Genomic DNA, 115,343 nt, shown 5'->3' on the forward strand with positions numbered 1-115,343 from the left:
CGGGCTATCAAAAAACGGCGTCGCGGTCGGTGTTCAGATTGCTGTTGTCCGGAGTAGATGATTCGGCTGTAGTTGCAGTTGAGAAGCCCAGCATCTCGCGTGCACGGGTTGAGGCGAAGACGGATGTTCTTCAGGGCATGTTGGACCAACTGCGTGACCAGATTGCCGAACAGCCGATTGATGGAGATTTTGGCTCTCTGCGGGACCAGCTTAATCGCCTAAACATTACATATCAATCCATCGAAGAAGATCTGTCTAAGAGTGGCTCGTCGATGGCCGAAGTTGAGGAACGACGGCGAACGGTATGGTCCCGCCTCCACGAAATCCAGGGGCGACTCAATGTTCTGTCTGGGCTTGCTGAACGTTTTGCGCTTCTGGCCAAACAGTATCTCTCTGATCTGCGAAGACTAGATGCCATTGTTGAGGCAGGCTCGCGACTGGACGATATCGGAGTTGAGCGATGCCCCGTGTGCGGAGCTTTGCCAGAACACCACGATCAAGAGCATGTGGACAGCCCGGTGGGCCCTGAAGTCGTTGCAGAGTCAGCGACCGCAGAAGCAAACCGCATTCGTTCTCTTATGGCCGACCTCGAAACAACACGACAGGAGGTCGCGACCGAGCGTGAAGTACTCTTGCGCGAACAAGAGCAACTACAAAATGAACTCGCCGAGGTAAGGGCGACGATTCAGGAGGAGTTGCGGCCGCGTGCACAGGAGTCGGCAGCCAAACTCCGGGAAGCAGCGTCGAATCGTCAACAGGTCCAACGTTCCCTGGAATTGCTGGAGCGAGTGCAGGAAATTGAGGCGCAGATCCATGATGTACAGACCGAGGAAGTCGCATCGGCAAGGCAAGAGTTTGCCTCGCTACCAACTTCCGCGACGGAAGAATTCGCACAAGAGGTACAGGCGAGGCTTGCGTCATGGAACTTCCCAGGTCTGGATCGCGTGACGTTCAGTGACACGGAGTGGGACGTTGTGATTTCAGGCCGGCCAAGGACGAGTCACGGAAAAGGTGTAAGGGCGGTAACGCATGCTGCTTTCACGACGGGTTTGCTGAGGTACTGCGCCAGCCGTAGGAAGCCACACCCCGGTTTCGTGCTGATCGATTCGCCTTTGGTTGTTTACCGAGAGCCAGATCCAGACGGGGGAACTCTTGACGATTCCGTTAAGTCGGCGTTCTTCGCGGATCTGGCGTCATCCTTTTTGGCCGAGCAGGTGATTCTGCTGGAGAACGAAGAGCCACCCGACGAGGTCTTGGCGAGTGGTAACGTGAACATGGTCAGATTCACGAAGCGTGACGAGGGTCGACATGGGTTCATTCCGCCAGACTGATCCTCCAGGAACTAGGTGAGACGGCTCAGCTACGTGGGCTAACCAATAGGTGATACTTACGCCTCACACTGCCGCTTGTTCCTCTCTCTGGGGAGCGACGCAACTGATCTTGTCGTTTTAGAAGGGGAGGAGTTAAGCATAAAAAATTAGTTGGTTTCCCCCCTGGCGAATTGTTTAACTCGATTCGTGCGGGATTTTTACGTTTTCAATCTCCAAGTCCTTATTTTTCTGATTTAGTGTGCAAATAATTCTGAGATAGTGAGCAAATTTACACTGATCCAAAGGGGGAGTTACCGCACGCACACTATCTAAGATTCGGCCAAAACTGTGATCTGAAGGTCCACGACGCGATTAATTTCTTACCGTATGTTTCTCAACATGATATGCTTCTATGAAGAAGAAAATGGTTGTCTGAAAGATTACCCTTTACTGATTGTTACGGGGAGAGCTAAGCGTGTATCATCGAATAATAAATATATATATTGCAACACAGAATCCTCAGTTGGAAGCGCTTGTTCGGGGCGCCCCACCGGATGAAAGATTCTCATATCAATTTTTCTGTCATCCAGATGTCGATGAAGCCGACCTGAAAGGGTGCAGGGTCATCATTCTTGATTTCGAAGACGACAAACCCATATCCCTTGAAAAAATTCTCGCAGCCAAAGATGAGCAGGCCGCTGTCATCGGTTGTTTTTCAGTCGGCAGCTTTTCGGCACTGGCAGAAAATTACCAGCTTTTCGATCAGATCTGGTTCAAACCATTTGCTGAAGAAAAGGTTCGGTCTTCTTTCAACCGGTTACTGAAGCGTCTCAAAGAACAGGAGGATTCGGTACTTACCCAGAAATATCTGGACACGCTGATAGACAGCCTGCCCGACCTGATCTGGTTCAAGGATGCAAAAGGGGCTCATTTGAAAGTCAACAACAGCTTCTGCCGGGCCGTTAATAAAACAAAGGCCCAGGTTGAAGGCCGCGGGCATTACTATATCTGGGATCTTGAACCGGATGAATATGCCCAGGGGGAATATATTTGCCTGGAATCGGAAGAGATTGTCCTCGACAAAAAGGAAACCTGCCTTTTCGACGAAACCGTGAAATGCGGAAATGAACTCCGCAAGTTCAAAACCTACAAGTCACCCATCTTCGACACCGATGGCAGCATTATGGGGACTGTCGGTTTTGCCCATGATGTGACCGACCTGCAGAACCTGCTGATTGAATTGAATATCCTAATTGAAAGCCTGCCGTTTGCCATGATGATCATGGACAAGGACAGAACCATTACCAGCGTCAATCGCAGATTCACTGACAATTTTATGTTAGACCGCGCAGAAGTGATCGGTAAGCCGGTCGATTCTCTCCTTGATGAAACCAAGGCCTTCACCCGTAGCAAAAAATGGATTGTTGAGCGGAAGAATGAAAGCGTCCGGCTTCTTTCTGAAGACAGGGTCCTGAAAATTCTCGAAGAAAAACTTCTGGATGTATTCGGTATACCGGCTGGCTATATCCAAATTTTTATGGACATCACCTTTGAGCATCGACTGCTTGAAGAAAAAAAGAAGCTCGAAGATGCGCTTGCCGAAATAAAAAAATTGAGCGGGATGCTCCCCATTTGCGCTTCCTGTAAAAAAATCCGGGATGATAAGGGGTACTGGACGCAGATCGAATCCTACATCAGCAAACATTCCGATACACAATTCAGTCACGGAATCTGTCCCGACTGCGCAAGAAAACTTTATGGTGACCTGTATGAAAAGACCCCTTCGGGCAGAGCCGCAAACCAGACCGAGGATGACGGATCGTGACGCAACAGATTGGGGACCGCGCTAAACACACGCAGACAAAGGGGGGCGACCCTATACTTATTCTGAACGACTATGGGCTGAAACCTTCCATTAAAGCGGCGGCATTCTGGCCGATGACATCGTGGTTATACCCCCCTTCCAGGATGGCGAAACAGCCGCCGTTGTTTTCACGAGCGGAGTTGGCAACCATTCGTCCCATGGCGCAGTAGTCCCGGGTAAGCAGCAGTCCACCCCAATCATTGATGTGATGGTCGAAACCTGCTGATATGCCGATTATATTGGCCGGGTGCGCTTCGATGAAGGTCTCCACTTCCCGGAGATAGCCGTCGCGGGTACTGCCTGTCGGATTGCAAATTTTAACCCAGCTTCGATGACCCAGAATGTTTACGTTGCCGTCGCCGTAATGGAGGTCAACGTCCAGGATGGTGGCGGTTTCGATCAGGCCATCTTCCTTGAGGGTCAGCAGCGCCACCGCCATGTTGTTGAAATAACAAAATCCCCAGCAGCTGTCGCCAGAGGCATGGTGGCCGGGTGGCCGAATGGCGCCAAAGGCAGGTGCCTCGAGGCCCAGCCGAGCCGCCTGGATGGCCCCGCCTGCTGCAAGTGCTGCAATGTTGTAAAGCCCCTCCTGGCGGACGAATTCAATATGCTCCATCGTATGCGCCAATGAGATTTGCGCCTCGGTGGCCGGTTCTGCTTCAATCCGTTCCGCTTCTGCCGGAAGTGCATTCATCACCGCCTCAATCCTTCCTGCCTCTGCGGCCGGGTCAGAGGTGTACACCGGATAAAAGCTGTGACTGTAAATGACTTTCATCGAATTCATATTTGTTGAAAATCTGGATTGACATTTTTTTCGAGATCGGCAATCCGCGCTCTTAATTCATCAGGGATGGGTGCTTTTTTGTTTTTATGGTAGTCAAATGAAACAAGCATTCCTTCCCCTGACGCAGCAACTTTTTTGTGTTTGTGACTAACCACCAGGTACTTCATTAAAAAACGGTCTTTTTCGAGTACATCCACTTTTGCTCCGACGCTTACCTGGTCGGGATACGTCAACGGAATTTTGAACTTGCATTGGGTGTTGGCGAGAATGGGGCCAACGCCCGTTTTTATCATGTGGCCGTTAAAATCAAGTCTGTCAAAATATGAAATGCGAGCGCTTTCAAAGTACTTGAAATACATGATATTGTTAACATGCTGGAAGGCATCCATATCTCCCCACGCTATCGGCAGTTCGATAACCACAGGATGATCTTTTAGAAGGCCTTGCATTCTGCCCCCGATTGTATTTGATAATCCTTTTTCTCTATCAATTTCCCTGAAAAGACCACTTTGAACAGCGGATTTTACGGCGCTCTATTTCCAGTGAATCACCGGCGCCTTCCTCTCCGGCAATCGATAATACTTGAACTTGGGATAGCCGATCATCATCGGATAAAACCAGGTGTGCCCCTCGGGCAACCCCACGGTTTCCACCAATTCGGGGGTGGCTATCATGGCCGCACGCAGCAACCCGGCCCAGCAAGTACCAACGCCCAGGGGCAGGGCGGCCAGTTCCAGATAAGCCAGGGCAATGCTCAAATCCACCAGGCCGTTGGCGTTCTCTTTGGGAGCGGAGGGGACAATCAGGGTTTGGGCGGTGCGTAAAATGCCGTCGTAACCGGCGGCCCATCCAGCCACCACGGGGCGGAAGTAGTCGGCCGCCGGAGAGTCGGGTTGGGCTTCAATGACCCGCTCCATCCAGCTGATGGTTGCCTGGGACAGCGGTTTCAACTTATCGCGTCCTTCGATTACAGTCCAATGGAGGTTCTGGGCGTTGCTGGCCGTGGGCGCATAGCGCGCTGTATGGATCAACTGTTCCAAGGTTTCCCGGTCCATGGCCTTGTCTTTGAAACATCGGATAGACCGCCGGGAGCGGAGAAACTGATCCGCCTGATTCCAGGACAGAACCAGGTCATTGTTTATCTCCGGACAGTCTTTAATGTCCACGCCAGCCACGCTTAATGCACCGTGGGGGCAGACGGCCACGCAATGTCCACAGGCCATGCAGTTGGCCTCATTCGCCGGTGGAATCTGGGGGAAACTCTTGTCATCTTCCTGAATGATAAGCCGTCTCGGGCACTCGGCCGCACAGATTCCGTCCTGTTTGCATCGGGTTTCGTCAATCGTAATGAATGCCATATGTTCGTCTCCGTTTGTTGTTGTTGAACCCAACATTATGGATTGCTTTGGTATCCTGGATTACCTTCGCAGAACGATTCCCATCCATCGATGCCTCTATAGCACAGCGTTTTTGCTATTGTAAGGCCGGCATTATCTCATTTTGCGGTAAGCGTTCACAGAGTGCCGCATCTATTTCGTTCCCGGGCAATTGACGGTTGACCAAACGGTCTGCGTGCCCGGCGCCTCTCATCTGCGGCCCCCGGTAAACGCTTACAGATCAGGCAACTGCGACACATTGGGCATTTCAAGCCCGTGAACGGACACCTTTTCGCTGCGGTAATGCAATGGCTGCGGACCGGATATGGCGTCTGCTTCAATCGCCGTCAACGCCGCCATGGGCATCTTTTCCAGATTTTATTGTGTTATTGGGCAACGGGTGAACTGGGGGTGACAACCATCGGGCTGTCCAGAAAATTGAGTTGATCGCAGCCAACCATAAGCCAGTCGGTGAACGAGGGCAGATCATTGCGCGAGAGCTTGGATTCCACGTAACAGGGAGATGTAATCAACAATCGAATAGACGGCCCCAAAGGTCTAAGCCATTCCATTGAACCGAATAGCTGATTGCCAATTCAGCAGAAAGGGAAGGAGCGCCTTATCAAAGAGCGCCCCTCAAGCATTTAATTAACGGATATTAACGAGTACCCCTGGGCTTGGTAGCCTGATATGGATATGAATCCATTGGGCACATGGTCCACCTCTGGCAACACTGTTGAAGGATCGACCCCCATGACCTTGAGCGCGTAATCACAAACCTCGAACGTAACCCCTTCTGCTTTCATTTTACGGATAGTGTTTGCAAATTTATCCAGCGCTTCATTGTCGGATGCTTTAAAGCCATTGCGATCAGTTGAAATCATTTTGACCGCCGGTCCGTGAAAGACAACAGCAACCCGAGGGGGAACCGCAAGAGAACGTACGCTTGGATCATCATTAACGTTCTTGACCGCCCAAAATACAATATTGGCTGTCTGGGGCGATCCCTGGCTAACATCGAAGACGGTTTTAACACCCTTAACGCCATTTAGTGCTGGGTATTCACCCGACATCGCAGGTAATGCTGCCAGGATAACGATAAGCATAGCTGCCAGTAGCGTATACAAAGGACGGATTATTATTTGAAAGTTCATGTTCATGTCAAAACTCCTTTTTTAAGGCCTTATGGCCAGGATCTTCGTAATGAGGCAAAGGAATATGAAGCACCACCATTCCTGCCATCGATCTATTTCAAAATGCCACTATATGGCATGGCAAGATCTAAGAAGGGGTCGCTATCACGATCGGTGAGAACGGCTACATTGGTGCTGAACAGCACAAATCAACGCGAGCGCAAGTCACTGTTGGAAAGAAAAAGGAACTTATTAATTCATTCACATAGCAAAGAATCCATTTTCAGACAGAGGACAACCGCCACCCGGTTTGAAGCTGTTCCAAAGCAGAGCGTTAACTATCTGCGATTATACCCATCTGGATGTTTATACCACAAAATAGTATCTTTGAAAAATATTACAAGGGGAAACTTAGGGACATTCCATGCGAATATCCGTATGTAAATCAATCGTCTTAAACTATGTACTGAATATGCCACGAAAAGCTCGCATAGACGCTACTGGAGCATTGCACCATATCATTGTCAGGGGGATTGAACGTTGAAAAATATTCAATGACGTTGGAGACCGGGACAACTTTTTAGAACGGCTGAAAGATTTTTTGAATCGAAACCGGTACGCCTTGTTTTGCCTTGGCCATGATTCCAAACCATGTCACATATTGCCAAAATCCGGGACAGCGCCGATTGGTAAGGCAATGCGACGGCTGCAGACCGGACATGCCGCCCGCTTCAATCGCCGTTACCGCCGACATGGGCAACTTATCCAGAATCGCTGTGTTATTAGGCAAGGCGAGGGTTGGGATGAGAACCATCGAACTGTCCAAAAAACTGCGATTATCGCAGCCAACCATCAGCCCATCGACGAAACGAGGACAGAAAATTGCGCGAAAGCTTGCATTACAATTATCGGGGAAATACAATCAACATTCGAACAGACGCCTTAAGGGGTAAAAGGCAATATGGATTGGTAGGGGTGGATGATTAACTCAGGCACAGGCAGGTAAAACCAGGGAGATCATATTGGCATTTCTCGATAAAATACCTTACTCGATTCTGATCGTCATCGCCGGTTTCATGCTTCTCGCTCCCTTCAGACCGATGCCCCATGTCGTTGAAAAATTGATCATGCTAAAAAATCAAACCCTTACAAAGCCAATTGACATTTTCGATCTGTTCTATCATCTGGTACCAACGATTATATTGATGCTGAAGGTTTACAGGGATTATACGAAATAGGCGAAAGCCTGAATGCCTGAGCCAGGTTGGATCTGTGCGAATAAAAATCAAATTAAGAATGGTGGTAACCCATGCCTGTACAAAAATGTCCCATCTGCGGAGAAATGGCGAAATACGAAAACCCGCCCGACAATATCGAACAATACAGATGTTTTGAATGTCCTGTATGCGGCAGTTTTGTTATCTCCCTGATGGCTGAAGATCATCTTGCGAAATTTACCATAAAAGACCGAATGTACTATTCTGAAAAAGCGAAAGCCGCACAAGCAGGCAAGGTCCTGATTATCCAATTTCTGGATGACGGCGCTGAAGCCCTTACAATGCACCGGTACGACGATAAATCTGTATGGTTTGGATAATGCTTTTTCCCTCTCAACACCTCACTCTCCCTATGGATATTCCAACCGAAAAAGATTGGGGGAACTGGATACCAGACGGCAAAAGACAGCCAAAAATGAGCAATCATAAAAGGATGCAGAAGAAAGAAGCCATGGCGCGAATTCATGCCGTCCAGGAAATCCTGAGGCGATGGGACCCGATGGATCTTGCACCTGGAAAATTCGCCCCGAAGGATGAGTATGACGATTACGCATACCCAATCGTCTCCCTTGTTTCCCAGGGTTGCTCGGTTGAACAGCTATTCGAATATCTTCGGAGTTTGCGGATAGATATGGAAACGATGAGGGACAATATCCAGAATGACAAAAATATCGCGCGTGAGATTATAACCGCACTGCACGGTAAGGAGGTCTAACCGTCACTTCGAAGGCGAGAGTGGGAGGACCCTATTGCATATGATCGAAGGAACAGTTGGTGATAGGACACAAGCCGCTGTCGGAATCTTAACTCCGGCCGGTAAGGCGGAAAGAAAGAACGACGGGTTAGAAGCTGCTCAAAGGCATCAATCCATATGCCGCCCTTGCCTGGTCACAGAGCGAGTTGCCCCTGTTGTTCTCCCCGGAGGCGAAGAACTTCCTGCAGTTCGTCGGTCGCAGGTCATAAATGGTACAAAAAACCGACCGACCGATTTCACCGCTCAAGGCTTGACAACGGATGGGCCTTTTCTCCGTTCCCTTCATAACGGATCGCGTGGCATTCAGCGCAACCGCCAAATGGAAGGGGATCACGCCACCCTGGAAATTATCCATTTCGCAATTATCGAACGAAACTTTGAACATGGCACAGCAGGCACCACAGCGCAGGCACGGATTTTGTGGGGGCATGGGCAACCATCTGATGTGAGAGGAAAAGGCACGCAGTCATTCCAACTGCCGCCGAATTCGGATGGTGCCCGGAATGCTAAAAAGAGTATCACGGGGCAAGATCGATTCGGAGAAATAGACGATGTCTAAATCAGGCTTTAAAATATGATAATCGATACGCAGAAGCAAACAGATTTTTCACTGAACGTGTTTTAAAATTTACGCCAGTACGAAACCCATCTTTTAAAAGAAAAAGGACATTCCGAAGCGCCCCTCATCTCACGTTGTTATGCAGCGTTGGGGTCAATTGGATTTCTTTTAAGACGCCGCCGGCACAGACATGTGCGCCGGTACGGTGGATATTGATGATCGGGTATCGATTTGACTGGGGTGCGTGTCGGTACTGTCGATCATTCATCCAAGCAGCCACATGGGGAGTAATGAAATTCAGGTACCCCGAAACAGGCCATATCTGCGATTTTCACAGCTAATCCGCGATTCTTGCGTTGCCTCATTTTTCTGCTATAGTATAGTCACGCCTGCCTCGCTCATCTTCAAGTTTTTGACGTTCCGGTCGATAAACCTGTGGTTTACGGTCCAGAATAGCGGGTGGGTGGCACCGGACAAAGGCGTGTCGGCGTTGGCCGTCTGCCCGACTTTCAGCGGCGCATCGACCGTATCGGACAATCGTCCAAATGCTTTTCATCGAGCGTCGCAGCTGATTTTAAAGAGGGTACGGTTGCTCGTTTGCCGGTTTTCCTGGAGAAATATTGAAAGATATTTCATTCAAAACCAAAATGATCCTCGGCGGTGTTACCGCGGTTATCGTTCCATTTCTTATCGCCGGTTTCGTCATTTATGCCCAACTTTCCAGATCGCTTATCGAAATATCCAAAGAAAGGGCCGCGCATCAGGCCGAAGACATTTCCGATACCATTGACGACAGGCTGAAGCAGGAACTCAAACTGGCTTCGGCCATCGCCGCAAAACCGATCGTTGTTGAAGCCGCCATCACCGGGGATTACCAGGCCGCCCAAAAAAGTCTGGACGCGATTCATAAACGGATCGGCAGCAAGTACTTCACGATTTTCCTGCTGGACCGTCACGGCATCGCACAGGCCGATGCGGTTTTCCCGCAGCAGATCGGGTTGGATCTTTCCGTTCGCGACTATTTTAAAAAAGCCAAAGAAGGGCGGACCAGTGTGGCCGGCCCGTTGTTGGCCAAGGGTAATGCCACACTTGGCGCGCCCATTATCGTGGTCGCCGTTCCCATCCTTCGTGGGAGGGAATTTCTCGGTGCGGTCGGACTGCCCTTTGATTCGGATTTCATTATCCAGATGGCATCCAAGAAAAGTCCAGGAATAAAAGGGGCCGGTTTCATCATCGACAATGAAGGCTTGATCCTGTTTCATCCAAGAAAGGCGTTCATTCTAAAAAAACGCCTTCTGAACCTATCCGGAACCGAAGAAATCCGACAGATCTTGATGGGAGACAAGACCGGAACCGCATCCTATCTTTTCGAGGGATTCGAAAAAATTGCCGGATTTCATCCGGTGGAACTTACAGGCTGGATTGCTGTTTTCTCCCAAAGCAGAAATGAGATCATGGCCCCGGTAAACCGGATCTTGATTGCTATTTCCATTAGCGGTTTTCTCTTCCTTATTCTCACCGTCACGGGTATTGTGCTTTTTTCCAAAAGGATCAGCAGCCCCATCGAAAAAATGATGTTGCTGATGCACCAGATCACCCAACATGCCGCCGAAATGATTTTGCAGATCGGAGTGGATCGAAAAATTGTCCACGTCAATGAGGCCTTTGAAAAAATCACCGGACAAAAAGCCGAGGATCTGATCCATCGTGAGCCGGTCCTTGACAATTTGGGCAACATTCCGGCGGATGTGATCTGGCAGTCTCTGGAGCAGGGAACATCCTGGTCGGGTAGGGTGGTTCTCAAAGAATGCAAGCCCGATCCGGTGATTCTGGACGTCATGCTCGTGCCGCTGCGGGATGACAAGGGCACCGTACAAGGTTACCTTGAAATTGGCCGGGACGTCACCGAAGAACTGAAATTGGAAAAGCGGTTGCTTCAGGGGCAAAAACTCGAAGCCATCGGGACGTTGGCCGGCGGTATCGCTCACGATTTCAATAACATCCTCAGCGCCATTTTCGGTTACGCCGAGCTTGCGCTGATGGAAAAAAAACATGATCCCGATACGGAAAAATATATTCGGCGAATCCTGAAGGCCTCGACGCGGGCGCGTGACCTGGTCAGCCAGATCCTGACGTTCAGCCGGAAAACGGAGGTCGAACTCAGGCCGATGCAACCCGAAACGGTGTTGAAAGAGGCACTGAAGCTTCTTCGCGCTTCCATACCGGCGACCATCGACATTCAGAGCCGGATCGAAAGCGATGCGGCGATTCTGGCTGAACCGACCCAGATCCACCAGGTGGCCATGAACCTTTTCACCAACGCCGTGCATGCCATCGGTGACAAAGGCGGAACTGTGCGTTTGGAACTCATGGATTTTAATGTGGATGAAGAATTCATCCGGACCCACCCGGACGTGAATCCGGGACGCCATGTCTTGCTCCGGATATCGGATACCGGGGACGGCATGCCGCCCGAAATCCGTGAGAAGGTGTTTGAACCTTTCTTCACGACCAAAGCGCAAGGAAAAGGGACCGGACTCGGCCTGTCCGTTGTGCATGGCATCGTCAAGAAGCTGGGTGGGGCGATTTCAATTTACAGCGAGAAAGGGGAGGGGACGACTTTCAACATTCTCATTCCCTGTACGGAAACCGGGCAGTCGGAGCGGATCTTAGAGGATGAATCCCTAAAAAGAGGCGACGCACGGGTGGCGTTGATCGATGACGAGCCGGACATTGCCACAGCCCTGGAATCCATTCTTTCCAATCTCGGGTACCGGGTTTCGGCCTTTACGGACGGCCGGATGGCACTGGAAGCGATCGTTTCGAATCCCGGGCAATTCGACCTCATTATCACCGACAACACCATGCCACAGCTCACGGGATTGGAAATCGCGCGGCGATTGAGAGATTCCGGCATCGATGCCCCTGTGATACTGACTTCAGGCTATATGAGCAAAGAAATCGAAGAATCGGCCAGGCAGACAGGTGTTTCAGAAATTATTGCCAAGCCGGTCAACACCTACCAACTGGCAGATACCATGCACAGGATCGTTGGACGGGACCTGCACAAAAATTAGGACGTCATCCGATTGAAGAGGCTGTAAAGAAATTAACAATCTGGTAGCAGCAGAGTTGTTTATCGAATAATAGCGCATTGGTGGATTGGTTTTCCGCTCAACGATGACCAGAAGCGAACCCAATGGTATCCATAGAGGAAACATCGTTTAACGCACTCGTCGAACAGCACCTTGGCACGCGGCTGCCACAAAGGTTATGCGACAGGATCTCATTTTCAGGGTTATCGGCCGAAGCCAGAGGGGTAGTCATACGGCTGCTGACCCTGATGAAGCGGTCCTCGTGTCCGGCAACGGAGATCAACAGCCAGATGATCTGGCTGCTTGCATCGGTAACGCCGGGCATGCTTCCATCGGCCTGGGGTGGGCATATTCCCCCTGTCACCTCACCGGGGCGGCATAAGAAGCTGGATGACTACGTAACCAGGCAATTGCGCGCTCCTACCCATGGGCAGCCCGTTTTTATCGACATCGGGTGCGGATTCCCGCCGGCAACAACGATGGATACGGCCAGGCGCTTGCCGGACTGGTCCGTTTTCGGGATCGACCGATCCTTTTCGCGCTATGTCCTGTATGATGTCGACGGCAACTATGCCTGTTTCAACCGCCAAGGTAAACTTCAGTACATTCAAGCGCAAAAAAAACCGCTTAACGAGCATTCCGATGCGACCAGAGATCGATTCCGATCGCTTTTTACCGAGTTGTGTCCACAGCTAACGGTTTTTGACGAACATACCCACGCAAGTGTTGAAAAAAACGGCAACCGCTTGGTCTATAACCATATCCGGGACTTCGAAGGAAAAAACCTCAGATTTTTAAAATCGGACATCGATCATGCCGAACTTCCGCCTGCCCGCGCTGTCCGCTGCATGAACGTTCTGCTTTACTTTGAAAGGGACATCCGGGAAGCCATGCTGTCCAGAATGTTTGCACTGATCGCCGATGGCGGTCTTCTGATTACCGGATTCAATCATCCTTTCGGCATTTACGCCCGATATTCTGTTTACAAAAAGGATAGCGCGGGTATCCGTCCGCTTGAGTTCTCGTTCAGTTTGGACAATCTTCGGCCTTTGGGTGTCGGACCCTGGTTGACCCTTGCCGATGAAGACCGGGAGGCTGAACTGCTTGCCGACCTGACAGGTGCCATTCGTGCCGACCAAAGCTTTTGGGCGGAGTTCAATGCTCATGTCGACAAGCTGCGTGCGGATTATGGCATCTGCGACAGGGACAAGGACGGTTTCATCTTTTTCACGGAACATTCCAGCAACGCATCTTTGGGTGCCACCATGGAAAAGGTGGCGGCCCTATGGTCTCAACTTGAAGATGAAGGCTACGCGGACGGTGCGATTGAGGCATTGGACTGCGCCGGCTATCAGGCATGGAAAAATCCCGTGGGCGATATAGCAGTTCTTCCCCCGGAGGAATCGCTGCCAACATAATGAGAATAAAGCAACAAAACACCTCAAACGATCATGGACATCATTCACGCGACATCACAACCGGAAATCGACGAAGTTCGAAAGCTTTTCCGGGAATACGAAACACATCTCAACGTCGATCTATGCTTTCAGCAATTTGAAACCGAACTGGCCAATCTTCCCGGAAAATATGCACCGCCATCCGGTACGCTGCTTCTTGCCACGGATGGGCAAAGGGCCGTCGGCTGCGGTGCCTTGCGCAAAATCGGGTCGCTGACGAGAAATGCTTGCGAAATGAAGCGGTTGTACGTCCGCCCCGAAGCCCGAGGCCTGGGCGTTGGCAAACGCATCGCCAATCGGCTGATACAGGAGGCCATCGGCCTGGGCTACACCGCCATGGTTCTCGATACGCTCGACAGACTGAAAGCCGCAATCCATCTGTACGAATCGTTGGGTTTCGTATCTATGGCGCCGTATTACGACAACCCCCTGCCCGGTGTCATTTACCTTAAATTGAACCTGACGAACCTGCCGGCAATGCCGCCGTCCTGACCCCCGATCCGTGAAATCGTCTTGATAATTCACAGGAATATGGTAGGGAAGCCGGAAAGGTGCGCTGGCAAGCAATGCCAACCAGCCTGCTCCGGATTCTCAAGCTTATCCTGCTCTGATTGTAAATTTTGCAATGATTGCCCATGTTCATCCGGGAGGAATTGAATGGCCGACGACACCATCCTGGTGGTTGATGACGAAATTGATCTGGTTCGCGGGCTCGAACGAACCATCGCCATGGAGTTCGACTGCCGGGTGTTGACGGCGGAAAACGGCCGTCAGGCGCTGGACATCATCGCCACCAACTCCGTCGATGTTGTCCTGGCCGATGTGCTCATGCCCGAGATGGACGGTCTGACCCTGTTGACGCACATCAAGCAACAGGACCCGGCCGTCACCGTCGTCATCATGACCGCCTACGGCACCATCGAAAAAGCCGTGGAGGCGATCAAGAAAGGTGCTTACGACCTGATCCAGAAGCCCCTGGACGAAGAGCGCCTCTTTCACCTGCTCAGAAAGGGGTTGGAGCGCAACAGGCTGGTGAGGGAAAACGCCCGTTTGACAGAGGAGATTGGCCGCAAAAAGACCCTGGGCAGCATGGTGGGCCGCAGCCGGACCATGCGGGCAGTGTTCGAGAAAATCCAGATGCTGGCCCAGTCCGACGCCACTGTTTTCATCCGGGGGGAGACGGGCACGGGCAAGGAACTGGCGGCCCGGGCCATCCACAATCTCAGCCGGCGGGGACGGCGCCAACTGGTCACGGTCAACTGCCCGGCCCTGCCGGAAACTATTTTGGAAAGCGAACTTTTCGGCTATCGCAAAGGGGCCTTCACCCATGCGGCCGATCATCACACCGGCATGTTCGACCAGGCCAATGGCAGCACCATTTTTCTGGACGAGATCGGCGACCTGGGACTCACGGTACAGACCAAACTGCTGCGGGTCCTGCAGGACAAAGAGATCCGGCCTTTGGGCGCCGACCGCAGCCACCGGGTGGATGCGCGCATCCTGGCGGCAACCAACCAGGACCTGGAGGAAAAAATTCGACAGGGCCTGTTCCGGGAGGACCTGTTCTATCGACTCAACGTGGCTACCCTGGTCATGCCGTCCCTGGACCGCATCCGGGAAGACATCCCCCTGCTGGCGGACCATTTCCTCGACCTGGTGGCCCGTGAGCAGGAAAAACCTCCAAAAATCCTCGCACCGGAAGTTCTCAACTACCTGATGGAGCGCAAGTGGCCGGGCAACACCCGCCAGTTGGAGAACCTGATCCGGGGCTGGTATGCGGTCGTCCCGGAAGATAGAATCACCACCCACCACCTGACGGCCGAAACCGGTCCCGCCGGTTGTCCAGCGGAAGCGATGGACTTGGACCGGCCCTATCAATTTCTCAAGGAACAGGCCATCGAAGCCTTTACCCGGGAATACCTGACCCGGCTGCTGGGCCGGACCGGTGGCAACGTGTCGGCCGCCGCCCAACTGTCAGGCATGAAGCGCCAGTCCCTTCAAAAAATCGTCAAACGCTATGACATCGATGTCCGGCGTCTGCGGTCCTGACGGCATCTAACCGACCGATTCCGGACCATCCCCCACTTCAATTTGTAATCAGGGAAAAATTTCGTCGGCAATCTGTCTGCGGATGGCGATGGCGCTCTCTTCCATGAGCTTGATGATGCCGTTGGCATTTTCGGTGGTTTCCGCAACGTGCGGCTTTAAAGCCGCGTCGAACTCCCGTTCCACCTGGTTGAGGCGGTTGAGAAAAAGAAGATAGTTGGTGCGGTTTTTATAGGTGTCCCGAATCAAGGCCGTATAGCTTTTGCCATGGGCCAGAAGCAGGTCCCGGTAGTGATCCACCAGGACGGCCACCCAGCGGCGGTAGTCGGGACGGATCGGGTCGGGAATATCAGCGGCGTTGACCACTGTTTCGACGTCGGGGCCCTCGCCGCTTCCCACCGCTGCCAGCGCCTGGTCCAGTGACCGCTGCCGGGTGATGACAAAGTTCGCGGCAAAGGTTTTGCGGCCGTCCGAGTAGCGTTTGAGCTGCCAGAAGTAAAATACGAAAAACACGGGGATGAGAATCATCCAGATGGCCAGCTTGGGCTTGTCGATAACCCGGGCGGAGACCCGGGCGGCGAAACGGCGTTCTTGGGCCAGGATCAGGTCCCGGTTGCGGTTCAGGGTTTCCGTCTCGGTCATGCGGGTCACTCGGGAAGGTATTTGAAGCCCAGACCAAGCAGCGCCAGGCAGGCCACGATACCGGAGATAAAAGGCAGGGTCATGCCGAACTGGTCGGGCGCGGCCAACTCGAGGGACTGACGCAGGTACTTCTCGCCGGTATAGGAGCCTTCGATTTCGGTATAGAAGTAGGCCCCGGAATCGATGTCATTCTCCTCGATGACCTGGACGATCTCGTCCATGCTGTAAATGTGGTGCTGCAGCCAGGGGCCGACGACCACGCCGAACAGCCAGAGCGAAAAAAAGGTGGTCAAAAGAATTCCCCAGGCCTTGGCCCGGGGCATGGGGCGGTTCTCGGTCGTTGACGCTTCTTCCATTGCACATTGCTCCCTTGCGGGTATCGGGTGACTCCCGCCGGGGAATCGCTGGATTCACCCGGCGGGAGTGTTTTGAATCATAAACCGTTTAGATGGTAGCGGTCAACTCGGGGAAGACCACATAGAACATGATGTAAGCCACCACCAGGGTGAGAAGCAGGTTGAAGGACTGCCCCACGACGTAGAGAATAAACGGCTTGCCGCCCACCAAATGTTCCTTGAGTTCCCGGAAGTTGGTGGCCAGGCCGATGCTCACGAAGGAGAGGCAGAAGAACCAGCCGCGGAAAAGGTCGCTCATGCCCTTGATCACGCCCTGATCGATCATGGCCGATCCGAGACCGCCCACCTGGCTGTTGAACGAAGTGTAGGCCAGGGAGAAGATGATCGACGCGGCGATAAAGCCAAGGACGAATTTCGGGAAGCGGTACCAGATCTCCATGGCACCGACCTTTTGGCCGGTCTCGGCGGCTTCCACGCGGGTGGTGAAGTAAAGGGCCACGAAAAAGGCGATCACGCCGATGAGCACGTTCTGGATCATCTTGATGGTCGCTGCCACGTAAAGGGCTTTTTCACCGAGGAAGGCACCGGCTGCCGCCACGGCGCCGGTGGCGTCGATGGTGCCGCCCATCCAGGCCCCGCCCAGGATCAACTGTTTGTCCACGGGGAAGGTAGACTTGATCACGGCCGGCATGACGATCATCATGATGGAGGTGAATACCAGCGAGAGGCCGACGGAAAGGGTCAGCTCCTCTTTTTTGGCTTTACAGGCTGCCGCAGTAGCGATGGCCGCGGAGACGCCGCACACGCTCATGTCGGAGCAGATGGTGGCATTGAGGCGTTTGGAAGGAATCTTGACGACTTTCTGGCCGAACCAGTAGGTGACGAGCCAGACGGTGGGGGTGACCACCCAGGCCACGAAGATACCGGCGGTGCCGATGGTGATGATTTTTTCGAACAGGATCTTGGCGCCCAGGAGTACCAGGCCTGTCTTGATGTAGTACTCGGTCTGTACGGCCGGTTTGGCCCACTCGGGCGTGCCCACGGTGTTGGAGATCAGCATGCCGAAGAAGATCGCCCAGGCGGCGTAGCCGATGCCGTAGTGCTTCATGGTGGCCTGGCTGCTGGCCAGGTAGGCCACAATGGCGACCAGAAAGACGAAGATGAAGCCGACCACGAACTTGCCGAAATCCTTGCCCATGGCCTTTATGCCAATGCCGAAGAAAACGGCGAAGCTGGCGCCCAGGAAGACCAGCCAGCCGATCTGGTTATAAGCGCTGACCTTGGTTTTCTTCTTGGCATTGCTGGCGGCCAGGTGCGCATCGCGCCATTTGGCGATGGAATCCTTGGCCTGCAGGTTTAGGGTCGCGTCACTGAACCCGGCGGCCTCGGCGGCGGCTTCGGCGGTTGCAGCGGCGGCCAATGCGGCGGCAGCGGCGGACTTGGCCTTGTCATACTTGGCCACGGCCTTGGCCTTCTTGGCATCGGCCTTTTCCTTGCTCATGAAAAAGGCGTCCAGAGGATTGGTAGACCAGCCGTGGGTCTTTTTCGAGAATTTGGACATGAACTTGCCGGCGGCAATGTCCTTGGATTTAACCTTTTTCTTGGCGTCGTACATCTGGTACCAGGCGATGGTCTTGAACTTGTCGGTCCGCTGGGCGGCCTGGGTGTACTCGGACTCGATGTCCGTCAGTTTGGCCTTCATGGCTCCGGTCTGGGGAAAATAGAGCACCGCACCGGCGATCAGAATAACGAAACCGAGCCAGATGGCCCACCAGTCTTCTTTCTTGACCAGCTCGGACCATTCCCACTTTCCGACGTCTTTGACGACCTGGCCGTCTGAGTTTGCAGCCATTCTTCCTCCTTTAAAAAAGTTGTGGTGATCGGGAGAACCGACGGTATGGCCGGCTCCGGTGTCAAAACAGGCGGCCGTTGCCGCGACAGTGCAAAATAGGAGGACTTTTCGCAAGCCACATGCCACCTGTATAAATTTAATTATGCTTATAAATACAGTATGATATAAAAATGACGCGCCCCACCCGTCTGCCTGGATGCCGCTTTCCGGCGGCATCCAATGCGAGATCAAATCGCCGATGAGCGATCCAATCGAATCGTAACGGTTTAATATGTTAAAAGATTTTTATTTTGGCGAGCGTCGTTCCGGCAGCCGCCATCTCGAAGCGGCAGTGCAGCCACAAGGCTGCACTGCCTGATCGGAAGACGGTGTCAGGGGGTATCGACGGGCAGCAGGATGGCAAAAGTGGTGCCTTTGTCAGGCGTGGAATCGACGACGATTTGTCCGCGATGCTGATGGACGATGCCGTAGCTTACGGAAAGGCCCAAACCGGTGCCCTTTTCAGGGCCCTTGGTGGTGTAGAAGGGATCGAAAATTTTCGGCAGATTTTCCTTGGGAATCCCCAGGCCGGTATCGGAAACAGCGATGGCAATGTTGTCGCCGCTGTCGTCCGGTGCGATTTTGACCGTGATTACGCCCCCCTCGGGCATGGCCTGGCTGGCGTTGATCAGCAGGTTCATCAGCACCTGCTTGATTTTGTTGGCGTCCACCGTGATCCGCGGCAGGTCCGGGGCAAAGTCCCGCACGATGGTAAATTTTTCGTTTTGAAGTTGAAGGGCCAGCACCGAAATCACCTCATCGGTACAGGTCTGGATGTCGGTCTTTTTCATCTGGGGCTCGCCGGCCCTGGAAAAATTGAGCAGCGCCTCCACCACGCTGCGGCATTGATCGGTGTGCTTGCAAATGATCTTTACGTCATCGAGGATCTGGGATCCGGCCGGCTGCGATTTGGCGATAAGGTTCGCATAGCACTGGATTACCCCCAAAGGATTGTTGATCTCGTGGGCCACTCCCGAAGCCAGTTGGCCGACGGAGGCCAGCTTTTCCGCTTGGGCCAAGTGCTTGTCCAACTGCCGCATCTCGGTAACGTCGCGCAGCATGGCCGTGATGCCGGCAAATCCACCTGCATCGTCGTGCCTGGCCGTAGCCGACACCATGATGGTCATGATGCGGCCCATTCGGTCCACCATTTCCACTTCCAAAGCCTTGACGTAGCCCTTCGTCTTCAGGGTTTGTGTGAATGCCACGGCATCGTGAGTGTCGAAAAAGATCTGGTAAAAGGTTTCCATGGCAAGGGCCTCGGCCCGCTCCACAAAGCCGAACAGGATCATGCCCGCCGAATTGATGTCCCTGACCTTGTCCGCGTCGTCGATGATGAGGATGGCGTCCTGGCTGGTTTCGAACATGAGGCGGTATTTGGCCTCCGAGGACTTCAGGTTGTTGTGGGCCTGCTGAAGCTCCTGGGCCACGATTTCAAAGGCCCCTTTCAACTGGTCGACCTCGTCGCCGCTGGTCGGGGGCAGGGGAACTTCGTCGCCTCCCGGGAATCCGGCGATACTTCGGAATCTGGACAGCAGGCCCTTCAATTCCAGGACGACCGTGCGGTTGAACAGGACGTAGAACAGGACCCACAGGAAAAACAGGGACACGGCCGCCACCAGGAAGGTCAGCCAGGCCGCTTCCTTGATGCGAATAAAACTGACCCCCACCGGGATGTAGATGGTGTCGGCGGCCACCACGTCCCCTTCCCGGTAGCCGTAGCCGCCTTGAGTGCCGTAGATGGCCTTCATGTCGGCCGGGGCGTCGACCGGATCACCGTGGCATCGCAGGCATTCGGTTTCGGCATAGATGGCCCGCATGCGGGTGTAGTATTCCTTGCCGTCTTTTTCGATCATGCCCTGCCACTCGTTGTGGTTCCGGTTGGCCGCAAACCACTGCAGCATGACATTCTCGAACACGTCGGCCCGGTTGATGGGGTTCATGGCATTGGCCGCGGCTCGGCGGTATTCGAATTCCGGAAACCTTTGCCGGATGCGCGCCATCACTTCACGGCCTATATAGGACGTGGACATGGCCTGGGGGATGAAGCCATCCGGCGGCATGAGGGAGGCCACCTCCGGGCGCAGGACGTCTTTGACGTAAGTGCGGGTGGCGTCGGCAGCACTTTCGAAGATCTGGGTTTCCTTGTAGATTTCCCGGCTGACCATGCCCTCCAGGAAATGATAGGCGATCACGGCGGCGGCAATGCAGTAAAGAAAAAGGATGCAGCCGGCACCGATCTGGAATTTGGTTTTAAACGCAAGTTTTTTCATGCTGTCATCCTTGGTTGACTCTTACAGGAGGGTTGATCATTATATGAAAGTCAATCGAGGGGCAACATTACAAAATTCCAGAAGGGGATAGCGAATGATAAAAATTTTGCGATGGGCCGAGAACCGATTTGTTCAGGCCGATCAAATCGAAAGGCACTGCCTGATCAATGTCGTCAATCCCGGAAAAGAAGAACTGGAAAAGCTCACGGTTGAAATGCGTATTCCTTCCGATTTTCTGACCGATCCGATGGATATCGACGAAAGGTCAAGAATCGAAACGGAAAACGGATTTCTACTGATTGTTCTCAGACTGCCGAAATACAACGAGGGTTCGGACGTCCCGTTTACGACCTTTCCTGCGGGCATCGTCCTCACGAAAGACGATACGATTGTATTCGTAAGCTCTTCAGATATCATGGATATTTTGAATCTGTCCGACAACAGGTTGAAAGGCGTTGCCGACGGGAAGCGGAGCAGTGTGATCCTTCACATCTTTTTGAAGACCGCGCTGCTTTATCTCAGGTATCTTAAAGAAATAAACCGCAAGTATGGCGAAATCGAGCATGAATTGCAAAAATCACTAAAAAACAAGGAGCTTATAAAGCTGCTGAATATCGAAAAGAGCCTTGTTTTCTTTATGACATCGCTCAAATCCAATGAACTGATGATGGAACGGCTGATGAAGACGGAACTGCTGAAACTGACGGCAGATGACAAAGACAGATTGGAAGACGTGCTGATTGAAAACCGGCAGGCCATCGAGACGGCCAATATATACAGCAATATCCTGAGCGGAATGATGGACGCGTTCGCATCGGTAATTTCAAACAATCTCAATGTGGTCATGAAAATTTTGACATCGATCACCGTTATCCTGATGATTCCCACGCTCGCCGCAAGTATCTACGGGATGAACATTGAACTTCCATTCCAGCACCTGCCCCACGCGTTTTATATCATCACCGGTACTTCATTTTGTGCACTTTTGCTGTGCGCCGTGATTTTTAAAATTAACAAGTGGTTCTGATTCTCGGCCGATTTCAGACGCCCGCATTCAAAATCATTATTTTCCCTGCCGGTTGCAGAATTCCACTGAAACATACTGAATGAAGGATAAAGATCCCAGAGAAACTGCCGATAAAAATATGCATGTAGGAAACTTCCCCGCCGCCACTACGAAAAGCCGAATCAGCCAGAGCGAATTGAGACACCGAACCGTAAGGAAGATTCGCGATGCAACGATTACAACCAACGCAAATTCGCCTGGATCTGGTGGTGCTGGTCGTCGCGTTGATTCTTTTTGGCGCCATGGGTACGGTGTTCCCCGGCGATTCCCAACTGTCAGCGACTACCGATAGACAAAAAGAAAACGGCCCGAACGGTTTGCAGAAAAAAAAGATAGGCATCAAAATCGGCCTGCCAATGACCGGCAAATGGGTCGATACCCACATCGGTACCGACAATGGACAGGCGGTTTCAACGAAATGGGCCCAAGAGGGGCCGGCCCTGAAGGATACCTCTAACAACAACCCTTTCCTTGGTATCGGCGGCGAGTTCAGCCTGGATCTTTCGGAGTGGATGGAACTCAAAGTCGGCATCGACTTTTCCAGCGATCTCTACGACGACCAGGTAACCGGTGTCGCCGGAATGAATATCAATTTTTAAAAGTGCACGTCCGGAAAGCCGGACGACTGTCCGAAAAAAAGGACGTGAAATAGCGGTTTCGACCGCGGATCGGACGGGTGTCAGGAAAATGACGATAGGGAAAACGGCATTTCCGCAAATCGGTGGTTCCGAATCCATCCTTGATCCTATCCGAGTCAAGGCGGGCAGGTCGGTTGTAAAAGAATTGAAGATCTATATAATATCTTGAAAAAAAGAGGAATTATTTTTCAGGCGTGGTAAAAAAGGCCAACAGGCGCCTTGGAAAGCGACTCGAACGCAGGACAGCACTTCAACTGAAAATAATGTGGCATACAACGTGCTTATTCAATTGTCGAAGGTAAAACACTCCTCCTTCCCCTCCTCCTCCGACAAGGCCCTAAACGGGCCTTGTCCTTTTTTGGAAGATACCGATAGCCTGGTCGTAGCCGTCCGGGTTGCCGGCATCCAGCACATTGACCGACAGATCCAGACCGTGAACCGTACAGCCCGTTTCGACCAGGTGGGCAAAGACTTCCCGATCTTTCACTTCACCGTTCGTTAGGTTTCGTAATAGTTCCCGGCAGGCGTCCAGAAATCGAAAAGTGGCGATGTAAACACCACAGGGCCGCAGGCCAAAGGGGAATGTCCCGGGAATTTGAGCCGGTATCAGCCGGTAAAGACGGTTTCCCAGCGGCGACAGGCCACAGGGCGGTGCCTGTGCATATTTCAGCATCGGCGTCAGTAGCACGATTTCCGTGCCGACTGCCTGCTGGCGCGAGATCAATTCAACCAGGGTGCCGGGAGGATGAGCAATGATGTTGTCCGGATAGTGCACTGCAAAGGGTTCGTCTCCTATCCATTCGGCTGCTTCCAATATGGCGCCGGCCTCCCCGGTCTGAGCCTTTTGGTAGAAAAACCGGATATCCATGTGTTTGCCATTGCGTTGCAGCCAGCGATCCTCGCGAACAACGCGGACAATGTCCTGTTTTTCCCGGCGGATGACGATGCCTACATGATCGATGTCGGCAGCCAAAGCTTCCCGAAGGGAGTATTGCAGGGCCGGGCGGCCGCAGATATCAAGGACCTCCTTGCTGGCTCCTTGGGTAAGGCCGCGCATTCGTTTGCCGTGGCCTGCGGCGGGAATGATCATGGCGCGTACGGATGAACCGGTGGAACCGAGTGCTTTACGCTCCGCCGAGGCCACCTGATCAGATGCCATGGTTGCGCGAATAGCCGGACGGGGCTGGCGAAGACCAACCGGCCAAAGCTTTTGGATCGGGGCGGAAGATCTCTACCTTCAACGGGTAGCCGGTCGCTGCATCGCTGGAATGCTCCGCGCCGCAATCGCCGCCGGGACAGGCCGACAAGGCGCCCAGCAGGTCGATCTCGGCGAAGAACTCGAGGAAATCCCCGGGTCGCACCGGACTGGCCTTCATGAAGTACTGGTGGGTGTCATGGGTGAAACCGGTGCACATGAAAACGTTGAATACGTCGTGTACGTGGGGTTCGGTCTGGTCCAACGGCAGGCCGGTTTCGGCGGCCAGGGCCCGGGTGAGATTGGAGTGGCAGCAATGGTGGTACTCCTGTCCGCTTAAAAGGCAGTTGGTGTAAGGATCGCAGCGGGTGCCGATGACGTCGTGCACACCGGCGCCGTCGGCATCGAAGCCGTACCAGTCCAACGTGTCGCGGGTGATGGTCGCCATGGGCCGCAGGTAGGGAAATCCGCTCCACAGGCGGTCGCCGGTGCCCAGGTGGGTGCCGTGCAGGGCCCGGGTCTTGCCGCTGTAAAAACGCTCGGACAGGTTATCGGCCGACCACAGATTCAGATCCCCCACCTGGGGGCCGTCTATGCTGATGATGCGAAAGAAATTCCCGGCCTTTACCGTAAAGGTTTTGGCATTGCGGGGTAGAACCACCACCTCCTCGATTTTTTCCAGGGTTTCACGCGCCTTCGTATAGGCGTCCATGTCCGGCCGGGGAAGGGTATCGAGTGGATAGGCGATCACCGGTTTGGCGGCGCGTCGGGTGTCGGCATCGGCCGGCGGCGGAGTCTGTGCAATTGGTTTCATTGGTTTCCTTTCTTTTTGGATCGGACGCCATTATATGATAAATTTTAAATTGAATACCATGAAAAACTCGCCGTACCGAAACGGCATCGCCGGAGCTTTGTGGAGTCAGGAATGTATTTGGCTTCCTTGTTGACCGATCCAAAATTTGTCCAACCGGTGGAAAGATTTTTCCATCACGCGGATATTCGCGGCGCTTTGAACCTGCTTCAGGATCGCCTGCCGGCCTCAGCCCGCATTCTGGTCGTCGGCGGAGCCCTGCGCAATCTTTTTATCGAAGTCCTGCATGGCCGTGCTCCGGTGACCCGTGACATCGACATCTTTGTCGACGGTCTGGACTCGGGTTTTCCGCTTGGCAGCCTTTTACAGGACCAGCAATTCGAGCGGACCGACCTCAAAGGAGTACGATGGTATCCCCGGGGTTTAGACCTGGCTTATGATATAGGGGTATTGGCAGATTTTCTGGTGATCCGGCACGGACATCTGGAACCGATCCCGGAAAACCTGTTGACCGGCATCGATTTTTCCATGAATGCGATTTTATATGATCCGCAACATCAGCGCTTGATGGAAAGAGGATGCACAGCGGCAATCCGGGACCGTATGATCGATTTCAACAGTCGGATCATCCCGGACAAGCGCCTCATGGCCTATCGAATTCTGCTGATGGGCCATAAGACCGGATTCATCTTTTCCGAGCCGGTTTTTCAATACGTGCGCAACCGGTTGGCGTTGGAAACCCTGACCGAACTGAAGAGGCTTTTCACCACAAAAATCGGAAAAACCAAGGCCGCGATCATCATGGAATCGTATACGCGACTCTGCCGGTTTCACTCCTATGAAAACTATCGGGTGGCACACCACAGCGATAACAAAAGGGGATAAAGTGGGAATGTATTTCTACGTGCCAAACACCCCAACGGCCATATATGGTAGGGAGTGTTGTGCCGAAACACCATATGAGGTATAAACATTAAAACGATGAATCATCCCTCCACCATGCCAAACGGCCATGCCATCGTACGGGTCACCGCCGCGGTGATCGTGAAGGACGGGACCATCCTGATCGCCCAACGCGGCCGATCGGATCGGATGGCCGGCCTGTGGGAGTTTCCCGGAGGGAAGGTCGAAGCGGGGGAAACGCCGCAACAATGCCTGCGGCGAGAGCTGTGTGAAGAGCTGGCCATGAACGCCGACATCGGCCGGCATCTGGGAACCAGCCGGTACCATTACGACCACATGTCCATCGAATTGATTGCCTACCGGGCCTATTGGGACGGGCAGCCGTTCCGACTGATCACCCACCAGGATTTTTGCTGGGTAACCCCGAAGCAACTGGCCGACTACGCTTTTACACCGGCGGATCTGCCTTTCGTGCAACTATTGGCCAGCGGATCGATATCACTTTTTTAAGATGACCGGATCCGGGCGATACTCACCGGACGCCACCTGGTCCCAGAAGGTCTTTTCGTCCTCCATCCACTTGGAGCCGAAGCGCTTGTTGAAAACGCCACCCAACCGCTGGAACATCCGCTTCAGGCTGGACCGGTGGCCCAGCGAGATGACGTCTTCCAGGAATTCTGGAATATCGGACATGCGTTCTTTGGGGATATAGGCCCTAGCCCCCATGGTGACAGAACGTTTCAAATGGTCACTGGAAAGGGCATGGGCCGTCAGCATCACCGTGGGAAAGCCCAGGTGAACCGCGGCATTGAGCAGGTCATAGCCCCGGACCCCCATGATGTCGAGAATGACCGCGTCGTAAGTCCAGGAGCGCAACAGGTGGTATCCGGTTTCGTAATCGCTGGCCCTGTCCAGGATGAGGCCCGGATAACCGTCGAGCAGATCTTCCAGGGTCTCCAGGACATCGATCTCGTCGTCGACGGCCAGAATCCGTTTGTCGTTGAGTATGCTTTGCGCCATGATCTTCGCTCTCCCAACACGCCGGGCAATCATCGCTCCCGGTATTTATGCATCCAGGTACACGGTTTTGTCATCGACGGCTTTGCGCGGAACCGGCTTGTCGGTCCCTTCGGATTTGCCGATGCACACCAGCGCCACAGGTGTCCGGTTTTCCGGGATGTCCAGGATGGACCGCAACCGGCCTTTGTCGAAAAGCGTGAAAAAGAGACTGCCCAGACCCAGGGCATGGGCGGCCAGCAGCATGTTCTGGACGGCAGCAGCGCAGGCCAGTAGGTATCCCACCGGACCGTCTTCCTGAAACATGTCCATACCGGACTTTTCGGGATTGCCCACCACGGCAACCAGCACGGGCGCCTGAAGCAGAAAATCCGTCCGATATTTTCCGAGCCATTTCCAGCCGCTGGTTTCCATGGCCCATGTGCGGCAGCGTTCCGCCTCGGTGTGGATCGCCTGTTTAATTTTCGGATCCGTGATCACGATGAACCGCCATGGCTGGGTATTCAGGGGCGAGGGTGCCCGTATCCCGGCGGCCAGAATCCGTTCGACGGTCGATTTTTCGACGGGGTCCGGCAAAAACTGACGGCAACTGGTGCGCGTTTCGATGGCGGAAAAAAGGTCCATTTCATGCTCCTTTCGCAACCGGTTTCGGTTTGCCTTTGGATATGCGCCGGATTTCGTCGTCGCGCACCTCGCGGCGCAGCAGCTTGCCGACCTTGGACTTGGGGAGCATATCCCGAAATTCGATGTAGGAGGGCACCTTGTAGGCGGCCAGGCGGTCACGGCACCAGCGCATCAGTTCGGTGCCGCCCACTCCCCGTGCGTCTTCCTTGAGGACCACGATGGCCTTGATGCGCTCCCCCACCTTGGTATCGGGAACACCCACCACGCAGGCGCCGATGACCGTAGGATGATCCTGCAGAACCGCTTCCACTTCGGAGGCCGATACGCGAAAGGCCTTGTGCTTGATGATGTCAGCCGAACGCTCCATGTAGATCAATTCGCCGGAGGGCAGGGCGCTGACGAAATCACCCATGCGGCACCAGGTCGCTCCGTCGATTTGCACGTAGGTTTTTTCGGTCTCTTCCGGTTTGTTGTAGTAGGCTTTGAGGGTGTACGGCGAGGTAACCAGCAGTTCGCCGCTCTGGCCGTTTTCGACCGGCGCAAGGGTGACGGGATCGACGATCCGGCACTGCCGGCTTTTCAACGGATGTCCGATGGCCCGGGGGCTGGGATCGGTGCCGATCTTGCTGTAGGCCACATGGCCGACTTCGGTGGAACCGTAGACCTGGTAGATGGGGATTCCGCAGCGCTTCTGCCAGCGCTCCTTGACCTCTTCGGGCAGCACGTCGCCGCCGCAGTAGCAGTAGCGCAGGGAACCGAGATCGTAGCGGTCCTGACGGTCGTTTTCCAGAATCATGCGGTACAGGGCCGGAACCCCCAGCAGCCAGCGAACGCGATAGCGCCCGATGGCCTCCAGAATGGCATCCACTTGGGGAACGGGCATGAGCACGGTCGTATTGCCCCGGTTGAGTCCGACGGCCATGAACAGCCCTAGGGCCATGATGTGGAAAAGGGGGTTGACGGCAATGTAGGTGTCTTCCCCCTCCTTGAGGTGGTCGCCGGCCACGTCTTCGGTGACATCGTTGACATAGGAGGTCATGCCGACGTGGTTGCCGGGCACCCCTTTGGGAAAGCCGGTGGTGCCGCCCGTATAGAGGATGTAGGACAAATCCCCGGCCGGATCGATGTCCGGGGGATCGGCCAGAGGCGCGTGGCGGATCAACCGGGTAAACCGGTGCACCCGCGGGTCGGCATCCACTTTGCCGGTGGGAACCTTGTCGAAAAGATGGCCGAGCCAGCGCTTCCAGGCGGGAAGCAGATCGATCAGGTTGGTGACCACCACCTGTTTGAGGCCGGTTTCGGCAAAGGCTTCCTTGACGTAGCAGAAGTTGGTGTCGGTGCAGATTACGGTCTGCACTTCGGCATCTTCGATCATGTAGGTGATTTCATGAGAAGTGTAGATGGGGGCCACCGGCACGACCACCGCGCCGAGTTTCTGGATCCCCAGAAAGGCGATCACCCACTGAATGCAGTTGGGAATGTAGATCATGACCCGATCACCTTTGGCCACGTCCAGGTCGGCCATAGCCCCGGCGAAGCGCTCGCTGAGATCCCGCAGGCGGCGATAGGAGAAATATTCGCCCAGATACACCACGGCCGGGCGATGGGGATAGGCTTCGCTCATGCGGTCGAATCGGGTGAAGGTGAGTTCCTGTTTCAGGGCGTCGGTACTGGTGGTCATAATTTTCTCTAATTCAGTTCAAAGCAGCAAAGTATTGGATTCAATCCATCCTGCATCTATACGCCAAAATAGGCGGCCCGCACATCCGGGTTGTCCATCAGTTCATCGCGCGTGCCCTCCAGTACGGCACTGCCGTTTTCAAGGATGAAGGCGTAATCGACGATGGGAAACACCGGACGGGCGTATTGTTCGGTGACGATGATGGAAATGTTGCGCCGGTCCCGGATTTCCCGGGTGGTACGCATAAGCATGGCCTGCATCAGGGGACTGAGCCCCAGCAGGGGTTCGTCCAGAAGCAGGATTTTGGGCTGGGCCATGAGGGCGCGCCCGATGGCCAGCATCTGCTGCTCCCCGCCGCTGAGAAACCCGCCGATGCGGTTTCTCAATTTATAAAGGGCGGGAAACACCTCGAACACATAGGCCAGGGTCTCTTTGGCCTGGGCGGCGGAAGCCAGGTATCCGCCGATCTTGAGATTCTCCAGGACGGTGCTCTCCTTGAAAATCCGTCGGCGCTCCGGACAGAGCACGATGCCCAGTCTGGCTCTGCGGCTGGGAGAAAGATGCATCACTTCCCGGTCCTGATAGCGGACGGAGCCGGCCACGGTAATGCGTTCGCCGCCGGCCATCTCTTCTTTTTTCTGAATATCCAATACGATTCCGGACAGGGCGTACATCAGGGTCGACTTGCCGGCGCTGTTGGCGCCGAAGATGCCGACGATCTGGTTTTGATCGCAGCGGATGCGGACATTGTTCAGCGCCAGCATGTTTTCGTAAAAGACCATCAGGCCGCTCGCCTCAAGCATGGTTCATCACCTCCTCGACCGCTTCGGACCCGAAATACGCCTCACGCACCCGCGGATCGGCCATGACCTCTTCGGCGCTGCCCTCCATGAGCTTTTCGCCGAAGTTGAGCACCATCACCCGGTTGGCCACCTGAAACAGCTCCCGAAGACGATGCTCGATCATCACCAGGGTAATTCCATCCATCTGCAATCGTTCGATCAAAGGCACCATGCTGGCGATCTCGCTCATACTGAGTCCGGAGAAGACCTCGTCGCAAATGATCAGCTCCGGCTTGAGCGCCAGACAGCGGGCCAGCTCCAGACGCTTGAGGTAGCCGGTAGGCAAAGTGTTGGTAATTTTGTAGGGAACGTAGGAATCGCGTTCGAAACCGATCTCTTCCAGGATATCGATCCCCACGGTATTGCGGTCGCCAAGCTTGCCGCCGCCACGCCAGCCTCCGGTGCGCCGCGCCCGGGGCGAGAACAGCGGGATGACCAGGTTCTTGTAAGCCGGCAGGCTGTAATAGGGCCGCATGATCTGAAAGGTCCGCAATAGGCCCAGTTGGGCGATTTTGTGAGGCGGTTTGCCGGTGATCGGCCGGCCGCGAAACAGGACCCGACCGGAGGAGGCTTTGACGAATCCGGTGACGCAGTTGACGATCGTCGTTTTTCCCGAACCGTTGGGTCCGATGATCCCTAAAATTTCGCCCTCGTTGAGGGTAAAGCTGACATTGTTCAGGGCGATGATGCCGCCGAAGGTTTTGGTGATGCCATCGACCTGCAAGATGGGGGCAGGGGTCATATCTGTGTCCACCTTTCGAACTGCTGGTATTTGCGCTGGCCGTAAATCATCAGCCCTTCGCTGCGAAAAACGATGAAGCCCAGCAGAATCAGCGAGTAGAACACGATGCGCAGGGTGCCGAAATCCCGCAGCAGTTCGGATACGGGTACCAGAATTAGGCAGCCCAGCACGGGGCCCACCAGCGTGCCGCCCCCGCCGATGACCGTAGCGGCAATGGGCAGCACCGAAAAATCCAGGGCAAAGGTGGAAATGCCCGCCCACATGTAGGTGTGTACCATGCAGGCACCGGCCAGGCAGCCCACCGAAGAGGCGATGAAAACGGCCAGGGCCTTGTAATGGGTGATGTTCATACCAGAGGCTTTGACCGCCTGATCGTTGTCTTTTACCGCCCTCATCACCAGACCCAGGTCGGTGCTCACCAGGCGTCGCAGGCCAAAAAGGATCAGCAGCAGCAAAACGATCACCCCATACTGCTCCAGCCAGGCATAGGGAAAGCTGTCGATGCCCATGATGCCGTCGGTTCCCCCCAAAATGTCCAGCGCTTCGATCATGCGTGCCAGAAACAGCGGGTACATGAGCGTCACGATGGCAAAATAGACCCCCCTCAGGGGAAGGCAGGGCAGCAGCAAAAGGGTGCAGATGGCTCCACCGAAAACCGCGGCCAACGGGGCGGCGATGGCCGGCGGAACCCCCCAGCCGGTGTTGAGCAGGGCGGTAAGGTACCCGCCGACCCCCACGAAAAAAGCGCCGCCGAGAGAAACCAGCCCCACGTAATGGGCCAGAAAATCGAAGCTTAAGGCCAGCAGGGAATAGATGCAGACAATCGTTATCACCCGCTGCCAGTACAGGCCCGGCATGACGGCCGGCAGCAGCAGCATGCCGGCGATGAGCAACAGGCGCGGTGCGGTCAGATAGCCGAGCTCGCGCCAGGACATCAGGGCATACAGGCCGTCGGAGCGAACCTTGATTCCCCGGTCGATTCTCTCCCTGCGACGCTCTTGGGTTGCCGTTTTCACACGCGCTCCTCCAGTTCTTTCTGCTGACCGAAAAGGCCGGATGGCTTTATGATCAAGGTTAAAATGATGGCCAGCAGGGCCACCATCATCTGGTAATGGGATCCCAGGTAGACCACCGTCAGGATCTGGGCAAAGCCGATCAGAAAGGCGGCCATCACGGCGCCCATCCAACTGCCGATCCCGCCGACGATGCACACCGCAATGGCCAAAATCAACACGTTATACCCGGATTCCACCACGATGTTGCCCAAAGGCAGGAGGAGTATGGCGGCAAAGGCGGCCAGCATGGACCCCAAGCCCATGGCCACCACGGCCATGAGATCGGAATCGATGCCCAGCATCAGCGCGGCCCGTTCGTCCTGGGCCATGCCCCGCAGGGCCAGGCCCACCCGCGTATAGTGGGTGAACAGCCACAGCGACGCCACCAGCGCAGCGCCGATGACCACCGTTAGAATCCGCTGATAGTCCACCGAGATGCCGCCGATGACGACGCTGCCTTCGATGAATACCGGAAGGGTGTAGGTCATGCCCTTGAACCCGCCCCAGCGCAGCCCCTCCAAAATAGCCAGGGCGATGGCGTAGGAGGCGATGATCTCGGAAATTTCCATGCCCCTGACGCGAATGAGAAACAGGCGATAGATGACGGCCCCGATGATGCCGGTGGCCAGCAGGCTGACCGGAACCGCCACCCATAGATTGGCTTTCAGCGTGTGGATTACGGTCCAGGCAATGAACCCGCTGAGTACATACAAGGCGCCGTGGGCGAAGTTTGGCAGTCGGCAGATTCCGTAAACCAGGGCAAAACCGAGGGCGTAAAGGGCCAGGGCCACGCTGTTGATGGTGCCGTAGATCAGAATATCCATATCGATTCCGTGTTATTTTTTCATCCAGGGTGGCAGTTGGATTTCTCCCATGGCGATGCTTTTGGGGTAAACCACTACGCGTTTGCCATCCTGCCACTGCAAAATGCTGCCCACGGCTCCCTCTTTGGGATCCGTGGAAGGGATGACCTGGTGGCTTTTGGGATCGAAACGCAGGCGGCCGTAGACCCCCATCATGTCGGTTTTTTCCAGCTCGGCCACGACCTTGTCGGGTTTCAGGCTGCCGGCCCGTTCGATGGCATCCTTGAGGACGTAAACCGCCATGTAGCTGCTGGAGGTGCCCAGGCCTTCGGGTTCGACGCCCCAACGGGCGGCATAGGCATCGTAAAACTTCATGGTCCAGGGCGTCGCTTTGGACGGGGCGTTGCCGGCATTGACCACGTTGCACAGGGTGTATTCGCCCTTGCCGTCCGTGGCCTTCCAGAAACCGGGCTGTTCGGCGGCGGCTAGGGTGGACCCGAAGGGCAGGGCCGGAATCTGCATGTCGTACCACTGTTTCAGCAAAATGGCGCTTTCGGGCATGTCCATCCAGATGTTGATGATCTGGGTGTCGGTTTTCTTGGCCTTGATCAGTCCCATGGAAAAATCGGTGGCGCCGGTGGGGTAAATCTCAAGGCCGGTCACGTTCCAGCCTTTGCCGGTTGCGATCTTTTTGATGATATTGGCGGCGCCGCGGGCGTGGGAGACGTCCTGGGCAATGATGAACAGGTTGTTGAAACCGTACTTTTCCTTCAGCTCGTTGAAATTCGCGAAAATTTCCCCCACCAGGTTCTTGGCCTCACCGTGGATGCGGAAACAGTATTTGAACTTGTCGTAGTTCTCTGCCACCATGGCGTGGTATTTGGGCGTCAGCACTCCGGTGGTGAGAATGGACACCTTTTTGTATTTGCTCAACAGGGGCATGGCCGCCAGGGCCGCTTCGGATCGCACCGGACCGCCAATGAGAAAATCGGCGCGCTTGTCGAGAATCAGTTTCTCCACGGCCAGCAACGCTTCACTGACCGGCACGCCAGGCTCCAGATCGCGGGTGTCGATGACCTCGATCTTCAACGGACGCTTCTTGCCGCCGACATCGACGCCGCCTTTGGCATTGATCTCCTCGATGGCCAGGGTCACGCCTCTTTCGGCATCCCAGCCATAGAGAAAGGCCGTTGAAAGCGGACAGCCAATGATGATCGGCTTTTGTGCCGCTGCGTTTGAGCCAAAAATTCCCAGCACAAAAACAACCAGCAGGGTCAGCACTATCCTCGTGTGAGTCGGTTTCATCTTATCTCCTCCTTTTGATTGATTGCATGGCGTTATCTTTGTTCAATGCTGTTTTTCAGGCCGCTGCAAGCCATGGGCGCTTATTTTTTTCTTCACCTGAGAAACCGGAATACGCATGAGGCGGGCGGCTTTTTCAAGATCCCAATCGGTCTTTTCCAAAACCTTTCTCAACAGTTCCCGCTCTTTATCCTGCAAGGTGAGGATCTTCATCCAAACGGCCCGGTGTATATAAATTATGAAATGTGGGAATATAATAAAATGAAGAGAAATTATTTAGTGCATAACGTACAGCAATCCTCATGCCAGAAGACCCGGGTTTTTCAGTGAGGTAATAATGGCTAATAATTCAGCGGGTAAGAAAGAATTTCGCCATACGTAACATCGTTTTTAGCCAATACCAGGGGAAAGAATTTTACGGGGGTGGAAAGAAAGTTTCAGGCGGCCGGTTCGATGGCGTATTTACGGATTTTTTTTCGTAAGGTCGGCGGGGAAATCCCCAGTACCTTCGCGGTTTCGGTACGGTTCCAGTTCAGACGTTCCAGGGTTTTGCGGATGTGTTCCTTTTCCATGTACGGCAGGGAATAGTGGGTCAAGGGAATGGTCGCAAAGGGGGAACTGGAAGAGAGGATGTTTTCGATTTCTTCCACGAGTATGACGTTGCCGCGGGATCTGACCACCGCCTCGACCAGCACGTTTTCCAGTTCTCGCACATTGCCGGGCCAGTCGTGGCTGACCAGAAGATCCATGACCCCTTTTTCGAGATTGAATATTTCGGTGCCCAGTTCCCAGTTGATTTTCTGTAGAAAGTGGCGGACCAAATCCGGGATGTCGCTGCGTCGCTCCACCAGCAGCGGGACGTGAATCATGACCACTTTCAGGCGGTAGAACAGGTCCTGGCGAAATTTGCCTTCCCGGACCCTGTCGGTCAGGTTGCGGTTGGTAGCCGCAATGATGCGGCAGCGCGATCTGAGCGGGTGCGTTCCCCCGACGCGGTCGTAGGCGTTGCGCTGCAAGAAACCAAGAAACTTGCGCTGCATGACCCGCGGTAATTCTCCGATCTCGTCGAGAAACAGTGTTCCGTTGCCGGCCAGTGCGATTTTGCCCTCCTTGGACTGGGCGGCACCCGTAAAAGCACCTTTTTCGTGCCCGAAAAGTTCGCTCTCCAGCAAAGTTTCGACAACGGCGGAGCAATCAAAGGTGACAAAAGGCTCCCTTGCATAAAGGCTGTTGCGATGAATCACCCGGGCGATGAGTTCCTTGCCGGTACCGGTTGCGCCCTGGATGAGAACGTGGGCCCGGTTTTGCGAAAGCATGCCGATGGTCTGGAAGATCTTGCCCATGCGGTCGCTCTTGCCGATAATGACCTCGGGATTGGGAGGCTGGGTGATTTCGGCAACCAGAGGCGGCTCCTGATCGATTTTCATCGTATAAAGGGCCCGTTCGACGGCCTTTTCGATCTTGTCAACATCCAGCGGTTTGTGAATGTAGTCGTAGGCGCCCAGTTTCATGGCCTGGATGGTGGTTTCCATGTCCTGGAAAGCCGTGATCATGATCACCTTGCAGGGATGTTCGGCCTCCTGGATCTGCTCTAAAAGAGCGATGCCGTCGACATCCGGAAGGCGGATGTCGAGAATCACCACTTGAGGGTCATGTTCACGAAAGCGCCTCAAACCGTCCCGACCCCTGTCGGCGGTCAGGACGTGATACCCTTTCTCGGTAAAAAACATCTCCAGGCTTTCCAGAATGGCATGTTTGTCGTCGATGATCAGGATGCTGTCCATGGTCTGTCCTCAACGGATGGGTTCGATGGGCAGAACGATTTTCACAAAAGCACCGCAGGCCTCTCCATTTTCAACGTCGATGTGCCCGCCATGGGCTTCGATGATGCGCCGGGCATTACTGAGTCCCAAGCCGGTACCGCAGCTTTTGCTGGTGAAAAAGGGTTTGAAGATCTCCGTTGCATGTTCGCGGGCGATCCCGCAGCCTTCATCGGCGATGGTGACGGAAATACCGCTTTTTTGCGGTGATGCAAATGCGGTGTCGATGCGGATCCTGGCGCCGTAACTGGAGGCCTCCAGGGCATTGAGGAAAATGTTGATCAGGGCCTGTACCAACTTCTCCTGGTCGGCCTTGATTTCACAAAGATTCGGATCGAAATGGGTGAAGATTTCCATGCCTGCCTCGGCGAATTTCATGTCCAACAGTTCCATAGCGGCGGATATGATTGCATTGATGCTGACCGGCAGGCATTTGATCTGCAGCGGTTTGGCGAAATCGAGCACTTCTTCCAGAATGCGCTCCAGTCGGTTGACTTCCTTGACCGAGATGTCGATACGGCGTTGATCGTTGCCCTTGATTTTGGGGTTTTTCTTTAAAATCTGCAGATTCAACTTTACGGCCGAAAGCGGATTTCTGATTTCATGGGAGAGCGAAGTGGTGATCTGGCCGATATAGGCCATGCGTTCATTTTCACGCACCTTTTCCTCCATTCGAACGCGGTTGGTGATATCGCGGCAGATACCGATCCTGGCGATCTGTTTGTCGTAGCGGGTCACCTTGGACTGGATTTCGGTGGGATAGGTCCGGCTGTCTTTGGTCAGACGCCGGTATTCGAACGTTCTGGGGTGGGTTTGCTCCCCGATTCCTTTTTTGTATATCCCCACGACCTTCTCGCGATCGTCGGGATCCACGAAATCCGAGAAGTTGCGATCGATCACTTCCTTTAGATCGAAGCCGTGCATGCTGCAAAAGGCCTGGTTGGCAAAGACGATCTCCCGGTCGCGAAGCACGAAGTAGCCATCGTTGATGTCTTCCACCAAGGTTTTGTAATTCAGTTCCGATTCCCTCAACTCGGCCGTACGCTCCTGGATTTTTTTTTCCAGCATGCGGTTGTGTTCGATAATCTTTTTTTGGTGCATGGCCTGGAAATAATCGCTGAAACAATGGATGGTATAGTTAAGGCAGTCGTTCATCCGGACAACCGCATCATAGAACTCTTCCAGTTCGGTTTCCTCGACCATCAGGTCAAAGGCCAGCCTGCGAAAAAATTCGAATGCCTTTTGAACGTCGGAGAGCAAAAAGCCGGCTTCCAGACGCATTTTGGTAATCTCGTGGATGAAAGCATTTATTTTTTCATAGTCGTTGTTCAGGACAACGTCGACTTCGGCGTCATAGGCTTTGGTCACCGTCCCCATCAATTCGCTTCGGGGCCTGGCGGAATACTGCTGGCCGACTTCGGTTTTCAGCAGTTCCACCCACCGCTGGATGATGACATCGCGTTTGGCGTGAAAAAAAGCTTCCGGGTCAAAGGGCACGTTGACCTCCTGTTGCAGGACAAACGGAAATCCAAAGCGGGATTGCACCTGTCTTTATGGCAACGCACGCTCGGTTCGGTCAAGGCGGCTGGCGATGCGGCAGGTAAAGATGCCCAAAAGGGTCCGGAAAGCCTTCAGGCCGCCTCTTGCGGGTAGAAATGGTCTGACAAAATGGATCAAAGTCGAAGCCGACGGTTGAAGTCCGTGTCTGCGTCGGCTATAGGGTAAGGGGTAGCTTGTTGTTCGAACGACAAAAAAACGCCCGTTTCGACCCATACTGGCTGAAAAGCAGACGTTTGATCAATACTTTTTTTACCGTATGAAACGCAGGCGCTGGAACTGTACATGGACGCTGACCCATGATGTCAACAAAAACCGCTTATCGCGCCGGCTGGCTGATCGACGGAAGCGGCGCTCCTGCCGTCAAAGACCGGATCATCGTCGTTCAGGACGCACGCGTGCTTCGATTATGCGGCCCTGACGATCCGGACGTCGATGGGCGTAACGTCGTCGACTGGTCGGATTGTACCGTGTTGCCAGGATTGATTGACAGCCATGTCCATCTGGTCATGTCGGGCACCACAGATCCGTTCGTCCGTAAAAATCAGTTGAACAACAACTATGAACAGCGGCGGGAAATCATCGCCGCCCACTTACAGCAGCACCAGGCCCACGGGGTGCTGGCGGTCCGCGACGGCGGCGATCATAATGGCGATGTGCTGCGGTATAAGACCGATCCGTCCAACGGTTCCACGCCTTGGGTGACCGTTGCCGCACCGGGCAAAGCCCGCAGGGCGCAGGGACGTTACGGTAAACTGATCGGTATCGAGGTGGCCCAGGGAGAGACCCTTGCGGAAAGTTTTTTCAAAAAAGAATCACGCCGAGACCACCTGAAAGTCGTCAACTCCGGGCTCAACAGCCTGACCCAGTTCGGTGTGGCGTCGCCCCCTCAGTTTGACGGCGAGGAACTGGAACGGCTCGTCACAGAAGCCCGCAAGCGCGGCCTGACCATAATGGTTCACGCCAACGGCTCTTCGCCGGTAAAGCTGGCCGTGGAAGCCGGTTGCGACAGCATCGAACACGGGTTTTTCATGGGTCGGGACAATATGCTTCGCATGGCCGATTCAGGCGTGACCTGGGTGCCCACGGCTGTTACCATGAAAGCCTACAGCGACTACCTGGAAAAACAGGGGCATCGCAGCGATCCTTCCTTTGCCGAAGTGTCCCGTCGGAACCTGGAACATCAGCTCGAGCAGATCGCCATCGCCCGTGAACTGGGCGTGAAGCTGGCCCTGGGAACCGACGCCGGAAGTCCCGGCGTCCATCACGGGTCCTCGGTGAAAATGGAGCTTTTGCTGTTTGTCGCTGCGGGATTTTCGGTGGAAGAGGCCATACGCTGCGCCAGCCGCAACGGTGCGCTGCTGATGAGGCTGGCCGACCGGGGTACAATCGCACCGGGCATGCGGGCCGATTTTCTGGCCGTTCGGACGCTGCCCGATGGGCTTCCGGAAGCGATCGATCGGATCGTTCACCGGGTCGTTGCAGGAGATTTGCTTGATTCTGCCGCCTGAATCAATGCCCTCTATGTCACCCTTTTGGTGACGCCCCTGAAAATGATCGCCGTTTTACAGCGCCGGCGGATTCTTTGAATCTTTCCTGATGGTCCGGACCTTGCGGATCAGCCGTTTGACCGGGTCGGCGACCCGGGCCATGGGGGATTCCCGATGGCGGAAAATCTCCTCGAGGGAGAGGTGGGGATCTTTGGCCGGGCTTCTCAGGTAGCGGCGCAGGGCCACCAGACGGCTTTTGATTTCCTTTTCCGCCCGGATTCTCAACACTTCCTTTTTTCTGAGAATTTCTTCTTTAATGGCCTCATCAGGGCGCCTGCCCTGGTGTTTGTCCAGCTTGTAGCGGATGCGGATGGTAATCAGTTCCTGAAGCATCTGTTCGTATTCCGGGTCCAGCCAGATCACCTCGGGAACCAGGTCGCCGAAATGGGTTACGCCCAGGATATCCTTGTCCTGATTCCAGTAGTTGACCAGAAATTCCTTTTCCAGGTCCTTGTAGTTTTTCAGGGGCATATACATGCGGCGCAGATACATGAGCACCTTTTCGGTCTTTTTGCGCTGGCCGCCGATAATTACCGAGCCGCCGACTTCGCCGCGCTTGACCCCTTTGGTCCAGGGGGCGCCGGTGATGCCGAAATCGTTGTAGATAGGGATGTGCATCAGTGCGGACAGCGTGTTCAGGGCAAGGGCGTAGCCGGCAGACGGGCCCCCGACGCTGTAGGAAGCCGAAAGAAGCTGGTGGTGGATGGTGTACTTTTCCAGAAATTCGCCCAGCACACGGGCGGCGCTGACTTTGGGGTCCATGTCCTGCAGGTAGTTCTTGACCATGGTCAACGCTTCGTGGGCGCTTTGCTGGGTCATCTGGACGGCCATCTCCATCTGGGCGCCGGCCGACGAGGAAGAGGAGACAGCGCCGGTAACCATCACTTTATCCGCAGAAAGGCTATACGTAAGACTGGTAGCGATGGGCAGCAGCACCCCGGTGACGTCATTGGCGCCCACGCCGATGATGAAACCGACCTGGGGTTCCTGGCTCAACTCGGCTTCCAGGAATTCATCCAGCACCACTTTCCCTTTCTTCGTGGGGCTTTCCGAGATCTCGTGCCGGGCCGATTTCAGGTGGCTGGCGACCATGGGATAATCTTCGGGCTGCTGGATGGGTTCCATGACTTTCAGGATCTCTTCGTAGCGCTCCATAAAAAAATCCGGAGCACCTCGCACCTCGGCCTTCAGCCGATCGTGGCCTTGCAGCGTATCCAGAATACCCATGAGGGTTTTGTAATTGAATTTGACGAAGTTCTCTTTGGACTTGACGGGATCATGGCGAATCTGGCGCAGACGAGAGAGGACTTCGAATTCGGTATTGCGCAGGGCCCTGGCTTTCTCCACAAAGGCAGAGTAATCCGCGGGCGTGTTGCAGACTCCTTTGGCGGCTTCCACGATGCTTGCCACAGTCAGTTCCCTGGACAAGGGGATTTCCTCTAAGGCATTTTCCACGATCTTGAGGATGTCCCCCTTGCTCAACATGCCTTTGATTTCAAGAACCTTGAGGCGTTTGGAGCGAATCAGGGCCGGATCGAGGATGTCCAGACGGTTGGTGGTCAGGACGGTAAACACCTTGTGTAAAGGGGTTTCACCGTCGATGAGGTTCAGGAATTTATTGGTCAGCTTGTCCGACGGATTTCCTCCGGTGCCGCTACGCTTGGGCGCCAGTGCGTCGCCTTCGTCGAAGAAGACCACCGTAGGGGCAATCATTTTGGCGATGTCGTAGACTTTCTCCATATTGTCGACGGCGCCGTCTACGGGGTTGGACGGGTCCTGCAAGGCGGTGGCGCTGGTGGCGATATCGTGAATGTTGTCGTTTTCGCTGAGCCAGGTGCGCACCAGGAAGGTTTTTCCGCTTCCCGGCGGTCCGTTGAGAACGACACCCTTTTCTTCGCTCACGTTATAGTACAAACAGTTGTTGGTCATCTCGGAAAAGATATCCTTGATGCCGCCCACATAGGCTTCCCACTTGATGTCGCGGTCCATGCGGTCGACCACCTTTTTATAGAGGTCGCCATAGGAATTCTGGGCCACCAGTTCGAACGCCCTTCTTACCAGCATGGAATCGTCCAGATAGTCGGACGAAAAGTCTCCTTTGATCTCGATGACGGAATGGATCAGTTTGCGCACATAGGAGGGAATTACCTTCAAGGTGCGCTCCTTGAAGATCAGGTAAAGCTTGTCCACGGTCGCCGAGATATCCTCCTGGCGCAGGCATCTGGCCGTTCCGCAGATATTTGCATTTTCATCCGAAAGCACCAGAATGTCGTTGCGCAGCAGTTCCAGACGCACCACTTCCCTGAGGTTTTCCGGATTGCTCCAGTAATCGGAAATATTGATGATACTCCCTTTTTCGACGAAGCGGCGGTAGATGGCGGCATCGAAGCGTTCGGGCTGGTCCGTTGTTGCAATCAGTAAACAATCCCGTTTGCCGCTGATGATCTCGTCCAGGACGATGTTGGAGGTGTCCACCAGGGTGCGCTGCTGCCGGGCCACGCCCGAATCTCTTCCGGTGGCCTTGCCGAATGCGCTGTGGGCTTCTTCGACGTGACGGATAGCGGTTTTTCGGGGATCGCCCAGGGCCTTTTTAAAGTAGTTGCCGGGTTCGCCGGCCAGGGCGGTTTGAAAATCGTTGGGGGTTACGGTGGCATAATCCACCCATATGCCCTGTTCCTCCAGTTTGGACAGTCCCCTGCCAATTCGTTTCTTCAACACCCGGCGCAGGACGGGAATCCTGGAGAGCCGCTTGTAAAAGCGGACCTTTTTGCGACGGGATATTTCGACGGCCAGGGTGGGATCGATTTCCTCGATGGTCTTCCAGAAGGGTTCGTCGGCCAGCGCTTCTTCTTTTTTGCGATGAAGATCCACTTCGGGGATCACCTCGTTGCCGAAAATAATCCGCTCGATGGCCTGGGTGACGGTGGACGTCTTTCCGCTGCCTGAAGGACCCACAAAAAGCAGCAGGGACGCCTTGGGCACGCTGGTGTCCGAGATGTATTCCTTTCGCAGGTGCGCGCGGTAGACCTTTTCGAACATCTCGTGAAGTTCCACCGGAATGTGAACGTCCAAAAGTTCCTTGTCCAGCAGCGTCAGCAGGTAGCGGTAGTCTTTGGCCGACACCTCTTTTTCCAATATTTTATTCCAGGCCTCCTGGGGGTTGGTGTGGCCGGAGATTTCGAAGCGTTTTTGCCAGTCCGTGAGAATATTCGGGTCTTTGAGGACGTTAAACCGTTTTTCCGGCGCATCCATAAAAAGCGAGAGCACGGTTTCCAAAAGGTTGTTGAACAGGCCCATGGGCGGCCGGTACTGGTTGAGGCGGGCGCGCATGAACGCCTTGGTTTCCTGGGGCCAGGAGGATACCAGGTCATTGATTTCCCGGATCCGGCTTTCCGGCAGTCGGACGTAGGTGATCTCTCTAGTCAGCCGTCTGCCCATTGTCTCCCTCCTCCGGACGATGGTCGGCGTCGAACGCGGGCAGGGTAATTGCCGGCGTACTCCCCTGGGTATTTTGAATGACTACGGTGTTCTGGCCCGCCTGGTGCTTTTCATAGGCCGTGGCCCATTTCTGCTGGGTGAGGAATTGCAGCAGGGCCGTGTCGGTGGCGCCGTCCTTGCGGCCCAGCGCCGTTTGCAGATTCTGAATGCCGGTGAGGTAGGCGGCATACAATTTGCGGATGCGGCTGGCTTCCTGGTCCGCGGCATAGTTGTCGGCCTCGGCAATCAGTTCCCGCCGTTTTTTCTCTTCCGACGCTTCGACAAGTTTGTCGCCAAAGCGGGTCTCCTTGAGTACGAAACTGACAACCTCCACCCCGTATTTTTTTTCGATGGTTGGCCCACCGATGTTGATGGGTCGCGATTTCAAGGCGGTGAAGATGGCTTCTTTGATGGTTTCGCGATCGCTGACGAGGCGGTCGATCTGCTGCGCCTGTAAAATGTCCTTGACGATGCCGTCATAATCCCCTTGCAGCAGTTCCAGGGGGGTGAGGTTCTCGATTGCCCAGGTGTGCAAGTCGCGGATGCGGTAAGTCAGCACCCCGGAAGTCCAAAGCGCCACATTGCCTTTGGAGATGATTCGCATGGGCGCCGGCGTACCCCCCAGTTGCATGGTCTGGTTCATCAGGGGCACTTCCTGTTCGATGCGGGTGAAATAAGGAAGACGGGCGTGCCAGCCGACTTCGGTAACGGCCTGGCGCACACCTCCGAAGCGTTCCAGTACCACGGCATAGTTCATTTTGACTTTGAAAATGGTTTTGGTGGCATACACGACGGCAACCAGGCCGTAAATCAACCCGACGACGGTAATCAGGGCGATCAGCCGACGCAGGACGGTTTTGATAAACGACCTTCGCAGGAATTGGGTGGGTTGGGATGTAGCCATTTCCGCTCCTTTGGTTTAAGGAAGATCGCCGGCGGGGTGCGATCCGTTTGGTTTTTTCATGATAACGAATGGTCGCACGCGGGCAGGTAGCCCGGTGTCGTCGGTATCGTTATCGAATCGGTTTTCCTGTTTTTTTGACGGACACGAAAGCGTTTACGACATATTCTGAAGCGGGGCGGCAGGATCGACGACTATCAATTGAGATGTGAACCCCGCATCATCGTATTACTATATCGGCCGACGAGCGGTGAACTGTAGCCATGGGTTAGCGCCAATACGGTTGGATGGATGTTCAGAACCCCATGGGTTTGGCAGAAAGCGGAAAGGCCGGCCGAATTTTACGCGATAATTTTCAATGACGATTTTGTATTCAACCACGAAAAACTCCTGATTTCAAGGAGAAAGCCTTGTAAAAACTTGCCGGCCAATAGGAGTAAAATCACAGATTGCCGGCCAGTGCCAGTTGGTTGCGGTTGACGGCAATCTTGAATTGGGGCTGGACCAGGTCGTGGTGGCGAACTTCAAAAGGGATATAGACCAACAGATAGCGCCTTGCCCGGATGTGGATTTTGGAGATCGAATCCGGGACCGCACTTTTGGGCCGCATGAAACCGGCCAGGTTCAATTTCAGACTTTCGGCCGATTCAGAAACCGGCAGATTCACCGGATGCATCATGGCATCCTTGGGCACCCGGGCGACCAGTTTGTCCCGGGGCTGGCTGAGTGTCATCTGCTGCGTCAGGCGCAAAAAACTTCGCGGGCGGACCTTGAATGCCGGACCCCAGAAATAAAATGGAACGCGGTCCCACCCGGGTTGGGCAACTTTAGGAAGATTGGCCACTTTTACCAGATCGGCGTAGCTGCCAAGATCGAGGCCGGAAACATCGGATCGGATGCGCCAGAAGGGCAAGTAAACGGCAGCTCCGTTTTTTTGGCCGGGCAGGTGGGCCACGTTGAGCAGCGTCATTCCTTCTTTGGAGGCCTGCCATGCGGATTCGCAGTTTTTGCAATGCAGGGCCAGAGCATCCCGGCTGCCTTCCATGTCCCAGCCGCAATTGGGGCAAAGGGTGGGTAGAAAGCCAATCTTCCAGTCCGCCGGTCCTCCAGGGAATTGGTTCAGGTCGAACGATTCGTCCAGTTGCTGCGATACCGGCTGGTTAAGCACCGCATCCATAACGGTTTTGCCGACATAAAAAGGGGCGTAGATGAGGCTCAGGGACTCGCCGATGTGGGCCTGGTGGTAGACGGGGCCGGGCAGGTCGCGGTTGATCCGCTCGAGGAACGCATCCATGACCTGTTTGAAAGGGGTGGCCGGCTTAATAAACCACCCCTTGGCATCCGGGCTGACAAACCGAAGTTTCATGGCCTGGCTGCGAAGACCCACGGAGATTGGGAAAAAAGGCGAAGTCACCGCCTGCCGGCTGGTGTCCAGGAAACGATGCTGGATGCCGGTCGACAGGTAGGAAAAGATCATTCCTTTGAAGCGCCAGTAGGGGAAATACACCAATTCCTCGCCTTGGGGCGCCTTGTCGGGCAGCCGGTAGCGAAAATAGCGGCTTGGCACCAGATAGGAGTTGACCTTGCAGTAAGGACATTGAACCAGTCGGTCCGTTTCGGCAAGCTCTGCCGGTGCGCCGCATTGAGGGCATTGATGATCGATTCGAAAATCTATGATTTCCTCTTTCGGTGTATTCGAGTTTTTTATCCGGAAAAAAAGTCTTCCAGCACATACCCTACACGAATATAGCCTTAATCAGTATCGAAATAGAGGGCATTGAATTTGTGTTCGTCCAAAAGCGGTAGTTTGTGGGTTAGTCCAAGGCCGCAGCATTTTCGCAACCGCAGGCGCAGCAGCGCTACGTTGAGGATTGCGAAAATGGGAGAACGCCGGCATGGGCCGCAAAATGCCTCTTTTGGATGGACACAAATTAGCATTTTTCTCCACATTGGGTGCAAAACTTAGCCCCGGCCAGGTTCTCGGCGCCGCAATTGGCACAGAAGACCGGTTTAGGAGAATCTTCCACCGGGTGGCCGCAGCGCGAACAGAATTTGGCGTTGGGGGTCAGGTTTTTTCCGCAATTGCCGCACTGGATGAATACCAGTTGCTGGTGGCCGCACATGGGGCAGAACTTGGCATTCAACGGGATGGGGCACTGGCATTCCTGGCAGGTTGTCTGCTGCTGACCCGTCGATCCCGCCGTTGCTTCCGTTGGCGGAGCGGCTTTGCCCGCAGTATTGAAATACTGGGCGAACATGGCCGGCATCATCAGCCCAAGGCTGGTGCCCATGCCGGTGCCGCCCTCGCCCTGGGCTTCGGACGCTTTTTCCATGGCCATGGCCGATTTCATCTGCATGAGCTTGTTCATGTCGTCGATCACCCCCATGCGGCTGCGATCGTCAATGGCTTTTTGCACCTCCGGCGGCGGCGTGATGGCGTTCATGTAAAGGTGGGTCAGGCCTAACCCGAAATGCCGGAAATCTTCTGCGAGCCGCTTGGCGAGCCCCTCGGAGAGTTCGTCGTATTTGGCCGGCAGGTTGAGGATCGAGTCGATGGTTTCGCCCATGTAATCGTTAAATCGCGAGACGATGACCCGGTTCAGGTACTCTTCGATCGCTTCGGTGGTGAACATGCCCTGGGTGCCCACCATGGTGTTGATGAACAGGACAGGCTGGACCACCTGCAGGTTGAAAACGCCGAAGGCCCGCAAGCGGATCAGACCGAGTTCGGTATCCTTGAAGGCGACCGGATCACGGGTTCCCCATTTCAGGTTGGTAAAAACCTTCATGTTGACGAAATAGACTTCCGCCCGCAGCGGACTGTTCATGCCCCAGGGCAGGCTGGCAATCTTGGTGAGGATGGGGATGTTGCCGGTTTTCAGGGTGTGACGACCGGCACCGAAGGCCTCGACGGCTTTGCCTTTGTAATAGAATACACCGGCCTGACTCTCACGCACGGTGAGTTGGGCTCCCCATTTGATTTCGCCGGAGCCCTTCTCCGGCAGCCGATGAACCAGTTCCTGGCCGCTTTCGTCGAACCATTCCAGATTTTCAAGAAAAATGCGGTTATCGCCTTGCATGAATCGATTCTCCTTTTAAATTAAAAAATGGTGCGGGTTGTAGGGAAAGTATCGGCAGCAAAACCGAAAGCATGAGTAAAACGACCGACGAGCAGGGCAGGTGTACTGCGGGCGACAGCTGGCGATAAATTTGGACAAGCGACAAAAATATCTCCTGCCGGAAGAAGGCATCGACAGGGCGAGGCACCGTTCCGGCGGCCCGCTTTTCGTCGCCTCGACACCGGCATGGATGGTTCAATTCGTGGCGGAAGGCTTGGATGCGTCAACGGCAGGTTGCTGGACTTTCGGGGGTGATTGGCCTCCAGCGTCCACTGGATCGACTTCTATATTGCTCTCCTCGATCGCCGCTTGGGGTTTTCCCGTTGCTGGAGTGGATGTTTCCGGCTTCGGGGCAGCATTTTCTTCAACCGGTTGAACAGCCTGTTCCTCCTGGACCGCAGGCGCCGAATCGGAGGACTTCCCGGTCGGTTGGCCCGCAGGTGCATTCGACGGCAAGGATTCTTGTGTCAGGCCAGGTGACGTTGCAGCCGGCGACCCTTGTTTGATAACAGGGGCAGGGGATTGTGAGGATGGCTCCGGCAAGGATGGGGCCGCGACAGTGGCCTTGGCTTTGAGTTCGTCGATGGTCCGATGGGACTTGGCCAGCTCCGCCTTGAGCGTTTTCAACTCCTGCATGGCCGCATCGAACTGTTTGCGGAGTTTTATCGAACCCGCTTTTTCCGTTTGCAGATCCTGCTGTGCTTTATCCAGTGAGCTTTTCATCTCTTCGATGGCCGTCGTTTCTGTAACCACGCTTTCTTTTTGGGCCTTAATGCGTTCGCTTTGCAAAGAACTCAGCCGGTTGCCCAAAAACATGGCAAACAGCGCGAAGAGCAGGGTAAGGGAGGCAAATATCAGCGCTCCGGTAGACAGTACGGTTCCGGAACCCATCGCATTTTTCTGGGGCGAACGTTCAGCAGTCATTGTCATTTTCCCGAAAAATTGAGGTGGTGCGGTTTGTCGGTCACATGCGGCTGCGGCATTTATCGGTTCTCATCCTTCGATGCTGCCTACAATTATACTCAGGGACCATTCCCGGTATTTGTTGTCGACTTTGGCGGAAACATCCAAACCGATGGTGGTAAACACCCGCTGGATAAAGGAGGCGTATGAGGGCGCCGTCTCCTTGCTGTTGACCACCAGCGCAAAGCCTTTGGGCGGATTGGAAAACGCACTTTGTGCTACCCCGTTGGTTTTCCAGCCGTCGTTGGTGAGTACTTCGTCCAGTTGGCTGGCCGTCGTTTCAGACAAGGTATCGCCCATCACGCAGTAGATGTCCACATTGCCCTTGGGCCCCGGGTCGAGCAGATCGATGAGTTGCTCGCGCTGGCTTTCCGAAAGGCCGCCTTCCGGCTCGAGTTCCAGTTCCAGATCGTCAAAAACTTCCGTGTCCTTTTCCTGCTCTTTGCGCTCCTTGACGGCGGCTTCTGCGATTTCCAGGCGTTTTCTGGCATCCAGCAATTCCTGGCGCAATTCCTCGGCTGACGAATGGCTGGTTTTCAATTTGAGCTGACTGATATCTTGATGCTGTTGGGTTTGCAGCAGTTCTTTGCGTATGGATTCAGCCGTTTTTTCCAGGGATTTGATGCGACCGCCGGAAGATTCGAGATCTTTGGAAAGCTGCTGGATAAGGCTTTTCGACTTTCCGGTTGCCAGAAAAACGAGAATGCCGGTAATCGCTGCAAAAATTAAGGTCCCCGCCAGTATCCAGTTGTTCAGCGCTGCTACGGATTCCATGTTGCTCAACCATGACGACATACGCAACAACCTTTCGTGGAAGAAAATTGGGGGAAAGTGATTGGAATCACCAAGTATCATTAATACAAGGAAAATAAAGATAATTCAAGGTATTTCTGGTGGTTCCGATGTCCACGGGCATATGTCGCGCGCTTGGCAACGCTTCTTGTTTTGTGTTAGGGGAGAGCGTCAATACCAACGAAAACAGGAGAGCGCCAGATGGGTTGGATGGGAAAGATAGTTGGCGGAACGATCGGATTCGCCCTGGGCGGACCGCTGGGTGCGATTTTCGGAACCGCTTTCGGACACGCCTTCGATACGGGGAGCGAACTGGATGCACCGCGGGGCGGGCCACGCCTGTCTCGTGTGGAGCAGAATCAATTGACCTTTTTCGTGGCAGCCTTTTCCATGCTGGCCAAATTGGCCCGTGCGGATGGGCGGGTGACCCCGGAAGAGATCGACTCCATAGAGGCTTTTATGGAAAAGGATCTGCGGTTGAACGCGGACAGCCGGCATGCGGCGGTCAATATTTTTCGGACGGCATTGAATGCCCCCGGTACCTTTGACGATTTCGCCCGTCAGTTTTACGGGGAGTTCCACGACCAACCCCAGATGCTGGAAGTGATGATCGAGGTTTTGCTACGGGTGGCCGTTTCCGACGGCAGCATGACCGTAAAGGAAGAGGAACTGATCATGGTGGCCGTGAATACGTTCCGTTTTAGTTCCGTTCGCTACAACCAGTTGAAATCCAAATACGTTAAGACCGCAGACAAAGCATACGCGGTATTGGGGTGCAGTCCGGATGACGATGACGATCAGGTGAAACGCTGTTATCGACAGCGGGTTCAGGAGTACCATCCGGACAAAATTGCCGCCAAAGGCCTGCCCGATGAGTTCACCCGCTTCGCCCAGGACAAGTTTCGTGAAATTCAAGAGGCCTGGGATCAGATCAAGGAGGCCCGGGGGATCAAGTAGGAGGGCCTTTTGGGATCAGGCTGCGCGGATGGCGGAGCGTACCATGTTGGCGAAACAGGCATTTCCCATGGTAAAATATTTGATGAAGCGGTCTTTTTTAGGATCCATTCGCCTGACGATCTCTTTTTCAGGCAGCCCCATGGAAAGCAGTTGACGCACGTTTCCGGCAATCTCTTCCAGATAAGCCAACTTGCGGCGAATTTTTTCCTTGCCGTCCTTCAATACCGGATTGTGACCACAAAACAGAATCTCGAAATCATGCCGCAAAACGGTTTTTAGAGACCGGATTTGCAGATCGATCTTTTCATCGGACCGAAAGAATTTGATCCGTTCTCCCAGGTAGAGGTCCCCGGAAAAAAGCCAGCCGTGTCGGGTTTCCAGGTAAACGGTGTGGTCCTTGCTGTGACCGGGTGTGTCAATGGCCAGGAACCGATGGCCATTGAATTCCAACGATGGGGGCAGGGGCGACACATCCACCGTTCGCGATTGCCCCCATACCAGATGCTGGTAGGGCATGATCGGACGGATATTCTGCATTTTTTGGGCGGTGATTCGATGGCCCAGGACAACTGCACCGCAGGTTTGGGCAATCATGGCCGCATTGCCGCTGTGATCCTCGTGGTGGTGGGTGAGCAGCAGCCGTTTTACCGGATTGGCGCGGACAAACCGTCTCATTTCCGCTGCCACGCGGGATTGGCCGCAGTCGATGAGGGTGTCGCCGACAAGATAGCAATGGACGGTCATCAAGGGGCGTCCGATGATGCCGTAGCCCAGTTCCAGGCCTTTCACTTCGGGATGATAGCGATGCAGGGTGACAGTTTTCATCTTGATCGGTACGTGAAAAAAGCGTTTTAAACCGATTCGTTATTCATAAATTTTTTCTTCTTGCGCGTGGGCTTCGGCGGCATCCAGTTCCCAGTCCCTTGCTTCGGTTTCTGCCTTTTTCCCGATACGGCCCCGATACCATTCGTTAGCGATGATCATGGACATCACTTCGTTGGTGCCGGTCCAGATGGAGGCGAGCCGCAAATCTCGGACAATGCGCTCAACGGGAAAAACATTCGTATAGCCGATGCCGCCCATGACTTGCATGGCGTTATTGGCCGCCTTCTGACACGACTCGGTGACGAATTTCTTGGTTTCGGAAACCATTCGCCGGATTCTGCGTGACGATTCGCCTTCGTCCACCGCTTTGCAGGTGGCGTAAACCATGGCACGGGCGGCATCCAGCAGCATGACGGCTTCCGCGATCTGGAAACTGACCCCTTGAAAGGTGTTGATGGTTGCGCCGAAGGCCTTGCGGCGGCCGGTGTAGCCCGTGGCGACATCCAGCGCAGGACGGGCTGCGCCGATGGTCATGGCGGCCGTGCCCAGCCGCTCCGGGATCATCATGGTGTTGAAGACGGCATAGGCGCCGTTGACCTTTCCCACTACATTGGCCTTGGGAACGCGTACGTCCTTGAATGCGATTCTTCCGGCGCCGCCCCCACGGCAGCCCATGAGGCCGTACAGGTATTGGGTCTCGACGCCCGGTCCGCGATCGACGATAAAACAGGTCAGCGCTTCGTGGGGCCTGGCATCGGTCGCGGTTCGGGCATATACGAGGAAATAATCGGCCCCTTCGGCGCCGACGATAAAGCGTTTTTGTCCGTTGAGAATGAAATCGTCCCCGTCTCTCACAGCGGTGGTGGTGGTGCCGAAGAAATCGGACCCACCGCGGGGTTCGGTCAGGCACTCGGCGGCAAACAGGTCTCCTTTTAGCAAAGGCCGGACGTATTTTTCTTTTTGTTCGTCACTGCCGTGAAGGATGATGGCATCGCAGACCAGTTCGGCCCCCACCCCGAAGATACAGGCGAAAATGTATCCCAGGGTGCCCACTTCCTCCATGGCCATGGCAGTTGCCACCCAATCCATACCGCGGCCGCCCCAGCGCTTGGGGTAACGGCATCCCATAAGGTTGCGCCGGCCGGCCTCCTGTAAAAACTCCTTGGGAAATTGAATGCGGTCCCGATCCATGTCCAGGATCATTTCACGGGGCACCCAACGCACCAGGTCCCTGACTTCTTCACGGAATTTTTTGGCCGGTTCGGATAACAAGTGGTCAAACATCGCTTTCTTTCCTTTCCAGTGTTTCGAGGCGGCGGATCAGTTTTTCCCGGACGGTGCGCATTTCCGTTTCCAATGCTTTGAGTTCCTTTCGGCGCTGTCCGATTTCCTTGAGCTTTTTGTCTCCGTAGGACAAGGCGCTGCGGATCTGATCGATCTCATTGACATCCACATCGGCCAGTCCGATCATCTTCGATATTTCGTCGAGGGTGTAGCCGAAGCGTTTTCCTCGCAGGATCAGTTTCAACCGGATGCGATCCTTGGGGGAATAGATCCGCTGATTTCCCTGCGTACGGCCCGGATGGATCAACCCTTTTTCTTCATAGAAGCGGATGGACCTGCTGGTAATGTCGAATTCGGCAGCAAGGTCGGAAATGGAATAGCTTTCATTTTTCACGGTAATTCACCCGGCTGAACTTAACGTTTACGTAAAGGTTAAGATAGCAGGACAACGCAACCGCCGTCAAGGAATTTTACTTTAGAGAGGCGTGTCGACCCGGATAGCTAATGTTCGTCCAGAAATAGACAAATTGGGTCGGGAGCAAGGTGCTCGAGAAATTTTACCACAGGTGCCCGTAGGAAATGCCCATGGGGTGCATATGGTTGATATTCCGAGGATAAAATTTTGAGCGCAACGCTGATATTGGGCAAATTGGCCATTTACGGATGGGCAATAACTACCGGGAATAAACCAGGGTTGGCTGAATGACCACCGGTTCCACGACGACACCGAAGATGCTTTCCGAGATGGAGGCAACATTGATAGCCTCCGAAGATTCGATTTCGGCGGAATCTTTTTGTGTTTCTTCACGCCCGCCGCTAGCAAACAGCTCCAGCCGCGACCGGGGAATATTTCGGGTGGAAAAGGTGCAGTCCTGCGACCAGTCGATATAGATTGGCTGCGGGCGCATACGCCGGGCGCTTTTACCCAGATCGCTGCACAGCAGATCGCTGATCAGTTTGCGTTTGGTGTGAGGGTTGGCATTGATTTTAAAGGAGATGCCCCGCGATTGGAGGATGTGGTCCATGATGCCTTCTTCCAGGGTCCCTACAACTGCCGCCGGGGACGTATAGCGGGATCGTTGGCCTTTTTGCGAGGCTTCCAGGGAAAGGATCGAATATCCGGATTTAAAATTGGTGTAGTTGACCACAGCACCGTTGCCGCGCACGGAACGGTCGGCTTCATTCTTCAATTCATCCAAGCTCGCATAATATTTGGGTGCGGTCAGGCAGGTGCCGGACCGAGCCGCCATGGCCCGATAGGACAGTCCATAGTTTCCGGAAGGACTCCAGACAGACCAACTGCTTGACGAGACTTTTTCGATGCCGTCGATTTGAGCGACGATTTGATCCGGTCGGTACCAGAACCCCTGAATCCATGGGCGGATCGGTTTGTCGGTACGTCGCTGCATGCTGCGCATACTGGCTTCCATGATGACTTCAGGAAATTCACCGGGTGTCTTTTTACCCAAAAAACCGGCCGGGAAATGGGATGGGTAGAACATGGGGCAGATGACGTCCAGGTGAGGAGCCATTTTTTCCAGCACCTGGCCGATGCCAAAATCATTGGTTTTCCAGGCCGTAAGTCCGAAAATGTCCGCCGAAAGCGATACGCCCAGCGGCTTTAACTCTCGGGAAGCGTTCTCGAGAAACGATTGGATGAAGTCTGATTTGGAAAAACCAGCTTCCATGTTGGGATAACTAATCGCGGAAAGATCGCCGTCGCTGGGAAATCGAACATAGTCGAACTGAATTTCGTCGAACCCCAAACCGGCCAATTCCTTGGCCAGGGCGATATTGTACGCCCATACCCGGCTGTCAGCAGGATTGGACCAGTGCAGGCCATTGGCATCGGTCCAGGGAGCCCCGTTTCGCGCATTGATGACGCTCAGTTCGGGCCGGCTTGCGGCCAGCTGATGATCGGCAAACACATCCAGCTTGGCAATGGTATGGATGTTGTCCTGTTTCAAGCGCGCCACGTGTCTGGCCAAACCGGAATGTCCAGCGGCAACGCCCATCTCCACAGCCATCGGGTTTTTGGACGGCCACAGCAACCGGCCTCTGGGTGTTTTCACATGCAGCACAACCGCGTTGACCGGGGTCAGGGTGGCATAATGGACAATCCCATCGAGGGTTCGCTGGGTGATTTTATGGGGTGGAACATATACGGCATAATGGCTGTCGACACCTGCCGAAACGGTAATCGGGAAGAGGATTGCTGCTGCGATCCAGCAAAACAACGAAAAGGCGGATAGGGTCTTTACGGTTGGCAAAAGGTTTGAATTCAACGCTGCGATTTTCCTTTCTATGGAACCCTTACTTGCGGCCAGCGGATTCGATTGGATTGGTTTTCAGACCCATTATCGGCAGTTGTCGTTTTTCATGAAGCGCAAGGGACCATTTTCTCAGCAGATATTTCATCCAATGGTGTCCAACAGGCTGCCCAGCATGTCATCTGTGGTCTTAATCGTTTTCAAGTTAACCTCGTAAGCCCTTTGGGTGGGAATGGTCTCGGTCAGTTCCTCGGCAAGATCCACGTTGGAAGCCTCGACTTCCCGGATGACGCCATCTTCCGAAACGAGTTTGGACAGACCCGGGGTGTCGACCTGATCGACAACCGGTTCGACCCCGCCGTTTTTGCCCTCTTGAAGGGTCGTGCGACTTTTTCTGAAACCGTCTGTATTAACGTTAGCGATGTTGTTGGCGGTAACGTCCATTTTCACGGAAAAGGACGAAACGGCGGATGTGGCTGAAGATAAAGGCGAAATCATAACGACTCCTGACTTTGTACGGTTAAATGTTCCGATTTATAAAGCAATTCCAGTGCCATAGTGATGTTTGTGATTAACTATATAAATTACGGTGGGTTATGCTGCCGGCAATTGTTAACTATTCAGAAGGATGACAAAAAAGGGCAATCCTAATGGGGTGAACCGGCAAAAGCACAAAGCCCATGACGTCGATTCCTCCGACGACGGAATGGGTAATGATTGCCGGTAGCAATTCCTTCCGGCACGGAAGAAATTGCCGCCAGAGCGTGGCAAGGTGGTGATAAAGGCGTGATTTTCGGTTACCGCTGAATCAATGACAATGCTACGTAATCTACGAAAGAACAGAGTGACTCGCACTGGACGCCAGTTCTGTAACATTTAGTAACTACAGATAAAACGATGGTAAAAGTGTAATTCTGGACAAACGAAATGTGTGGAAACGTAGACGGTAGTGTCCGCTTTTATGCAAAAAAAATTGAAGTTTCATTTTTTTTCAGTAAAGATTGCATGCAATTTGCTTTAGCTTGAAAATGAGATAGATAAAAAGGTTGGAAAAGGGTAGTGCCGAAAATTATCCACAGGAGGCAACATGGTAACCATAGATCCGAACAAACCAATCCAGACCATTGTGGGGTCCAAGCCGGAGAACGAAAGGACAAAATCCACAGATGGTGGATTCGACACGATTTTCAAACAGGCGATCGGGGGCGAAAATATCCAGACGTCCTCGGCGGAGACGCCAACGACGGTTTCGGATATCCGCCCGGCTCGGTTTTCGACGCAAACTGAGAGCGGGACAGTATCCATCGTCGCCAGGGCAGAGCAACTGGTAGATACGCTGGATGCCTATCGGGAAAAACTTGATGAAAGCGGGGCGACAATGAAAGATGTCGAACCACTGGTGCAGCAGATGACGTGCCAGAGCGAAGCCCTGGCAACGATGTCTCAATCCGACGAGGGTGCTGACGATAAACTGCAAGGCATTGTCGACCAGGCCTTGGCGCTGTCTTCCATGGAAATTGCCAGATACAACAGCGGCTACTACAACGAGAGGTGACTTTCAGAAGTTCATCACGCTTTTCGCGTACGCCTGGTCGCTGAACAGTCTTTTGGCGAACTTCAGGTATTTTTCGGCGATAGCACGGACAGCCAATTGCAGGGCATAGGGCCGTACCGGTTTTTCCAGTAGATGGTTCACATCGGAAGCCACACACATATTGACGATGTCGTCGCTGGCGTTTCCGGTGATGACGATGGCATCGGAATGGGCAGTGGGAAATTTTTTTTCGATGGCGTCAAGAAAATAAAACCCGCTGGCCCCTCCTAAAAAAACGTCCACCACAAAAATGGCCACCCCGATGTCTCTTTCCAGGCAATAGACCGTGGCCTCTTCCACATCCGTGAAAGAAAGAACTTTCCCCCAGGTATAAAAACGTTTTATCGTACTCGAAATCAGTTGACAGACATCGGGGTCGTCATCGACAACGATTACATCCAATCCTTCTGGCATCTTACCATTCCTTCCTTTTTTCCGAACGGATGGGAAAACTAACGGCTGCAAGGCTGACGCTATCGGCCATCTTCAATATCGTAACGGGCCATTTTGCGATAGACGGTCGTCGTGTTGACCCCCAGCAATTTGGCGGCTTCGGCTTTGTTCCCCCCTGCTTTTTGGAGCGCCCGCTGAATCGTTTTCCTTTCGACGGTTTTCAGATTTAGATCCGCGTCTGATGGAATCGGTTTGCCGATCTGCCTGGCGATCTCTTCAGGCAGGTCGTCGATATCTACTACCTCGTCGATTCCCAATGCAAACGCTCTTCTAACGACGTTTTCAAGCTGCCGGACATTGCCCGGCCAGGCATAGGCCATCAGCTTGGCCATGGCTTCAGGGCTGACTTCGGGTGATGCTGTGGAGTTGCTGCCCTGGTGTTTCGCAATGAAATGGTTGATCAGCAGCGGGATATCCTCTCGGATTTCCCGCAACGGCGGCATGGTGATGGAAATGACATTCAGTCGGTAATAAAGATCCTCACGGAACAATTGTTTTTGGATGGCCTCGTCCAGCTTTTTATTGGTGGCTGCGATCACACGGACATCAACTTGATTCTCACGGGTATCTCCAACGGGTCGGACCTTTTTTTCCTGCAAGACACGTAGCAGACTGACTTGAACCGCAGGAGAGACTTCCGCGATTTCGTCCAGAAAAATGGTGCCGCCGTCGGCCGCTTTGAAAAGACCGATGGAGTCTTTGGAAGCACCGGTAAAGGCGCCTTTGACATGCCCGAACAGCTCCCTTTCCAACAGGCTTTCCGCGATGGCTCCGCAGTTGACAGGGATAAAAGGACCATCTTTGCGGTCGCTGTTGTTGTGGATGACATTGGCGGTCAGTTCCTTACCGGTTCCGCTTTCCCCCTGAATCAAGACCGTCGGACTTGAGGAGCTGATTCTGTCGATGATGGTGTATATCTCCTGCATTTTCGGGGACATTCCCACCAGTTCATCGTATTTGTAGCGTTCTTTCAGGCGACTGCGAATGCGTTGGTTCTCTTCCTCGAGTTCCTGCTTTTCGATGATGCGATCGATCAGGATTTTGAATCGGTCGAAATTGATGGGTTTCTGGAGAAAGTCATAGCTGCCGAGTTTCATGGCCTCGATTGCCGATTCGATGGTCCCGTATCCGGAAACGACGATGACCTCGGTTGCAGGGGAAATTTCTTTGATCTGTTTCAACAGATCCATTCCATTGAGTTCAGGCATGATCAGGTCTGTAAAAACCACCGTGTAATGGGTGGCCCGAACTTTTTCGATGGCCTTCAAACCGTTTGACTCGGTGGTCACATCGAAACCGCAGCGACCTAAAAATTGCCCTACTATCGAAAGAATTTGCTGGTCGTCGTCAACAAAGAGAATTTTATATTTTTGCATAACCGGACGATTGAAAAGGGTCACAATAATAGACAGCTTGCCTTGGCCGATGCGCATGACAGGCGAAACTGTCTTTGAACCGCTCGATGTTCCAAAATCCTATTTTTAATAGATAAATTAGGAACTTCTAATATATCTCACGAATATCAAAAAAAAGTCAAGGGAGCAAAATGGGATCATGCCAATTCTTTTTTGACTTGGTATCGAATGTGCTATTCCTTATCCCAACACAATCTGCGCTATACGGTTTGATCCTCCATCTGTACGATAGGCCCAATTCTGACCTGAACTGATCTTCCTGCACGATTGCGATTCACTTTTTTTCCGCATGTTTGTTTGCCATGGACGACAGGCATTGCCCGGTGGCAACCTGGAAACGCGGCGTGAAATCCTGAAACGAGAATGGGTAAAGGAATCGCGCCTAAAAAGGGGGAGCGTATTTTTTCGACGTAGTTTTTGGAGGAAAGCGCGCTCCATCATGATCAACAACATTTATTAATCAGGAGGACTTATGAAAAAGGCAAGAAGAACGATCTGTTTAGCCATTCTGGTGACCTTTGCCATCGTTTTTGCGGGAACCTGTTGCGCAACGGCAATGGAGAAAGTCAATATCAATACGGCCACAGCAGCGGAATTGACGACGCTTGAACGTGTGGGCGCCAAATACGCCCAGCGGATTATCGACTACCGCGAAAACGTTGAACCTTTTAAACAACCCGAAGATATTATGAAGGTAAAAGGTATCGGTAAAAAGACCTGGGAAGCCAACAAAGACCGGATTGTTATTTGACAACCCCTTGCTACCTGAGACCGAGCATTCGAATGAAATGATCGATCCGGTACGAGCGCATGTTTAAAAATCGGCCTGTCCATTTTTTTATTCGGACGGGCCGATTTTTTTTTATTGGCTAAAAGTATCGATCACCTCCGCAGATATGCATACAAACGGTCAAGGGTAAACTGACAACAGCTCCTCCAATAAACTCGCACCCGTTCCAATCATCAATTTTACACCCGCATCACCTGACGGAGCAGTAATTTTAAGCGTTTGTTTTACTTTAACATTGACTCTTGTGCGGTTTTGTGTTCAATACATGAACGCAAGAACTGCCTTTCCACATCGAACTCTTAATTTATTCGTACAAAAAGCAGGTACATCGAACCGACGATGTAATCCAACCTGCGGAGCTATTCACCACCCTCCCAAAATGGAAACGAAAAACCTCAAGACTTTACAATTGCTGGAGGCCATTGCGGAAGACCGTCCCACATCACAGCGGGAATTGTCGGACGCCCTGCAGGTTTCCTTGGGTATGGTGAACGCCTTCATCAAGCGGCTGGTCAAAAAAGGCTACTGCAAAGTCACCACCATTCCTAAGAACCGGGTGCAGTATATCCTGACGCCGTCCGGCGCCATGGAAAAAACGCGGCTGACCTATCAATACATTTCAAGCTCCTATCAATATTTCAAAACTGCCAGAAAACGGTTGCATAATCTTTACGATACCTTGCAGAATCAGGGAGCGACCCGGATTATCTTTTACGGCGCCGGGGAATTTGCCGATATTGCCTATTTGTCGATGACCGGCACGCCACTGGAATTGATCGACGTGGTCGATCCGAGTTTAGAAGGTCAAAAATTTGCCCATTTGCGCATACAGCCGTTTTCGCGCGTCCAAACCGTTGATTATGACATTTTGTTGATTACCACCGTAGATAATCATGGGGACATTTTAAATGCCATCCGACAGGCCGGGGTGCCACAGAGAAAGGTTCGGTTCTTTTAGGGGCAATAAGATGGTATAGAAACGTTCTCCTACTTCCTGATGAATCACGAGATTTGAACTGATGGGCCATGAAAAAAAGATATTGGTGATTTCTATCCAATGATCCGAACCTACCATCAAACCTATTGGTAACAAATTCGAAAACGATATTAAAACCTTTCGGAGTGTTGTTGCCGATTGATATTTGAAGTTGTAGCTACTGGAACAAAGGAGGGTAAATGCAATTCATCGATTTGGCTGCCCAACAAAAGCGCATTCGAGAAAAAATTGACGCCAATATAAACGCCGTATTGGAACACGGACGCTACATTATGGGTCCGGAAGTCGACGAACTGGAGGAGACGCTTGGCGAGTTCTGCGGAGTCAGACACGCGGTCTCTTGCGCATCGGGAACCGATGCGCTGCTGCTGGCCTTGATGGCCCATAATGTCGGCCCCGGGGATGCAATTTTAACGTCGCCGTTTACGTTTATTGCCACAGCCGAGGTCATCAGCCTCCTTGGCGCGACACCTGTGTTCGTCGATGTCGATCCGTCCACATTTAACATCGATCCTCAAAGAATCGAGCCGGCCTTGTCCGCGTTGAAAGCAGGCGACGCCTCATCCCACCCCTTGCCTGGCGTTTCCGGACTGAAAGCCAAGGGCATCATCGCCGTGGATCTTTTTGGGCTGCCAGCCGATTACGATAAGATCAATGCGGTCGCGAAAGAAAACGGCCTTTTCGTCATCGAAGATGCGGCCCAGTCCTTTGGCGCCCAATACTACGGTAAAAGAGCCTGCAGTTTGGCCAGTGTAGCCTGCACGTCCTTTTTCCCGGCAAAGCCGTTGGGCGGATATGGCGATGGCGGGATGTGCTTTACAGACGACGACAATCTGGCCGACGTCATGCGATCCTTGCGCATCCACGGCAAAGGCGGGCACAAATACGACAACGTTCGCATCGGCATCAACGGACGACTGGATACTTTGCAGGCCGCCATCCTGAATGCCAAATTTGATATTTTTCCGGAAGAGGTCTCCCTGCGCCAGGAGGTGGCCGGACGATACAACGAAATGATTGCCCAAGGGCGTTCTGCAGAAATTGTTCTGAAAACGCCCGCCATCCCTTCCGGTTACCTTTCCGTGTGGGCCCAGTATTCCTTGTTGGCCAAAAACGAAGACCAGCGAAGCCAAATCCAAAACCGATTAAAGGATGCCGGAATCCCCACGGCGGTGTATTATCCGCTTCCGCTGCATTTGCAGACCGCATTCGGCGGCCTGCAGTATCGGAATGGCGATTTTCCCGTAAGCGAAGACTTCTCGAAACGAATTTTTAGCCTGCCGATGCATCCTTACCTGCAGGCCAATGAGCAGCAGCGCATCGTCGATGTGATTTATTCCTAACCGGAGAGGCCTACAATGACGACGGATGCCAATAGCAGCAATAAACCACCCCGTCTTGCGGTGATCGGCAGCGGTTACTGGGGCAAGAACCTGGTTCGAAATTTTCATCAGATCGGTGCATTGGACCTAATCTGCGACCGCTCTGAAGATTTGCTGGCAAATTTCCATGAGCAGTATGCAGACATTAAAACCTGCCTGGCCCTATCGGACGTCCTCAAAGACGCAGCCATTGACGGGGTGGCCATTGCAACGCCTGCCGAAACCCATTACGGCCTGGCTAAAGAAGCGCTGTTGGGGGGGAAACACGTCTACGTCGAGAAACCCCTTGTCCTGAACGAGAGGGAAGGGGAGGAGTTGATTGAACTGGCCCGGGAGCGCAAACTGGTGCTCATGGTCGGTCACCTGCTGCAATATCACCCAATTTTTATAAAGCTGAAAGAACTCGCTCTCGACGGAGAACTGGGGCGTATCAATTACATCTATTCCAATCGTCTCAATTTGGGGAAAATCCGGCGAGAAGAGAATATTCTATGGTCGTTCGCCCCTCACGATATTTCCATGATTTTATCATTGGCCGAGGACGAACCCGAAACTGTCCAGACCACGGGTGGGTATTACCTGCATAAAAAAATAGCTGATGTTACGACAACCCATCTCGATTTCAAATCCGGTCTGAAGGCGCATATTTTCGTCTCCTGGCTGCATCCCTTCAAAGAACAGAAATTGGTGGTGGTCGGCGATCAAAAAATGGCCGTTTTCAACGACACCAAACCTTGGGAGAATAAGCTTTGGCTTTACCCGCATGAAATCAAGTGGGAACACAACATGCCTGTCCCGGCCAAAGCAGAGCCAGAAAAGGTGGAAGTCCCTGAAGAAGAACCGTTGCGTCAAGAATGTCTGCATTTCCTCCACTGTATTGCAGCCGGCCGACAGCCCGTTACCGACGGCGAGGAGGGGCTTCGGGTGCTTCGGGTGCTGAATGCCAGCCAGCGTTCTTTGGATATGAACGGACAGTCGGTCAGAATTACACCGAAGCCAGAATTGGAAGGGATGCGACTGGAATCAAGCACTCAAAGCGATTTTTTTGTGCATGAGTCCGCCGTGATCGATAACGGCGCCACGTTAGGGAAGGGGACCAAGATCTGGCACTTTTCCCATGTACTCAGCGGATCGGAAATCGGAGAAAACTGCAATATCGGGCAAAATGTCGTTGTGGGACCGGACGTTACCATCGGCAACGGCTGCAAGATCCAGAACAATGTCTCCGTGTACAAAGGCGTCACCCTTGAAGACGGGGTGTTTTGCGGTCCCTCCATGGTCTTTACCAATATCTACAATCCCAGGGCCGAAATTCGCAAGATGGACCAGGTCCGTCCAACGTTGGTAAAAAATGGTGCCACGTTGGGTGCGAACGCGACCATCGTCTGCGGAACCACCATCGGCCGTTATGCATTTGTGGGGGCGGGTGCGGTAGTCAACAAGAATGTCGTTGACCATGCCCTGGTGGTCGGCAACCCTGGCAGACAGATCGGATGGGTTTGCGAGTGCGGGGAACGGCTGCCCGACGATCTGCAATGCCTTGCCTGCGAGCGGAGCTATGAAAGCAGAGACGGCGGACTGAAAAGGGTCTGATCTGGCATCTTCGTGAACAAACCGAGGAAATCTTTTGAAGGATCAACGATTGATAAAGGGTCTTACCGGCCTGCTGGCGGATTTGATGAGTCTGGCATCCACGGCAATGCCTTAATCTGATTTTCAAGTTCTGGATCGGAGTTGATTCGAAACCACTTTTGAAGGAGCATGCACTTAAAGAGGAGCAGAGGAGGATAGGCATCGGCACCTTCACCGCTGGTTCCCACTTTATAGTGGGCCATCAAGATTTGTTCAACACGCTTCCATTCGATGGCGTCATTGAGCGTGTTCATCAGTTTGAGGCTGCGGTTATGTTTGAGGGAGTGATGCCTATATTTGGGACTTCAGGAGTGCCTGTATATCGGCAATCTAAAACTGACAGTGACTTAAGAAGGAACTGAGTTCTTTTTTATCGCTCAAGTTTCAATCATTCTCAAAATCGTAAATTATTGCCTGCTAAAGTATACTTGATGACAATGACATGATATTAGGAAATAATGTTGTGAGAGGTTTGAAAATCAACGTCCCCCTCTCATTTTATGGGGCCTGTCAACTTTTTCGAAAATTATAAGGAGAAAAAGCCAGTAACTTCAATCAAAATTGGCCCTTATCTGCTTGCTGGCCGTCTTAAATGATGCCTTCGAGGCTTATTTTCAGGCGCCCAGTTCCGGAAATTGGCTTCCGGGCGCGCCGATTCACCTATACGGGGGCCAGTTTGAGGATTTTAAGCCCCTTTTGGATATTGTAGGCGGCCTGTGGATACAAGCCATCGAATTTGTTTTTATCAATCTGTGGGAATCTTGCCCGCTGGGCTTTATCTTTCAGGTGACTGATTCCGAAATATTGCTCGACAATGTATCGTACCTTGGAGATTTTCTTGTTACGCTCGATTTCCAGATCCGTGAGTTTCGCTGTGGTTGAATCTTTTCGCATAATACCGTCTGCAATTTTGTTTCCCGCTAGAAAATCACGGTTCGGTTTTCTTCACCCGGTTGAATCCCGCCTTTAGCGGGTTCGCTACGCGAAATTCAACTGGGCAAGTATCCTTTTTCGGCATAGACTTTTTTGATGGGTGTTCTTGTATGTTTGCTGAAAACGGTGCAGTAATCGAGATAGTTGGTATCGTTGACCGAGGCCTCGGACAAAGTAGTAGCCAGGATAAACCCGTGTTTGGTGTCCACGGATGTTTACCCCGTTAAATTCGAAGACCATTTAACCGGGGCATGTTCTTTCAGACCATAGTGAGGAATATCGTTTTTGATCGTCCAGTTTGAGTCCATGTCCCGGTTGAATTTTTTGGGTTTGCCGTTTTTATCGAGTTTGCCTTGGGGCGTGCTGTGCTTTTTCTTGAGTTGGTCGATTTCTTTGTTGCTGATCGGCCTGCTGGCAGATTTGACGAGTCTGGCGTCGACGGCGATTTCTTCATTGATGGTCAGTCCCTTGCCTTCGAACTGACGCAGGATTTCGGAGTTGATTTGATCCATGGCATTTTTGGACAACCGGGATCTGAAACGGGAAAAGGTGGAATGATCGGGTGAGGGCCTATCAAAGGATATCCCTAAGAATTTTTTAAATGAGAGCCGGTCGTTAATCTGATTTTCAAGCTCTGGATCGGAGTTGATTCGAAACCACTTTTGAAGGAGCATGCACTTAAAGAGGAGCAGAGGAGGATAGGCATCAGCACCTTCACCACTGGTTCCCACGGTATAGTGAGCCATCAGGATCTGTTCAACGCGCTTCCACTCGATGGCTTCATTGAGCGTGTTCATCAGTTTAAGGCTGCGGTTATGTTTGAGTGAACTTGCCAGTGCCAGGTCAGCGAATCCGAGCGATTTGCGCATCTTTTTGTAGCCCATGGATATCCTCTAAGTTTCTGTAATATTAAAAGATATGTATCACAGGCGCCACTAAAAGGCAAGTGAAAAAGACGATAACAAGCTGATATTTCATGTTAAATTGAATTTAGGGGCACAACCGGTGGGCGCGGCGGCTCGGCCTTATGCCTAAATTTACATAGGTTGTGCAAAGGTCTCGTTGTGAAACTAATATTTATAGGTGGTGCTCAGAGATCTGGGACTACACTAATGCAAACACTTCTTTCAAATGCATTAAATCATACCGAAGTTTGGCCTGAAGCCAATTTTTTATGTGATTTATTTCAATTTTATACTAATGGTATAAAAAATTGGAATAAATCAGAATTTTATTTTGGAAAAAGAGATTATTTTAAAAGCTATGTTAAAGAGTTGATAAATAATATTTTGAAATATAGAATACCAAAAGACTTTAAAGGTAACTGTATTATCATTAAGGATCCTAACTTTTCTAAATATATAAAACAAATATACGAAATTTTCCCAGAATCATCCTTTTTTCTCTGTGTGAGAGACCCTAGAGATATTATATGCTCATTTTATGACATTGAAAATCGTGAAGCGCAAAATGGAACTTTAAGAAATAATTATAAAAATAGGAATATATCTTTCTACTGTAAAAAAATTAATGAGAGTTATAAATTGGCGTTAAAATATACTAAAAAAATTAATGTAATAAAATATGAAAAGTTAGTTGATAATCCATTTTATGAAATCAATAGTATTTCAAGTAAAGAAATGCCTTTCTCTCTTTCATCTACTGAGAATTTAATATGGTCAGACAAAAAGATGAGGCACAAAAATTCTTGGATTTCACCTCTTGAAGAAAAAAGTCCAAGCAAAGAAAGAGTAGGAGTATATAAATCTATTTTACGTGGATATGAAATATTTTACTGTCAGAAAAAATGTAATAATATATTTAAATCATATGGATATAAAAAGGTATTATTCTCAGCTCGAAAAAAATTTTTTTACTCAATATTAAGTAAAATTTTGTACAAATAACCTTTTTAGAAAATTCAGAAATTTTTGGTCTGAATTATAGTTTACTACCTGAATTTTGCACGCATACGGCCGTAGCGGCCACTGCCCGCGATTTTTTTTGATTCGGTCTCAACTGCCAAGATTACAGCAACGCTGCTGTTAGTGGCAGAGTTAAGAAACTTTATAAGTAGGGCTTCCTGAATTAGTAAAGATGCCGCATTAGCATGGGTAAATTCACCCTCTCAACAGTGACAGGTGCATTTTAGCCTGAAAATATTTACCGACTAATCGACCCAAAAGCCCGTTAAATCGTCTCTGAAGCACTCTGATATGGACCATGAACAGCAACGAGGAAGTAAAAAAGAGAGAAGAAAGGCCTTTCAGCCATTTCTCCAAGTTCATGACGATGAAGGATACCGCGATCGCCGTCTCGGATGTCACTGCCAGCTTACACATGATTCTGGATAGACTGAAGCGCCGCTTGCCCTGGCCGAACTTTCCCTCGATCGGGATCCGATCGAGCTCATCCTGACGGACCTGCTTTTTGATCTCTTTCTGTATCTCGACAGCGGCCGGTGGCCGGCCCAGCGGGGGACCCGAAAGGCGGATTCCATGTTTCTTGCAGAACCGGCGATTATCTTGGTTACGGTAAATCCGATCCACATGAACCGATGCCGGATAGTGCCCAAATCGTTTTCGAAATGCCTTGATCTGATCGATCAGATCCCCGGATTCATTGAAGGCATCCCAACTGATGCGGTCCACGAATGAAATGCCATTGATGAGACTGACCGATATCTTGGCACCAAATTCGGTAGCCGCACCGGCCTTACCCCGTTTGATCGGACGCACATGGGGTTGGCTGATGCTGACGATGCGATCATCGATACGATTTTCATGCTGGTCATACATCCATTGCTGCTGGCGATAGACTTCGTGAATGACCAGCAGCTCTTTGTACTGACGGGGACTGAGCTTCGTTAGCGGCGTTCGTTGGGATAGCTTGGTTATGCTTTTCAAGTTGCGCTTGAGATATCCCAACTGTTTCCGAATGGCCTTACGCCTCTTGCTCTTTGACAATCTTTTGCTTTTGGCTGCAGATAGAAACGCTTTGCGGGCTAACTTACGGTAGGTACGCGGTTTGGGATATTTCCCCTTGAATGGACTGTGTAGGATATCAATGATCCCTTCACTCTTCTCCCGGGCGGTATTCAACAACTTGAGGTCGGTTGGGAAAGTAATATCCGCGGGGGTACATGTGGCATCCAGAAGTAATTTGCCCTGGTTTTCACTACCTCCACCTGTAGGCGTGGAATCATCGTCATTTTTGGTTTGGGAACGGTCTTTCGATTGTTTTTCTTGTTCAAGTGCCTTGCGGGCAATCGACTCATTGATCTTGGCCAGCATCTTTTTGCCAAACCGCTTGCGGAAGTATACGAACAGGGACGGATCAAAGGGCTTTTCGTCCTCATAGGCCTTGTAGCCTAAAAAGTATTGGAGATACGGATTTTCCCGGATCTGTTCTACCGTCTCTTCATCGCTGGTTCCCAAGCGCTCCTTGATAATCAGGGCGCCCAAGGCGACTCTTACCGATTTGGCCGGAGGGCCCAAACCGGAGTTGGTCAACGATTTACTGTAGGCCGGTTCGAACTGACCCCATGGAATAAACTTGGCTAATTTCACCCAGCGATTGTCGCTTCGCAGTTTTCCGCCGAAAGGCAATTCGAAAGTTTCGAATTCCAGCTGCTTTTGATTATGTCGATACATGATAGGACCGAGAAAAGTGCAAGGGTTTTGAGGGGTAAAGCGTGGTTATATTTGCATTTAGCTCGATCCTCAATACCATAAAATGTATAGTATTTCAAGTGTTTATCTTTAATTCAGGAAACCCTAAGTAAAATACCTTGTCATTTTGTTCAGTATGTCTCCAAGATTAAAGATAATATTTCCATGCAAGAAGTTTTTTGCATTAAGTGAGTAGCTACCCGGTGGCTGGCTGAAACATCGCCCGGCCCACGGCCGAGGCTGCGACCTTTTATTATCGAGGTATTTTAGGAAAGCCATCAATGCCGGCGTTCGGCTATCCTGGACCGAGTAACGAACCTTATCTTTATTCGAGTCGGTGGCCAGCTGCGGTTATGTTTGAGTGAACTTGCCAGTGCCAGGTCAGCGAATCCGAGCAAGTTGCGCATCTTTTTGTAGCCCATGGACATCCTCCAAGTGTCTGTAATATTATAAGATATGTATCACAAACGCCACTAAAAGGCAAGTGAAAAAGGCGATAACGAACTGATATTTCATGTTAAATTAAATTTAGGGGCACAACCTGTGGGCGCGGCGGCTCGGCCTGATGCCTAAATTTACATAGGTTGTGCAAAGGTCTCTTAGATTAATATATTTAAATGCTGTATACTAACATAAAAAAGAAGTATGACATAATTTTCATTATACCACACATGGGACAAGGCGGTTCTCAAAGGGTTGCTTCTAACCTCATTAATCACTGGGTTAAAAAAGAAAAGACCGTTTTATTGATTGAATTCTTTCCGAATAAGCCTCTTTGCCATGAAGTTAATGACAGTGTGGACAGAATTTTCATTCTAAATAATTCTTATATTAACTTGAGAAAATATAAGAAGACTATAGGTAATATAATTATAAAACTTTTAAACGTATTAAAAAGAGCTATGCCATTTACACTAGTACGTCTCAAACAAAAAAATAATATATTTATTAAAAATGAAGGTAAAGGGTACATAAAAGATATATTAATTCAAAAAAACACTAAATTTGTAATTTATCTTACCCATCTACTGATTGATGTACTCAAAATCGATATTACATCAGTAGTTAAGATTTATTATGTTATGTCATTCCTTTTTATTCCTGGAGACTTTAGAAGACTAAGAAGACTAAGAAGTGTTTTTAAAAGTGTTGAATCTAAGTGCGTAATAAGTTTTTTAGGAGCCACTAATATTAAAACTATTATGAGCAGTTATGGCTTAAATAGGAGAATAATAATATCAGAAAGAAATGATCCCAATATTCAAAAACTTTCTGATCCCTGGGATTTTCTTAGAAAAAAGTTTTACAGATTGGCTGATGTTGTCACATCAAATAGTAAAGGATCAATTGAGACACTTAAAGATTTTGTACCATATGATAAATTGCTCTACATTCCTAATCCACTTACTTTTAATATTTGTTCAATTGAAAAAAAGAAACGTTTTAAAATAATTCTTTGTGTTGGCAGGTTAGTAAAACAAAAGTCAATTGACACACTTTTAAAGGCATTTTCTTTAATGTATAAATCAATTCCTAGTTGGCATATTTTAGTTGTAGGTGAAGGCCCTTTGAAAAATGAATTGATAAATCTCTCCTATAGATTGAAAATATTTAAAAGAACTCATTTCATGGGCTATCGAAAAGATATTTATAGATTTTATAAAATTTCATCAATATTTGTAATGCCTTCTTTACATGAGGGAATGCCTAATTCGCTTATGGAAGCAATGTGTCATGAAATACCGGCAATAGTTAGCAACTCTTCTCCTGGACCATTAGAACTGATTAAGGATCAATATAATGGTTATATATTTCAAAAAATGAATATTTTCGATTTAAGAGATAAGATATATAATTTAGTAAAAAATGAAAATCTTAGACTGGAAATGGGTAATAGACATAGAGAATTTATCAATGATTTTTCCCTAAATACTATTTCAACGCATTGGGAATCATTAATTCAAAAGGATATTTAGTTTTAAATTTTTTTAAAAATTTCTTTTTAGTGGGTTTACTCAACTTTCGGGGATAATCCTATAATGTAGCCTAAAGGTGGACCCCAAAGCTTTGACAGGTGATGTGGGAATAAACTAAAAGCCAACCTAATTTGAAAAACCAATCCCATCCATCCTACTCAAAAGACAGGGCTTTACAAGATCTATCTAAATGAATCATAAAATTTTGTTTAAACAAGGTAGTAATTATACTAAAATCATTAGATGGCTTTTTTATGAGTCTTTTATCAAGGGCTTTTTTAAAAAACCTTTTTATATTGTTTTGTTAAGTGTTTTAAGATTAGGTTGTCAAGCATCCGCAGTTACTACTTTGTATTACTATGCTAATTCTTTGAAGAACGATAAGGCGTTTAAATTTTTTGAATATACTTTAGTAGCAAGAGAATCTGTTATATTTTTATGGGTTATAATTTTTAGCACATTATTCCTGTTTTCACTTGCTTCTATTTTCCAATACTATGCACGTAAAATATCTATTTCATTAGCTAAATCTATGGAAGTTAAGTTTTCTAAAAACTCTTTAACTATATTGAGTAGACTTCCAGACAATAATTATTACAGATTAAGTCTCGATTATTTTAAAGGAAAATATCGGAAGATAGCAAGTGACTGTAGAAGAATAGGTATGGTTATTAGAACCTTTGGCTATGCTATACCTGATATACTGAGTGGTTTTGCAGCAACTATTTCTATATTATCAATTGATACTTTTTTAACTCTTATGGTAGCTTGTTTAGCAATATTTATTTTTATGGCTCAATATCCATCAAACATACGTGGTTCTTCATTTTCAAAAATGTTTGAAAATAATTCAAAAAATCATAATACATGTATTAATAATACACTTTCTTCTTTTTCAAAATTAGAAAGTGATTTTAGAAAAGCTTCTAAAGACATTAATATGATCTTTTCTAAAAAAGAGGTGAAAGAAAGCATAGAAGGCTTTAGCGGAAGAGTAAAAGTTTTAGAAGAAAGCACTCTAACTTCTCAAATTGGTGGTGCCGTTGCCCTATCGCTTACAATTTTTGTTATTGGGAATAGATTGATTTCTGGTATAGATACAAATTGGGGTTTGCTGCTTGCTTATATTGTTTCCTTAAGGATTGTATTAACCGCTATTGTTACTACAGGCAGAACTCTTACAGGTGTAAGTAGATTCTACCCTCAAATTGTTCGACAATTCCAATTATTAGTTACAGTTAAAACTTCTCTAAATAAAAGTTGTTTACAGCTATGCAAAAACGATAAAATAACAGTTAAATATTTAATCAAGAAGAAAAATTATATAGAAATTCAAAGCGATGTTCCGTCAAAAATAAAAATTTTAACTAACGATAATTTTGATAAATTTGTAACTTTAATTTTTAACAATATTATTTTTAAAAAAAATTGCGTCTTAAACGATTCAAAAATCAATCCTCTTTTTCTAGTTAATCGTAAAGACTGTGAGGATCTAATCAAATTAATAAAATCTAAAGATTCTAAAGAAGTGAGAATCGCAGTTATTCATATTGATCTATACTGTAAAATTGATAATTATTTAAAAAAGTCATTATCAGAAATTACTTTCTTATTTATTTTTGATAATAATAAATTCCTTAAGATTCACAATTACACCACTATTGTATCATCAAATTATAATATAATTAAAGTAATAAAAAATGATGACGAATTGTTTAGTTATAATATAAAAAAAGCGATTGATTTTTTAAAAGAAGAAAAAATAAAATTTAAATCGAACCTTAAAACAAAATCCAATGAAGACGAAGAGGATGATGATGAATAAATTATTTAAAACTTCGAAAAACATTAGAAACTTAGCTTTAAGATTTGGTGTTTCACAAAAATTTTTAAAGCTTTATGAATACAAAGTAAATGATTTTTTTTTCCTTAAAAAAATAAAAAAAAAGGATCTTTCAAGAGACAAATACTTTTTGTATAAAAGAGCTTTAAAATTTGGGTATTTTTCTTGGCCAAAAAAAATAAACAAATTTACTCATAACTTAGACGTCATAGATGTTGGATGTGGAACAGGATTGCATGCAATCGGATATGACTTTTTTGGAGTAAAAAGCTATACTGGACTTGATCCCAAAATTCAATATGATAATTGTAATGGAAAAAATTTAAGAAAAAGAATATATGAAGACTTTAAATATAGCCCTAAAGATATAATGAAAGAGATTGATACAATACATTATATAAGTGGAACATTTGAAGATATTGATCCAAAAAATAAATTTGACATTGCTGTACTACATAATGTTACTGAACACTTATTAAACTTAGAAGATGTATTGTACGGAATCTCGAAGATTTTAAAAACGAATGGAAAAATATTGTTTAATCACCATAACTTTTTTTGTTGGAATGGGCATCATAAAGTACCTAAAACTATATATGATATAAAAAAAAATGATCCTATACAGAAAAATTATATTGATTGGAAGCATTTGGAAATTCCTTATGATAAAAATAGTGAATTGTTTAAAAAATTAAATAGAATAAGTATTGACCAACTAAAAAAATTAACACAAAAATATTTTTTAATTGAAACTTGGAACGAAATAAAGTCAACAAAAGAATATGGCATTGAAAGACTCACCCCTGAAATCATTAAAAGACACGATTGCTACACAAAGAAAGAGCTATCGATTCAGCATATTTTTTGTATTGCAACAATTAAATGAAATTTAACTATTTGAGTATGATAATTTTTTTAATCTCTTTTTAAAACATTTTACAATCATATTATCTTCTATAATTTTGAATATTTGTAAGGCTTATCATTTTGCAAAGTTCTTTCAGTCTGATGGTTTCGAAGGCGCAGCACTTGCTTGCTAACCGAGCAACTTGAGAATTATGAATAGCCAGAAATATAAAAAAAAAGTGATTGCTCTTTTTATCCCAGGATTGAACGGTGGCGGTGCTCAGAGATTTATCATAAACCTTGCAAACTCCTTGACCGATCTAACAGATAATCTGATTCATATCGTCCTTACTAGAAAGGATGGTATATTACAAAAACACTTGAAGCCGGAAGTAAATATTATTGATCTCGGAACGAAAAAGGTTTCACGTTCGATTCCAGCCATTGTAAACTACTTAAAAATAACGCAACCTATGGCAATTATATCGACTCTTAATTATGCTAATGTCGTTTGCTTGGTATCCTGGATAATTGCTGGGAAACCTTGTAAAATTATTGTTAGGGAAGCGAATATAATAAGAAAAGTAAAGGGCGAGTCTTTCGATCGAATACAGTCTATTATTGTATTATTTCTTATGAAGGTTCTTTACCCATACGCAGACAAAGTAATAGCCATTTGTAACGATGTCCTCAAGACCATGTTAGACGCAGGAATAAAAATTGAAGAGAATGCTGTATTGATTGGCAACCCAATTTTTATCCCTGAAATTACTTCCGATCCTTTAGCCATCCCATGGTTACCCAAACGAACCACGCCATTTATATGTGCAGCTGGCCGCCTTACAGAACAAAAGGGTTTTGATGTTTTAATCAATGCTTTTGCTAAAATAAATGACAAGCAGATTCATCTTGTCATCTTAGGAGAGGGACCATTGCGTTTTGACTTAAAAAGTCAAACTTATAAACTCGGTATCCAAGAACGGGTTCATCTACCGGGATTTGTAAATAATCCTACAGAAATAATTCGTCAATCAAGACTTTTTGTCTTATCGTCAAGGTGGGAGGGCTTCGTAAATGTTCTTCTTGAAGCTCTTGCCTGTGGTACACCTGTGGTCTCAACTAACTGTCCCGGTGCACCCAAAGAGATCCTAAAAAGCGGATCATACGGACACCTTGTACCATGCGATGATGTGGATGCTTTAGCGAGAGGCATTGAGTTTTCCCTCGACAAACCTATAAGCACCCCAGAACAGAGAATTAGCCGGGCCTATGATTTTTCCTCCGATAAAATAGCTAAGCTTTATTTGAAGCATATTCTTTAGAAACCACCGTATGAAAAGTTTTAGATTACTCTTTTTTCTTTATATTCCTGATAGAATATTATCGATATTTTGTTATTTCATACTCAACAGAAAACTTCCGAATAGGATATAAAATTTGATTAAATAGCTGTCACTAATAAGACAATGTCGTTGAATTAAGCCTCAGCCACGCATAACCCATTGTATTTTTGAATGATTAATGATATATTAGCTGCCAAATATATCAACCCAAAAACCCAAAAGGAGATAAAAATGATTGCGGAAAAAAGAGAAATTGGCATGGAGACTGAAATGCCCGAACTGTGCCGGATATAATCGAATCTTTAAAAAATTTGATCGAATCCGAAGATTTCTGCAATCGATTTAAAAATCGGCCCGAAGACTTTACCCGCAACCGGGCCTTGCCCTTTAAAAATCTCATTTACTACATGATCAATTTGCCCGCGGCGGCATATGAAACCGAATTGTACCATCTTAACAAGAACCTGAAAGGGTCGGACATCGCCGAGCCCCTGGCTTCCAAAAGCGCATTGACCAAAGCCCGAGAAAAGCTGAGCCACATGGCCTTTATCGAACTCAACGATTATCTGGTACGTCTGAGCCAAATGCGCTTTGCGCCAAACCGTTGGAACGGGTTCTTTCTTTTGGCTACCGACGGTACGCTGTGCACCCTGCCCACGGCAAAACCGGTTGTCGAACATTTCGGTCAATGGCATGGGCGACAGGGCGATCCTTGCCCGAAAGCGCGCGTCTCGCAATTATACGATGTTTTAAACAATATTTCGGTAGCCGCGTCGATCACCTCAAAATGTATTGGCGAACGAGAACTGGCCGCCGCTCATTGTGCTCATCTCGGTCCAGAGGACTTAATGCTGCTGGACCGCGGCTATGAAAGTTTTTGGCTGTTCAAGCTTATCGTGGCAAGTAACGCCAATGTCTGTGCCCGTGTATCGTGTAATAAACTCAAAGTTGTCAAAGCGTTTTTGCAATCCAGGGAGCCAGACCGAATCGTTAAATTATCCTGCACTCCCAATTCGGCTCGTAAATGCGCCGAATTCGAATTGGATAAAAAACCGCTAAAACTTCGCCTGGTGCGGGTAGATCTGCCAACAGGCGAGAGCGAAGTCCTGATCACCTCGCTAACCGACCGGGGAAAGTACCCGGTGGAGATTTTCGGTGATTTGTATCACCAGCGTTGGCCGGTGGAAGAAGACTATAAAATTATGAAGTCACGCATCCAAATCGAAAATTTCAGCGGCAAAACGGTTCATTCGGTCTATCAGGACTTTTACGCCAAGGTATTCACCAAAAATTTCGCGGCCATTCTTATCCAGAGCGTCAGTGACCGGATTAAAACGATTTCGTCCGGACGCCTTTATTCGTACAAAGCCAACGTTACCAATGTATTGGCGATGCTGCGCCACCACATTGTCGTATTGTTCAACCGGATGCAAAATCTACTACGTGACAATGTGTCGAAACTTCAAAACCTAATCGTACGTGTGTTAAACGAGATCCGGCCTGGCCGTAGCGAACCGAGGGCCTTTAAAAAGAAAAGTCGCCGAAAATTTAGCACCGCGTATAAACCAATTTCTTAATTCAACGACATTGACTAATAAGATGCTAATAGAAAATGCCGATATTTTACCTTTGGTACAGACAAAAAATGGAGACCTACACCATAACTGCATCGTTTATTATTAAAACATTCACCTCGACAGTTTTTTTGGCTGTTGGTTTTTCTACTAGCACCGCAAATGATCAAACATCACCTCACGCATCTGCGTCAAAGAATGGCTATCGCCGTCTTTTTTATTGGTTTGAAATCAAAAAGACCTGCTATTCGTTTTACAATGTTTGGAATATCTCCGTTTATAAACGTTTCTTTTTTTGTGGTTCTGATACTATTGGCCATCGCTAAAATAACAAATTACTTCAGAATGGCGCCTGAGAGTAGAATCATGCTTTTCATAGTAGCAGGGCTCTTATTTTGGTTAGGAAATCTGGAAGGGTAGGCTGAAATATTAGGAGTTCGTCAAGCTGATATTTACAATTTTACGATGACAAAAGTAAGTGGGTTGGGTTTTGTATTCTGGTTCCTTGTGTTGATCATAATGGGATTGCAAGGTTAAGATTACAGGCACCGTTATAATTTTGAGATGGGTACCATTTTCTTTTATCTCGCCACTTATTTTTTTGTCGAGGTAACGGGCCGCCTGTTCGAAAGTACGGTCATTCTAGCCCTATTGGCAGGACTGTCGCTGACGGATTGGCTTCGCAACGTGTTTCTTTTTCTTGTTTCTATGCAAAGCCTTTTTTATTACGTGTCGAATATCTATCAATCGTGGATGGGATTCGGATCCCGATGAGCAACCACGCTACAAATATTCTACACATAATTACTGGACTTTCAACCGGCGGCGCAGAACGTTCACTTTTCAATCTTCTAAATGGGAGGACGAAGGAACCGTATCGAAATTTGGTGGTATCTCTTTCCACCGATGGCACTTTTGGACACCGGTTACGAAATATAGGTGTTCAGGTGGAGGTTCTTAATCTGAAACCGAGACTTTCCTTTCTTAAGTCAATACGCCAGCTCTATCGGATTGCAGAGCGATTCAATCCCGATATTATTCAAGGATGGATGTACCACGGCAATCTTTCAGCGAGTTTAATTGCATTGTTGATAAGAGGGAAAATCCCCGTCATATGGAACATCAGGCATTCATTGTATAATCTTTCTTATGAGAAAAATTCCACAAAATTGGTGATACGAACCAATCGTGCTCTTTCTTATCAACCAACTGCCATAGTATACAACAGCAATATTTCCAGAGAGCAACACGAATCTTTCGGCTTCCGTTCAAAAACCGGTGACGTTATTTCAAACGGATTCGACATTGAACATCTGAAACCATCCGACGAAAAACACTATTATACCAGAGAGATGCTCGGAATACCAAAATCCGCATTTGTCATTGGCCATGTGGCACGCTATCATCCCATGAAAAACCACACTGGTTTTCTAAAATCAGTTGGCAAAATTGCCAACGACAATAAGAATCTCCACATAATACTATGTGGTAAAGGAGTTGTTGCAGAAAACACCCTCTTATCCAAATGCGTTCCTTTAAAAAGTCAACAGCAATTTCATTTTTTAGGCGAACGTATGGATGTGCATAAAATTATGAGAGGCATGGACCTATTGTGCCTTTCTAGCCGGTGGGGTGAAGGATTCCCAAATGTATTGGGGGAGGCGATGGCGTTGGGCATCCCCTGTGTAACTGCGGATGTTGGAGAAAGCGCTGATATTGTGGGTGAAACAGGAATTGTTGTGCCCGTAAACAACGAAAAAGCAATGAGAAAAGCCATTGTTGGTATATTAAACATGTCGGCAGAAGAAAGGTCCAGTAAAGGAGAAAGCGCTAGGAAACGTGTCGAGGAATATTATTCTTTAGCTCTCATGGTTGAAAAGTACAGGACTCTATACGAGCGTTTGCTTCATTGAGGTTATAGCTATTCAACAAGGCACACAAAGTGTTTACCGACAAAGAGAAGAAACGAATATTCATTGTATCTCGTTGCACATGGACGTTGAGTAATTTCCGATCCGGTCTCATAAACGAGTTGCAGCGCAAAGGTCATGATGTCCATTGTGGAGCCGCGTTTGGAGATGGGTATGATCGCAAATTGTCAGAAATGGGAATCAAGCTAAAATCCCTGCCCATAGATAAGAATTCGATGAATCCCTTTGCAGATCTCGTTCTTTTAATGGCTCTGTATCAATGGTACGTAAAGGAAAGGCCTGATATTGTACATCATTTCACAATAAAGCCGGTGATCTATGGGAGCATAGCTGCCAAATTGGCTGGTGTTCCCAAAATCATTAATACCATTACCGGAATGGGTTATGTTTTTACTGAAGAGAAAGTTGAATTCCTTCGAACCGTTGTAAAACGATTGTATCAAATAGCATTGCAGTTATCACATTACACTTTTTTCCAAAACATCGACGACTATCAATATTTTGTAAGTAACCATCTGATAAAATTTAAGAAAACAGGACTTTTGCCCGGATCGGGTGTTGATTGCAGCTTTTTTTCTCCAGAATTCTTTCTTTGCGAGGCAAATAAAGATAGACTCAATGTTTTAATGGTTTCAAGATTGTTAAAGGATAAAGGCATTTATGAATTCATAGATGCTGCAAAGTCGATAAAAGAAACATCACCGCAAATAAATTTTCAGTTGTTGGGTGGATTGGATACAAGAAATCCTAATGTTGTGCCTGAAAATGAACTCAACCAATGGATAGAGCAGGGAATCGTCGAATGGCTTGGAGAAATGAATGATGTGCGGCCAATAATTGCCGCAGCAGATTTAGTGGTACTGCCTTCCTACCGTGAGGGTATTCCTCGTGCTTTACTGGAGGCATCCTCTATGTGCAAACCAGTAATCACGACTGACGCAGTAGGATGCCGCGAGGTCGTTGATAACGAAATCACAGGCTTGATCGTACCTGTTAGAAATAGCAAGAAATTGGCAGAAGCCATCCGTAAAATATTGCAGAATCCTGAAATGGGACGACAAATGGGTGTGGCTGGTCGAAAAAAAATAAAATCTGAATTTGATGAGAAGATTGTCATTGACAAAACCTCTCAAATATATTTCCAAAAACAACAATTTCCATAGTGATCGACTATCCTTTTTTGAATTTTTTTCAGCATATTAACTAACCCACAAACAAATCAAACAGAAGGAAAATGATGCGAGTCTTAATAACAGGAGGCGCAGGATTCATCGGTTCCCATCTAGCGGAAGCTCACCTCGAAAAAGGAGACGATGTTTACATCATAGACGATTTGTCTACTGGAAGTATGGACAATATCCGTTCTCTTCAAAAAAATACCGCCTACAAAGATAAGCTTTTCGTTCACATCAACACGATCCTCAACCCGGACATCCTCCTTGATTTGACCGGAATCTGCGACGTCGTCTACCACCTGGCTGCAGCTGTGGGTGTTAAGACGATACTGGACAAGCCACTGGAATCCATCGTCACCAACATTCAGGGCACTGAGAAAGTGCTGGAGATGTGTAACAAATTCAAGAAGCGGGTGCTCATTGCTTCCACCTCCGAAGTATATGGCAAGCATATGCACGCCCCGCTGGTTGAAACGGACAACATTATCTACGGACCCTCCAGCAAATTTCGATGGAGCTACGCCGCATCCAAATTGATGGACGAATTCACGGCCCTGGCCCACCACCGAACCAATGGTCTCGAAGTGGTTATTGCCCGTCTTTTCAACACCGTGGGGCCCAGACAGACGGGCGCCTACGGGATGGTCATTCCTCGATTTATCGCCCAGGCCTTAAACAACGAGTCCATCACGGTTTTCGGTGACGGCACTCAGACACGGACATTCACATACGTCAATGATGTCGTGGCTTCCCTGATAGCACTTATGGCATCCGATCAGGCTGTTGGCGAGGTAACAAATATTGGTGGAGTGGAAGAAGTTACCATATTGGAACTCGCCCAGAAGATTATTGAAATGACGAAATCGTCATCCAAAATCAAGTTTATCCCATACGAAGAGGCCTTTGGGAAAGACTTCGAAGACATGCAGCGACGCGTGCCCAGTACCGAAAAATTGGCCCGCATCACCGGATTTGCCCCGGACAAAAGCCTTGAGTTCATTCTTACCAAAGTCATCGAATCCAACAAGGTTGGCAGCTGACGAAGTCGCGCAGCGTTCGATTCATTATTCTTTATAGAGAAGCAAATCGAAAATGCTTGATAAAAACCAATTATGGCTCGCTTTCGCCGCTTTCTCGCTTTGCCTCACCTTTACACCCATCGTGCGACTCGTAGCCACAAAGAAAGAATGGGTCGCCAAGCCCAAAGAAGACCGCTGGCATAAAAAAACAACTGCACTAATGGGGGGCATCGCCATTTTTATAGGAATTGCCGTCCCCCTTTTTATCATTGGCGATTTTTCCATTTTTTGGAAAAAAATTCTGGCCGGTGCCAGTTTCAAAAAACCTCCTGCCATGCCCGCTGTCATATTGCACGGGTCGATTCTTCTTTTTCTTTTAGGGCTGGCGGACGATTTCATCAACATTAAGCCTCATAACAAATTACTTGGTCAGATCATCGTGTCCAGTATGGTGGTTTTCGTCGGATTCCGGTTGAACTGGTTCACCTCACTGACCTTGGACACGATGGTTACCTTGGTCTGGATCGTGGGCATCACCAACGCTTTCAATCTGCTGGACAACATGGACGGGCTTTGCGCCGGAACGGCTATGGTTGCGGCGTTGGCGTTGGCGGCATTGTACGCTAAATACGATCCTTCGGCGTTGTCCGTTTCCCTGATCATCGCCGCTTCCTGCGGAGCTTTTTTGATCTACAACTTTAATCCGGCCTCTATCTTCATGGGAGACTGCGGTAGCCTGGTCATCGGGTTTGCCATTGCTGTTTTAAGCCTGTATCATGGTGAATTCACAACAGGTAGCCGTCTTGCCACTGTCGCGGTTCCCCTGTTGATTCTGATGGTCCCCCTGTTGGACACCAGTTTGGTAACGATTATTCGCCTGTTAAGCGGTCGCAAAGCGTCGACAGGAGGCCGTGATCACACTTCCCATCGTCTCGTGCTGATGGGATTCAGTGAAAGGGGCGCTGTACTTTTTTTGTATGGGATCGGTGTTGTTTCAGGCATCGGTGGCGTTTTTGTCAGCCACAGCGACACGCTGACTTCTCCGGCCGTCATCATTCCTATTTTTTCCGCCATGGTTCTTATGGGGATTTACCTTTCCCAACTGCGCGTCTACCCGGAAAAGGAGTTCTCCGTTCTTCGGGGGAAGAAGTTTACCCCTGTTTTGGTTGAACTGACCTATAAAAAACAAATCCTTCTGGTCATTTTGGACTTGGGAATCGTTGCCTTCTCTTATTATCTGGCCTATCGGCTGAGATTCGACGGACCTGAATTCAGAATCTTTTTTAAAAGTTTTCTTAAATCACTTCCTGTAATTATCGCGGTCAAACTGCTGGTTTTTTATTCTACCGGAATATACAGGGGGTTTTGGCAATATATCAGCACGCCGGACGTCTTCCTCTTTGTCCGCAGTTCCTTTTTTGCCACTCTGCTTTCGATTGTCAGTGTTACCATTTTGTATCGGTTCAACCAATTTTCCAAAGGTGTTTTCATCATCGACCTGATTCTGACAACACTCTTTTTGTTGGGGACCCGAGGTTCATTCCGCCTGTTCAAGGAGACTATAAAGCGCAAAACGCTGAAAGGGAAACGGGTCCTCATTTACGGTGCCGGTCGGGGCGGTGAACTCTTGATTCGAGAAATTCTGAACAACAAAAAAATAGTGTTGGAACCGGTCGGTTTACTGGATGATAACCGTTTTAAAATCGGCAAGAGGATTCAAGGCTTTCCAATATTAGGAAAATTCGATCAATTGCCGCAGTTGATTGATCAATTCAATATTGAAGGCGTATTAATTTCCTTTAACGGCAATACCAGCAACCAAAAAGCCTATTGGGAAGCCATGCGTGTCTGCAGGGAAAAGGGGCTGTTTCTCAAAACGTTTTCAATCGATCTAAAGGAAGTGGATTTGGAGCAAACAACCATCAACTTGGCGCCTTCGAAGAGGAAGCCTGTCAACGTCAATAAACTATGAGTCTGTCACTGTAGGGAAAATCGATTCTATCCAACACAACAATTCGAGAACAAGATTCAAGAAACAAGGTTTCAATGATTAACCGTTTAATTCAAAAAGGCGTACGCATTCCCAACCCTGAGAATACGCAGATCGGGGGCGATGTCGATGGTGATCGCGTTTCCGCTAAAGTGGCTGTAATCCACGCCGGCTGCAAAATCTTCGGTAGCCAGACCCTGATCTGTGACGGTGTCGAACTGGGCGCCGAGGCACCCGTCACCCTGAAAAATTGCTTTGTCGGTCCCAACGTTAAACTCAAGGGCGGTTATTTCGAAAACTGTGTTTTCCTGGAAGGCGCCGAGGCCGGCAGCGGCTCCCACGTGCGCGCCGGCACGATTTTCGAGGAGCAGGCCAGCATCGCCCATACGGTGGGACTCAAGCAGACTATCCTGTTTCCCTTTGTCACCTTGGGAAGCCTGATCAATTTTTGTGACTGCTTGATGGCCGGCGGTACCAGCCGCAAGAACCACAGCGAAGTGGGCAGTTCTTACATTCATTTCAACTATACGCCCAATCAGGACAAGGCCACGGCGTCACTGATCGGCGACGTCCCCAATGGGGTGATGCTCAACCAGAATCCCATTTTCCTGGGAGGACAGGGCGGTCTGGTGGGGCCCTGTAGAATCGCCTACGGCACCGTGATCGCTGCCGGTTCCATCTACCGCAAGGATGTAATCAAACCGGATCACCTGGTATTCGAGGGCGGGGGCAGGGGAGGAAGCGTTCCTTACACCACCGGCATTTACCGCTCGGTGAAGCGACAGGCGACGAACAACATCGTCTATTTGGCCAACCTGTTCGCCTTAATGGCCTGGTACACCCACGTCCGCCGCCTGTTTGTCAGCGAACGATTCCCACAGGCCCTTTACCAGGGGTTGGTAGACACCCTGCAAACTGCCATCGATGAACGCATCAAGCGGTTTTCCGCCTTTTGTGAAAAGCTTCAACGTTCGCGAACGCTTTACGAGGAACAGATGGGCGATAGCGCTTCCAGCAAACTCGTCCAACAGAAAAAAGAGTTGATCGCCAATCGCAACTTTGTCGCAGAGCGGATAGGTGAAAACATAGAAGGAATCGAAGCATACGCCAGCCCTGAGTTTATATCGCAAATCGAAAAAAGGATTCAAACCTGTGGCTCCGTCTACATCGATGTGATCAAAAGCCTGGATAGCACGGAGACCCAGCACGGAACCCAATGGCTTCAGCAAATTGTCGATCAAGTGGTTGAACAGATGCTGGATCTGTTTCCTTCTCTAAGGTAACGTTTCCTCGATTATATTTGAACGACGAGCATTGGCCACCAGCACCTTGACTTTATCGGCTATTCGCTTTACCTTATAGTAAAACAAAAAAAGGGAGGGGGAGGGGATATGGCATTGGCAAAACTCTCCAGTAAATCCCAGGTCGTTCTTCCAGCGGCGATTCGTAAAATGCTTAAGATTTACCCTGGCGATGAGCTGGAGATCACGACGAAAGACAATACTATCATTATCCGAAAAGCAGCCGCCTCGGCAACTGAAGAACTCGATGCCTGTGGTTCCGATATCTGGAAAGGATACGATAACGAACTTGACCAGGCGCGTAACCAGTGGAATTAAACCCCGCGGAACTCCCCGCAAAACAAATATACGCCCTGGACACCGTTGTACTGATTTATTTTCTGGAGCGACATCCCAATTATTACGACGATGCAAAAAAGTTGTTTCGACGGATTGAAGCAGGTGAAATTTCAGCGGTTCTTTCTACATTGGTTTTTGCCGAACTGCTGGTTCCGGCATTTCGTTTGAACAAAATACAACTCATCCAGAAAATTATCCGATCTTTGTCTAACTTCCCGAACCTCAAAATGGTTCCTGTATCTCCGGATATTTCAATCGATGCCGCACGGCTGAGAGCCAAAACCGGTATCCGCACACCTGATGCCATTCATCTGGCGACAGCCTTTGCGTCCAACGCCGAGGGACTGATAACCAATGACAAAGCGTTGCTTAAAGCTGCCACCGACGATTTTCGGATTTGGCTGTTCGATAATCCAAATGGTAAAGGAAAATCGCATTGAAAAGATTTTTCGGCACTGACGGAATTCGAGGCGTCGCCAACCGCTTTCCGCTGGATTGCGAAACGGCGCTGGTTGCAGGACGGGCCATTGCTGTACATTTCAACAAAAACGAAACCGCAACGGGCCGGTTTCTGATTGGTCGTGATTCTCGGATATCCGGCAGCATGCTGGCCAACGCCCTGGCTGCGGGAATCTGCTCCATGGGAAGCGATGTCTATCTGGCCGGCGTCATCCCTACGCCTGGTGTGGCCTACCTGACGGCAGCCGATGGATTCGATGCCGGTATTGTGATTTCAGCGTCTCACAATCCGTTCTACGACAACGGGATCAAACTGTTCGGGAGCGATGGATTTAAATTGTCTGATGCAGCCGAGGGTTCCATCGAGGCCTTGATCGGTGATCCGCCAGCTCTGGCCAAGCAAAGCAAGGCCGTTCAACAGGTTGGCCGGATTAACGCTTTCGATGGTGCCGGTTCCCGGTACCGCAAATTTCTGGAAAATGTAGTTTCCGACGGCAGTGGCAAGCCATTCGACGGCATAACTTTGGTTATTGACGGCTCCAATGGCGCCGCCAGTGAGATCGCTCCCGAGCTTTTCCGATCCCTTGGCGCAACCGTAAAATCAATTTCATGCACGCCGGACGGAATCAACATCAACGATAACTGCGGCTCCCAGCATCCCCGGACTTTGGCCCGGGCCGTGGTCGCAGAAAAAGCCGATGCCGGTTTGGCTTTCGATGGCGATGCCGACAGGTTGATTGCGGTGGACGAAACGGGAACCGTTTTGTCCGGCGATCAGGTAATGGCCATCTGTGCCCGTGATATGCTTTCCAACGGGAAACTGAACAGCGCCAAAGTGGTCACCACGGTAATGAGCAATATCGGATTGGGACAGGCGCTGGCGTCCATGGGAATCGAACACCTCAAGACCCAAGTCGGCGACCGTTACGTGATGGAAGAGATGCGAAAGACCGGTGCGGTTTTGGGCGGCGAAGATTCCGGCCACATGATTTTTTTAAATTACCACACCACCGGCGACGGCATGCTGGCAGCCATCAAACTTTTGGAGGCCGTGCACGCTGCAGGTAAACCCCTGTCCGAGCTTGCAACCGTCATGACGGTCTTTCCCCAGTGCCTGATCAACGTAGACGTAACGGCCAAACCCGCCGTCGATACGGTCGATGCCATCGTGACAGCTATCGCCGGTGTAGAAGCGAAACTGGGCGATAAGGGCCGAGTACTGGTGCGCTATTCGGGGACCCAACCCCAATGCCGGGTGATGGTGGAAGGACCGACCGAGGCAGAAACGCAGTCGTTTTGCAAACAAATCGCCGATGTGGTTGCCGGAGAATTGGGTTGAAAGACTGAAAGATTGATGATGCAAGAAGGGTGGATGAAAGGAAGAAAGTCCTAAGAATCAAATAAGATAAAAACCGTAACTAATTAAAAAACCCCTGATTCGGATAGGTAGCCGAATCAGGGGTTTTTTCGTTATTCGCGGTTGCCGCCAAAAATCATCAGCAGGTACTGAAACATCAGGATAAAATCCAGATACAGGGTCAAGGCGCCGATGATTGCGCCTTTTCGAACCACTGCTGCATCGAGACCGGCGGGCTGGGCCATGGCCATGTGTTTGAGCTTCTGGGTGTCGTAAGCAGTCAGCCCGGTGAACACGATCACACCGATATAGCTGATGATCATCTGCATGCCGGGGCTTTTCAGAAAAATATTGACCACCGAAGCGATTAAAATTCCGATCAGTCCCATGAACATGAAATTACCGACTCCGGTCAGATCTTTTTTGGTCACCCAGCCAAAAATGCTGCAGGCCGCAAATGTGCCGGCACAAATGAAGAAGGTCGAGGCGATGGATGACATGGTATAGACCAGAAAAATGAACGCCATGGTCGCCCCGTTCAATGCAGCGTAAAACATGAACATGCCGGTAGCGGTTGAGGCTTTCATTTTTCCGACACGAGCGGCAAGCATGAAAACCAGCGCCAGTTCGCCGATGAAAAAGATCCACCGTGCCTGGTAGACGAATCGGAGCACCGGCTCATTGTTGGCGACAAACCAGGCAACGCCTCCCGTCAGGGCCAAACCCACAGCCATCCAGTTGTACACACTTCGCACAAACGCGTTTACACGTACTTGCGTCTGGCTTCTTTCCATTGGTATCGACTGCATCTAAAACCTCCGAATGTTGACGTTTAAATCAATTTTTCGTTCATATCTAATGATAATGGGAATATAACACAGGTTGCTTTATTTTCAAGCACAAAGCTGTTATACAGATTTGCGTCTAACAGGCGTCGTTAACAGTGTTCCAAAAAGTAAAAAATCTCTTTCTCGTCATTTCAGCGAAAGCTGGAATCCATTCTTTTCAGCTTGTTATGGATGCCAGATCAAGTCCGGCATGACGCGTTAGCGACTTTTCACGATGCTGTCAATTTTCGGACAAAAACTTTGGTCATCCGCTTTAAGACCCCCGTCAATCGCTATGAAACCGGAACAACTCTATCAGGACCTTAAAGATCTGGCGGAAAAACTGGATCTCACCGTTTCCGAGCAAAGTTTTCGTTCCAGCGGCATACCGGTGAAAAGTGGATTTTGCATTATAAAAGGTAAGATGCACTGCATTATCGATAAAAATATTTCGTTGCACAAAAAGACGCAGGTGCTGGCAGAAGTGTTGTTCGATTTGCCCCATGAAAGTCTTTACGTTGTACCTGCCGTCAGGGATACCATCAAAAAATATGGCAAACCGAAAGGGGATGCCGGGAAAAACAACCTCTTGGATTCATAATTTGACATAATATATCTTATCAGACGTTATATGTATCAGGAGATTATTTTTTACAATTGTGGTCCCCACAACAAATCACTGCCTTTGCAATGAAACCAACTACCGTCGCGAACAATCCGCCAAAACAGCATATCTATTCCATCAGCGAACTGAACAGCAACATTAAGCAACTGCTTGAGGACAAGTATCCTTTCCTATGGATATCAGGAGAAATATCAAATTACAGAGTTCCTTCTTCAGGCCATTGCTATTTTACATTGAAGGATTCGCGATCCCAGATCAGCGCCGTGCTGTTCCGCAACCAGGCGGCAAGCTTGGCATTCCGACCCAAAGACGGCATGGCCGTCATCGGCTTCGGCAGAGTCGCCGTTTATGAACCGCGCGGATCGTACCAGATTGTTTTTGAATACCTTGAGCCCAGAGGCATCGGCAACCTTCAAATCGCTTTTGAAAAACTCAAACGCCAGCTATCCGCCGAGGGTCTTTTCGATGAACTGTCCAAAAAAACATTACCGAAGATCCCGAAAACTATCGCAATCGTTACATCACCCACCGGCGCCGCTATACGTGATTTCATCCAGGTAGCTCAACGACGGTTTGCCAATTTGCCGATTCAGGTGGTTCCGGTCCGGGTTCAGGGGGAATCGGCTCCACGGGAAATCATCCAGGCTCTGACATGGCTGAATGAATTCGGATCCTGCGATGTCATCGTGCTGGCCCGAGGCGGTGGATCCATTGAAGATCTTTGGGCATTCAACGACGAACAGGTTGCCCGGACCATTTTTAAATCCCGAATTCCGGTGGTTTCGGCAATCGGCCACGAGACGGACTTCACCATTGCCGACTTCGTTGCCGACCTGAGGGCTCCGACACCATCGGCTGCCGCGGAAATCGTTGTTCCCTTAAAAACCGAGTTGCAAAGCCGAATCTATGAAATGAAACGGAAACTTTATGTTTCCACATCCTCCAGCCTAAAATTGTTAGAAAAACAATTTATCGGGTTACGCAATCGGATCGTTCATCCCAAGCGCAGGCTTCAGGACTGGCGCATGCGGCAGGACGATTTGGCGACGCGGTTAACGACAACCATCAACGATGTTATCACGCGAAAAAAAGAACGCATCGCTTTTCGCCGGGAAATGCTGTTGCAAGGTTCACCGGTAAAAAACATCACGACGTTGCGGATGCGTCTCGATAATTTTCAGCAGGCATTGAACGGGGAAATGTTCTACAAATTGCAGGACCGAAGGACTTTTCTTTGTAAAAACAGCGCAATGCTCGATGCGTTAAACCCGATGGCGATTCTTCAGCGCGGATACAGCATTACCCGTAGCCTTCCGAATCGAACCATTGTTCGCGATGCCAGCGAAGTCAAAACCGATCAACAGTTGGAGGTGGTGCTGGCCAGCGGAAAGTTGCAGGTTACCGTAACCGATAAACAGACCCAATAACATGATTTGCCGTTATCATTTTAAATGGTTACAAAAAAACCACGGAAATTAAGGATGATTGATACTATGGCTAAAAAGGCGCCGCCCAGTTTTGAAAAAGCGGTCGACGAACTGGAAAAAATCGTCAAATCCCTGGAATCCGGTGATCTTCCGCTGGAAAAAGCGCTTGAAAAATTTGAGGCCGGCATCAAACTGTCCCGCTATTGCAGCGAAAAGCTGGACGATGCTGAAAAACGGGTCACACTGCTGATGGCCGATGAAAACGGCGAAACCATCGAAAAATCATTTGACGTCGAATCTGAATAACCAAAAGGCGCGCATGTTCGATTTGAAACCCTACCTGGAAGTTCAAAGGCAGCGGGTGGATGCGTCCTTGAAAAGCTACCTGGGCCCTGAAGATGCATCTAATTCACGGGTGACCCAAGCCATGGCTTATTCCGTCATGGCCGGGGGCAAGCGCCTGAGACCGATACTTTGCATTGCCGGTGCCCAAGCGGTTGGCGGCGACCATGAAGCGGTTACCGCCCTGGCTTGCGCGCTGGAGATGGTCCACACCTATTCGTTGATCCATGACGATCTGCCGGCCATGGACGACGACGAGAAAAGACGGGGAAAGTTCACTTGCCACGTTCAATTCGACGAAGCCACGGCGATTCTGGCCGGCGATGCCCTGCTGACCCTGGCTTTCGAAATCCTGGCAACCACCGCTAGCCAATGTCAGGCTGCCGAACATCCCAAGTGGCTGCGCGCAATCGGAAAAATTGCATCCGCTGCTGGTTGTAACGGGATGATCGAGGGGCAGATGCGGGATATCGCCTTCGAGGGCACGGTCATTTCCATCGAACAACTCGAAGCCCTTCACGGACTGAAAACCGGTAAACTGATTCAAGCATCCGTGGTTTCCGGGGGTATGGTCGCCGGAGCTTCGGAAATTCAGCTTCAGGCACTGGGCGCCTATGCCGCCCACATTGGCTTGGCGTTCCAGGTGGCCGACGACATCCTCAACGTAACGGGTGACCCTGAGCGGTTGGGAAAGGCCACCGGTACGGATCAGGCGCGCGGCAAAAACACCTACCCTTTACTGATCGGTCTTGCGTCCTCTCAACACCTGGCCGGCCAACTGGTGGACAAAGCCTTGAACGCGTTAGCTGCTTTTGATAAGAAAGCTGACCCTTTACGTGCAATTGCACGCTATGTTGTTGAAAGGAATAGATAATCGTTTACGGTTATTCGAAACGGGTTGATCTGCGCCCCATCGAACAGTAATGGACACATAGCTTCGGAGCTTACGCCTTGCATCCATCTTCGCATTTGCTCGATACCATCGATTCTCCTGAAGATTTGAAAAAACTGAGCCGCAGCGCTCTGCCTGACCTGGCCAAGGAAATCCGCAAGACCATTGTCGATGTGGTTTCCATTTCCGGGGGGCATCTGGCTTCCAGTCTTGGCGCAGTGGAATTGGGCATTGCCCTTCATTACGTTTTTAACACCCCTCGAGATAAAATTTTGTGGGATGTGGGCCATCAGGCCTATGCGCACAAACTGCTAACCGGTCGCAGAGAACAATTTGCCACCTTGCGCCGACACGGCGGCCTTTCCGGCTTTACCAAACGCAGCGAAAGTTCCTACGATGCATTTACCACCGGACACAGCAGCACATCCATTTCCGCCGGACTGGGGATCGCATGCGCCAAGCATCTGAAGAAAGATACCTCCAAAGTGGTCGCGGTGATCGGAGATGGATCCCTGACGGCGGGGCTGGCCTACGAAGGGTTGAACCAGACCGGCGACACGCACAAGGACAAGGATTTGATCGTCATCCTGAACGACAATGAAATGTCCATTTCGCAGAACGTCGGCGCCCTCTCCTCTTTGCTCAGCCGTACGTTTTCGGCCTCGCGACTGCAATCGCTGCGCAAGGAATTCGGCGAATTTCTAAAATCCCTGCCTCGTATCGGCGAAAACGTTTATCAGTTGGCCAAACGCAGCGAGGAATCATTTAAAACCTTCGTGACGCCCGGGATGCTCTTCGAAGCCTTCAATTTCGAGTATTTCGGGCCCATCGACGGACACAATCTGAACCACCTGATCGATATTCTCAACAATATCAAAACAATCAAAGAACCGGTACTGCTGCACGTCATTACGAAAAAAGGCAAGGGATACCCACAGGCAGAAAAAAATCCGGTCTATTTTCACGGTGTCGGCTCTTTTGACATCGATACGGGCGTTTGCCGTCCCAAGAAAACCAATGCGCCCAGCTACACCGAGGTGTTCGGCCAAACCATGGTGGAACTGGCCAGGACAAACGACAAGATCATCGCCGTTACCGCGGCCATGCCCGAAGGTACCGGCCTGGTTCCCTTTTCCAAGTCCTTTCCCGACAGATTTTTCGATGTCGGCATCGCCGAACAGCACGGCGTTACCTTTGCCGCCGGAATGGCCACCGAAGGCTACTGCCCGGTCGTGGCAATCTATTCCACCTTTCTGCAGCGCGCTTTTGATCAGATCATTCACGATGTCTGCATCGAAAACCTACCGGTGGTCTTCGCACTGGATCGCGGCGGGATTGTCGGCGAGGACGGACCAACCCATCACGGGCTGTTTGACATCTCGTTTTTAAGAACCATTCCCAACATGGTCGTCATGGCTCCCAAGGATGAAAACGAATTGCGCCGGATGCTGGCCACCGCGGTAGCACACAGCGGTCCCATCGCATTGCGATATCCGCGTGGACAGGCCGTTGGTGTGGATCTGGATGAACCCATCGAAACGATCCCCATCGGCTCGGCCGAGGTCCTGGACCGTGGAGACGACATTCTGATTCTCGCCATCGGCAGCATGGTGAGCGAAGCCCAGTGCGCCGCCGAACAACTTGCCGGAAGCCATGCTGTCCAAGCAACCGTGGTCAACGCCAGGTTTGTCAAACCGCTGGACCGCGACCTGATTCTGCCGTTGGCACGATCCATCGGACGTGTGATTACAGTGGAGGAAAATGCGGTTCAGGGCGGATTCGGCAGTGCGATCCTCGAATTGCTGAACGACAATGGCATCTGCAACGTAAAGGTCAAGCGTTTGGGAATCGACGACGTTTTTGTCGAGCACGGCCCGCAGCGCGCACTGCGGAGCAAGTATCGTATGGATGCGGCGGCCATTGTCGAAAACGCCCGAGAGATGATGGAAGATTGAAAAAGCGTATCGACACCCTGCTGGTCGAAAAAAACATTTGCTCCAGCCGCCAACGCGCCAAAGCCCTGATCATGAGCGGCCGTGTGCTGGTCAACCGGCAGCGCTGCGACAAACCGGGCACCCGCTATCCCGAAGATGCCGTGGTCAGCCTCAAAGGCGAGGATCTGCCCTACGTAAGCCGGGGTGGGTTAAAATTGGAGGCAGCCCTGAAGGCCAATCGCATCGACTGCACCTGCATGGTCTGCATGGATGTGGGTGCATCCACCGGCGGCTTTACCGACTGTCTGCTGCAAAACGGAGCCGAGCTGGTTTTCGCCGTCGACGTGGGCTATGGTCAACTGGCATGGAGGCTGCGCCAGGACAGCCGCGTTGTCGTCATCGAACGCACCAATATCCGCACCATGGACCCCACTGTGATCACGCGTCCCGTCGACCTGGTGACCATCGACGCCTCTTTCATCTCCCTTAAGATCGTCGTACCGGCGGCCCTGCCCTTTTTAAAGCCCGACGGAATCGTTCTGGCGCTGATCAAACCCCAGTTCGAAGCCGGCAAGGGCAGGGTCGGAAAAGGCGGGGTGGTCAAAGACCCTGCACTGCACGCCGAAATTATCGCATCGCTGCATGATTTTTTTTCCGAGCTTGCGCTTATTTGCGGTCCGGTCGTCCCCTCCCCTGTCCTGGGTCCCAAGGGCAACCAGGAATTCCTTATCCTGCTGCGACGAACACCTCCGGAAGTGTAACTGCCCGATTTTTTGAACTTGATTTTTTTACGCCTTCGATCTAATAATGCTTGTTTTAATCAAAATCTAACCGAAGTGAAGAAATTTCAATGAAGAGAGGAGCTTGAGAGGGTCAAATGAATGAAACCTTAAGAAACGTTGCCCTGGTTGCCCATGGCGGGGCGGGAAAAACCTCCCTTGCTGAAATCATGATTAACAAGGCTGGCATGACGACCCGCGTCGGACGCGTGGAAGACGGCAACACGGTAATGGATTTCGAACCGGAAGAACTCAAGCGGCAATCCAGCCTTTCCAGCGGTTTCTTTCAGCTTCCCTGGAAAAAACATACCATCAGTCTGATCGACACCCCCGGCGATCAGAATTTCATCTCCGATGCCAAATTGTGCATGCAGGCCGCCGATACAGCCCTCATCCTCGTGGATGCCGTGGACGGCGTCAAAGTCCAGACCGAGCAGGTTGCCGATTTCGCATCCGAATACGAGCAGCCTTGCGCCATTTTCATCAACAAACTGGACCGCGAACGTGCCGATTTCAGCCGCACGGTGGAAGACGCCGTACAGTGCCTGACACCCAAACCCATCATCCTGCAGTTGCCCATCGGAGCCGAAGCGGAATTCAACGGGATTGTCGATCTGATTGGCATGAAGGCCTATACGTATGACGACAGCGGAAATGCATCTGAAATCGATATCCCCGCCGACATGCAGGACACGGTGGAAACCGAGCGAGAAACGCTGATCGAAAACGTGGCCGAAGCCGACGACGAACTGATCGAGCGCTACCTGGAAGGAGAGGAAATTACCAATCAGGAACTTCGCGACACCCTTAAGAAAGGGATCCTCAACCGAACTTTCGCCCCGGTGTTGTGCGGCTCGGCAACATCCGATATCGGGGTGGACCTGCTCATGGATTTTATGGTCAACTGCCTGTCCTCCCCTCTGGAAGGTGCACCGAAAAAGGGCGTCAATCCGGCCAACGACGAGGAGATCGAAAGAGCTCCGGCCCCCGATGCCCCCTTTTCCGCATTCGTTTTTAAAACCGTGGCCGACCCTTATGCCGGCAGACTGACCATTTTCCGGGTGGTTTCCGGTAAACTGGGCAGCGACGGTACCTTTTACAATGCGAACAAAGAAACCAAGGAGCGGTTCAACCAGCTGCTCACCATAGCCGGCAAGGAACAGAAACCGGCAAAAGAGGCCGGACCCGGATCCATCGTGGCGGTGGCCAAGCTCAAGGAGACCAAAACCGGAGACACTTTGTGCGACGACGGCGCCAAGATCCGCTACACCTGTGCCGAACCCATGCCAAAGCTGATTTCCTTCGCCCTAGAATCCAAGGCCACCGGCGACGAAGACAAGATCTACATTTCGCTGACCAAACTTCTGGAGGAAGACACGGCCTTGATCCTTGAACGCAACGCGGAGACGAAAGAAATTCTTCTCTCCGGACTGGGGCAGGTTCACATCGAAAGCACCATCGAAAAACTCAAAAGAAAATTCAATGTGGAAGTCCTGTTGAAAACCCCCAAAATTCCCTATCGTGAAACCATCAAGAAAAAAGTCCGCGTCCAGGGAAAACACAAGAAGCAATCCGGTGGGCACGGCCAGTATGGGGATTGCTGGATTGTCATGGAACCCCTTCCCCGGGGTGCCGGGTTCGAATTTGTCGATGCCATCGTGGGCGGTGTGATTCCCAGGCAGTACATTCCGGCCGTGGAAAAGGGCATCGTCGAAGCCTCCCAGAAGGGACCGCTGATCGGCGCTCCCTGTGTGGATTTCAGGGCGACAGTCGATTTCGGAAGTTACCACGCAGTCGATTCGTCGGAAATGGCTTTCAAGGTGGCCGGCTCCCTGGCGTATAAAAAGGCCTGCGAAGAGGCCAAACCGGTTCTGCTCGAGCCGATCATGAAGGTAACCGTGATTACCCCGGACGAATATATGGGGGACATCATGGGAGACATGAACAGCCGTCGCGGACGTGTTCTGGGAATGGATTCCGCCGGCAAGAATCAGGTCATCAACGCCGAAGTGCCGCTGGCCGAATTCCAGACCTACGCACCCGATCTGCGATCCATGACCGGCGGACGCGGAATGTACGCTATGGAATTTTTGCGTTACGACGAGGTCCCGGCCCAGATCGCCACCAAAGTGATCGAGCAGATCAAGGCCGAGAAGGAAGAATAACGCCCTATTTTCATATTGAAAAAAGGAGAGCCTCGGCTCTCCTTTTTTTTATGTCCTTGTTACGAAGCCGTTATTCCGGTGGAAAAACGATACAACCCTTCGCCGGCGCGTACCCCTCCCAAAAGGCCGTCCACTGATTTTTCAGCCAGATCCGGTTTTTTGCCGACATGCGATTGCCCTGAGGGCAGTCGTAAACGTGAAACCGTTTTGAACGGCGGTTTCCCAGATAGGCATGAAGCGGATGTTCGTTTTTGTTTATTCGCCGCCAGATTCCCCTGCCCTGCTCCATGGACTCCCGCTGGGCGTCCAGCAGTTCGTCGGTCCTTGCGGTATTGGGAAATCGATACAGCACATGGGCGAAGCCGTTGCGCAACAATTCGGCATTCACAAAAAGACCGTCTTCCCGATACACATACGCCAGGACCCGGCCGTAACGGTCCTTTTCTTCACGGTCCGTCTCCAGGCGCATCCGACTTCCTATCACAAGCTCGCGGTTGAACGCCTTTGCCGCTTCCCCCATGGGTTCGGCCAGGCAATTTTCATGGGCGACCTCGGGGGTGTCGATGCCGATGTAACGCACATGCCTGCCGTCTTTCAGTATAATCGTATCCCCATCGGCAACCCAGCGGACTGCGACCCAACTTTGGGCACGTGGTTCGTTCCAGACAATAAAAACGACAAACAGGAAAATCCCTGCCAGCCAGCATGTTTTTCTGAATTTCGTCATTTGGGTTTTAGGCCGCAGACCCTTACGGCACTGTCGTCCAGCATCCGTGCTATCCCGCCCTCCAACTCGGGGACCATGTCCATGGTTTTTTGCCACACCTCTTCATCTTCCATGCAATAATAGACGGTTACGTCCGGCGCCGCCTGACGGATCCAGCCTACCATCTTGCGATACAGGTCAATGCGCAAGGGCTTGAAGTAACGCATTTTGTTGTCCAGTCCGGTGATAAATTCGCCGTAGGCGATGGTGGATTCCGGAAAGCGCCGGGAAATGACTGACTTGAGTGCCGGCATGAAGCGAAAGGTGCCGATGCTGATCCAGACGATGTTGTATGGGTCGATCCGCTGAAACAACTGCTGGACGACCCGGCGGTAATCGGCTTCGCAGCCCGGGTAGATCACCATGGGATCGAAATGAAACGCCAGGGGATAGGCCCATTTCTGGCAGCGGGCGGCTGCTGAAAGTCGGGCGTCCAGGGAGGCCGTGCGCCGCTCTTCGGATTTCATGACTACCGGTGTATTCAGGGACCAGGAGAGAATGGTTTTCCTGCGATGGTCCAATCCCTTGAGGCGGTCGATGGCTACGGTTTTGGTCTTCAACTCGAGGACGGATTTTTCCTGTCGGGAAAAACGGGCCACCAGATATTCGGTCAGATCGGTCCATTTTTCCCAGATCAGACTGTCGGTAAACTCACCGGTTCCCAACCGACCCATTGTGCCTGTTCGGAAAAACGCGGTCAGTTCGTCGTCCAGGTCTTCGTGGTTGACAAAAAACTGCAGCAGCGGCGGGTGGAAATAGCTCTGCAGGATGCAATAGGAGCAATCCATGGTGCAAAAGGAGGCCACGTGCAGGATTCGGTAATCGCAGCACATGTACTCCCGCGTACCCGGGCAGGGTTTTAAAAAGCCGCCTTTGTTGCGGGTCAGATACAGGATCTGCTTGCCGCGCTGAACGGGGTCGTCAGCAGCGTTGATCCATCGATACAGGGTTAGCGGGTCGTTTACAAGTTCGGCGGGAAGATCGATCCGGCGGCAAAAGCGCCTGGTTTCCGGATGATCGGCAACTTCGGCATCGATAAAAAGCTTTTTAATCATCAGTATTTGAGCCGGGTATAGTAGGTTCTTTGGGAGGCGACCAGCGCATCTTTGAGCGTATAGATCCCCTTTTCATTGAGCAGCGGGATGATTTTTAAAAACACTTCACCGGTGGCGATGGCGTCCCCCAGGGCGTCATGTCGTTTGGTCAAGCTCACTCCCAGTCGTTGGGCGATGGTGTCCAGGGAATGGTCTTCATGGGCCGGATGAACGATGGCGGAAAGATGCATGGTGTCCAGAACCGGATTGGTAAAGCGAATTCCGGTGGCTTTTTCTTTCATTTCCAGCATGCGCATGTCGAAGGCCGCATTGTGAGCGACCAGAACCGTATCCCGGGCGAAGCGATACAAAAATGCAAGTGCTTTGTCGACGGTCGGCATGCCTTCGACCATCTGATCGGTAATCCCGTGATACTTGATCGATTCACCGGGGATGGGCCGACAAGGGTCCACCAATTGATGAATGGTTTCCGTGTGCAACAGTCGGCCGTTGACGACACGAATGGCGCCAATGGAGATAATCTCGTCCCCGCCGCGCGGGTCCAATCCGGTGGTTTCCGTATCGAAAACGGTGTAGGTCAATTCACCCAAAAGCCGTTTTTCCAACTCCGGTGCCTGGCCGGTTCGGCTGAAAAGGTCAAAATCGTAAAACTCCGGTCGTTTCTTGAGCAACTGCGCAACCTGACGGACATCCTCGGACGGTCTTTCCGATTGGACCATGGGAATGAACAACCGCAGACAGCCGACGCCTGTCTCCTGGCTGTCGGTATGGGGCCAGATTTCTGCATGGTGGTGTTCCAACACCTCTTTCAAGGTCAGCGGGAGCCCTTCCTGCGGAGCGGTCAGCGGCAGACTGCTCCAATGGCGCAAGGTTTCGATTTTCAATGGCGGTCCGTTCCAGATCAGGTCGACCTGTACCAGGTTGCCCGGCGCAGTCAACCGAATTCGACTGCAATCCTGGTTGAACTCTTTTTTCAGGCGTTCGAGAACAAACCGAATGGCCAGCATCAAAGAGTAGTTGTCCACCCGGATCATGCAACGCGAATCGCATTCGGCCACCTCCAGGTCGATATCCGATAGCAAAAGGGCTTCATCCTGAAGGGCTGCAACGAAATCGGTCACCAGAATGGGAGCCAGCGGCCATCGGGATTTGGCATAAATGCTTGTTTCGGTCAGTTCGTTTCGCAACACGCGGCTCAATGCTTCGGCCTGCTCGGATATAATTCCCAGAAAGTCGTTTTTCTGATCTGCAGCCATGTCGGGGAACTGGACCATCAAATCCGCGGTAGAACGAATCGCTGCAATGGAAGAGCGCAGGGATTTGGCCATGTTTTTTAAATGTTCGTTCAACTGGCCGGTATGTTTCAATTGATGGGTGATGTCCGAGAAAATCAGGGCAAATCCGGCAAAACGCTGATCCTCGTCCAAAATTGGCAGTGTCTCGACCAGAAGCTGGCGCCTTTTTTGGGTGACCACGACAAAATGGGAAGAGACGTTTTTTTTGTTCCGGTCCAGCTTTCGCTGGATCTCTTTGAGGGCATACTGGATCAGGTTCCTGTCGATCAATGAATAGACCGAGCGATGCAGCCCGACGAAACCTTCGGGCAAAGCGGACTCTTCTACATTTTCTGCCTCAAGGTCCTCTTCCGGCCGCTGGGCTTTGTCCAGTACCCGCTGGGCCTGTCGGTTGTACAAAAGGATGCGACCTACGGTGTCGCAGATCAACACGCCCTGGGTGAGTTCGGCCATGATGGTGGCCAGTATGTTTTTTTCCGCCTCGGTCTTGGCCTTTGCGGACTCAACGGTCTGGTCGATAACATGCTTGGCCGTTTCATATTGGTCGCCGCAGGCGTTGATCAGTTCGGCCAGTTCCTTGATCTCCCGGCTGCCGTCGATTTTGAGACGATGCGCCGGGTTGACGGTATTCATCATGCGGGTTTCTTCCACCATTTGAATCAATGGCAGGATGTAAAAACGGAAGAACCAATCCAGGGTGAAACCGAAGGCCGCGAAAAGGAAAACCCCGGTGGCAAAGAAATACCAGAATTGCTCGCTGAACAACCGGATCAGCATCTGTCGTTCAAAGGGGCTGATCTGCCGCCAGAACAAAACGGCCAGGATCACCGCAATGGCGTTGGTAAAAGCGATGCATACGGCTGCGAACAGCCAGAATTTATTGTTCAGTTTCATCCGGAAAGTAGGTCTTTGACCTGCCTGACCACCTCGGCATTGGAAAATGGTTTGGTGATGTAGGCATCGGCACCGAGCGTATTCCCTTTGGCAATATCCAGATCCCGGGTCATGGCCGATAAAAAAACGATTTTAAGGTTCTTTCGCAAGGGATTTTCCCTGAGGCTCTGGCAAACCTGGAATCCGTCCACGGCTGGCAGCATCACATCCAGCAGAACCAGGTCCGGTTCGAACACTTCGATGGCCGTCAGGGCGTCTTCCCCGCTGTGAACCACCATTACGTCGAAACGATTTTGTTCCATCAAAAATTTCAGCGGCACCGTGATGCTGGGTTCGTCATCGACGATGAGTATTTTCCTGGCCATAGTTATCAATACCCCCGATTTTATGGGATTTCAAGATTACAAATGGCGCACGTTGGATTTTGTGGAGCGGTAGAAACGCTCCATCGGTGAATGACGAAGTCAAAGACGACCATCGAAGCGCCCGATGCGGCTCGGGCTTTCGACAATTGGGTGAGCGATGCACAACCGGAATGATCGGCATCGTTTTTTGAATCCCGCCCGAATCAGGCGGAGAGCAATGGTGAAGCGATGAGTTCCATGAAGACGTATGTCAAAAATGTGACCACGGCGATAATGATGCCTACGATATACATGCTGTTGTTCCGATACCGATTCTTATCTTTCTCGTGATAATAGACGGCATCGCAGCATTTTCCGCACCAGCTGCGTTCCCGATCGGTGATGAAAGAATGACCGCAACGACAGGTGACTTCTTTGGGTGCCAGTGACATGATGCGTATCCCTGTTCGGTAGTTGTCGGCGATGGGTACGGGCTTGCCTTCATCCGCACCCATCGCTCCGTGTTTATGCCGAGTGGAACCGGCGGGCCGCGTTTTGTCCACGGCCCGCCGGAATCGGTCCTATCCGAAGAGTCCCCACCCGAAGGATGCCGTCCACAGGATGGAGAAGACAACCAGAACGATCATCCAAATATCTTCTTTTTTCATGGTGAATTCCTCCTTTGGTGTTTCGGCGATTAGGCCTCTTTCACGACGATGTTGGTTTCCTTCTCGGCCCGGTCGATCTGCACTTCGTTGGTGGTGGCCATTTCAGCCTTGAAGCACAGGGCCCACATCATCACGATGCCCAGGATCCACCAGGCGATCTGCCAGGACCACAGCGGGGTGAATCCGGCGAAGGAGAAGGCCTTGTTGCCCAGGATACAGGCCGGACCGATGGCAAAGAAGTACCACAGCGGCGTGGCGATTTTCATTACACTGCGCCACTGCTTGCCGGACGCGCTGGGTTCGTCGATATCATCCAGGAAGGTGCGCACCTCGGCCTGGCGTTTGATGGTTTCTTCATCGTCTTTGATACCGATGCCCTTACAGATATAGGCGACAACAAGACCGCTGGCGGTCCCCCAGAAAGCACAATGCATGGAGAGCGGATTCGGCCAGATCTTGTAGGTCAGGAACACGGCGACCATGCCGGTGAGTACGCCCAGCACGGCACCGACCCTCGGAAACTTGAAGCCCCAGATGACGCCCACCAGCAGCACGTACATGACGAAGCCGAAGGCCGTGGCCAGGGCCCCCAGGATAACCAGGGCCGCTTTGGATGTCATGCCCACAACCAATGCCAGGATGGTCAGCACGGTGGCGAAAACGCGGTTCATCCAGATCTGCTCGGCATGGGTGGCTTCCTGTTTACGGATATAGCGCCAGTAAATGTCCCGCAGCAGAATGGAGCCGCCGGTTCCGATGTAAGGGGCGGCAGTGGAGTGAATGGCGGCAATGGCGCCCATAAAAACGATGCCCAGCATGAACGGTGGCAAAAACTCGTTCATCAGGGTCGGCACAACGGTTGCGTTGTTCAGCCCCTGGAAGGCTTCAATCCCTTTCAATTCCAGAACTTTGGCGCCCATTCCCTGGAAGGCTGTGAAAAAGAACAGCGCGAAGCCGACCACGAAAGTGGACATGAAAGCCTGCTGCCAAGCCAACGGTTTGGGGGATTTGATGCCGAAAGTCCACATGGTGAAGGCCGGCGAACTCTGGATTCCCATCAGGGCGAACATGTAGGTGAGCACCATGACAGCCGTCCAGGCAGATTCGCCCGGTGCGCCGCCCAGGTAGTCGACCGTGTTGATAACCCGCGGAACTTCAAGGAATTTGGCATCCAGATTGTGAACGGCAGCGGAAAAACCGCTCCAGCCGCCGAACTGAGGTGCGGTGACAACAAACAATCCCAGGATGATGATACCGCCAACCAACAGGATGAACTGAATGACGCCGACCCAGGTGGAGGCCTTCAACCCGCCGGTGCACACATAAAACCAGACGATGAACGCCATGAAAATGGCGCCGAAGGTCACCGGTACGCCGGCAATGATGTTGAACAGGGCTGCGGAAGCCATCAGCTGAACGGCTGAATAGAAGATGGAGTAAAGCACAGCGGTGAGCACGACCAGGAACCGCAGTGCCTCACTGTTATAATAGTAGGCGTACATGTCGCCCGGGGTGATGAAGCCGTACCGTTTGCCCATCAGCCAGGTCCGTTTGGAAAAGAAGGTACCGGTGATGGGAATGGTCAGTACGTAAAACGATGCGAATGCATAGGCCAGACCGTCGCGCCAGATCAGGCCCGGATGGCCGATGAAGGTCCATCCCGAAAAAGACGCTGCCGTAGCAGCCAAAAGGAAGGCGAAAAAGGGAATGGATCGTCCGGCGATGGCGTAGCCGGAGGAGGTCTTTTCCGTAAAGTACCCTTTAAGCCCCCAGTAAAAACAGTAAATAATATAAATGCCCAACATGATATATACCCACGTGGTTCCACCCATAACGTTTCCTCCTGTGCCTTTTTGTCAATGGAATTGACCGGCCGCCAAAAAGGTTATCGAATCGCCTGATCGCTCAGGTTTGACTATCACCTCCTTTCGTGGCGCCTTGGGACCGGACCGGGAAGGTTCCCGATCCGGTCCGTACCATTCGAATTATTTCTGAACCATTTCCCGGATTTCTTCGACGATCTCGGGATTGGCCAGGGTCATGACATCGCCGACGTCGCGCTTGTTGGACAGGGCTCCCAATACGCGGCGCATGATCTTGCCGGAACGGGTCTTGGGCATGTCCTTTACGATCCAGACCTTGCGAGGCTTGGCGATTTTTCCGATCTCTTCGCAGATCGCGTCGGAGATTTTCTTGGCCAACTCGTCGCTGGCATCGAAACCGGGTTTGAGCGCGATGTACAGATCCGGCTCCTTGCCCTTGATTTCGTGGTTCACAGGAACCACCGCCGCTTCAGCCACTTCCTGAACCACCAGGGCCGCGGATTCAATCTCCTTGGTACCGAGCCTATGGCCGGATACGTTGATCACGTCATCGATACGGCCAAGGATGCGGAAATAGCCGTCCTCGGCTTCCACGGCGGCATCGCCGGTCAGGTAGGGCCAGTCTCGCCAATCCTTGCTGTTGGGGTCTTTGCAGTAACGGGCGAAATAGGTATCCACAAATCGATCCCGATCACCCCAGATGGTCTGGAACATGCCCGGCCAGGGATTCTGGATGCAGATGTTGCCAGCCTTGCCGGCACCCTGGGGAAGCACATTACCCTCGTCGTCGTAAATGATGGGGTGGATGCCCGGCATGCCCGGCCCGGCGCTGCCCGGTTTCATGGGGGTGATGGCCGGCAGGGTGCTGCACAGAAATCCGCCGGTTTCCGTTTGCCACCAGGTGTCCACGATGATGGCCTCGCCTTTGCCGACCTCTTTGTGGTACCACTTCCAGACTTCCGGCTCGATGGGTTCGCCCACCGTGGTCATGTGTTTGAAGTGGTAGTTGTATTTGGCCGGTTCGTCGGGGCCGATTTTGCGCAGGGCGCGGATGGCCGTGGGAGCCGTATGGAAGATGTTGACGTCAAGATCCTGAGCGATGCGCCAGGAACGTCCGGCGTCCGGATAGGTCGGAACGCCTTCGTAGATCACCGTGGAGGCACAGTTGGCCAACGGGCCGTAAACGATATAGGAGTGTCCGGTGATCCAGCCGATATCGGCCATGCACCAGTATACGTCCTCGGGATGGATATCCTGGACGTATTTGGAGGTGCCGGTCACGTAGGCCAGGTAGCCGCCGGTGCCGTGCTGGCAACCCTTGGGTTTGCCGGTGGTGCCGCTGGTGTACATGAGAAACAATGGATCTTCGGCATTCATCTTTTCTGGTTCCACCCGGGCGCCGTAGTAGTTCTTGAGCAGGTCGTTGACGAAAAAGTCGCGCCCTTCCACCATGGGTTTCTTGGCGGAGTACTTTCCGGGATAGCGCTGCCAAACCAGCACTTTATCGACTTTCTGGCCTGCCTTTTCGGCATGTTCCACGGCGATGTCGGCATTTTGCCGGTGGTCGATCAGTCCGCCGCTGCGGTAGTAGGCATCCATGGTGATCAAGACGTTGCTGCCCGAGTCGACGATCCGGTCGGCACAGGCCGTGCCGGAAAATCCACCGAAAACCTGGGAGTGAATCACGCCCAGGCGGGCGCAGGCCAGCATGGTAACGGGCAGTTCCGGCACCATGGGCATATGCAGGGTGACGCGATCGCCCCGTTTCAGGCCGGCAAAATCCTTGAGCAGGGCGGCAAACTCATTCACCCGCACATACAGTTCCTGATAGGTGATATGCTGGTAGCCTTCTTCCAGCGGCTCGGGAACGAAGTGAATGGCGGTCTTGTTCTTGTTGTTTTTCAGGTGACGGTCGATGCAGTTGTAGCTGGCGTTGATCTTGCCGCCTTTGAACCACTTGTAGCAGGGTGCATCGCTGGTATCGAGGATCTCGTCCCAATATTCGTACCAGTCGAGAAGGTCGGCGTATTCCTTGTAGCAATTGGGGAAATTGTCCAGGCTGAAGCGTTCGTAAATCCCTTTATCCGTCATGTTGGCCTGGGCAATGAATTCGGTGGACGGATAGTAGTAGCCTTCCTCCTGCCAGTGCACGGCGATTTGCGCCTCTGATGTTTCGACAACTTCTTTTTCTGCCATAGGTCACTCTCCTCCGATTAAAGTTGGTATTTTTGTCGGACCCATCGTTTTCGGATGCTTTTCGTCACGACTGCGGTTGGAAAGAGCACCCTTTTATTTATCCCCCCCTTTCCTTTCTGCTGGTTCATCGTTATCCTTGGTTGAGGCGAGCAAAACTGCCCGCACCGGTTAATGGCGCAGGATCCCATGAGAAAAAATATCGAAAGCGGTGTCGAAGGTTTCCTTCAGAAAATTCTTTTCGTCATTAATGATTTTCTTACTGGTTTCCCAAAGAACGATGCCTGAAAAAAGAGACCAGAGTATATCGGCAACTGCTGTCGGATGCTTGTCCACAAACATCTTACGCTGAATTCCCTCTTCGAAAATACCGGCCATCACCTGAAGTGAATTGCGGCTCAGGGTTTGGATCTCCTTGAGCAACTGGGGCGACAAATTTTTAAGGGTTTCGCTGGATTGCATGTGGAACATATTGATCAGGATCAGTGGATCGAACTCATATACATCGAACATCGCCTCCTTGAGCGCGGTAAGTCGATCATGGGCATCTTCGAGGGGCTCTGCGTTGACATGCTCCAGTCGAATCGTCAAGTATTGAAGGATCCGCAGGGAAAGTGAGGCGTATAATTCGTCTTTGTTCTTGAAATACAAATAAAGGGTGCCGGGACTCAACTCCGCTTCTTTGGCAATGTCTTCCATGGTCGCTTTGCCGAATCCCTTTTCTGTGAAAACTCGTTTGGCGGCAACCATGATTTGTTGTCTGCGTCGTTCGCGCTCTCTTTCTTTTCTTTCCCGAATCCCCATATTTTCTGAATTCCATTTATTTCTTTGATGAGCATATATATCCTGCCTATTATTTGTCAAGTTATATTTATTCATATTTTTTGTTTTTGGCCATATTTTAATATTTGTTTTAGCATCCATTTTCCGGTGGACATCACTAACTCGGCGAAAAGGGGTTGACCGGATCGCAAAACAGAGGCCTTATTAAATGAAATTTCAATTAAATACAGGATGATATTGTTGTCGCCAGGTCGGCGTCATAGGGTGAGATATCATATGGAGTAATGCCGGCGATGGCAATTCCGTTTGTTCGGAAAGGAATCGAAGTGGGGTTGAAAAGGTCAGTCGGGTAAAAAATGGGGATGTTGGATCAGTTTATCCAGTTCCGCCTGAAGCAGACGAAGTTGTTCACAAGAATCGAAAGAGAGGTTTGCACGGTAGGTTTTCCCTTCGAAAAACCGCGGCGGTTGGAGTTGAAGTCGGGAATTCAGTTTCAACGATTTCAGCGTGTCTTCAAACGATTTTTCGGCTTGGCTCAATGACGGATACCGCATCTTTTTCAGCAGCATCCGAAGTTTTTGAACTTGCTGGGGTATGGGAGTCTCCGAGTCGTTCAAGATCGCATCGATCTTCTCGTTTACGATAAGCTCAGCGACGGTGGATCGATCCCGCTTGCTAATGTCGAGGATCGTCTCCAGCAATTCACGCTGGACGTTCAATCCTGCGGAGATCTTGGCGAAAAGGTTGCCTAAAGCAAGGGCGTCCGTATCGCTTAAGCGGTTGATCTGCAATGCGACAGGTAGGGCAATGCTTCCTGAAAGCAACCCGGCCTGCAGGGTTGCGGGCATATCGGCCACCGGCAAAATCCGCTCAATGGCCGCCTGGCTGACCGGCAATCCAGAGGCTGCCGCGATTTCCACCCAGGCTTCCGTCCGATTTACGACCCTGCGGATCAAGGCATAGGCACGGGCCTGTTCGACAACATTCAACGACCGCTGACAGGCGTTGTCGGATATGGCCATTCGAGCGCATTCCTCCAAAGAACGGGCATTAACCACAAAAGCAGGGATCTCCTTCAAGTTCATTGCTTCGGACGCCGAGATGCGCCGGAACCCGCAGACGACGCACCATGCCTTTTCCTTTTCGATCAGTACGGGAGGCTGAAGAATACCAACGCAGCGGATCGAGGGTGTCAGGTCGGATTTGTCGATTGTAGTCGTAATCTTAAAGGTACGGTCGGACGTATCGATTCGGTCCAGGGAAACGGTATGGATGTCATAATCCATGGGTTTTGCCGGAAAGCCGTGTCAAGGCTTCCACATAGCGGGCGCGCGTGTTGTCGATGACTTCCTGCGGCAGAACCGGTCCGGGAGGAGTCTTGTCCCAATCCAGGGTCAACAGATAATCCCGCAGGTATTGTTTGTCGAAGCTCTTTTGCGGTCCGCCGGGGGCATAGGTGGCCTCCGGCCAGAAGCGGGAGGAATCCGGTGTCAGGACTTCATCGATAAGAATCACTTCGTCGTCCATCAGGCCGAATTCAAACTTTGTGTCTGCGATGATGATTCCTTTTTCCGAAGCGATCCGGGCACCTTTTTTATAGATGTCCAAAGAAAGTTCTTTGACTTTATTTGCCAGCGGCGCTCCGATTCGCTTCGTCATTTCGTCAAAATCGATGTTGATGTCGTGTTTGCCCAGTTCTTCCTTGGTAGACGGCGTAAAGATCGGTTCAGGCAGTTGCTGGGATTCCACCAAATTATCGGGCAGGCGGATGCCGCAAACGGTACCGTCTTTCTGGTAGGATTTCCATCCGGACCCGGTGATGTAGCCTCGAACGACGCATTCCACCGGCAGGGGCCGGGCTTTTTTCACGAGAATGCTGCGGCCTTCCAACTCGGCGGCGTAGGGTCGGCAGGATTCGGGATAGCTTGAAACGTCGGCGGTTATGACATGGTTGTCGACCAAAGAGGCCATGATATCGAACCAATAAAGGGAGATCTGGGTGAGAACGACGCCTTTGTCCGGTATGGGATCCGGCAGGACGACATCGAAAGCCGACATGCGGTCAGTCGCTACCATGAGGTAAGCGTCCCCAAGATCGTACATATCCCGGACTTTGCCCCTTTGCAGGAGCGTAAGCGCGGAAAAATCGGTTTCACGAACAGTGCGGGCCATGTGTCTTAATTTCCTTTAGTATATAATAAGGAAGCGCGTTTGCAACGCATCCAATGGGTGTCAAATGAGGGCTACCCTTTATCGGAAAGGGCGTTGAAGGCTTCGATGTAGCGACGAAGGGTCACCAGCGATTCGTCTTCGATGGAGAGAAATTGAATGCCCGACTGGTAGCGGCCGGATTCCGCGGTGCGTGTAAAAACAACCTTTCCACGGATCGTAACCATATCCTCTTTCAGGCCGACGACCACATCCACCGTGTCGTTTTCGTTGAACGACACGTGGGTTTCCAGCATGATGCCCGATTCGGAGACATTGATGGTTCGTCCCATGCCCTGCATCAGCTCTTTATCGTTCTCATCCAGATTTACGTAGTTGAGCAGATAAATGGATTCCACTCGGCTATGTTTTCTCTTCTCGTTCATTGGAGGTCACCTTCGTTTCGGAATTTTTCGAAATCACGGAACTGCAAACCAGATCCGCAGTAACCGATATACTCGTTGCCATATTGTCGACGATGTTCTTAAAGGTCGTAGAGAGTCGATTGTATTCTTTCTGCAGCGAAACCGCCTCGATCTTGGCGATTTTTATATTCTCCGAACCATAGATGGAGGCGCCTTCCGGTTCATGACCCAGATGCAGGAACGGAACGTTACCAAAAAAATCGCCTTTATAGAGGTGGCACAATAAAACCGGGCCGCTTTTTGTCTCGCGGACAACGGCCGCCCTGCCCTGTTTGACCACGTAAAGCTGCTTCTCTTCGCTGCTGGACTGCCGGATCAGCACTTTCGTGTCTTTGAGAATTTCGTCTGTGTGGATTTTGCCTTCATGATACTCAACAATCCGATCAGTCAACTGCTTCATCCGCTTGTCCAGGCTGGTCAGAAATGTTCTGAAATCCAGCGAAAGGGCCGCATATTCCTGGGCCAGGCGCTGGGAATCCAGAACACCCAGTTGTACATTGCCCACCGCGATGGCGGTTGCCGTGCGGATGTGCCCCTGCAATAGAAACGATGCCATGCTGCCGATAAAAGATCCGTCACCGACGCGAATAATCGGAATGGGAACCGAATCCACTTCCTTGACGATATCAACAACCCCCTCGAGGATTACCCAGATCCAACTGCCATGCTTGCCTTCTTCGACGATACGCTCGCCGTCGAAAAAATCCTCCTCGTCGACGACATACATGTAGTCCACCAGGGGCCCTTTGACGATGGCGGTTTTGGAAAGGGTCTGCTTCAGTTCCGCGGTGCTGTCATGGCCGGTAGCCGGCCCAATCTTCTTGATCAGGCCGTCGTCCAGAAGTTTCATGCCCTCGAGGATGATCCCCATCCGACTTTTGGTAATCCGTTTGTCGGACATGATGGCTTCACGGGTGAATTCGAATGATCCGTTTACCCAACCGAACAGGGAGTAAAGGGCATCGAGACCTTCCAGATCGCCATTTTGGGCATTGATCGGATTGCCTTCGATGAAGTAAATGAACCCGGGTTCGGGCGCATAGCGATTGATCAGACGGAGCACCCCCGTGCTGCCGCTTGATCCGAGGAGTTGAACGATGTCCCCAAGCGACAAAAAGCCCAGGCTTCCGGATAGAACCATTCTCTCATTCATTGCCAGAACCGGTCCTTACTTGGCCCACTTGAATTCTCTTTGCAACGATTTCAGGGTCTCCATCAGGCAGGCTTTCAACGTCACCCCAACGCCGGTCCCTTTTACTGCGCTTCCGGGAAAAGACGGCACCTTCAACTGCCGGTTCAAGTCCCTCTCCATCTGCTCCACCGACATCAGCGGAATTCCTTCATCGGCAAGATCTCTTTTGTTGTATTGGATGATAAGAGGAACTTTGAAAATGCTTTTTCCGTATTCTTTGAGGTTACTCTGAAGATCCTTCAACGATATCATGTTTTTCTCACGGCGGACTTCGAGGGAGTCCGCCACGAAAACAATGCCGTCCACACCCCGTAAGACCAGTTTACGCGTCGAGCTGTATTTCACCTGTCCCGGAACGGTGTAAAGTTGTACGCGGACATCGCAACCTTTGATTTTGCCCAATCCCATGGGCAGAAAATCGAAGAAAAGAGTCCGGTCTCCTTCGGTGTTGATGGAGACCATCTCCCCGGTAACCTGTTTTTTGTAGGACTTGAAAATATATTCGAGGTTGGTTGTCTTTCCGCAACGGCCCGGGCCGTAATAAACGACTTTACACTCGATTTCCCTTTTCTTCAGGTTGAAAATGGCCATAAAGAATTTCCTTAACGGTTTGTATAATGAATGCGCTGGAGCTTCGGTTAAACAGCGATGCCGTTCTCGCTGCGTTCGCATATCGGCTATGTGCTGGCAACCTTTACATCAAGGCAGAAATCGCCCTGTTTCGGTCCGGTCTTGATTTCGGTTTTATTGGATACCACTGCCGTTCCCTTGAACATGGCGATGGGCGAGTAATATTGAACGTCGTCCAATTGGTCCCCTACCTGCAATTCTTCGATCAATCCGCGATCACCTTTGGAAATGATCAGGCTCAACATACCGCCTGACTGAAAATTGACGTCGAATTCGACCATTTTCCCTTTTTGCGTTCCGCTGGTAAAGGTAATGCCGATGGAGGTAATATCCAGAATGTCCTCTTCGGGTTCGGGCATGTTGAATTCGATACCGCCGATAGACGGCGGCTCGTCTTCGACTTGGACCGGGACATCCGGAGCGGGCAGGGTTTTGTCAATCCCTTTTCTGTCGACAATCGGCTGCAGGTAAGTTCGGATCGACTCCAGTTGACTGGCGGTGAACAGGTCGCCGGAAAACCACTGGTTGTACTGGTCGACGGCGTCGTCTACCGAGGCGATGGCAATTTTGCACCGCATGATGTTTTTCCCGGCCTCGACGCGGTAGACATCGTCTTTCAACAGGGCCTCCAATTCTACGATAGCCCGTTCGAACTGCCCGAACTTGGCCAGTGCAACGGCTTTTTCAAGGTCGTTTTCGCCGAAGAGGTTTTTGATGAGATTTTGTCCCTTTTCGGAAAGCTCGGGAGAGGAAGGCCCTGTTTCTACTTTTTCGGTCTTTTTTTCAAGCTGTTCGATTTTTCCTGAAATCATCTTCAGGAGGTTGTCCTTGTTTTTAAGCTTGTCGATCTTGTGGATCATGTCCGAGGCCGCATTGTACTTTTCTCTTGCTTCGGTAAACAGCCCCTGAGTGCGGTATAATTCCGCCTGATTCAGAAGCGATTTGATTTGCAGGCTGATATCCATTCACGATCCTGTTGAATTGACTGACCATCGAGCCGCGTCTTGTCCGACCCGGCGGATAGGGTTGAGGTTTAACCGGTTAGCCGGTGAATCGGTCATCCGCTTGAAGACCTCGCCGGTTCGTCGCGAAACGATTCCCAATGAACCTAATGTTTTGTTTCAGCTTGTGTTTTATCCTGTTTGCCCTTTTTTTGTCAACAATTGAGAACTAACTTCTTATAAAATAAACATATTGACATTATTTGGCGGTATGCTATCAAATTTTCCTTCACGCATTTCACCCGCTTAAAAAAACCGATGGATAACCCATTAACCCTTAAAGGAGCAAGTTATGGACAAAAAAGTGACCGTAGTCGGTGCCGGAAACGTGGGTGCTACCGCTGCCCAGCGACTGGCCGAAAAAGAGCTATGCGACGTCGTGTTGGTGGACATCGTCGAAGGGGTTCCCCAGGGCAAAGCCCTCGACCTGACCGAAGCCGCACCCATTGAAAAGCACGATGCCCACCTGACCGGAAGCAACGGTTACGAAGAGACCGCCGGATCGGACATCGTCATTATCACAGCCGGGATTCCCCGTAAACCGGGTATGAGCCGGGACGACCTGATCAGCACCAATGCAGGCATCATCAAAAGCGTAACCGAGCAGATCGCCAAATATTCGCCGAATGCCGTTCTGATCATCGTCAGCAATCCGCTGGATGCCATGTGCCATGTGGCCTTCGAAGCCTCCGGTTTTCCGAAGAACCGGGTGATCGGCATGGCGGGCGTTCTGGATTCGGCCCGCTTCAGGGCATTCATCGCCATGGAACTGGATGTTTCCGTAGAAAACACCCATGCTTTCGTTCTGGGCGGACACGGCGACACCATGGTTCCCCTGCCCCGCTACTCCACGGTTGCCGGAATTCCCATTACCGAGTTGATCTCCAAGGAGCGCATCGCTGAACTGGTGGATCGCACGGCCAACGGCGGGGCTGAAATCGTCGGCCTGCTGAAGACCGGAAGCGCCTACTATGCCCCGGCTTCCGCCGCCGTGGAAATGGCGGAGTCCATTTTGAAGGACAAGAAAAAGGTGCTGCCCTGTGCAGCCTATCTCCAGGGCGAATACGGGATTAACGACCTGTATATCGGAGTTCCTGTGAAACTGGGCAAAAACGGCGTGGAGCAGGTCATCGAAATCACCTTGACCGAAGAGGAAAAGACCGCGTTGATGAAATCGGCAGCCGCCGTTCAGGGGCTTAAGGACGACCTGGCAAAATTAGGTTGATATTCGTCCATAAAGGGCATCTTGCGGTCCATATCTTCGTTCTCGCTTTTTCGAAATCCTCAACGTGGTACTGCCACGCCTCCGGTTTCGAAAAAGCTGTGACCTCGATCTGAAGCCGCAATCTACCCTTTCTGAACAAATATCGCATTACAAAACTTTTCTGATGGCTTCGGCCAGAGAACGATTAATTCCGGGCAACTCACTGATTTCATCCACGGTGGCTGCCCGGATTTTTTTAATGCTGCCGAAATGCTTCAGCAGCATCGCTTTGCGTTTGGGGCCCACGCCCGCCACCTGGTCCAGTGCGGATCGGACCATGCTCCGGTTCCGGCGTTTGCGTTGAAACGTGATTGCAAAACGGTGGGCTTCATCGCGGATCTGCTGCAATAACAGCAGAAATCGGCCGTCGTGGCCCAAATTGACCGGATTGGCGCGGTCCGGCAGATAGATCTTGTCGTCGACCTCCCCTTTGCGTTCGTCTTTCTTGGCGATGCCGGCCAGATGGAACTGCCCGTCAAGTCCCAATTGCCCGATCACCGCATTGGCAATGGCAAGCTGCCCCCTGCCGCCGTCCACCAGCATAAGATCGGGCGCCGGGTTGTCCGGTCCGATCTTGCCGTAACGGCGGGTCAATACCTCGGCCATGCTGGCGTAGTCGTCCTGCCCACTGGCCGATCGGATCTTGTAGCGCCGGTACCCCGCCTTGTAAGGTCGGCCATTTTCAAAAACTACCATGGCCGAAACCGGGTTGGTGCCGCCCAGATTGGAGTTGTCGAAACATTCGATGCGCAGCGGCAGTCGGTCCATGTGAAGACGGCGCTGCAAACCTTCGAGCACCTCCGCTTCCCGGGACGCCCGCTGCAGCCGATCCCTGAGGGTGTTGTCAGCATTGTTTTGGGCCATCTCCAGCAGTTTCCGTTTTTCTCCGCGCGTGGGCCGATGGATCCTCACGCGACGCCCTTTCCATTCCGAAAGGGTCTCCTCCAGAAGAATTTTTCCGGCAGGCAGATCGGGCACCAGGACCTCTACAGGGATAACATGGGACTCCTGGTAGAACTGGCCCAGAAACTGGGCCACCAGTTCGCCTTTTTCCGGTGCGGCCTGCACTAGTTCGAAGTGGCGCACTCCCTGCAGAAACCCACGCCGCAGCGTCATCACCGTGACCAGCCTGAAGTCGCTGTTGCCGCTGATGCCAATCACGTCCCGATCCATGAAGTCAGTGGTCACCGTCACCTGGCGCTCCAGGGTTTTTTCGAGGGCGAACATGCGGTCCCTGAGTGCCGCTGCGGCCTCGAAATCCTCGTCGGACGCGGCCTTTATCATCCGGCGGCGGATCCTTTGGATCAGTTCGGGGGTGCGCCCTTTTAGAAAAAGGATCACTTCCTTAACGATACCGCTGTATTTCTTCGGATCGACGGTCAGGCAGCACGGACCCAGGCATTGTCCCATCTGATGATGAATGCAGGGACGCGTACGGTTGGCCATGCTGCGGTCGCTGCACTTGCGCAAGGGAAAGGTCTTGTTGATCAATTTTACCGTCTGCCGTACTGCAAGGGCCGAGGAGAAGGGCCCGAAATAGACCGCGCCATCCTTGGGCGTTTTACGCACGATTTCGATTTTAGGATAAACGGTTCGTGCATCGATGCGGATGGAAGGATAGCGCTTGTCATCCTTGAGCACCACGTTGAAACGCGGTCGATGGCGTTTGATCAGGTTGGATTCAAGGATCAGGGCCTCTTTTTCCGAGGCTGTCACCACCGTGTCGATGTCCGCCACCCGGGCGACCATCAGGGCCGTTTTGGGGCTGTGGGTTTTTTTGTTCTGAAAATAGGAGGTCACCCTTTTTTTCAGGTTGACGGCTTTGCCCACATACAGGATGGTCCCCTCGGCATCTTTCATCATGTAGACGCCGGGTTTATAGGAAATACCGTCGATGATGTCTTGGAGAAGTTTGGAATCGGTCGATTTCGCGGATGCTTTCATGTCAGGTAACTTCTAAAGAAGTGACATCTGCTCAGGCGCAGTTTTTCGTTGGAGCGGCTTCCAGCCGCGATGATTTTAGGACGAATCGCGGCTGGAAGCCGCTCCAACGAATCCACCACTTTCCTTTCGGGTTGTGTTTGGCCATGGGGGGGCCTGAAAAGCTTTTAAGCGTCGGTCAGGTTTCAAAAAGCAGCCGTTTTTTCAGGGAGCGGATGCGATCCCGAATTTTGGCGGCCTCTTCGAAGGCCAATTTTTTGGCCGCGGCCTGCATATCGTTTTCCAAGGTCTCGATCAATTTCTCGACTTCCTTCCCGCTTTCGAAATCGACCACAGATTCCGCCACGGTCGCCGGCTCCGCCTCCGGTATTTCGTAGGCCATGTCGAAAATATCGGTAATGTTTTTGTGAACGGTGCGGGGCGTGATGCGGTGTTCTTCGTTGTACGCCTCTTGGATGGCCCGCCGCCGGTCGGTCTCTTCCATGGCCTGCCGCATTGCGGCGGTAACGCGATCGGCGTAGAGGACCACGGTACCGTTGACGTTGCGAGCTGCCCTTCCGAAGGTCTGGATCAATGAGCGGGCAGATCGTAGAAAGCCCTCCTTGTCCGCATCCAAAATGGCCACCAGAGATACTTCGGGGATGTCGAGGCCCTCGCGCAGCAGGTTGATGCCGATCAGGGCGTCGAACTTGCCCATGCGCAGGTCGCGGATGATGTCCATGCGCTCCATGGTTGAAATATCGGAATGCAGATACCTGACGGAAAGCCCGAGATCGGTGTAGTATTCGGTCAGGTCCTCGGCCATGCGCTTGGTCAGGGTGGTGACCAGAATCCGTTCGCCGCACTGCTGGCGCGTGGTAATCTCCTGGTAGAGGTCGTCCACCTGGTTGCGAGCCCCGCGAACGTGCACCACCGGATCGATCAGTCCGGTGGGTCGGACAATCTGTTCCACCACCCGGTCATCGGCCGATTTCAGTTCGTAATCCGCCGGCGTAGCCGACACGTAAACGATCTGGTGGATTCTGGCGGACCACTCCTCGAATTTCAGCGGCCGGTTGTCCAGGGCCGAAGGCAGGCGGAAGCCATAGTTGACCAGGGTCTCCTTCCTCGACCGGTCCCCCTTATACATGGCCCGGATCTGCGGGACGGCGATATGGCTTTCGTCAACGAAAATCAAAAAATCCTCGGGGAAATAGTCCAACAGGGTCGGCGGGGGCTGACCCGGCCGTCGTCCAGTCAGATGGCGCGAATAGTTTTCGATGCCGTTGCAGTAGCCGATTTCCTGAATCATCTCCAGGTCGAAAAGGGTGCGCTCTTCGATGCGCTGAGCTTCGATGAGACGGTTTTCCTGCCGGAAGAATTCCACCCGCTGCTTCATCTCTTCGACAACAGTCTTGGTGGCCCGGTCCAGTTTGGCCTTGCCGGTGACGTAGTGGCTGGCCGGAAAGAGGGACGCCTTCTCCATGCTGCGCAGGGTGGTCCCTCGCAGCGGGTCAAACTCCTGGATGGACTCGATTTCGTCGCCGAAATAATCGACGCGGATGGCCCGCTCTTCTTCGTAGGCTGGAAAGATCTCCACTCGATCGCCGCGCACCCGGAAGACGCCGCGATGAAAGTCCATGTCGTTGCGTTGATAATGAATGGAAACCAGTTGGTAGAGCAGCCGCTCCCGGGGCAGTTCCATGCCGGCTTCGATGTCGATGCGCATGGCAAGGTAATCCTCCGGCGCCCCCAGTCCGAAAATGCAAGAGACACTAGCCACGACAATGACGTCGGTTCGCGACAGCACGCTGCGCGTGGCTGAATGGCGCATTTTGTCGATCATCTCATTGATTGACGAGTCCTTCTGAATATAGGTGTCGGTGGTGGGGATATAGGCCTCGGGCTGGTAATAATCGTAATAGCTGACGAAATATTCCACGGCGTTTTCCGGGAAAAGCTGCCGGAATTCGTTGTACAACTGCGCCGCCAGGGTCTTATTGGGCGCCAGGATCAGTGCTGGACGGTTGACCCGGGCGATGATGTTGGCCACGGTAAACGTCTTGCCGGAACCGGTGACGCCTAGCAGGACCTGACTTTTGGCGCCCTCGGCAACCTTTTTGGAAATGGCGTCGATGGCCGTCGGCTGATCGCCGCAGGGTGTGAATTCGGATACGATTTTAAAGGCTGGCATAGATGACAGTCTCGCAAAAAGTCACCAGACTTGTCATTCCCGCGCAGGCGGGAATCTATAAATATTTAAAAATAATGGGTAGCGCTAAAGCTTCACTGCGTACGCCGGCTGCGTGGGAATGACATCAATGGAATTTTTTTTATTTGGTGGTTGCTTTCCAGTGCGTGCCGTCAGCCTTGTCTTCCAGGACAATACCCTTTTCAGCCAGACTGTCCCGAATCTCGTCGGCCCGCTGCCAGTTCTTGTTTTTGCGGGCGGCTGTTCGTTCGGCCACCAGGGCGTCGATTTCCTCCGAAGAGAGGGTGATGTCCTGAAGTTGGCGGTCGGTGCGGGCGTCGAAAAAGACCTTCCAGGGTTGCTGGAGGATTCCCAGAATACCGGCCATTTTCTTCAAATCCGCAAAAAGTTCTTCGAGTTGTCCCCTGGCTTGTGTCGACAGACTTCCCTTGTCGAGAATCCGATTGCCTTCTTTGACCAAATTGAAGAACACGCCGACCCCTTTGGCGGTGTTGAAATCGTCGTTCATGGCCTCGCAGAAGTCCGACCAGTATCCGTCGGGTGAAACGGCTTCGCTGACATCGACTATACCGGCCTCCTGATCCAGCCGTTGAACAAGGCTGTAGATCTTTTCCAGGGCCTTGTCCGATTCCTTCAGATTCTGATCTGAAAAATCGATGGGGCTGCGATAGTGGTTGGAAAGCAGGAATAGACGTACGCTCTCCGGATGATAGGATTTCAGGATGTCCTTGATCATCAAAAAGTTGTTCAGGGATTTGGACATCTTTTCGTTGTCGATGTTCACAAACCCGTTGTGCATCCAGTAGCGTGCAAAAGGGGCGTTGTGAGCCGCCTCGCTCTGGGCGATCTCGTTTTCGTGGTGAGGAAAAATCAGATCCTTGCCACCGCCGTGAATGTCCAGAGTGTCTCCCAAAAAATGGCTGCTCATGGCCGAGCATTCGATGTGCCATCCGGGGCGCCCTTTTCCCCACGGGCTGTCCCAGGCGGGTTCGCCGGGCTTGGCCGCTTTCCAAAGCGCGAAATCGAAGGGATTGCGCTTATTTTCATTGATTTCGATCCGGCTTCCGGCGACCATGTCCTCCAGCTTGCGCCCGGAAAGCTTTCCGTATTGCTCGAAAGTATCCACGGCGTAATAGACGTCGCCATCCACGAGATAGGCGGCCTTTTTCTCCATCAGGGTCTGCACAATGGAGACGATGTCGTCGATGTGTTCGGTAACCTTGGGTTCGTGATCGGCCCGCTCCACGTTCAAGGCATCCATATCCCGGTAAAATTCGAGGATATACTTTTCGGCCAGTTGGATGGGGTCCATGCCCACCTCGTTGGCGCGGTTGATGATTTTATCGTCCACATCGGTGAAGTTACGGATGTAGGTGACCTGGTAATCCATGGCACGCAGGTAGCGGACCACCACATCGAACACCACCACCGAACGGGCGTGACCCACATGGCAGTAGTCGTAAACCGTCGGGCCGCATACATACATCTTGACCTGCCCGGGGATGATGGTTTCAAAGGGTTCTTTGGTCTTGGTCAGTGTGTTGTAAATCCTTATGGCCATCGGTAGATACCTCTTGGTCCAAAATTAAAGTTCGTTTGTCGTTGTTGCGGATCGAAGCAACGCCACGCACATGGCGGCGATGCCATCGCCGTGACCGATGGCGCCGAGCCCTTCGGTCGTGGTCGCCTTTATATTGATTCTGTGCCGCTCTACTGCCATGCAGTCGGCCATGCGACCGACCATATCTTCTTTATGGGGCGTCATTTTGGGAGCCTGGGCAAAAATGGTGGCGTCCAGATTGACCAGCGCCCAACCTTCTTTGGCGATTTTAGCGTAAACTGTCTTTAAAAGATCGATACTGTCGGCGCCGCGGTATCGAGGATCGGTATCTGGAAAGTGTTCTCCGATGTCGCCCATACCGGCAGCACCCAAAAGCGCGTCACAGGCGGCGTGCACCAGCACGTCGGCATCGGAATGTCCCAACAGTCCTTTATCGAAAGGGATCGTCACGCCACCGATTATCAGTGGTCTACCTTTTTCCAGGCGGTGAATATCGTATCCCAATCCGATGCGTGTCATAATTATGCGATTGTGATGGCTCCCGAAGGCGGCAATTTGCTGGTTTTTTAAAGGATAGCTTCATAGCATACCTGCAGATCTCCGTAAAGTGGCATGAGGGCAGCGATTAAATCAATCTTGCCGCCAACGGCAAGGTTTTAACGCAATATCTTTTACCGACCACAATCGATGATTTCTCCGCCACCATCTTTAACCCGGCCTTCAACTAAACCTTGACCTTGGACAAGTCACTCAAGTAGATAAGAGACCTTTCTAATGGCTGATGGCCTCTCGAAAAGTCCCAGGCTTGCCATGCCGGACTTGATAAGCCTGCCCCGGACATGTACCGGGGGCATCCAGATCTATTGAAATGACTGGATAGCGCTAAAGCTTCGCTACGTGCCCGGCGTGCGCCGGAATGACGCCCATTTGTGATTTACAACTTTTTGCGAGTCCATCAACGACTGTTGTTTTTACGCACAATCAGGCAGAGCGATTTTTCTTGGGAGATGGTAACGTGGATCTGAAACAATTTGTCGCCGGTATTCTGGAATCCGGAAGAACGGCCTTGACCGAAGCGGAATCGAAA

Annotated in this window: 103 protein-coding genes (2 of these 103 cut by a window edge); 43 read left to right on the forward strand and 60 right to left on the reverse strand. The window is 51.3% G+C overall.

Going from position 1 to position 115,343, the window contains the following annotated elements:
* Together GN111_RS04390 and GN111_RS04395 are read left to right on the forward strand one after the other, a co-directional pair.
* Positions 1–1,331, forward strand: partial view of a hypothetical protein gene (locus GN111_RS04390; protein WP_155302584.1) — the 3' portion only. It extends 508 nt beyond the left edge of the window; only the last 1,331 of its 1,839 coding nucleotides appear in the window; its start codon lies beyond the left edge, outside the window; the stop codon is at positions 1,329–1,331.
* Between the two features lie 502 nt (positions 1,332–1,833).
* Positions 1,834–3,135, forward strand: coding sequence for a PAS domain-containing protein (locus GN111_RS04395; protein WP_231715669.1), 1,302 nt, complete (start codon positions 1,834–1,836; stop codon positions 3,133–3,135).
* A gap of 70 nt (positions 3,136–3,205) precedes the next feature.
* Here GN111_RS04395 and GN111_RS04400 read toward each other — a convergent pair whose 3' ends face one another.
* The 6 genes from GN111_RS04400 to GN111_RS04420 form a co-directional block, all read right to left on the reverse strand.
* Positions 3,206–3,958 carry a histone deacetylase family protein gene (locus GN111_RS04400; RefSeq protein ID WP_331457707.1) on the reverse strand — a complete coding sequence of 251 codons (753 nt, stop codon included), beginning with the start codon at positions 3,956–3,958 and terminating at the stop codon, positions 3,206–3,208.
* Entirely contained in the window at positions 3,955–4,407 is a 453-nt protein-coding gene (locus GN111_RS04405; protein ID WP_155302587.1) for an acyl-CoA thioesterase, read from the reverse strand. The genes GN111_RS04400 and GN111_RS04405 overlap by 4 nt, the downstream gene beginning before the upstream one ends.
* 84 nt (positions 4,408–4,491) lie before the next feature.
* Positions 4,492–5,316, reverse strand: a complete 825-nt coding sequence (locus tag GN111_RS04410; RefSeq protein ID WP_170302121.1) for a nitroreductase family protein — start codon at positions 5,314–5,316, stop codon at positions 4,492–4,494.
* A gap of 252 nt (positions 5,317–5,568) precedes the next feature.
* A complete protein-coding gene (locus tag GN111_RS34125) occupies positions 5,569–5,694 on the reverse strand; it encodes a hypothetical protein (RefSeq protein ID WP_269433814.1) in 126 nt (41 codons plus the stop codon).
* Positions 5,695–5,978: 284 nt separating this feature from the next.
* The gene (locus tag GN111_RS04415; RefSeq protein WP_155302589.1) at positions 5,979–6,494 is read right to left on the reverse strand and encodes a DsrE family protein; all 516 of its coding nucleotides are present in this window, start codon (positions 6,492–6,494) and stop codon (positions 5,979–5,981) included.
* 553 nt (positions 6,495–7,047) lie between these two features.
* Positions 7,048–7,281 carry a hypothetical protein gene (locus GN111_RS04420; protein WP_155302590.1) on the reverse strand — a complete coding sequence of 78 codons (234 nt, stop codon included), beginning with the start codon at positions 7,279–7,281 and terminating at the stop codon, positions 7,048–7,050.
* 495 nt (positions 7,282–7,776) lie between these two features.
* Between GN111_RS04420 and GN111_RS04425 the strand changes: the two genes are divergently transcribed.
* From GN111_RS04425 to GN111_RS04455, 7 genes are all read left to right on the forward strand, one after another.
* On the forward strand, positions 7,777–8,064 hold the full coding sequence (locus tag GN111_RS04425; protein ID WP_155302591.1) for a hypothetical protein: 288 nt from the start codon (positions 7,777–7,779) through the stop codon (positions 8,062–8,064).
* Positions 8,065–8,177: 113 nt separating this feature from the next.
* Entirely contained in the window at positions 8,178–8,459 is a 282-nt protein-coding gene (locus GN111_RS04430) for a hypothetical protein (RefSeq protein ID WP_197740491.1), read from the forward strand.
* A gap of 40 nt (positions 8,460–8,499) precedes the next feature.
* The gene (locus GN111_RS34575) at positions 8,500–9,057 is read left to right on the forward strand and encodes a hypothetical protein (RefSeq protein WP_231715671.1); all 558 of its coding nucleotides are present in this window, start codon (positions 8,500–8,502) and stop codon (positions 9,055–9,057) included.
* Positions 9,058–9,677: 620 nt separating this feature from the next.
* Positions 9,678–12,134 (forward strand): hybrid sensor histidine kinase/response regulator, encoded by a 2,457-nt coding sequence (locus GN111_RS04440; RefSeq protein ID WP_155302593.1) that lies wholly within the window; start codon positions 9,678–9,680, stop codon positions 12,132–12,134.
* A 122-nt stretch (positions 12,135–12,256) separates the two neighbouring features.
* Positions 12,257–13,570, forward strand: coding sequence for a class I SAM-dependent methyltransferase (locus GN111_RS04445; protein ID WP_155302594.1), 1,314 nt, complete (start codon positions 12,257–12,259; stop codon positions 13,568–13,570).
* A gap of 33 nt (positions 13,571–13,603) precedes the next feature.
* The gene (locus GN111_RS04450; protein ID WP_155302595.1) at positions 13,604–14,101 is read left to right on the forward strand and encodes a GNAT family N-acetyltransferase; all 498 of its coding nucleotides are present in this window, start codon (positions 13,604–13,606) and stop codon (positions 14,099–14,101) included.
* Between the two features lie 165 nt (positions 14,102–14,266).
* The gene (locus GN111_RS04455) at positions 14,267–15,658 is read left to right on the forward strand and encodes a sigma-54-dependent transcriptional regulator (RefSeq protein WP_155302596.1); all 1,392 of its coding nucleotides are present in this window, start codon (positions 14,267–14,269) and stop codon (positions 15,656–15,658) included.
* A 48-nt stretch (positions 15,659–15,706) separates the two neighbouring features.
* Here GN111_RS04455 and GN111_RS04460 read toward each other — a convergent pair whose 3' ends face one another.
* The 4 genes from GN111_RS04460 to GN111_RS04475 all read right to left on the reverse strand — a co-directional run bounded on the left by GN111_RS04460 (position 15,707) and on the right by GN111_RS04475 (position 20,817).
* Complete coding sequence (locus GN111_RS04460) at positions 15,707–16,297, reverse strand: NF038143 family protein (protein WP_155302597.1); 591 nt, start codon at positions 16,295–16,297, stop codon at positions 15,707–15,709.
* A gap of 5 nt (positions 16,298–16,302) precedes the next feature.
* Positions 16,303–16,653, reverse strand: coding sequence for a hypothetical protein (locus GN111_RS04465; RefSeq protein WP_155302598.1), 351 nt, complete (start codon positions 16,651–16,653; stop codon positions 16,303–16,305).
* Between the two features lie 88 nt (positions 16,654–16,741).
* Complete coding sequence (locus GN111_RS04470) at positions 16,742–18,505, reverse strand: YeiH family protein (protein WP_155302599.1); 1,764 nt, start codon at positions 18,503–18,505, stop codon at positions 16,742–16,744.
* Positions 18,506–18,876: 371 nt separating this feature from the next.
* On the reverse strand, positions 18,877–20,817 hold the full coding sequence (locus GN111_RS04475; protein WP_155302600.1) for a c-type heme family protein: 1,941 nt from the start codon (positions 20,815–20,817) through the stop codon (positions 18,877–18,879).
* Between the two features lie 94 nt (positions 20,818–20,911).
* On the opposite strand from GN111_RS04475, the gene GN111_RS04480 reads away from it, so the two are divergent.
* The gene (locus tag GN111_RS04480) at positions 20,912–21,844 is read left to right on the forward strand and encodes a magnesium transporter CorA family protein (protein WP_155302601.1); all 933 of its coding nucleotides are present in this window, start codon (positions 20,912–20,914) and stop codon (positions 21,842–21,844) included.
* 206 nt (positions 21,845–22,050) lie between these two features.
* Positions 22,051–22,482: a hypothetical protein gene (locus GN111_RS04485; protein WP_155302602.1), complete on the forward strand. Its 432-nt coding sequence runs from the start codon at positions 22,051–22,053 to the stop codon at positions 22,480–22,482.
* A gap of 376 nt (positions 22,483–22,858) precedes the next feature.
* On the opposite strand, the gene GN111_RS04490 is transcribed toward GN111_RS04485, so the two are convergent.
* Positions 22,859–23,680: a sugar phosphate nucleotidyltransferase gene (locus GN111_RS04490; protein ID WP_155302603.1), complete on the reverse strand. Its 822-nt coding sequence runs from the start codon at positions 23,678–23,680 to the stop codon at positions 22,859–22,861.
* Positions 23,670–24,530, reverse strand: coding sequence for an urea carboxylase-associated family protein (locus GN111_RS04495; RefSeq protein WP_155302604.1), 861 nt, complete (start codon positions 24,528–24,530; stop codon positions 23,670–23,672). The genes GN111_RS04490 and GN111_RS04495 overlap by 11 nt, the downstream gene beginning before the upstream one ends.
* Positions 24,531–24,641: 111 nt before the next feature.
* On the opposite strand from GN111_RS04495, the gene GN111_RS04500 reads away from it, so the two are divergent.
* Together GN111_RS04500 and GN111_RS04505 are read left to right on the forward strand one after the other, a co-directional pair.
* On the forward strand, positions 24,642–25,412 hold the full coding sequence (locus GN111_RS04500) for a hypothetical protein (protein ID WP_155302605.1): 771 nt from the start codon (positions 24,642–24,644) through the stop codon (positions 25,410–25,412).
* A gap of 96 nt (positions 25,413–25,508) precedes the next feature.
* Positions 25,509–25,940, forward strand: coding sequence for a (deoxy)nucleoside triphosphate pyrophosphohydrolase (locus GN111_RS04505; protein WP_197740492.1), 432 nt, complete (start codon positions 25,509–25,511; stop codon positions 25,938–25,940).
* On the opposite strand, the gene GN111_RS04510 is transcribed toward GN111_RS04505, so the two are convergent.
* The 11 genes from GN111_RS04510 to GN111_RS04560 form a co-directional block, all read right to left on the reverse strand.
* Positions 25,929–26,450, reverse strand: coding sequence for a response regulator (locus GN111_RS04510; protein ID WP_155302606.1), 522 nt, complete (start codon positions 26,448–26,450; stop codon positions 25,929–25,931). The genes GN111_RS04505 and GN111_RS04510 overlap by 12 nt on opposite strands.
* 45 nt (positions 26,451–26,495) lie before the next feature.
* Positions 26,496–27,071, reverse strand: a complete 576-nt coding sequence (locus GN111_RS04515; protein WP_155302607.1) for a nitroreductase family protein — start codon at positions 27,069–27,071, stop codon at positions 26,496–26,498.
* A 1-nt stretch (position 27,072) separates the two neighbouring features.
* Entirely contained in the window at positions 27,073–28,752 is a 1,680-nt protein-coding gene (locus GN111_RS04520; protein WP_155302608.1) for a class I adenylate-forming enzyme family protein, read from the reverse strand.
* Between the two features lie 56 nt (positions 28,753–28,808).
* Positions 28,809–29,555, reverse strand: a complete 747-nt coding sequence (locus GN111_RS04525; protein ID WP_155302609.1) for an ABC transporter ATP-binding protein — start codon at positions 29,553–29,555, stop codon at positions 28,809–28,811.
* Entirely contained in the window at positions 29,548–30,336 is a 789-nt protein-coding gene (locus tag GN111_RS04530; protein ID WP_155302610.1) for an ABC transporter ATP-binding protein, read from the reverse strand. The genes GN111_RS04525 and GN111_RS04530 overlap by 8 nt, the downstream gene beginning before the upstream one ends.
* Positions 30,333–31,352 carry a branched-chain amino acid ABC transporter permease gene (locus GN111_RS04535; RefSeq protein WP_197740493.1) on the reverse strand — a complete coding sequence of 340 codons (1,020 nt, stop codon included), beginning with the start codon at positions 31,350–31,352 and terminating at the stop codon, positions 30,333–30,335. Before GN111_RS04535 ends, GN111_RS04530 begins: the two co-directional genes overlap by 4 nt.
* Positions 31,349–32,215, reverse strand: coding sequence for a branched-chain amino acid ABC transporter permease (locus GN111_RS04540; protein WP_155302611.1), 867 nt, complete (start codon positions 32,213–32,215; stop codon positions 31,349–31,351). The genes GN111_RS04535 and GN111_RS04540 overlap by 4 nt, the downstream gene beginning before the upstream one ends.
* 12 nt (positions 32,216–32,227) lie before the next feature.
* Positions 32,228–33,499, reverse strand: coding sequence for an ABC transporter substrate-binding protein (locus GN111_RS04545; RefSeq protein ID WP_155302612.1), 1,272 nt, complete (start codon positions 33,497–33,499; stop codon positions 32,228–32,230).
* Positions 33,500–33,541: 42 nt separating this feature from the next.
* Positions 33,542–33,709, reverse strand: a complete 168-nt coding sequence (locus tag GN111_RS34130; protein WP_155302613.1) for a helix-turn-helix domain-containing protein — start codon at positions 33,707–33,709, stop codon at positions 33,542–33,544.
* A 224-nt stretch (positions 33,710–33,933) separates the two neighbouring features.
* Positions 33,934–35,280, reverse strand: a complete 1,347-nt coding sequence (locus tag GN111_RS04555; RefSeq protein ID WP_155302614.1) for a sigma-54-dependent transcriptional regulator — start codon at positions 35,278–35,280, stop codon at positions 33,934–33,936.
* A 9-nt stretch (positions 35,281–35,289) separates the two neighbouring features.
* Entirely contained in the window at positions 35,290–36,813 is a 1,524-nt protein-coding gene (locus GN111_RS04560) for a two-component system sensor histidine kinase NtrB (RefSeq protein WP_155302615.1), read from the reverse strand.
* A 359-nt stretch (positions 36,814–37,172) separates the two neighbouring features.
* On the opposite strand from GN111_RS04560, the gene GN111_RS04565 reads away from it, so the two are divergent.
* Positions 37,173–38,384 (forward strand): amidohydrolase family protein, encoded by a 1,212-nt coding sequence (locus tag GN111_RS04565; protein WP_155302616.1) that lies wholly within the window; start codon positions 37,173–37,175, stop codon positions 38,382–38,384.
* 54 nt (positions 38,385–38,438) lie between these two features.
* Here the strand turns inward: GN111_RS04565 and GN111_RS04570 are convergent, their stop codons facing one another.
* From GN111_RS04570 to GN111_RS04595, 6 genes are all read right to left on the reverse strand, one after another.
* Complete coding sequence (locus GN111_RS04570; protein WP_155302617.1) at positions 38,439–41,861, reverse strand: AAA family ATPase; 3,423 nt, start codon at positions 41,859–41,861, stop codon at positions 38,439–38,441.
* Complete coding sequence (locus GN111_RS04575; RefSeq protein ID WP_155302618.1) at positions 41,842–42,804, reverse strand: SPFH domain-containing protein; 963 nt, start codon at positions 42,802–42,804, stop codon at positions 41,842–41,844. The genes GN111_RS04570 and GN111_RS04575 overlap by 20 nt, the downstream gene beginning before the upstream one ends.
* A 439-nt stretch (positions 42,805–43,243) precedes the next feature.
* The gene (locus tag GN111_RS04580) at positions 43,244–44,368 is read right to left on the reverse strand and encodes a hypothetical protein (RefSeq protein WP_155302619.1); all 1,125 of its coding nucleotides are present in this window, start codon (positions 44,366–44,368) and stop codon (positions 43,244–43,246) included.
* A gap of 364 nt (positions 44,369–44,732) precedes the next feature.
* Positions 44,733–45,881 (reverse strand): SPFH domain-containing protein, encoded by a 1,149-nt coding sequence (locus GN111_RS04585; RefSeq protein ID WP_155302620.1) that lies wholly within the window; start codon positions 45,879–45,881, stop codon positions 44,733–44,735.
* 234 nt (positions 45,882–46,115) lie between these two features.
* On the reverse strand, positions 46,116–46,844 hold the full coding sequence (locus tag GN111_RS04590) for a hypothetical protein (protein WP_155302621.1): 729 nt from the start codon (positions 46,842–46,844) through the stop codon (positions 46,116–46,118).
* Positions 46,845–46,913: 69 nt separating this feature from the next.
* Positions 46,914–47,657 carry a hypothetical protein gene (locus GN111_RS04595; protein ID WP_155302622.1) on the reverse strand — a complete coding sequence of 248 codons (744 nt, stop codon included), beginning with the start codon at positions 47,655–47,657 and terminating at the stop codon, positions 46,914–46,916.
* A gap of 228 nt (positions 47,658–47,885) precedes the next feature.
* On the opposite strand from GN111_RS04595, the gene GN111_RS04600 reads away from it, so the two are divergent.
* Entirely contained in the window at positions 47,886–48,632 is a 747-nt protein-coding gene (locus tag GN111_RS04600) for a TerB family tellurite resistance protein (RefSeq protein WP_331457708.1), read from the forward strand.
* 15 nt (positions 48,633–48,647) lie between these two features.
* On the opposite strand, the gene GN111_RS04605 is transcribed toward GN111_RS04600, so the two are convergent.
* From GN111_RS04605 to GN111_RS04625, 5 genes are all read right to left on the reverse strand, one after another.
* Entirely contained in the window at positions 48,648–49,457 is an 810-nt protein-coding gene (locus GN111_RS04605) for an MBL fold metallo-hydrolase (RefSeq protein ID WP_155302624.1), read from the reverse strand.
* Between the two features lie 39 nt (positions 49,458–49,496).
* Positions 49,497–50,741, reverse strand: coding sequence for an acyl-CoA dehydrogenase family protein (locus GN111_RS04610; protein WP_155302625.1), 1,245 nt, complete (start codon positions 50,739–50,741; stop codon positions 49,497–49,499).
* Positions 50,734–51,135, reverse strand: coding sequence for a MerR family transcriptional regulator (locus tag GN111_RS04615; RefSeq protein WP_155302626.1), 402 nt, complete (start codon positions 51,133–51,135; stop codon positions 50,734–50,736). Before GN111_RS04615 ends, GN111_RS04610 begins: the two co-directional genes overlap by 8 nt.
* Before the next feature lie 280 nt (positions 51,136–51,415).
* Positions 51,416–53,026 carry a putative glycoside hydrolase gene (locus GN111_RS04620; RefSeq protein WP_170302123.1) on the reverse strand — a complete coding sequence of 537 codons (1,611 nt, stop codon included), beginning with the start codon at positions 53,024–53,026 and terminating at the stop codon, positions 51,416–51,418.
* Between the two features lie 129 nt (positions 53,027–53,155).
* Positions 53,156–53,509, reverse strand: a complete 354-nt coding sequence (locus GN111_RS04625; RefSeq protein WP_155302628.1) for a flagellar basal body rod protein FlgC — start codon at positions 53,507–53,509, stop codon at positions 53,156–53,158.
* Positions 53,510–54,098: 589 nt separating this feature from the next.
* On the opposite strand from GN111_RS04625, the gene GN111_RS04630 reads away from it, so the two are divergent.
* Entirely contained in the window at positions 54,099–54,566 is a 468-nt protein-coding gene (locus tag GN111_RS04630; RefSeq protein ID WP_155302629.1) for a hypothetical protein, read from the forward strand.
* 3 nt (positions 54,567–54,569) lie between these two features.
* Here the strand turns inward: GN111_RS04630 and GN111_RS04635 are convergent, their stop codons facing one another.
* Complete coding sequence (locus GN111_RS04635; protein ID WP_155302630.1) at positions 54,570–55,019, reverse strand: response regulator; 450 nt, start codon at positions 55,017–55,019, stop codon at positions 54,570–54,572.
* 59 nt (positions 55,020–55,078) lie between these two features.
* Complete coding sequence (locus GN111_RS04640) at positions 55,079–56,491, reverse strand: sigma-54-dependent transcriptional regulator (protein ID WP_155302631.1); 1,413 nt, start codon at positions 56,489–56,491, stop codon at positions 55,079–55,081.
* Between the two features lie 454 nt (positions 56,492–56,945).
* Here GN111_RS04640 and GN111_RS04645 point away from each other — a divergent pair, with 454 nt between their 5' ends.
* The 4 genes from GN111_RS04645 (at position 56,946) to GN111_RS34135 (ending at position 61,235) form a co-directional block, all read left to right on the forward strand.
* Complete coding sequence (locus GN111_RS04645) at positions 56,946–57,224, forward strand: ComEA family DNA-binding protein (RefSeq protein ID WP_155302632.1); 279 nt, start codon at positions 56,946–56,948, stop codon at positions 57,222–57,224.
* Between the two features lie 418 nt (positions 57,225–57,642).
* Complete coding sequence (locus tag GN111_RS04650; protein WP_170302124.1) at positions 57,643–58,221, forward strand: winged helix-turn-helix transcriptional regulator; 579 nt, start codon at positions 57,643–57,645, stop codon at positions 58,219–58,221.
* Positions 58,222–58,439: 218 nt separating this feature from the next.
* Positions 58,440–59,603, forward strand: a complete 1,164-nt coding sequence (locus GN111_RS04655) for a DegT/DnrJ/EryC1/StrS family aminotransferase (protein WP_155302634.1) — start codon at positions 58,440–58,442, stop codon at positions 59,601–59,603.
* A gap of 15 nt (positions 59,604–59,618) precedes the next feature.
* The gene (locus GN111_RS34135) at positions 59,619–61,235 is read left to right on the forward strand and encodes a Gfo/Idh/MocA family oxidoreductase (RefSeq protein ID WP_155302635.1); all 1,617 of its coding nucleotides are present in this window, start codon (positions 59,619–59,621) and stop codon (positions 61,233–61,235) included.
* Between the two features lie 62 nt (positions 61,236–61,297).
* Here the strand turns inward: GN111_RS34135 and GN111_RS04665 are convergent, their stop codons facing one another.
* The 4 genes from GN111_RS04665 to GN111_RS04680 form a co-directional block, all read right to left on the reverse strand.
* Positions 61,298–61,528, reverse strand: coding sequence for a transposase (locus GN111_RS04665; protein WP_155302636.1), 231 nt, complete (start codon positions 61,526–61,528; stop codon positions 61,298–61,300).
* Positions 61,529–61,934: 406 nt separating this feature from the next.
* Positions 61,935–62,168: a hypothetical protein gene (locus tag GN111_RS04670; RefSeq protein WP_155302637.1), complete on the reverse strand. Its 234-nt coding sequence runs from the start codon at positions 62,166–62,168 to the stop codon at positions 61,935–61,937.
* Between the two features lie 95 nt (positions 62,169–62,263).
* Complete coding sequence (locus GN111_RS04675) at positions 62,264–62,416, reverse strand: hypothetical protein (RefSeq protein WP_155302638.1); 153 nt, start codon at positions 62,414–62,416, stop codon at positions 62,264–62,266.
* A gap of 6 nt (positions 62,417–62,422) precedes the next feature.
* Entirely contained in the window at positions 62,423–63,091 is a 669-nt protein-coding gene (locus tag GN111_RS04680; protein ID WP_155302639.1) for a transposase, read from the reverse strand.
* 180 nt (positions 63,092–63,271) lie between these two features.
* On the opposite strand from GN111_RS04680, the gene GN111_RS04685 reads away from it, so the two are divergent.
* Positions 63,272–64,114 (forward strand): sulfotransferase family protein, encoded by an 843-nt coding sequence (locus GN111_RS04685; protein ID WP_269433815.1) that lies wholly within the window; start codon positions 63,272–63,274, stop codon positions 64,112–64,114.
* A 213-nt stretch (positions 64,115–64,327) separates the two neighbouring features.
* Here the strand turns inward: GN111_RS04685 and GN111_RS04690 are convergent, their stop codons facing one another.
* Entirely contained in the window at positions 64,328–65,860 is a 1,533-nt protein-coding gene (locus tag GN111_RS04690) for an IS5 family transposase (protein ID WP_155301859.1), read from the reverse strand.
* A gap of 689 nt (positions 65,861–66,549) precedes the next feature.
* Here GN111_RS04690 and GN111_RS04695 point away from each other — a divergent pair.
* The 13 genes from GN111_RS04695 (at position 66,550) to glmM (ending at position 83,013) form a co-directional block, all read left to right on the forward strand.
* The gene (locus tag GN111_RS04695) at positions 66,550–67,854 is read left to right on the forward strand and encodes a glycosyltransferase (RefSeq protein ID WP_170302125.1); all 1,305 of its coding nucleotides are present in this window, start codon (positions 66,550–66,552) and stop codon (positions 67,852–67,854) included.
* 190 nt (positions 67,855–68,044) lie between these two features.
* The gene (locus GN111_RS04700) at positions 68,045–69,679 is read left to right on the forward strand and encodes a hypothetical protein (protein ID WP_155302642.1); all 1,635 of its coding nucleotides are present in this window, start codon (positions 68,045–68,047) and stop codon (positions 69,677–69,679) included.
* Entirely contained in the window at positions 69,666–70,583 is a 918-nt protein-coding gene (locus GN111_RS04705) for a class I SAM-dependent methyltransferase (protein ID WP_170302126.1), read from the forward strand. The genes GN111_RS04700 and GN111_RS04705 overlap by 14 nt, the downstream gene beginning before the upstream one ends.
* A 172-nt stretch (positions 70,584–70,755) precedes the next feature.
* The gene (locus GN111_RS04710) at positions 70,756–71,865 is read left to right on the forward strand and encodes a glycosyltransferase (protein ID WP_155302644.1); all 1,110 of its coding nucleotides are present in this window, start codon (positions 70,756–70,758) and stop codon (positions 71,863–71,865) included.
* Between the two features lie 302 nt (positions 71,866–72,167).
* Complete coding sequence (locus GN111_RS04715) at positions 72,168–73,463, forward strand: IS4 family transposase (RefSeq protein ID WP_155302645.1); 1,296 nt, start codon at positions 72,168–72,170, stop codon at positions 73,461–73,463.
* Between the two features lie 767 nt (positions 73,464–74,230).
* A complete protein-coding gene (locus GN111_RS04720) occupies positions 74,231–75,373 on the forward strand; it encodes a glycosyltransferase (RefSeq protein ID WP_155302646.1) in 1,143 nt (380 codons plus the stop codon).
* A 29-nt stretch (positions 75,374–75,402) separates the two neighbouring features.
* A complete protein-coding gene (locus GN111_RS04725) occupies positions 75,403–76,554 on the forward strand; it encodes a glycosyltransferase family 4 protein (protein WP_155302647.1) in 1,152 nt (383 codons plus the stop codon).
* Between the two features lie 71 nt (positions 76,555–76,625).
* Positions 76,626–77,606, forward strand: a complete 981-nt coding sequence (locus GN111_RS04730) for a GDP-mannose 4,6-dehydratase (protein ID WP_231715672.1) — start codon at positions 76,626–76,628, stop codon at positions 77,604–77,606.
* 52 nt (positions 77,607–77,658) lie between these two features.
* Positions 77,659–79,557: a glycosyl transferase gene (locus GN111_RS04735; RefSeq protein WP_155302648.1), complete on the forward strand. Its 1,899-nt coding sequence runs from the start codon at positions 77,659–77,661 to the stop codon at positions 79,555–79,557.
* A 74-nt stretch (positions 79,558–79,631) separates the two neighbouring features.
* The gene (locus GN111_RS04740; RefSeq protein WP_155302649.1) at positions 79,632–80,858 is read left to right on the forward strand and encodes a protein GlmU; all 1,227 of its coding nucleotides are present in this window, start codon (positions 79,632–79,634) and stop codon (positions 80,856–80,858) included.
* Between the two features lie 108 nt (positions 80,859–80,966).
* A complete protein-coding gene (locus GN111_RS04745; RefSeq protein ID WP_155302650.1) occupies positions 80,967–81,194 on the forward strand; it encodes an AbrB/MazE/SpoVT family DNA-binding domain-containing protein in 228 nt (75 codons plus the stop codon).
* Positions 81,185–81,655 (forward strand): type II toxin-antitoxin system VapC family toxin, encoded by a 471-nt coding sequence (locus GN111_RS04750; protein ID WP_155302651.1) that lies wholly within the window; start codon positions 81,185–81,187, stop codon positions 81,653–81,655. The genes GN111_RS04745 and GN111_RS04750 overlap by 10 nt, the downstream gene beginning before the upstream one ends.
* Positions 81,652–83,013, forward strand: coding sequence for a phosphoglucosamine mutase (gene glmM, locus GN111_RS04755; protein WP_155302652.1), 1,362 nt, complete (start codon positions 81,652–81,654; stop codon positions 83,011–83,013). The genes GN111_RS04750 and glmM overlap by 4 nt, the downstream gene beginning before the upstream one ends.
* 131 nt (positions 83,014–83,144) lie before the next feature.
* Here the strand turns inward: glmM and GN111_RS04760 are convergent, their stop codons facing one another.
* Entirely contained in the window at positions 83,145–83,840 is a 696-nt protein-coding gene (locus GN111_RS04760) for a Bax inhibitor-1/YccA family protein (protein ID WP_155302653.1), read from the reverse strand.
* 253 nt (positions 83,841–84,093) lie between these two features.
* On the opposite strand from GN111_RS04760, the gene GN111_RS04765 reads away from it, so the two are divergent.
* The 7 genes from GN111_RS04765 (at position 84,094) to fusA (ending at position 92,022) form a co-directional block, all read left to right on the forward strand.
* Positions 84,094–84,459 carry a hypothetical protein gene (locus tag GN111_RS04765; protein ID WP_155302654.1) on the forward strand — a complete coding sequence of 122 codons (366 nt, stop codon included), beginning with the start codon at positions 84,094–84,096 and terminating at the stop codon, positions 84,457–84,459.
* An 89-nt stretch (positions 84,460–84,548) separates the two neighbouring features.
* Positions 84,549–85,910, forward strand: a complete 1,362-nt coding sequence (xseA, locus tag GN111_RS04770; RefSeq protein ID WP_155302655.1) for an exodeoxyribonuclease VII large subunit — start codon at positions 84,549–84,551, stop codon at positions 85,908–85,910.
* A gap of 54 nt (positions 85,911–85,964) precedes the next feature.
* On the forward strand, positions 85,965–86,216 hold the full coding sequence (gene xseB, locus GN111_RS04775; RefSeq protein ID WP_353740196.1) for an exodeoxyribonuclease VII small subunit: 252 nt from the start codon (positions 85,965–85,967) through the stop codon (positions 86,214–86,216).
* A 13-nt stretch (positions 86,217–86,229) separates the two neighbouring features.
* A complete protein-coding gene (locus GN111_RS04780) occupies positions 86,230–87,126 on the forward strand; it encodes a polyprenyl synthetase family protein (RefSeq protein ID WP_155302656.1) in 897 nt (298 codons plus the stop codon).
* 77 nt (positions 87,127–87,203) lie between these two features.
* The gene (dxs, locus tag GN111_RS04785; RefSeq protein ID WP_155302657.1) at positions 87,204–89,099 is read left to right on the forward strand and encodes a 1-deoxy-D-xylulose-5-phosphate synthase; all 1,896 of its coding nucleotides are present in this window, start codon (positions 87,204–87,206) and stop codon (positions 89,097–89,099) included.
* Positions 89,096–89,839: a TlyA family RNA methyltransferase gene (locus tag GN111_RS04790; RefSeq protein WP_155302658.1), complete on the forward strand. Its 744-nt coding sequence runs from the start codon at positions 89,096–89,098 to the stop codon at positions 89,837–89,839. The genes dxs and GN111_RS04790 overlap by 4 nt, the downstream gene beginning before the upstream one ends.
* Before the next feature lie 116 nt (positions 89,840–89,955).
* Positions 89,956–92,022, forward strand: coding sequence for an elongation factor G (gene fusA / locus GN111_RS04795; protein ID WP_155302659.1), 2,067 nt, complete (start codon positions 89,956–89,958; stop codon positions 92,020–92,022).
* A gap of 70 nt (positions 92,023–92,092) precedes the next feature.
* On the opposite strand, the gene GN111_RS04800 is transcribed toward fusA, so the two are convergent.
* The 14 genes from GN111_RS04800 to GN111_RS04865 all read right to left on the reverse strand — a co-directional run bounded on the left by GN111_RS04800 (position 92,093) and on the right by GN111_RS04865 (position 107,263).
* On the reverse strand, positions 92,093–92,749 hold the full coding sequence (locus GN111_RS04800) for a thermonuclease family protein (RefSeq protein WP_155302660.1): 657 nt from the start codon (positions 92,747–92,749) through the stop codon (positions 92,093–92,095).
* A complete protein-coding gene (locus tag GN111_RS04805) occupies positions 92,746–93,843 on the reverse strand; it encodes an SPL family radical SAM protein (protein ID WP_170302128.1) in 1,098 nt (365 codons plus the stop codon). Before GN111_RS04805 ends, GN111_RS04800 begins: the two co-directional genes overlap by 4 nt.
* The gene (locus GN111_RS04810; RefSeq protein WP_155302662.1) at positions 93,843–96,032 is read right to left on the reverse strand and encodes a 3'-5' exonuclease; all 2,190 of its coding nucleotides are present in this window, start codon (positions 96,030–96,032) and stop codon (positions 93,843–93,845) included. The genes GN111_RS04805 and GN111_RS04810 overlap by 1 nt, the downstream gene beginning before the upstream one ends.
* Entirely contained in the window at positions 96,029–96,397 is a 369-nt protein-coding gene (locus GN111_RS04815) for a response regulator transcription factor (RefSeq protein WP_155302663.1), read from the reverse strand. The genes GN111_RS04810 and GN111_RS04815 overlap by 4 nt, the downstream gene beginning before the upstream one ends.
* A 203-nt stretch (positions 96,398–96,600) precedes the next feature.
* Positions 96,601–96,891, reverse strand: coding sequence for a hypothetical protein (locus GN111_RS04820; RefSeq protein ID WP_155302664.1), 291 nt, complete (start codon positions 96,889–96,891; stop codon positions 96,601–96,603).
* A 182-nt stretch (positions 96,892–97,073) separates the two neighbouring features.
* Positions 97,074–98,876, reverse strand: coding sequence for a sodium:solute symporter family protein (locus tag GN111_RS04825; RefSeq protein ID WP_155302665.1), 1,803 nt, complete (start codon positions 98,874–98,876; stop codon positions 97,074–97,076).
* Between the two features lie 153 nt (positions 98,877–99,029).
* Positions 99,030–101,063, reverse strand: coding sequence for an acetate--CoA ligase (gene acs, locus GN111_RS04830; protein WP_155302666.1), 2,034 nt, complete (start codon positions 101,061–101,063; stop codon positions 99,030–99,032).
* Positions 101,064–101,231: 168 nt separating this feature from the next.
* A complete protein-coding gene (locus GN111_RS04835; RefSeq protein ID WP_231715673.1) occupies positions 101,232–101,984 on the reverse strand; it encodes a TetR/AcrR family transcriptional regulator in 753 nt (250 codons plus the stop codon).
* 200 nt (positions 101,985–102,184) lie between these two features.
* Complete coding sequence (locus GN111_RS04840; RefSeq protein ID WP_155302667.1) at positions 102,185–103,129, reverse strand: ParB/RepB/Spo0J family partition protein; 945 nt, start codon at positions 103,127–103,129, stop codon at positions 102,185–102,187.
* The gene (locus GN111_RS04845) at positions 103,119–104,015 is read right to left on the reverse strand and encodes a phosphoribosylaminoimidazolesuccinocarboxamide synthase (protein WP_155302668.1); all 897 of its coding nucleotides are present in this window, start codon (positions 104,013–104,015) and stop codon (positions 103,119–103,121) included. The genes GN111_RS04840 and GN111_RS04845 overlap by 11 nt, the downstream gene beginning before the upstream one ends.
* Positions 104,016–104,086: 71 nt before the next feature.
* Entirely contained in the window at positions 104,087–104,437 is a 351-nt protein-coding gene (locus tag GN111_RS04850) for a PilZ domain-containing protein (RefSeq protein ID WP_155302669.1), read from the reverse strand.
* Positions 104,415–105,629 (reverse strand): cyclic nucleotide-binding domain-containing protein, encoded by a 1,215-nt coding sequence (locus tag GN111_RS04855; RefSeq protein ID WP_155302670.1) that lies wholly within the window; start codon positions 105,627–105,629, stop codon positions 104,415–104,417. Before GN111_RS04855 ends, GN111_RS04850 begins: the two co-directional genes overlap by 23 nt.
* A gap of 15 nt (positions 105,630–105,644) precedes the next feature.
* Complete coding sequence (locus tag GN111_RS04860; RefSeq protein WP_155302671.1) at positions 105,645–106,259, reverse strand: GTP-binding protein; 615 nt, start codon at positions 106,257–106,259, stop codon at positions 105,645–105,647.
* Positions 106,260–106,345: 86 nt separating this feature from the next.
* The gene (locus GN111_RS04865) at positions 106,346–107,263 is read right to left on the reverse strand and encodes a hypothetical protein (RefSeq protein WP_155302672.1); all 918 of its coding nucleotides are present in this window, start codon (positions 107,261–107,263) and stop codon (positions 106,346–106,348) included.
* Between the two features lie 328 nt (positions 107,264–107,591).
* On the opposite strand from GN111_RS04865, the gene mdh reads away from it, so the two are divergent.
* Entirely contained in the window at positions 107,592–108,524 is a 933-nt protein-coding gene (gene mdh, locus GN111_RS04870) for a malate dehydrogenase (RefSeq protein ID WP_155302673.1), read from the forward strand.
* Between the two features lie 147 nt (positions 108,525–108,671).
* Here the strand turns inward: mdh and uvrC are convergent, their stop codons facing one another.
* The 4 genes from uvrC to ispF all read right to left on the reverse strand — a co-directional run bounded on the left by uvrC (position 108,672) and on the right by ispF (position 114,775).
* Positions 108,672–110,507 (reverse strand): excinuclease ABC subunit UvrC, encoded by a 1,836-nt coding sequence (uvrC, locus tag GN111_RS04875; RefSeq protein ID WP_155302674.1) that lies wholly within the window; start codon positions 110,505–110,507, stop codon positions 108,672–108,674.
* Positions 110,508–110,682: 175 nt separating this feature from the next.
* Positions 110,683–112,677 (reverse strand): excinuclease ABC subunit UvrB, encoded by a 1,995-nt coding sequence (gene uvrB, locus GN111_RS04880; protein ID WP_155302675.1) that lies wholly within the window; start codon positions 112,675–112,677, stop codon positions 110,683–110,685.
* A 139-nt stretch (positions 112,678–112,816) separates the two neighbouring features.
* Positions 112,817–114,256, reverse strand: coding sequence for a cysteine--tRNA ligase (gene cysS / locus GN111_RS04885; protein ID WP_155302676.1), 1,440 nt, complete (start codon positions 114,254–114,256; stop codon positions 112,817–112,819).
* Between the two features lie 24 nt (positions 114,257–114,280).
* Positions 114,281–114,775: a 2-C-methyl-D-erythritol 2,4-cyclodiphosphate synthase gene (gene ispF / locus GN111_RS04890; protein ID WP_155302677.1), complete on the reverse strand. Its 495-nt coding sequence runs from the start codon at positions 114,773–114,775 to the stop codon at positions 114,281–114,283.
* 496 nt (positions 114,776–115,271) lie between these two features.
* Here ispF and GN111_RS04895 point away from each other — a divergent pair, with 496 nt between their 5' ends.
* Positions 115,272–115,343, forward strand: partial view of an acetate--CoA ligase family protein gene (locus GN111_RS04895; protein ID WP_231715674.1) — the start only. The gene runs 2,109 nt beyond the window's last position; only the first 72 of its 2,181 coding nucleotides appear in the window; the start codon lies at positions 115,272–115,274; its stop codon lies off the right edge, out of view.

Origin of the sequence: Desulfosarcina widdelii, from assembly GCF_009688965.1 — a bacterium.
In the GTDB taxonomy this organism is placed as follows: domain Bacteria; phylum Desulfobacterota; class Desulfobacteria; order Desulfobacterales; family Desulfosarcinaceae; genus Desulfosarcina; species Desulfosarcina widdelii.

Excerpts from the sequence above, each read along its gene's own strand:
- GN111_RS04400 (WP_331457707.1), bottom strand. The coding sequence starts at position 3,958 with ATGAATTCGATGAAAGTCATTTACAGTCACAGCTTTTATCCGGTGTAC.
- GN111_RS04405 (WP_155302587.1), bottom strand. The coding sequence starts at position 4,407 with ATGCAAGGCCTTCTAAAAGATCATCCTGTGGTTATCGAACTGCCGATA.
- GN111_RS04410 (WP_170302121.1), bottom strand. The coding sequence starts at position 5,316 with ATGGCATTCATTACGATTGACGAAACCCGATGCAAACAGGACGGAATC.
- GN111_RS34125 (WP_269433814.1), bottom strand. The coding sequence starts at position 5,694 with ATGGCGGCGTTGACGGCGATTGAAGCAGACGCCATATCCGGTCCGCAG.
- GN111_RS04415 (WP_155302589.1), bottom strand. The coding sequence starts at position 6,494 with ATGAACATGAACTTTCAAATAATAATCCGTCCTTTGTATACGCTACTG.
- GN111_RS04420 (WP_155302590.1), bottom strand. The coding sequence starts at position 7,281 with ATGGTTCTCATCCCAACCCTCGCCTTGCCTAATAACACAGCGATTCTG.
- GN111_RS04425 (WP_155302591.1), top strand. The coding sequence starts at position 7,777 with ATGCCTGTACAAAAATGTCCCATCTGCGGAGAAATGGCGAAATACGAA.
- GN111_RS04430 (WP_197740491.1), top strand. The coding sequence starts at position 8,178 with ATGCAGAAGAAAGAAGCCATGGCGCGAATTCATGCCGTCCAGGAAATC.
- GN111_RS34575 (WP_231715671.1), top strand. The coding sequence starts at position 8,500 with ATGATCGAAGGAACAGTTGGTGATAGGACACAAGCCGCTGTCGGAATC.
- GN111_RS04445 (WP_155302594.1), top strand. The coding sequence starts at position 12,257 with ATGGTATCCATAGAGGAAACATCGTTTAACGCACTCGTCGAACAGCAC.
- GN111_RS04450 (WP_155302595.1), top strand. The coding sequence starts at position 13,604 with ATGGACATCATTCACGCGACATCACAACCGGAAATCGACGAAGTTCGA.
- GN111_RS04455 (WP_155302596.1), top strand. The coding sequence starts at position 14,267 with ATGGCCGACGACACCATCCTGGTGGTTGATGACGAAATTGATCTGGTT.
- GN111_RS04460 (WP_155302597.1), bottom strand. The coding sequence starts at position 16,297 with ATGACCGAGACGGAAACCCTGAACCGCAACCGGGACCTGATCCTGGCC.
- GN111_RS04465 (WP_155302598.1), bottom strand. The coding sequence starts at position 16,653 with ATGGAAGAAGCGTCAACGACCGAGAACCGCCCCATGCCCCGGGCCAAG.
- GN111_RS04470 (WP_155302599.1), bottom strand. The coding sequence starts at position 18,505 with ATGGCTGCAAACTCAGACGGCCAGGTCGTCAAAGACGTCGGAAAGTGG.
- GN111_RS04475 (WP_155302600.1), bottom strand. The coding sequence starts at position 20,817 with ATGAAAAAACTTGCGTTTAAAACCAAATTCCAGATCGGTGCCGGCTGC.
- GN111_RS04480 (WP_155302601.1), top strand. The coding sequence starts at position 20,912 with ATGATAAAAATTTTGCGATGGGCCGAGAACCGATTTGTTCAGGCCGAT.
- GN111_RS04485 (WP_155302602.1), top strand. The coding sequence starts at position 22,051 with ATGCAACGATTACAACCAACGCAAATTCGCCTGGATCTGGTGGTGCTG.
- GN111_RS04490 (WP_155302603.1), bottom strand. The coding sequence starts at position 23,680 with ATGGCATCTGATCAGGTGGCCTCGGCGGAGCGTAAAGCACTCGGTTCC.
- GN111_RS04495 (WP_155302604.1), bottom strand. The coding sequence starts at position 24,530 with ATGAAACCAATTGCACAGACTCCGCCGCCGGCCGATGCCGACACCCGA.
- GN111_RS04500 (WP_155302605.1), top strand. The coding sequence starts at position 24,642 with ATGTATTTGGCTTCCTTGTTGACCGATCCAAAATTTGTCCAACCGGTG.
- GN111_RS04505 (WP_197740492.1), top strand. The coding sequence starts at position 25,509 with ATGAATCATCCCTCCACCATGCCAAACGGCCATGCCATCGTACGGGTC.
- GN111_RS04510 (WP_155302606.1), bottom strand. The coding sequence starts at position 26,450 with ATGGCGCAAAGCATACTCAACGACAAACGGATTCTGGCCGTCGACGAC.
- GN111_RS04515 (WP_155302607.1), bottom strand. The coding sequence starts at position 27,071 with ATGGACCTTTTTTCCGCCATCGAAACGCGCACCAGTTGCCGTCAGTTT.
- GN111_RS04520 (WP_155302608.1), bottom strand. The coding sequence starts at position 28,752 with ATGACCACCAGTACCGACGCCCTGAAACAGGAACTCACCTTCACCCGA.
- GN111_RS04525 (WP_155302609.1), bottom strand. The coding sequence starts at position 29,555 with ATGCTTGAGGCGAGCGGCCTGATGGTCTTTTACGAAAACATGCTGGCG.
- GN111_RS04530 (WP_155302610.1), bottom strand. The coding sequence starts at position 30,336 with ATGACCCCTGCCCCCATCTTGCAGGTCGATGGCATCACCAAAACCTTC.
- GN111_RS04540 (WP_155302611.1), bottom strand. The coding sequence starts at position 32,215 with ATGGATATTCTGATCTACGGCACCATCAACAGCGTGGCCCTGGCCCTT.
- GN111_RS04545 (WP_155302612.1), bottom strand. The coding sequence starts at position 33,499 with ATGAAACCGACTCACACGAGGATAGTGCTGACCCTGCTGGTTGTTTTT.
- GN111_RS34130 (WP_155302613.1), bottom strand. The coding sequence starts at position 33,709 with ATGAAGATCCTCACCTTGCAGGATAAAGAGCGGGAACTGTTGAGAAAG.
- GN111_RS04555 (WP_155302614.1), bottom strand. The coding sequence starts at position 35,280 with ATGGACAGCATCCTGATCATCGACGACAAACATGCCATTCTGGAAAGC.
- GN111_RS04565 (WP_155302616.1), top strand. The coding sequence starts at position 37,173 with ATGATGTCAACAAAAACCGCTTATCGCGCCGGCTGGCTGATCGACGGA.
- GN111_RS04570 (WP_155302617.1), bottom strand. The coding sequence starts at position 41,861 with ATGGGCAGACGGCTGACTAGAGAGATCACCTACGTCCGACTGCCGGAA.
- GN111_RS04575 (WP_155302618.1), bottom strand. The coding sequence starts at position 42,804 with ATGGCTACATCCCAACCCACCCAATTCCTGCGAAGGTCGTTTATCAAA.
- GN111_RS04585 (WP_155302620.1), bottom strand. The coding sequence starts at position 45,881 with ATGCAAGGCGATAACCGCATTTTTCTTGAAAATCTGGAATGGTTCGAC.
- GN111_RS04590 (WP_155302621.1), bottom strand. The coding sequence starts at position 46,844 with ATGACTGCTGAACGTTCGCCCCAGAAAAATGCGATGGGTTCCGGAACC.
- GN111_RS04595 (WP_155302622.1), bottom strand. The coding sequence starts at position 47,657 with ATGGAATCCGTAGCAGCGCTGAACAACTGGATACTGGCGGGGACCTTA.
- GN111_RS04600 (WP_331457708.1), top strand. The coding sequence starts at position 47,886 with ATGGGAAAGATAGTTGGCGGAACGATCGGATTCGCCCTGGGCGGACCG.
- GN111_RS04605 (WP_155302624.1), bottom strand. The coding sequence starts at position 49,457 with ATGAAAACTGTCACCCTGCATCGCTATCATCCCGAAGTGAAAGGCCTG.
- GN111_RS04610 (WP_155302625.1), bottom strand. The coding sequence starts at position 50,741 with ATGTTTGACCACTTGTTATCCGAACCGGCCAAAAAATTCCGTGAAGAA.
- GN111_RS04625 (WP_155302628.1), bottom strand. The coding sequence starts at position 53,509 with ATGATTTCGCCTTTATCTTCAGCCACATCCGCCGTTTCGTCCTTTTCC.
- GN111_RS04630 (WP_155302629.1), top strand. The coding sequence starts at position 54,099 with ATGGTAACCATAGATCCGAACAAACCAATCCAGACCATTGTGGGGTCC.
- GN111_RS04635 (WP_155302630.1), bottom strand. The coding sequence starts at position 55,019 with ATGCCAGAAGGATTGGATGTAATCGTTGTCGATGACGACCCCGATGTC.
- GN111_RS04640 (WP_155302631.1), bottom strand. The coding sequence starts at position 56,491 with ATGCGCATCGGCCAAGGCAAGCTGTCTATTATTGTGACCCTTTTCAAT.
- GN111_RS04645 (WP_155302632.1), top strand. The coding sequence starts at position 56,946 with ATGAAAAAGGCAAGAAGAACGATCTGTTTAGCCATTCTGGTGACCTTT.
- GN111_RS04650 (WP_170302124.1), top strand. The coding sequence starts at position 57,643 with ATGGAAACGAAAAACCTCAAGACTTTACAATTGCTGGAGGCCATTGCG.
- GN111_RS04655 (WP_155302634.1), top strand. The coding sequence starts at position 58,440 with ATGCAATTCATCGATTTGGCTGCCCAACAAAAGCGCATTCGAGAAAAA.
- GN111_RS34135 (WP_155302635.1), top strand. The coding sequence starts at position 59,619 with ATGACGACGGATGCCAATAGCAGCAATAAACCACCCCGTCTTGCGGTG.
- GN111_RS04665 (WP_155302636.1), bottom strand. The coding sequence starts at position 61,528 with ATGAACACGCTCAATGACGCCATCGAATGGAAGCGTGTTGAACAAATC.
- GN111_RS04670 (WP_155302637.1), bottom strand. The coding sequence starts at position 62,168 with ATGCGAAAAGATTCAACCACAGCGAAACTCACGGATCTGGAAATCGAG.
- GN111_RS04680 (WP_155302639.1), bottom strand. The coding sequence starts at position 63,091 with ATGGGCTACAAAAAGATGCGCAAATCGCTCGGATTCGCTGACCTGGCA.
- GN111_RS04690 (WP_155301859.1), bottom strand. The coding sequence starts at position 65,860 with ATGTATCGACATAATCAAAAGCAGCTGGAATTCGAAACTTTCGAATTG.
- GN111_RS04695 (WP_170302125.1), top strand. The coding sequence starts at position 66,550 with ATGGGACAAGGCGGTTCTCAAAGGGTTGCTTCTAACCTCATTAATCAC.
- GN111_RS04700 (WP_155302642.1), top strand. The coding sequence starts at position 68,045 with ATGAATCATAAAATTTTGTTTAAACAAGGTAGTAATTATACTAAAATC.
- GN111_RS04705 (WP_170302126.1), top strand. The coding sequence starts at position 69,666 with ATGATGATGAATAAATTATTTAAAACTTCGAAAAACATTAGAAACTTA.
- GN111_RS04710 (WP_155302644.1), top strand. The coding sequence starts at position 70,756 with ATGAATAGCCAGAAATATAAAAAAAAAGTGATTGCTCTTTTTATCCCA.
- GN111_RS04720 (WP_155302646.1), top strand. The coding sequence starts at position 74,231 with ATGAGCAACCACGCTACAAATATTCTACACATAATTACTGGACTTTCA.
- GN111_RS04730 (WP_231715672.1), top strand. The coding sequence starts at position 76,626 with ATGATGCGAGTCTTAATAACAGGAGGCGCAGGATTCATCGGTTCCCAT.
- GN111_RS04735 (WP_155302648.1), top strand. The coding sequence starts at position 77,659 with ATGCTTGATAAAAACCAATTATGGCTCGCTTTCGCCGCTTTCTCGCTT.
- GN111_RS04740 (WP_155302649.1), top strand. The coding sequence starts at position 79,632 with ATGATTAACCGTTTAATTCAAAAAGGCGTACGCATTCCCAACCCTGAG.
- GN111_RS04745 (WP_155302650.1), top strand. The coding sequence starts at position 80,967 with ATGGCATTGGCAAAACTCTCCAGTAAATCCCAGGTCGTTCTTCCAGCG.
- GN111_RS04760 (WP_155302653.1), bottom strand. The coding sequence starts at position 83,840 with ATGCAGTCGATACCAATGGAAAGAAGCCAGACGCAAGTACGTGTAAAC.
- GN111_RS04765 (WP_155302654.1), top strand. The coding sequence starts at position 84,094 with ATGCTGTCAATTTTCGGACAAAAACTTTGGTCATCCGCTTTAAGACCC.
- xseA (WP_155302655.1), top strand. The coding sequence starts at position 84,549 with ATGAAACCAACTACCGTCGCGAACAATCCGCCAAAACAGCATATCTAT.
- xseB (WP_353740196.1), top strand. The coding sequence starts at position 85,965 with ATGATTGATACTATGGCTAAAAAGGCGCCGCCCAGTTTTGAAAAAGCG.
- GN111_RS04780 (WP_155302656.1), top strand. The coding sequence starts at position 86,230 with ATGTTCGATTTGAAACCCTACCTGGAAGTTCAAAGGCAGCGGGTGGAT.
- fusA (WP_155302659.1), top strand. The coding sequence starts at position 89,956 with ATGAATGAAACCTTAAGAAACGTTGCCCTGGTTGCCCATGGCGGGGCG.
- GN111_RS04800 (WP_155302660.1), bottom strand. The coding sequence starts at position 92,749 with ATGACGAAATTCAGAAAAACATGCTGGCTGGCAGGGATTTTCCTGTTT.
- GN111_RS04805 (WP_170302128.1), bottom strand. The coding sequence starts at position 93,843 with ATGATTAAAAAGCTTTTTATCGATGCCGAAGTTGCCGATCATCCGGAA.
- GN111_RS04810 (WP_155302662.1), bottom strand. The coding sequence starts at position 96,032 with ATGAAACTGAACAATAAATTCTGGCTGTTCGCAGCCGTATGCATCGCT.
- GN111_RS04815 (WP_155302663.1), bottom strand. The coding sequence starts at position 96,397 with ATGGCCAGGAAAATACTCATCGTCGATGACGAACCCAGCATCACGGTG.
- GN111_RS04820 (WP_155302664.1), bottom strand. The coding sequence starts at position 96,891 with ATGGGTGCGGATGAAGGCAAGCCCGTACCCATCGCCGACAACTACCGA.
- GN111_RS04825 (WP_155302665.1), bottom strand. The coding sequence starts at position 98,876 with ATGGGTGGAACCACGTGGGTATATATCATGTTGGGCATTTATATTATT.
- acs (WP_155302666.1), bottom strand. The coding sequence starts at position 101,063 with ATGGCAGAAAAAGAAGTTGTCGAAACATCAGAGGCGCAAATCGCCGTG.
- GN111_RS04835 (WP_231715673.1), bottom strand. The coding sequence starts at position 101,984 with ATGGATGCTAAAACAAATATTAAAATATGGCCAAAAACAAAAAATATG.
- GN111_RS04840 (WP_155302667.1), bottom strand. The coding sequence starts at position 103,129 with ATGGATTATGACATCCATACCGTTTCCCTGGACCGAATCGATACGTCC.
- GN111_RS04845 (WP_155302668.1), bottom strand. The coding sequence starts at position 104,015 with ATGGCCCGCACTGTTCGTGAAACCGATTTTTCCGCGCTTACGCTCCTG.
- GN111_RS04850 (WP_155302669.1), bottom strand. The coding sequence starts at position 104,437 with ATGAACGAGAAGAGAAAACATAGCCGAGTGGAATCCATTTATCTGCTC.
- GN111_RS04855 (WP_155302670.1), bottom strand. The coding sequence starts at position 105,629 with ATGAATGAGAGAATGGTTCTATCCGGAAGCCTGGGCTTTTTGTCGCTT.
- GN111_RS04860 (WP_155302671.1), bottom strand. The coding sequence starts at position 106,259 with ATGGCCATTTTCAACCTGAAGAAAAGGGAAATCGAGTGTAAAGTCGTT.
- GN111_RS04865 (WP_155302672.1), bottom strand. The coding sequence starts at position 107,263 with ATGGATATCAGCCTGCAAATCAAATCGCTTCTGAATCAGGCGGAATTA.
- mdh (WP_155302673.1), top strand. The coding sequence starts at position 107,592 with ATGGACAAAAAAGTGACCGTAGTCGGTGCCGGAAACGTGGGTGCTACC.
- uvrC (WP_155302674.1), bottom strand. The coding sequence starts at position 110,507 with ATGAAAGCATCCGCGAAATCGACCGATTCCAAACTTCTCCAAGACATC.
- uvrB (WP_155302675.1), bottom strand. The coding sequence starts at position 112,677 with ATGCCAGCCTTTAAAATCGTATCCGAATTCACACCCTGCGGCGATCAG.
- cysS (WP_155302676.1), bottom strand. The coding sequence starts at position 114,256 with ATGGCCATAAGGATTTACAACACACTGACCAAGACCAAAGAACCCTTT.
- ispF (WP_155302677.1), bottom strand. The coding sequence starts at position 114,775 with ATGACACGCATCGGATTGGGATACGATATTCACCGCCTGGAAAAAGGT.